A 115,343-nucleotide genomic window follows, 5' to 3' on the forward strand; every position below is an offset into this window, starting at 1 on the left:
TCACTGGATCTTACTAATACTGCTTCAGGTGCCTGAAAGGATTCGCCCGGTTCAAGCAACCACTGAAAATTGAAAGGTTGAATACCGATCCCTACTCTGGAAATTCCGTATTGATCCACTTCTGCTTGGGCGAGGAAACTCCCGCTATACACAAGGCTGAATCCATAAACTTCGCCATGGTCCTCTGTCGCATCTTTTGCAAGCAAGGCCATAAAAGGATTCTGCTGATGGCTACTGGAGCCGCGTTTGCTGTCAATCCGTTGGATGCCAGGAACGAGTGGTCTTTTGTGAATATGGCGTTCTCTAGTCCAAGTACCGGATAATTGCAGCATGTCATAGTCAGAATCATGGAAGTCAACATTCGCGCTTAATACTCTTTTCAAAACCAGATTGTCCTTACCCAGATTCTCAATCCGCACGGAACGTGTTATAACATCCTGATCGTTAAATACGGTATAGCTCAAGGCAGCGATCAATCCTGTTTTATCATCTTGCAGTATAATTTCCAAGGTCTCTGCTTCTTCATCACTTTCAACATAAGTAGCAGGCAGACCTTTGAGTGCAGGTTTTCCTTTATTAATGGTGTAGCTCTTATAACGGAAATCCGTTACGGTCGTGCCATCTACTAGGTGAACCTCCAGTGCCGGTTCGCGGAAATCCCCGTTTCCATAGGAAGGGAATTCGCTTGGCAAGGTGTCGAGGGAGATATTTTTATCCTCCTGCAAATAAGTTGGACTAAAAGAGCAACGTTCCACCAAATTCAACGGGTGTTGAAATTCTCTCCCTGCCAATTTTGGGCCCCAGTAGACATGCGCTGGAATAACACCTTTGATCATTTCAATAATATAGCTGGATTTCTCTGACTGTAAATGAAACACCTTGCGGTTGTCGTCATAATAAATACCCATAATATGTTTGCACTCTCCTTAAGGTAGCTCAATAGAACGTTTATTGTTTGTAGTTAATGCTTCTTCGAAGTCTATTTTAGAGTGAAATGGAAGGGTATACAATCTTAATATCTATACCTATTATAGTAAAATATTGATCTATCTATACACAGGATCTAAACCACTAGAATATATATCATCAAACTGTCATTTGGAGATTGGTAGCCTAGGATATAGTAGGAAAATAACCTTTTGCTTAAATATCAAAGACGGAACGTACAGTAAGCTGGGCACGCAGTTCCTCAGCCGTAGCTGGTTTGTCGAGATCTTTTTTGGCAACTGTAACGATTCTTGAAATGCCAGCTGACAGGTCGAAATAGTTATCACTGAAGATCGCATCTCTTTCCTTGAAATCAAGTCCAACGAAACGGGCATATGCTTTTGACTTCACAGTATTTTGAAAATTATTAATAAAGACCCTTTTGACCTTATGTAACGTGATGGAAATCACATGATTTAATGTAAAATAAATGAATAATTTAGAAATGAAATACAATTATCTTAATCGATGCATGATATGCTCTAGAAAGGGAGATAGGATTGAAGTTGGATTTGGAAGAGTTGAATGTGGATTCCTTGATTCAGATGCTTAAGGCATCATTTTCATTTGAGAATTGGGATGCCATGATTGAAATTGCAGACAAGCTACATGAACAAATTTCCATCATATATGAAAACAATAGTAACCTCATAAGAGGTCCTAAACTGAAGCGGAGTATCCCCTATTATTTTGGATATAGCTCCTGCGCAAAAGGTATAGCACTACAAAAGTCCGGTAAGTATGACGAGGCAAAACTATGTATTCAGAAGTATGCTGACCTGGGCTGGATAGTAGGTTTAGATGAAGAGGCCATTTATGAAGTCGAATATTACCGCAATATAGCAAAAGCCAATTCATACGTTATCGATCTGCTGGAAGGCAAAATGGGAGTGCTACATAAATACGTTGAGTTTATTAGAAAAAGTGATGATGAAGAATTATTGCCGGGACTCATTACAATCTTAGAATCTTCGATAATACATGATTATTCCGTTGATTGGATTCTGAAGGAATTCAAAATCAATGTTGATGACATAGGAGAACATGAGACTATTGTGAATATCAAATACCATGAGGATTACATTTATTTGCTGGCGATGTATTACTATAAACAAGAGAATATGTACGATACAATCAACACTATTCTAGAAATCTTGTTATTAAGCATCAAGCTAGACGATGATACAGGCTTCAAAAAATCAGCAGCGCTCTTTGAACTCCTTAGAGACCACGCCGATCAATCACAACTCAAAGTGCATCACAACATCATGAAAACAATAATCGAAAAAGAGTTTACCAGGTCCTTCAGCTCGCGAATCGAGTTCAGCAAAATACACAGTTAAGCATCACGGAGGTCGTCGTTGATCGGATTATAAAGTTGGTTATAAAAAGGAGTGGTTCTCCGGTTAATGGGGGGAATCACTCCTTTAGGGTGTATTGGTCCCGGTCCATACGGTGCATTCTGCGGGATTTATACCGTAGATTTCTCGTTATATGCTCGATCTGGTGACATTCGCTCGATTAGCTGCGTTCTAAGGCATTTATGCCTCTTTTTTCGCCACATTCGCTCGATCAGCTGCATTCTGCGGGTTTATACCACTCATTTCACCGCATTCGCTCGATCAGCTGCATTCTAAGGCATTTATGCCTCTCTTTTCACCACTTCCGCTCGATCCGCAACATTCTGCGGGATTTATCCCGTTCATTTCGCCACATTCGCTCGATCAGCTGCATTCTGCGGGATTTATACCGTTTATTTCACCGTATATGCTCGATCTGGTGACATTCGCTCGATCCGCCATATTCTAGGGCATTTATGCCTCTCTTTTCCCCACATTCGCTCGATTCGCCACATTCTAGGGCATTTTTGCCTCTCTTTTCCCCACATTCGCTCGATTCGCCACATTCTAGGGCATTTTTGCCTCTCTTTTCCCTGCATTCGCTCGATCCGCCACATTCTAAGGTATTTATGCCTCTCTTTTCACCACATTCGCCCGATCCGCCACATGCTAGGGCATTTATGCCTCTCTTTTCGCCACCTTCACTCGATCCGGTACATTCTGCGGGATTTATACTGTAGATTTCTCCGTATTCGCCCGATCAGCTACATTCTGCGGGATTTATACCGTAGATTTCTCCGTATTCGCCCGATCAGCTGCATTCTGCGGGATTTATACCGTTCCTTTCGCCACATTCGCTCGATCAGCTGCATTCTACGGGATTTATACCGCTCATTTCGCCACATTCGCTCGATCAGCTGCATTCTGCGGGATTTATCCCGTTTATTTCGCCACATCCGCTCGATCCGGTACATTCTGCGGGATTTATACTGTAGATTTCTCCGTATTCGCCCGATCAGCTACATTCTGCGGGATTTATACCGTAGATTTCTCCGTATTCGCCCGATCAGCCGCATTCTGCGGGATTTATACCGTAGAATTCTCCGTATATGCTCGATCCGTTGCATTCTACGGGATTTATCCCGTTCCTTTCGCCACATCCGCTCGATCCGGTACATTCTGCGGGATTTATCCCGTTCATTTCGCCACATTCGCTCGATCAGCTGCATTCTGCGGGATTTATCCCGTTCATTTCGCCACATCCGCTCGATCCGGTACATTCTGCGGGATTTATCCCGTTCATTTCCCCGCATCCGCCCGATCGACTGCATTCTGCGGGATTTATACCGTTCCTTTCGCCACATCCGCTCGATCCGGTACATTCTGCGGGATTTATCCCGTTCATTTCACCACATTTGCCCGATCAGCTGCATTCTGCGGGATTTATACCGTTCTTTTCGCCACATCCGCTCCATCCACCTCATTCTAAGGCATTTTTGCCTCTCTTTTTGCCACATTCGCTCCATCCGCCACAATCTAAGGCATTTATGCCTCTCTTTTCGCCACATCCGCTCCATCCGCCTCATTCTAGGGCATTTATGCCTCTCTTTTCACCACTTCCGCTCGATCCGCCTCATTCTAAGGCATTTTTGCCTCTCTTTCCGCTACATCCCCTCCATCCACCTCATTCTAAGACATTTTTGCCTCTCTTTTCGCCACTTCCACTCCATCCGCCACATTCTACGGTACAACTCCCGCTCCCTTTTCGCCGCTTCTGCTCCAGCCGAGGTCTATCTGCCCGCCCCAGCATAAAGTTTTTTCACTCCCCCTCAGAACCTCGCTTAATAAAATCACTTAATAAACTTGAACCCATTAAGATTCAATAAATATCCGCTAGAGCCGGTAAATTTTAGATATACATTATGCGTGCCGGTGGCGCCGCTGATTGCACATGTTTTAGTCACCCAGGTCTGCCAGCCGCCTGTTCCCGCTACCGGACAAGTTCCAACCAGAGTTCCAGTTGAGCTGTCCAGTCTAATTTCGATAGTTCCTCCAGATGTACCGCTCGCTACTCTTGCTTCGAAACTTGTGGGTCCGACGCTTCCAAAGTTAACATTATTAAACGCGATATAATCGCCATTCTCTATATAGCCGACATTCTGACCGCCTTCGGAACTCGCTTCATTTTTCACACCAGACATGCTGGTATAACGTTCTGCTTCGATCGTCGAATAGGCATCATAATAATTTGTTTTTAACCACTCCGCAGTGTTCCAAGAAACTTTTGAGACCCCGGCATATTGATTTACTGTGGAGACAACGCCAGATAGAGGAACTGTTTTATAAGCATAAGGCAATTGCTCGTTATACCCATAAGTGAATGTAAAAGGTGTAGATGGCGGGTTTGATTTACTCATATTTTCAATTCCGACTATTGATGATGACCAAGCCCACTGGCCAATGATTGCTTTGTTATTCCAATTCATTCCGTTAGTAAAGGCATTAACGCCATTATTATCCCAGCTGCTGCCTATATAGGTTGTTCCGCTACTAGTTGTTACTGTAGAATTTACAATTAAACTATGGTTCATCGCATCCTTAAACAATACGTCAAAAGGAGCATTCATATTAGCGGTATCATCCCCTTGACGCTCCGCACCAATCAGCGGTTCATTAAAAGCATTATAGACATTGGTGTCCCCCGCTATAGAAGCTCCATTTCTGGCGTTCATTCCACGCGATAATTTATCATGGCCGTATTTGGAGATTGCAGTAACGCTGTCGAGTACATTCTGATGTGTAGAGTTATCAAAAGAATTATTAAATAGATGCCCGACTCCTTGACGAATCATTGGCAGACGCGATCCAACATTTGTATAACGATTGTATGCTAAAGTTAAGCGAAGTCTTTGATTTCCATCTTTAATTTCCACACCGTTAGAACCCACATAATTCGTATAATCCTTGTCACCCGATCCTACCAAATGAACTTTGGAGTGATAGGCGGCATAAGCCATAATTTGATTTTTGGTAGCCCCTTCGTTACGCATTTTATAATAAAGGCTGGTGGAGGAGTTCAGTGATCCTGTTGCATATTTTTGCTCCATATATTCAATTGACTTATAAATAGAGCTACTAGTCGCTGGATTTTGAGCTGCCGCTAGACCAAATTCGTTCCAAGAATAAGTTACATTCGTTGAACCATTTTCCATATCAATCATTCCATCCGCGGCTATCGAAAACTTACAGTGGTCTATCCATACATTGTTTGCGCCATTTACCTTGATAAAAGTCCAGCCTACCTCTTTGTGCTCACCTGTATCATCCCATTGCCACATTTCATCAAAATTGAGATTTCTAATGACAATATCATTCACTGAGCTCTGCAATTTTAATTCTGCGTGTTTAATAGTTTTACCTGAAGCTGAAAAAACCGTTAATCCATCAATATTGGCTATGCTTAATTTGGATACACCGGAGGTTATTAAGAGTGGGTTCGTGAATCCGTTTGATGGATCAGGATATTTTGTAACAAAGCTATATTTTGAAATTTCAGTAGAATTTAGTGCTAATTCAGTCCACCCTAAGTTTAGATTATCTGTAACTTCAATAACTTTTACAGCACCACTGCCTGCATCCAAGATTGCTTGTAAAAACTCTCGGCCACTGCTGACCGTTCGATAATATGAGGTACCTGCATAACTGCTTCTATCTTTTACACCTAATGATGCAAAACCAGGAACTGATAAAAAACTGCTGTCATAACCCTGCTCAACCTTAGACGCGTTAGGAATTGTATTTACCGCTGCCGCCTCTGCTTTGCCTGCTAGATTAGAACAAGTTAAAGTCACCAATAAACTTCCCAGCATTAAACTACGTAGCACTTTTTTAATCATTTGATCCGATCCCTCCTACTTATTTTAGTGAAACGACCCTACCTGAATGATCACCCCCTTTAATGAAAGCGCATCCAATTATGATATAAAAAGATCCCCTCCGATTGACTGTGATTAGACTCATCTACCATGAGGTCTGTTTCCACTGCCTACCTGAGGGGAATCCTACAAAACCATTCCTTGTTGCCATACAATTCTATCTATACTAAATTTGGATCGATCATTCGCAGCGTTCCGTCCGCATTATACTTTAATTCAGTAACCTTCACACAGCGCTTATGGCTCACACCGTCCGACAAAGAACTATCATGATAAAATAGATACCATTTGTCCCGAAAGTTCACGATGGAATGATGCGTTGTCCATCCGATCACCGGGGTCAGAAGTGTGCCTTGAAACGTAAAGGGTCCCAGCGGATTGTCTCCAATGGCGTAGACGATTTTATGTGTGTTCCCTGTAGAATAACTGAGGTAGTATTTCCCCTCGTATTTATGCATCCAAGGACCTTCAAAAAATCTTCTTTCTTCATCGCCTGCCAGAATAGGACGTCCTTCAGTATCAATGATGGAGATTTCCATTAATTTGTCCTGAAAGGACAACATATCCTTGCTTAGCTTTGCCACGCGAGGTCCCAATGCAGGTTCGTGTGGAGCCGGCCCTGTGCCATCAGGCATGTAGGTATCCGTACTCCACTTCTCCAGCTGCCCCCCGCGAAGCCCTCCTAAGATCAGATAAACCTCGTCGTCATCGTCGTTGAATACGGCCGGATCAATGCTGAAGCTTCCCTCCATGTAATCCGCCTCCGGCGTAAAAGGTCCCGCCGGTGAATCCGCTGTCGCCACACCAATCCGAAACACCCCGCTGAGATCCCGCGCCGGAAAATAAAGATAATATTTGCCGTTTCGGAAGCCAGCGTCTGGAGCCCACATTTGCTTGGATACCCACGGGACATCCTTCATATGGAGTATTTCACCATCGTCTACGAATTCTGCTGACCTATCATCCATAGTTAGAACATGGTAATCCTCCATAGCATAATGATCTCCATCTAAGTTGTTGGGAACGCTGATTTCAAGATCGTGAGACACATAAATATATAGTTTATCCTCAAAAACATGAGCCGACGGATCAGCAGTGTAAATATGTTTTACCAGAGGCTCATTTCGCTTCGAAACATTCAGCATAAGCTTCTCCTTTGTTTTGGGGTTATTCGGTTACTTGGTTATTCACTTACTTGGTGATTCGGAACCAACCGATATCAAGATATCCTCCATTGCCGGAACCTACGGCAAATAGACCTGTCTTAGCTCCCACCCAATGTCCTTCTATAGCTTGAAATGACTCTACAGGTACGGAAGTGAAGTCTGTACCCTCCAAGCTGTAGCCGAAATGGCAAGTCGCATCCTCTAATACCTCGACCCGCAGGAAGAGATTATCCGTGTCTATCAAAGGATATGACCACATTTCTGTCTCTCCCGTATCATCTCCTTGCATAAGCGATAGGGCTAGCATCCCCTTCAGTTCTTGATCCTCTAATCTTCGTACCACCAAGCAACAATAACGATAACCAAAAATCATCAAACCTCCGGACTCCCCTATTCCCAGGCCCGAAGGGTCAACCTTGCAGGCTGCTGTAAACGAAAGTGCTGGGAATTTCTGCAGCAAGAGCTGCGGACTATGGTATAGCCCTTTGTTGTCTACGGGTTTATGTTCAGCATTTAACCGAAGATAGCTCTCTCTTGCCTCGAGACTATACCAAGACGATTTGGGGTTAGACTGCCACTGCCACTGCAATCCAAGCGTTGAAGACTCGAAATCGTCAGAAGTTGCAGGCACTGACACTGCGTATGCCTTCCCGACCTCAGGCTTTCGGTAACGTATCACTGGCACTCCAGCTCCATCGCTTGCTTGAAGCTCTCCCATCAAAGGCCAGTCATCTACCCAACTGACCGGCTGCAAATGAACGACCCGGCCATAAGGTCCTTTATCCTGGAAATGGATAAACCACGATTCGCCCGAATCCAGCTCCACTAGTCCGCCTTGATGCGGGCCGTTTACTGAGGTCTGCCCTTGTTGCAGAACGATTCGGTCCTCGTAAGGGCCCCAGATGTTTCGGGAACGGAACACTGTCTGCCATCCGGTTGCCACGCCCCCTGCCGGAGCAAGGATATAATAATATCCGTTGCGCTGGTATAACTTTGGTCCTTCCAGAGTCGGATGATTTTCGGTTCCATCATAGATAATCCGGCCTTCGTCCAGCAGCCCTTTACCGTCAGCGGACATTCGGCACAGCCGCAGCTTGTGCTTAATGCCGCTGCGGCTCTTCGCATAGGCATGAATCAAATACGCCTGTCCGTCCTCGTCCCAGAAGGGACAAGCATCAATTAAGCCTTTGCCTGCCTGAACCAGATGCAGTGGCGTCCATTCTCCGGCAGGGTCCACCGCCGAAGTCATCATGATGCCGACATCTGGATCGCCATAGAAGATCCAGAACTTCCCGCCATGGAATCTCAGGCTAGGTGCCCAAATGCCATTGCCATGCTGCGGACGGTCATATCCCTCCAAGTTCATCTCCAGCACAGCATGATTGATGATTGCCCAATTGACTAAGTCCTTCGAATGCAGGATCGGCAATCCGGGAATGTGCCCGAAGCTAGAAGCGGTCATATAAAAGTCATCACCGACGCGAATTACGTCCGGGTCCGAATAGTCCGCATGCAGGATTGGATTGATATAAGTTCCGTCTCCCTGATCTGAAATCCAAGGCTCTGCGTATTCTCCAAGATTCATGTAGTAATCCTCCCCACGTCCTTTTCCTTTTTATCCTTTGACCGAACCGCCTGTCAGACCTTGAATCAGATAACGCTGAATAAACATAAAGAGCACAATAGGCGGTATCAATCCAATAATGCTGCCTGCTGCGAGCGATCCATACTCTACACTGTACTGGCCGATTAAATACTTCAGTCCGATTGGGATCGTAAATTTGGACGCATCTGTCAGGAATGAGAAAGCAACCAAGAACTCATTCCAGCAGCCGATAAAGGCGAACAGAGCAGTCGCTACGATCCCCGGTAGAATCACTGGCGTAATGATCGTGAACAAGACCCGGAATCTTCCTGCTCCGTCGACCATAGCCGCTTCGTCAATTTCCTTCGGAATACCAGATACAAATCCTTGCATCAACAGCGAGTTGAACGCAACCTGTGAAACGATATAGAACAATATGATCGCAAAAGGCGTATTCATAATCCCCATGCTCTTAAAAATCAGGAACAACGGGATGACGAATAAGATAACCGGAAGCATCTGAGTGCCCAGCATCATAAGCATAAAAGCATTTTTTCCAACAAATTTAAATCTGCTCAAAGCATAGCCGTTAAAAATCGACAGCAATGTAATAAAAATCACCGACACCGTACAGATGAAAAGACTGTTTACAAAAAATCTCGAAAAATTGTTGACACTCCACACCTTTATGAAATTATCAAACGTAATTGGATGCGGAAGGTAACGAATCGTGGAGCTGATAATATCATTCTCATGTTTAAGGGAAGTTGAGATGTCCCAAAGAAAAGGCAGTAGGACAAACAACAACGTAACAGTCATAGGAATATAGAACAAACACAAAGTGGTTAAAAAACGTTTAAGCTTACTCATTTTGACCACCTCTGCTTAATTTCATATAGACGACCACGAAAATCATTAGAACAGCGAAGGAAAGGACCCCCATAGCCGAACTATAGCCATAATTCCCGTTCAAAATTGCCGTCTGGAACATATAAATCGGGAGAGTGGTTGTCATATTCATTGGACCGCCGTTTGTCATCGTGAAGATCATATCGATAGAGTTGAACTCCCAGATGGCTCTTAGCATCGTAGTGAAAATAATACTTTCCTTAAGATAAGGCAGGGTAATGGAAAATAACTTTCTTGCCTTTCCGCAACCGTCGACTTCGCAGGACTCGTAGACTTCTTTCGGAATAGACTGCAAGGAAGCAAGTAGTGCGACTGCAAAGAACGGGATCCCTCTCCACAACTCGGCCAGTACAACCGAACCGAATACGGTATGGGTGTTCGACAGCCAAGCGATATTCTCGTGAATAATCCCTAACCTCTTCAAAAGATCGTTAATGACTCCGATATGCTGGTTGTACATGAGCGACCACAGCATTGTCGTAAGAACGCCTGATACCGCCCAAGGAATCAGCACGAGCGAACGTATAACGCCTCTAAACCGGAAGGCCTGATTAAGCAGCAGGGCCACACCTAAGCCGAACACGAGCTGAAGAACGACTTCAATAACCACCCACTTGATGGTTATCCATAGCGAGCTTGGGAACAGATCGTCATGGAATAAAATCTGCTTAAAGTTACTCCACCCGGCAAAACCGTCATCCATCGGCCGAGTCAAGTCATAGTTCTGAAAGCTTAGTTGGAAGACTTGTAAAATAGGGTAGAACATAATGACCGCCATGAGAACGACAGTCGGGATAATCAGAACGTAAGGAAATATCCTGTCGCTGCCGATCATCTTGTTTTTTCTCTTGGACGTTCCCGTCACTTGTCCTGTTGCTAATTGTTGTTTCACCTTCATGAAATAATCACCTCAATAAGAATAATAGGCTATGCATGAAGCTAGCTAAATAATATATCTTGCAAAGTTTGTTTGTTTTTTTGAAAATAAAAAATAGCAGCAAAAAAACAACCTCATCCCAATCATTGACTGGAATAAGGCTGTTTGTGAACGCTTTCCAACTATTACGAGCTATGCTGCTGTCTATACTCCATCGGGGTAAACCCTGTATGCCGCTTGAACAAAACACTAAAATACTGGGTATTCACATACCCAATTTTCTCAGCAACCTCATATACTTTTAAATCGGTATGCACAAGCAGTTCAGTAGCTTTATCTATTCGCACTTGGACAATATACTCACAAAAATTAACATCCGTATACTTTTTAAACAAAGTACTGACGTACGATGGTGTAATGTGGACCGTCTCCGCTACTTCTTTTAAGTCCAGATTCTCATTCTGATAATGATTTGCGATATAATCCATAATTGTGCGAAGAATAGCTTGATGCGAATTGCTTGAATATTTGACCTGATCATAGAAAATAATCGATTGATCCATCCGGACATCCTTCATCTGTGTCGCAATCAATGCTTCCTCGTAGGAGACGCCAATATGTTTAAACCCTTCACCAATACTGCCTATACCGATCTTGGCGTGAACTTTGAGATATTGCTCAATCATCACTGTTAAGCGGCGGGCAATAAGCTCGGTATCCTGCTTCAGCTTCTCCACACCCTCGTTTCGGTAGTTGAACAACAGATTGATCCGGTGGTTATATTGAATCGCATACACCTGAACCCCGTCGCAAATTGCAGATTCTAGCACCTCATTGCAAAGGTTTTTGAGAGTGAACAATAATAGCTCCAGATCGACGGGTTTATTGGGTTTAAGAAACCTTCCGACACCATCCAAGCTCAGAACAGCCATCACGAACACCGAGCCGCAAAACGTTAAATCGAGCAGCTTCGCCTCCCTATCAATCGCTTCCTCATTCCCCGACCCAGAGATCAACTCGCTAAAAAATTGGTTCACGATAAGACCATGGCTTTTTATATCCTTCTCACGTTTTCTCCGCTCTTCCTCCAGTGCCTCAGACGCATTCATGATTGTCCGCAGGATTTTATCGTTATCTTCATACTTTAATATGTAATCAAACGCTTGAAGCTGTAGCGCCTCCTTAGCATAAGAAAAATCATCATACCCCGTTAAGAAGACAATCTTCAAATCCAAACCATTCTCCTTCACTTGGGCGGCAAGCTTCAGTCCATCCATGAAAGGCATGCGAATATCCGAGAGCAGTAGATCCGGCTTCTCCCTTTGGATAAGTTCCCAAGCTTCCTTCCCGTCCACTGCAACTCCTGCCACCTGAATGTTTCCCTGATCCCAATGGATATTCCTGCGAAGCCCTTCCCTAATCCATTCATCATCGTCTGCAATGACCAGCTTATGCACGATTCGTCACCTCATTTATCGTATATGGAATCCTTACAGTCACTATGGTATAAACCCCTTCTTCACTATCCAGCCGAATCCCGAACCCGTAGCCGAATTGCAGCGCCAGCCGTCGGTGAACATTACGCAGCCCGAATGTCACTGGAGCCTCTTGAACATTCTGCGCTTGAATAGAAGTATTCATCTCCTGTACCTTCTCTACATCCATCCCTGCACCATCGTCGAAGACTTCAATTATTGCTGCATCCCCGCTTGGCCTTCCTGTTATTCTGATGATCCCTTTTCCCTTCTTGTTTTTGATGCCATGATAGATGGCATTCTCGACAATAGGCTGCAAGGTCAGTTTCATGATAGGAAGATGCATAATGCTCTCTTCAACTTGAATCTCAAATTCAAAATCTTTCTGGTAACGGATATTTTGAATTTGCAAGTAGCTTTGAACATGCTCAATCTCTTCTCTAAGCGTTATGACCTCCCGCCCTCTGCTAATGCCGATCCGAAAAAAGTGGGCCAGCGCACTAACCATAGTCGATGCCTTTTCCTTCTCACCCAAATCAATCATATGTTTGATAGATCCGAGAGTGTTGTATAGAAAATGTGGTTGAATTTGCGACTGCAATGCTAATAACTCCATTTGCCGCTTCTGTTCCTGTTCATCCTTAACTTGCTCCAGCAATTGGCGAACCGAATCGACCAAATTCTCCAACCCACTGGCTAATACACCAATTTCATTTTGCTCTTTCAGCTGAAAGTTAACATTTAGGTTCCCTTGTCTAAAACTCTTCACTTGTTTGGACAAATAACGGATGGGATTCGTCAGGCTGCTCGCAAAATAGGTTGCCATAATAATAAAAACTACGAGAATAACAGCTACGATTGTAAGCGTTATCGATTTAATCTGGCTTGCCTTGGCTAAGATATCGCTTTCAGGAACAATGGCGGCGAGCTTCCACCCGTTCAGCGATAACGTTGTAAAGTGAATCATCATACGTTGGTCCGACTTGCTGGCCGCCCTTAAATCTCCCTGGTGATTAGCGTTATTACGGATATCGTTCACGATCTCATCGCCGATAGCGTACTCTTTGGATAACGGCTTGGAATACATCACCCCATCTGGACTGATCAGAGCCAGCGAGCCATTGGGACTAATATTGACATTCTGTAAAATGTCGAGCAGATAGGATTCCTTCATATTAATGAGAGCCATGCCACTGACCTCGGAATCAAGATTTCCGATAATTTTAAATACGCTTACAACATTACGTTTCGTGACAGTAGTAAACACTTGATCCTCATGCGTATTCAACCAGTAATAACTGCTTTCTGCATCCTTTTGGTTGTATCGGGCCAGCCATTCATTAAGATTCACACCGACATGCCGGGGAATAAAGTCCTTCTGTATGTTGAAGGTCCGGCCATTATTAAACGTGACAAAAATTGAGTCGATGACTTGCAAATGATTCCGGTAGGCTTCCTCGAACTGTTTATGAAGATCGATGATATCATCGTAGCGATGTTCTCCTTCGTCTTGTCCATTATCTAATAAAATATATTGAAAAGCCGAATTGTTCTCGATTGACACCAGCTGTTCGAAGATCGTATAAAGCTTGTCGTTAAGAAAAAAGCCCGTTTGCTCGGTCGTATCGCTTAGCAAATAATAAGCGTTTTGTTCGAGCTGCTTAACGGCAGTGAAATAGGAAAAAAAACCGGTAAGCGCAACGGATGACACAAGAATAGGCAAAAAATAGATAAGCAGCTTAATTTTGATTGGGCTTCTAGAAAGATACGAGAACATGTATTTCCCCCAAATGAAGTCGTTTCGGATTCTCCTCTTATAATAACTCCTAGCTCGAAGAGATGGGTTTGTTTTTTATCAAACCTTGTTTGTTTTTATTCAATTTCTCAAAAAAAAGACGAGCCCCTGATTGGGACTCGTCTTTGGCTACTTTATGGATGTAGAATAAGCTGGGCTAACGCCGCAAGATCCACAATATCCAAAAGACCATCTTTATTCAGATCATAAATCTGATATCGGATCCAATCCGTATGTGCGGAGCTTATACCGTAATGAGCGGACAGAATAGCCAAATCACCGATACTTGCTGGATTGGCCGAGCTCAAGAAAGTTGCCAGCGCCGCATCCAGATCAATGATTGCCTGCTCCACAGAAACCTTAGTTGCGTTCGGATTATTCACGACCTGCATAGCTTTACCGATTGCATTATTAAGCTCATTCACTACCGTCTTCGTATATTGCCCCCATTTACTGCCAATAGTGGCGTAATCGGATGTTGCTTGTGCTATAGCAATCTTTAATGCCAGAGCCGATTTGTCCGAGGCGCCGTCTAACCCATCCATAGCCAACTGCAAGTTCGAGGCAGCTGCATTCACCTGATTCTGTGTAGCTTGCGATCCAGCAAGAATCACTTTCGCAGAGGTTAGATAGGTTTGCAAGATTAACCAAGTGGATGGATTGTATTGATCTGCCGTAAGGCTCTTCGCTACATCAACCCTGCTGGCCAGGACCGTTTTGTCTATCATGATCTTCATGCCATAGATCGTATTAGATAGCTTTGATACCGTTTCGCTCCCATCGGCAATCAAAACGGGGTGCAAATGAAGATAGGCCGTCGTATCGCCGGCATAGTTCAGGTTTGATGAATGCCAGAGCATCTTGAGCATGTCTCCGCTTGGAAGGATACCAGCTCCAGTGCTTGCGAGCTTGATTGTGATTTTTCCATTCACCTCATCCTTATCGACGGATTCCACTCCCCATTCATCCGCTAAGCATTCTACCGAATCGTAAAGAATTAGGTCCGGGTCATACTCAAACGTCAACTCTTGACCATAAACAGCAGTGCTGACACTTTCTGTAACGTAATCATTATTTAAGCCATAAACCAAACCAAATTGTTGGCCGGCAAACGTTGTTCCTTCTCCCATAACCGTAGCATAGGGAAGACTTAAGGACGGAGCATTTACAACCGCGCTGACCTCGTTAGAGTTATCGCTCTCACCTCCAACATTAACTGCCGTAATCACATAATAATAATTACCAGCAGTAAGATCGGCATTGTCCAAATAAGTGCTGTCCGTGACATTGGAAGCAATGGTTACATACCCCTCTGAGCTATTTACGCTTCGCTTCACTGCATAATAATCAGCTCCGGCAACCTCATCCCAGCGTAGCAAGATTTCGGCCCTGCCCGTAGTTGCACTTACGTTTGCGGGTGCTTTAGGAATCTGAATGGAACCCGGATTAGAGACCGTAATAACTGAAGGACTTATGCCTGAATCCAAGTGAAACGGTATCCCCGCCTGCGAAAAATCCGTATCCTGCAATAGGATATTACTCGCGAATCCCTTCAAATGGATAAAGGTGCTTGTGCCAGGCGGACAAAGAACGTCATTTAATAAAATATCGGCTGCATTGTTCATGGTATAGAGGGTTCCGTTCGCCGGAACGATCTGAACATGATTGAATTGAATATCAGTCGTATTACTGGACACGAATCCAGTTTGAGTCGACATTTTTACATTGGTCAACTCCACATTACGCAGAGGCACATTGGCCAGTGCATCGATGGACACTGCTTCCGAAGCTCCGTCCACCGTAACGTTACGAATGTGGATATTTTTAACCTCTGGAACCCGGTTATCGACTCCCAGCTGCGCATTATCCACTGCTTCGCTGTGCCCAGTATAGAAATCATTAATGGATAATGCCGTATAACCAATATTCTGCATATGGAGACCATCGATATAGATATTCTCGATAGGACCACCACCACCAACAAAGCTTTTAATATTGATCCCATTATCCGTTCCGATATATTGATTGTTGCGAACCGCAAGGTTATGAATGCCTCCGGATGTGTTACTTCCGATAGACAATCCGCCATGGCCACGAAAAACAATGTTGTCGGCAATTACGACTTCGGACAAAGCGTTTGTCGGACTCGGGTCATAGCTGGCCTTCATCCCGATTCCATCATCTCCGGCATTCACCGTGTTGTGATATAAAACAACATTCTGCGAAGAAGTGACATCAAGACCGTCTCCGTTCTGGTACCAAGCGTCGTTATTGACCGTTGAATTACGGATTACCAGATTCCGAATCTTCGTAAAGCTAGTCGCAAATTGTGGTGAATTCATAAAGGTAGGTCCATCGACTAACACATTGCTGCTATTATAGATGTCGACCATGATAGGACGATATACCCCAACAGCTTGTTGAGACGGATACCAAACACTGCCGTTATCGGTCAACACTCCGCCCAAGGACAACAGATAATTCCACTGCGTGGTTGTGACCTTGCCCTTCTTCACATAACGCCAATATTGCCCATTGCCATCGATAACACCTTTTCCTGTGATCGCGATGTTGCTGAGCCCCGATGCCGCCAGCATCGGTTGATATTTTGCATTCACCAAATTGTAGTCATCATAGTCGGGACTAAATTGAATGAGTGCACCAGCCTCTACATGCAGATCAATATTACTTGCCATTTGGATACTTCCTGTCAGCCATACACCAGCAGGTACGACGACACGCCCTCCACCTGCCAGTGTAGCCGCCTCAATTGCCTTTGCGAATGCCGCCGTATTTTTGGTTATACCATCTCCAACAGCGCCATAATCTTCAATATTAAAATCTACGTTTGGAAATGTTGGAAGCGTAATCGCTGGCATATCGAATGGCAGATCTTTTTGATACGTTTGCAAGTCATCCCCGCCCGTTACAAACCCCACGGAATCCGCGGATTTGACGCTAACCTTCGCAGTCGCCTTTACATCGGTGCCCGTTACAGTTCCCTGCACAGTGAAGTTCCCCACAGATGCATACTTAGCTGGATCGATTGAACTCCACACGACAGCCAATGCTTTCTCCGATCCATCCGTAAATTGAACGGGAACGATGCTTGGCAAAAATGGAGCTACCCCCTCAAGGCTATAAAGCTCCAGTGTCGGTATGTTCGATAGGGTCTGTCCCGGCAGCGTGGTGGAATTCACAACTTCTATGGCTAACAGAATTTTAGTACCGGAAGCGAAAGTGAAAGTTAGTGTATTTTTTCCAATCGGCAACTGAGACAAGAAGACATCACGAAGAGTATAAATACTTCCATTGGCAGTGTAATCGGTCCCCTTATTCAGTGCATGGGTTCCGAGCATAATTCCCGTCATTGTGTCTCCCGAGCGTTTAACGGATACAGACAGATTCGCTTGATTCACATGATTACGATCAAATTTCACCGGAGCTGAAGACAAAGATACTTCAGTTGAATAGACGCTCTCTCCATTGGCATTCACAGCAGTTACTACATAATAAAAAGGAGCTCCTGTGTTCACAACCATATCCGAATATTGAACCTTATCTTTCACTCCCTCCGTCAAGCGGAGCCAGTTCAAGTTGTAGCTCCCCGTTACGGAATAAAGGCGTAAAGTTTGATTCCCAGCGGGAAGATTGACATTCACACTGACCGTTGTCCAGCTCTGCCAATCACCGGTTTGCGGAATATCTAGGGTGCTCAGCACGCTGCCATTCCCACTCTTTAATTGAAGCTGTTTACCGCTGTCCGGAGCAGAGACGCGCAGATCCAAGGTGTAGAATCCACCCGCAGAAACCTGTATCGCGTAATCCATCCAATCTCCCGGATCGATATAACTGACATTTAGACCTCCGCCTTCATCACTCGTATTCTGAGTTTTGACACCGTACATCGCTGTCCAATCCTCACCTTGGATCGTTGCCAGCGGGGAAGTGGATGACGGAATCAGATCGGATGCAATCGGCAAGTAAGGACCACCCGCTTCGCTTCCGCGATAGACACGATAAGAACTTGCTCCTTCAACCGTGTTCCACGACAGAGCTACGGGAGAATCGCCTAATGTCGCATCAACACCGCTCGGGAAAGTCACACTCAGTCCGGTTGGAGAAGCAGGTTGCTGTTCATTCTGTTCATGCCCAGGAAGCGTGCCGAACAGCGTAGGATCCCACCCATCCGCTCCTTTCAGCACATTCTGAACGGTGTATTGATTGGCTTCGTCAGATGTCAATTGGCTCGACCAGCGATAGCGGCCCTTCGCATTGGCACCTGGTCCCGAAGAGTTGTATTCACCATACCGCGCCGTCGATTCGTTAGAAGGATTTCCCCAATTATCCCAACCTACTGCTTTGATATGCGCATCCATCCAGGTATTAATGTACTTCACGTTGGCGTTAGCTCTCCAAGGTCTACCCAGATCTAGCGAACCGTTAGTAGCAGCCAGCTTAGTGTCGATATCCCATTCCGGTCTCCAAGGATCATGAGTCACCGATTCCTTCAAAGAAGAAGTACCGCGGGTCAATCGCGAGTTCATGAAAACATAGCCAAACTCAGCTTTCTCATCCGTAGAGGCTGCCGTCATATGACCGCCAAAGCCACCAACGAACTTAATCTCCGAATCGTAGAAATAAGCCGCAGCATTCCCAAAGATCCAGTCGACGTCCCCTTCAATTATGCATCGGTTAAAGTACTGTCGCCCGCCGTTTGCGTACAAGGTATCTTGGAACCCTGCCAGATAAACGTTCGTAAAAATTGCTCTGTCGCCCGTTACATTAAGTGCGACTGTGGGACCTACATTTCCTCTCTCAAACGAAGTATTGCGAATCGTCATATTTTCTGCCGTAAAGTCGCTGGCAGAAACTAACAACGTGTGGCTGTTTCCAGTACCTATTCCGGAATTAGCATAATCGTCATAGGTCAAAATCGTTCCGTCTCTGCTTTCACCAACTAAACTAACTAATGGCTTAGAATTCGGAACGGCTACCTTTTCATGATAGATACCGTCTTGGATATAGATCACCCGCCGGGTCGAATTCCCAGTTGGAATCGAATTCAGAGCATCCGTAACGGTCGTATAATCTCCCGTTCCATCCTTCGCAACTACAATTACTTTAGCTGGAGTGGCGATTTGGATCAGGCTGTCTGCTCCCGAGCCCCTCGCATTAACAGCAGATACAACATAATAATAGGTCAGACCGTTTGTTATGCTGTTGTCCAGATAGTTTGTTTGGGTTACGCTAGCGATCGTTGTAAAGGGTCCCGCCAACGAAGCCGCCCGTTTAACGAGGTATGAATCAGCCTCAGCAACCTCGGTCCACTGCAAGTTAACCTTGCTAACTCCCGCTTGTGCTGTTACTTCATTCGGCGAAGAAGGTACCCCCTGCTGGAAATGAACCGGAGATACGCGTGCTTGATCGGAATTCATACTTTCCGTCTGAGCACTTAAGGCAGATACAACATAATAATAATTCGTTCCGTTGTGTACGGTGCTATCAGTAAATTCCGGAGCGGTCAGGTTGCTAGCCACGACCGAATACGTTCTCCCCGATATTACACTTCGCTTCACTGAGTACGAGGAGGCTCCCGGCACAGGGTTCCATGTTATATCCACGCGGGCATCACCAGGAACAGCAATCAATCCAGCTGGTTTCGCTAAAGGGGCAACTGGAGAAATCTTAGCGGAGACCGAATTTTCGCTTAAGCCACCCGCATTTTGAGCTTGAACGGTGTATTCATATACCGTTCCGTCAGTCAATCCGGCGTCGTTATATTGGGTTGCCGTCAAATCCGACGCGATGACCGAATACTTAGTCCCTCCGTCATCCCTTCTGAGCAAATGGTATTGCTCCGCACCTTCGACAGACTCCCATTTCAGGGTCACTTGGCTGTCCCTTGCTATTCCCGTCAACCCTGTCGGAGCAGCTGGTATGTCGGGTAGCAGAATTGGCGTGATGTCTACTTCCATGGAATTTGGGCTTTCGCCGGAATCGGTTACTGCACTGACGACATAATAATAGGTTTTATCGTTCATCAATTTGCTATCTACATACCGGTTGGAATCCATGTTCTTAATCAGCTCGTAGGGCCCGCCAGTTGTTTCACTACGCTTCACATTATACGAAATCGCTCCGGTAACCGCCGGCCAATTAAGCATCGCTTGTGTATCACCAGCCTTGCCGGTTACTCCTGTCGGGGTCGAGGCTGATAATACATCAGTGAACATCATCCAGTTAATATTGAAGTTGCCGGTATTCGTCGTGATGCGCAGGGTTTGCGGACCCGCACTCAGATTTGCCGACACGCTTACGGTCGTCCATTTTTGCCAACCGGTCGTATTTGGCACATAAACCGCTGCCAGAACAGTTCCTCTGCTATCTTGCAATTGAAGCTCCTTATCTGAATACTTCGTAGCAAGACGAAAATCTACGGTGTAGATTCCTGCGGAAGCCACATTTACCTTGTATTCCAGCCAATCTCCGGCTTCAATATTGCCCACATCTAAACCGGCTCCAGTATCCGTGGTTGCCTCGTTCTGAACCCCTTGCATGCTGTCCCAGTTCTCGGCTTCAAGCTTGCCCGGAATCGGCTTGCCATTCTTCGCCCAATACGCCACCGCAATTGAAGGTTTCAGCCCTTCCTCCGAGGTGTGTGCTTGTATACACTGATATTCCAGATCATTATAGATGACCCAATCGTTGATCGTATAAGTGGTATTCGCCTGCCAGCTGGCAGCAGCGGCCGCAGCGGTTCGCGGAGAATAACCATATAAAAGACTCATTATCATCGCCACGATTATGGCTATAGCCGTTACTTTTCGGCTTATGGTGTCTTCTTGCCCCCAGGGTGCGGTCCTGTTCATATCTTCTTCCTCCTTAGAATAGAAGTGCACGAATACTATCAGAGGTTATATATGTTGTACATTAACACAGCTGCTTCCGCTCGTGTCGTCGTAGACTTAGGCTCGATTTGGCGGCCATTCCCGTGAATCAAACCCGCTTTCACTAGACTTGCGACAGATTCAGACGCATAGGCAGAAATCTTCGCAACATCGCTGAACGGTTGAAGCACGGATGTATCTCCACCTGTAACCTGTTGACCTGACGCCTTCAAGGCTCTGGCGGTTAGGACCATCATGTCCTCACGGGTGATTGGCTCAAGCGGTTTGAACAAGTTGTCTCCTGAGCCTTCCGCAATGCCAAGTGCCCGAGCAATGCCAACGGCCTCGTAATAATAAGCTTGGGATGGGACGTCCGCGAAGGTATCTCCAGCTTTTCCGCTCAGTTCTAGCGTCCTAACGAGCAATACCAAAAAGTCGGCTCTAGTAACAGCTTGAGATGGGCGGAATTCTGTATCGGACACACCACTAATAATTCCCTTGGAAGCCATATCCTCGATCGGATTTTTAGCCCAAGCCACAGACTCAAGATCCTTAAAGGATTTATTCGTATAACCAATTGCATACATGCTGAAATGTGTAGTCTTAAAGCTGACGCGACCGGACTTCGCATCATATCTACCACTAGGAACCGAAGTAAGTTTCCCTTGACTGTCTACATACCACACAACGATATGCTCTGGATTAAGCAGCTCTTGTGCAGTAGGAACGTAGGGGATGCTGACTGTGACCGGAGCTTGGCGATTATCCCAGGTTATGATCTTGCCACCCGACGTTAAAGTTACTTGAATGACGGGATGGTTGCCGATTTGGTTTTGCACGGACGGCTGCAAGGATTTAGGATCAACACTTGTGATATGAAGACTTATTTGTTCATTGGAGGTAACCCCAGCTTGCAGCATATTATCAGGGAGAGTGAGGTTAGCCAGTGGTGTTACAATTTCAATTTCCGCCTTTTTGACATCATTGGATATAGCCGAAGTTGGAATCGTCTGAACGTACTCTTTTGCCCCGGGCTTCGACTCGACTTCAATGATTACTTTTTTTACTCCTTTGTCGTTGGCGGTAGTTTGGTTAAGAGCTTTCTGCAGTGATTCTAGATCCACGGTTGATTGTACCGATTGTGCAGCTGCGTCATAACGAATCACCGGTTTGATCGTAGAACCGTTGACATTACTCGGAGTTGTAGGCTGGATCGAACTGCCGTTTCCTTCCGCTCCGTTGTTACTGTTGTTTCCATTATTACCGTTATTGCCGTTGTTTCCGTTGTTTCCGTTGTTGTCATCGATACTAACAATATGCGCGATCGCCGATGCATCAGGGGTATAGTTAACCGCAGACAGTTGCGAATCTACTAACTTCACACGGGATAGAACGATTTTGACATCGCCACTCTCAAGCGCTTTGAAAGTAACTGTGGCCAGTTTTAGATCTCCGTTCTTGCCAGATTTCTTCTCAAGCTCTGTATGCGCTAGCCGCACGCCGTTATTCGTCAATAGGGCGTCAATGTTGAAACCGCCCTCGCCTGCTGTGTAACTCACGAACTCCAGCTTTGAGCGATCATAGGTCAGATTCAACTCGTACGCGTACAAATCCGTCATTAGGTTCGCTGCAATCTCAACAGTAAAGGTACTGTTGAGGATAGGACTTTCTTTTGATAACACAGTTTGGAAGTTGGGTTCACTATTAGCCTGCGTTACCACAGGTCTCGCTAGAAAAAAGACAAGGAGCATAAGCACCGCGATTCTGAGTTTAGCCATTTCGATTCATCCACCCTTTCAATAGCAAGATAGGAGAGAGCGCCGCTGCCGTTGAGTCAGCGCCCTCCAGATTTAGCAAACTTAATTTGAAGTGATTTTACGGGCCATTCCAGCCAGATCGACGATGTCGATCTGCTGGTCTTTATTCAGATCATACCTACTTACCTCACTCCAACCGTTATCACTTGAAGTGATGCCATATTTGGAGCTCAGAAGAAGAAGATCATCCATGCCGGCCTCGAGATTCATCGCTGTAGCGAGCTTTTGAAGTGCAGTAGACAAATCTTGAGCCGCTAGATTCACTTCCTCTTGTGTAGCATCGCTGTCGTTTAAGACAACGGTTGCGTTCGCAATGGCATCCTTAAAGATAGCAATAGCTGACTGCGAATATTGCCCCCAAAGTGTACCCATCGATGCCGACGCCAAAGTGCTGGCGGCTTCGTGAAGGATAGACTGGAGTGCTGTTCTAATGACATCTCCCGAACCTGTATCAGTCACAGTAATGTTAACCTGATAAGCAGTGCCTTCCACAGAAGATTCATTACCTTCGCCATCGCTCATAATAATGCGGGTCGCTTCTAATGAAGCAACCGTCGCTTCCGTTACATCTTTTGCAGTGAAGTGAAGTTGAAGAATTCTCGGCAAATCGCCGCTCATGCCAACCCCTGGGGTTGTGCTTGCCATGAGAATCCGTGTTTGTCCCTCATTATCAAAGGAATCGATGACACGAATTCCATCCAGCAAGGATTCCGCTGCCACGAACTGAATTTGCTCAGGATCGTAGTTCAGCGTCAAATCCAAGCCATATACATCACTTGTAACACGAGACATGCCATATACGACTTCAAAGGACTGCCCCTTCTCCACAGAGCCCGGTCCGGTTAAAAAACTTCCCGATCGAACAGTAACTTTGGCTTCGGCCTTTAACTCCGTGCCATAGACAGCGCCCGTAACTGTAAATCGCCCTTCTACCGCATATAACTCAGGGTTGATAGCTTCCCAAACGACAGGCACTTGCTTCACTGTTTCATCTGCATAAACAGCGCCTACAACTGTTGGCAAAATAGGAGCCACACCTACTGGTGTCTCAACATGAACTGGCAGAAGCGATTCGATTGGATTGTCGGAAGCGAGCTGGGTAGGATCCCAATCCTCTTTCCCGTTGATCGCACTCGTTGCGCTGAAAATACTGTGCAATGTATACACTTCGGCTTCCGTGTCCGTTAATTGATGGGTCCAGTTCATTCTAGCCTGCGGATTTGCTCCCGGACCAAAGCTTTGATATTCACCGTAATATGCGGTTGCTTCATTTTTTGAATTGCCGAAGTTGTTCCAGCCACTTGGAGCAATGTGATCTCCCATGTAGCTGTTCAGATATACAGTCTTCGCATATGGACGCCATGGTCTTCCCAAATCAACAGCGGATATAGACGAAAGCAACGCTTCGCCGGTCACTTTGCTGTTCAAGAATACATAGCCATACTCCTGTCCCTCAGGAGTGGAAGCTGCCGTCACATGCCCAGCCAATCTGGAATGAATCTCGCTGTTATCAAAAACAGCAATACCCGGACCAAAGATAAAGTCTACCGAACCCGAGATGAAACAATCCTTGAAGTAGGAACGATAGGATTGAATGGTTGCATTATTGGCATAGTTGTTAGGATCCGCGTTATCGGTCAGATTGCGGGTTAACAGTGTATCCTGATAACCGATGATGTTGCAATTTTCGAAAAAAGCTTTATCCGCATATACGTCGACGGCAACGGATTGACCTGCTCCGGAGCCCGAGGAATTAATGACCGTTAGATCCTTGGCATAGAAATCATGGCCTTTAATCATGAGCGTATAATCCGTATAAGTGCCCAAACCTAACGAGGTACCATCCGGGGCCGTTTTTTTCGGATTATCATCGTAGGTGAGAATCGTTCCATCCTTGCTCTCACCCATTAAAGAGATGTAAGGCTTGGTATCTGGAATAAGAACTTTCTCATAATACAAGCCGTTTTTCACAAAAATAATGATGCGATTGCGGTTCTGGTCCGGGACTGCATCGACAGCAGCTTGGATACTTTTATAATCTCCGCTTCCATCTGCAGCAACGACGATAACCTTCGCGTCTGGAGCGATATCAGACAGAACATATACATGCGCAGTAACCGGTAGGTCCGACCCTTGTACCGTACCCATAACCTTGAACCCGTCAATATTTGTATCCGCATACAAGTCTGGAGAGATGGGTTCCCAGGACACTGGCAGAGATTTGGTCATTTGATCATTGAAGATCGCCGTTACGTGATCTGGCAAACTCGGTGCGATGCCCTTCGCAGTTGTCGCGATGACAGGCCGATAACCGGTCATGCCAGCCGAAACCACTTCCACTTGAATTTCAGCTCTTGCAGAATATCCCGTTACTGTACCCTGTAAAGTGAATGCTCCTATCTGCTGATATTCAGACGCCGGAACTAAATCCCAGATTACCGGAGCATAACTTACCGCTCCATCCTCTCTCAAAATCGGCATCTGATTCGGCAGATTAGGCTTCGTGCCTAATGCGGTCGTTACCTGTAAGGACTTATAGCCAACAACTGTTTCTTGTCCTGTTATGGTGATTGGCATCAATCCGATAATCGCTGTTCCGTCATTCATCGTCGCTGCGACGATGACTTTACCATTGCTATTAGCGGTCAGTACTCCATTATCGTCGATTGTAGCCACATCTGTAGGGGTCAGATCACTATTATAGACAGCCCATGTAACCTGCGAAGTTTCTCCCGTAGTTTTGGTGGCACTAAAGGTTAAACGCCCTCCTTTATCGGAGATTGAATTCGTCGAACCTGAGTGTGTTAGCTGGATTCCATAACCGCTGGTAGCTTCCTCAGAAGCACTAATGTACAGATTATCCAAGTAAACTTGAGATGCCACTGTCGTATTATTATTAGGCCCTATGGATTTGAAGGTGCTAATATCCGCCATCGCCAGGGTTGAATCATAGAATGGCTGTTTGCTTAACACCTTCGTTCCGTTGTAATAAACATCCACAAGCTTGTTTGGAAAATCTACCACAGTCTTGACTGTAAACCACTTATCAAGCGGGATCGCAGGAATGATGATAGGAGATGTTTTTCCGTTGATGACATAACTTAATGCTCCCGAATTCTCAGTGTTTAACCAGACGGCTACTTTACCATTCGATCCGAGCAGCTGAAATACCCGATTATTCGAGGTAGGTTTGTTCGCATAAGTACCGTTCGGCACACCGTTCGTTAAGTTGGGAGGGGCCGGGAACTTCATATGCACTTCTGCCGATAAGGTTCCCGTCTGCGAACCAAAACCACGGGATGCACTTACATAACCGCTATCCTGGTCATTAAGGAAAATACTGTTCGGATTCAAATCTCCGTCCGCCGCAATAGTGATCAGACCCGGGGCATAGCTCGAAGCACTCCAATATCCGCCCGGCGTATCCCCGGCTTTATATTCAGTGAAATCCTCGTGAACCGGGAAGGCTTTATCAGTTACGACCACACCATCCTGAACGATATTCGCACTGTTCGTAGCGCTAATTCCTTTGGGCAAGCTGCTATTGGTGAAAAAGATATTCTCCGTGTAGGCTAATTGAGCTTTAGCAAAAGCACAATTAATGAACTGCAAATTCTTCAAAGCGTTATCAGCTGTTGAAGTGGAGGCTGCCCCTGTCAACGAAATAATGTTATCCGTTCCAGAGATATCGTTGTTCCGCAGGTTGGTAAACCGGAAATTACTCATGTCCGGTGGGTAAATATCAGGAACAGGAAGCTTGTCATAGTTGGAATTCAGATCAATCTTGTTGATAAGCGAATCCCTCACTTGAATGTTCCGAATGTAGCCGCCCCGGGATGTGCTTGTTTTGATCTTAAAGCCCGGTGCCACAGTGTTCGACTTGACGTCGAGGGGAATCAGATTGCAGTCTTCCACGTAGATATCGCTTATTCCGCCAGACATCTCGCTTCCAATAACGACCCCGCCGTGTCCACCACTAAAGGTATCTCCGCGATAATAAATAAATCTGGAGGGTCTGCCGATATCCCGGCCTTCTTGATTGATCCCGGATTTAATTGCACTGCCGTCGTCCCCGGTTTGAAAGGTAGAATTCAAAATGTAAACGCTCTCGGAAGAATTCGGATTAAAGCCGTCTCCATTATGTTGCGTGGTGTTAATATCGAGGTTATAGGCGGTGATGTCTTTGCTGTATACAGGTACTACGGTCCACATCATTCCATTGCGGATTTTCAATCCATCGATATAGACATTGTGTGCGTTATTAAAAGATAGCAGATGTCCACCACCGTAGGTTGTTCCAACTTCAACCTTGTCGTTATCGTATTCCTCACGCAGCTTCAAGCCGCTCTCCTCGTCACCAATTGTTCCGGGTCCAAGGAATGTAATATCAGTTACACTATAATCATCGTACTTGTCATGATCCATAACTCCGGCGTTAAATAAACTTTGATAAGCCTCGGGTTCCTCAATACTGTGTCTGGCCGTTACGAACGGCAAGAAGTCAGCCTTGTGTGAACTAGGCATCACTTGAGCCCCTGCATCTACAAATACAGTCATATTGCTGTGCAGGAACAATCCGCCAGTCACATACTTCCCGGGTGGAAAGTATAAAGTGTCTCCTGGAGTAACCGCGTCAATCGCGGTTTGAATTGCCACGGTATCCAATGTGTTGCCATCTCCGGATGCTCCATAATCCTTAACATTAAACCTGATGCCCGTCTTTTTAGTTGTGATTTGGACCGTATTGCTATCTAAAGATTCGTTGCCAGATGTATCCTGGGCTCGTACCGTGTAGGTATATGTCCTCTCTGGAGTTAATCCTAAAAACTTATAGTAAGTTTTGTCCGTCGAACCAACCCGGGTTCCATCACTGTCATAAATATTGTACTTAGTAATGTTGGAATAAAATAGCGGTTTCTCCCATGCTAACACTACGGTTGTATCCGTATTAGAGGCAGGTGCCATTCGTAAATCCGTCGGGGAGTAAATATTAGCCGATAAGGAATCATTAATGTTCGCAGCGGCATAAGCCGTGTTGGTCTCTCCGGCAAAGGCGATTTCAGGTACGATCGGGATGAGCAATAAAGCGCATAATGCAATAAGGACACTCTTAATTCTTTTCATAACTTACCTCCTGTTCATTTGCAGGTGATGAAAACGCTGTCAATTAGTGGCATTAATCATTAGGGAGTTGTCATTCAAAAGACAGGCGGCCCAAGTATCGTCAAGAGCCCGCCTGCTGAGATTATTTATTGTTCGGGGATATTAACTGTTTTATTTCGAAGAGTCAAAACTTGCTTTTTCTTTTTCAAGCTGCTTTGCCCATTCATCCAATAGTTCTTTGGCACTCATCTTTTTGGCCATTACCTTCTGGATCATAGGCTCCATATTCGTCTGAACCTTGTTATAGCCCGGCAGATAAACGGGATTATCGGTAAACTTCGTGTCCGGTGAGCTCATCAGGTCTGCGCCCGTCTTCACGTAAGGCACGTTTACAATCCAATCAGCATCCAAAGCATCAAGATAAGTCGGAATTTCGCCATAGAGCTCTCCGTACTCACTATCATTGTGCGTTACGAAATACGTCATGAATTCCCATGCTGCTTCCTTATTCTCGGAGTTCTTTGTCATCATCATCACCGATGGTGTAACGCCGGGGTGAACGCGATAGCCTTTGGCACCCATAGGGAATGGAACAGCTGTAAACTTGGTTAAATCGTCATTGAATGCTTTACTGTGAGCGCTTGCGGAACCAAGGTTATGGAAAATCATACCTACCTTGCCGGACTGGAACGAAGCAGCCAATTCCGTCCAACCTTTGTTCAAGTCATCTTCAGGTGTATTGACATTATAACCGCTCAAGTATTTCTCCAGAAACTCTACATTCAGTGGATCGTTGATCGTGGCTTTGCCTTCTGGCGTGAAATAGTTCGTAATTCCCGAGTATGAATACATAAGATATTCCAGCGAGGTTGCACTTCCGGCTCCACCCCGTATAGAGTATCCGTAACGATCCTTGGACTTGTCAGTCAACTTCTGTGCGTTGTCAAAGAATTGATCCCATGTGTCCGGATTCGGTAGATTTGATTCCTTCAGCCAATCCGAACGAATCCATTCCATCCAAGGCAGAACGCCATAAGGCAATCCATATAACTTCTTGTCAACCGGATCCGCTGCTCTCATTGAGGTAACCGAACCCGTTGTGATCTTGTCCTTTCCTTCCCAGCTATCGAAATAAGAATCGATTGGCTCAAGCACATCGCGTGCAATAAAGTCGGACGTAAAGTTATTGATCAGGTCCGGCCCTTGTCCAGCAGCAATAGCGACATTCAGCTTTTGTATATAACCGTTCAAATCTCCAGGCACGCCCAAGTATTCGATTTTAATATTCGGATGCTCAGCCATGAACTCCTTCGTAACTTTTTGCCAGAATACATCACGGTCCGGTGTAGTAGCCGCAGCCCAGAACGTAAGCGTTGTCTTCTTGCCGGAATCTTTCGTTTCAGTACCACTGTCGCTAGTCGAGCTGCTTGGCTGGGGACTGGCATTCGACGAGTTGTTGTTATTGTTACTGCTTCCGCAACCACTTAACACGCCTCCAGCCAACATGACCGAAGCCATGACAAGTGCCCAGCTTTTTTTTCTTTTGAACATGGTGTTGAACCCCCTCAAAATTCGTCGCTCAGTTGACGAACACCGGTTATTCGTCATGTGTTTAGTTTAACTTTCGTCCTTCTCATTTTACATAAGATTCTTTTCACACTTTGTTTGGATTTTTTAAAATCATACAAAAAAAAGCCCCGATTGATTGCCTCGGGACTTTTTTAGCTTTATTTTCTCCTATATTAATTCAAATCTACTTAACTGCCTAGCTTTCACTTTAAATAGTTCTCTAATGTTCTCCGTACCGCTCCTGGGCCTGCCATCATTTCCTGGAACATAATCTCAATCTTATCACCTAGACCAATCTCGTACAACGGAACCCCAAAAAGTCGCTCATCTTCAAGAATGGGGCGCACACTTGCAGTTTGGTCTCCAAGCGAAACTCCCTGCAGGTAACCTTGCAGTGTTTCTAGTAACGGATCTGAACTCAATGTGAAGACTTCTCCAGCATCATTCACTCCAAGTAAGTAACGACACCACACAGCGATAGCCAGTGGAATCGCCGTTAGCTGCGCTGGATCGAGATCCTCCCGTCGAATATAGGATTTAATAGTTTCACCAAACCGTATACCTACCTTCTGCGAAGTGTCTGTAGCAATCCGCTGCGGAGTATCGGGGATAAATGGATTGGCAAAACGCTCCGTAAGGACTTCGTCCAGGAACTGCTTTGGACTGAGAATCCCCGGGTCCACTACGACGGGCAGACCTTCTTTGTAACCGATTATCTCCACAAACCTCCGCAAAGTATCGTCCTTCATCTCATCCGCGATCAAGGTGTAGCCAAGCAGGCAACCGGAAACAGCAAGCGCCGTATGCAGCGGATTAAGGCAGGTCGTTACTTTCATCGTCTCCACCTTGTTGACTGTCTCCCGGTCCGTAAAAATAATTCCGGCTTCCTCTAGTGGTGGACGTCCGTTCGTAAAGTTATCCTCCACTACAAGATATTCGCTGATCTCAGCATTTACGAAAGGAGCGGTATATGTGTTTTTGGAGGTAATGATCACATCCATATCACCAATTCCCTGTTCCAGAAGCGCTGCCTGTACACTCTCCGAAGGACGTGGTGTGATTTTATCGATCATGGACAATGGAAAGGTTATTACTCGTTCATCTTCCAGATAACGCACGAAGTCTTCTATAACAAGTCCTCTTTGGGCCCATTCCTTAGCGATGGACACAACTCCGTTCTTCAGCTTGTCGCCATTGTGTGAGCAGTTGTCCATGCTGACAAAGGTCATCGGATATTGGCCTTTCAGATATCTTCGATAAGCAAGCGAAGCAACAATGCTCATGACATGAACAGGATGCTCCGGTCCGCTCACAATATCCTTTTCCACAATGCCAAGATATTTATCGTGCGGATCCGTCAACGAGTATCCCTTCTCCGTGATGGTGAAGCTGGCCATTTGCAGGCTGGGATTCTCGAACACCTCGATCAATCGACGGTACTCCGCTTCGCGGTTTTTTTCCGCTGCGATTCCCTCCACAATACTACTGACTACTCTTTTCTGGAAATCACCACGAGCATTCATCAGCACTAAAAGGGTCAGATTGTCGTAGGGCTTGTAGACTTTATCAATCATTTCGAAATCAAAGGTTTCCACCGCAATAATACCTGTATCCGACTTCCTGCCATCCAGCAGCTTCTGATGAGCATTTGCCACGAATCCTCTGAAAATATTACCTGCACCGAAATGAATCCATTCCGGTTTAAGCTGTGTATTGTTTGCTATCTGCTCATAGTCGAACTGCGGAAGCTCCACTCCAGCAGCTTTCCAAGCTGCTTTTTCCCCTTGGATACTGCTTCTGGTCAGATGCAGCATTTATTTTGCCTCCTTGACATTATCCAAGCTATCCCAAACACCAAGCAAATACATGATGCCCATAGCTCTATCATACAAGCCATAACCCGGTCGGCAGTTCTTCTCTTCCCCCCACAGATGCCGCCCGTGATCCGGACGCACATAACCAATGTATCCGTTCTCATGATAGGCTTTGACCACCTCGGCCACATCAACGCTTCCGTCACGCCCACGGTGCGACACCTCAATGAAATCACCGTTCTCAAATACCTTCACATTGCGGATATGGGCAAAATGAATACGATCATGGAACTCGCGGATCATCGCTGGCAGATCGTTATCCGGATTCGTGCCGAGTGACCCTGTGCAGAAAGTCAAACCGTTGTACGGGCTGTCCACCAAATCCAGAAAACGGCGGATCATATCCCGATTGCGGATAATACGCGGCAGTCCAAAGATCGGCCAAGCCGGATCATCGGGATGGATAGCCATCTTGATGTCCACTTCCTCGCATACTGGAATAATGCGTTCCAGGAAATACTGGAGGTTGTCGAACAGTTTATCTTCCGTCACATCCGCATAAGCCGCAAACAGCTCATCCAGCTTTTCCAGCCGCTCCGGCTCCCAGCCCGGCATCGTGAACTTTCCAGCTCCCTTCAGAATCCGGTCCACCATCTCACGCGGATTATCGGTAATGGCAGCCTTTTCATAAAAGAGAGCATTCGAGCCATCAGGCAACTCTTTATACAGCTCTGTGCGGGTCCAATCGAAAACAGGCATAAAATTATAGCAGATCACCTTAACGCCAACCTTGGCGAGTTTACGAATGGTGTCGATATAAATATCGATATATTTATCACGGGTCGGCAAGCCGATTTTGATATCATCATGAACGTTGACGCTTTCTACTACAGCCGTGCTGAAACCCTTGCTGGTGATTTGATCCGCCACTTCTTGGATCCGTTCCATTTCCCACACTTCTCCGGCTACTTTCTCATGCAAAGACCAGACAATCCCCATAACACCCGGAATCTGCCGAATATGATCCAGCGTGATATTGTCATTGCCCTCGCCATACCATCTCCACGTCATGTTCATTGATAAACCCTCCTGTGAATTCGTTTTCAACTATCTTGTATACAAGATTTACTTGATCATAGAATAAGAACAATTCTTTGTCAATCACAATTTTATCAGGAATTTTATCCTGAAATCAAGGAATATCCACCCTATTTTCATCCCAATGATTTTAATGAACGAACTTATCATGTATACTAGTACTGTATCTGTCATTAACAATTGAAAGCAGGAACAGAAATGTCAATTAAAGCTGAAATTCTAAACACACTGAAGCAAGAAATCCTCACGCTGGCGTTAAAGCCAGGCACCATTCTGAGTGAAACAGCCTTGTCTGAGCGGTTTCAGATTTCACGTACGCCGTTGCGTGATGTTCTCAAACAGCTTGCACTGGAATCTTATACCGATATCTATCCGAAAAAAGGTAATATTGTCTCCTTTATTGATCTTGAATCTGTTGAACAAATCACATACTTGCGTTGCACACTGGAAAAGGAGATCCTCAAGGATCTTTCTGCACAGCTTTTACTACCAGGAGTGCACGAGCTTAAAGAAATTCTTAAGAAACAGAAAGAGGTCATCGGGCAGGAGAATGCTGTAGATTCTTTCCTTAATTTAGATGACGAGTTTCACCGGGCCTTGTACAGGCTTGCTGGACGTGAGTATCTGTGGACTCTGATCCAGCAGTCGAATGTACATTATCTCAGGTACCGCAGACTGCACATGCTTAAGACCGACAAGCTGGAAGAAATCTGGAACGAACACCAATCCATTCTTGAGCTTATGGTGCAAAAAGAAACCGCCAAAATCGGCCCGCTAATCCACCACCATCTCCGGGAAGATATTCATTCACTGGATTTTCAGGAGAATTTCTCGGAATATTTAAAGAAATAGTCAGCTAAAAGGCAGCTTACTGCCTTAAAACAAACAAAGAGACATCGTATGGAATTCTCCGTGATGTCTCTTGTTCAATTTACATAACGTTCTCTAAATCCAATTATCTCTTAATCCGATACAGAATGACTCTCTTTTTGAGCCAGCCAATCAATATGGCATCCATGAAACCCATACCGCCACGATTGATTTCCCCATATTTAGAGTTTCCGTGTTTCCTCGCTTGATGGGTTACCGTAACTTCAATAACTGAAAAGCCGTTCATCTTAGCCACCGTGGGCAAAAAGCGGTGCATTCCATTATATAAATAGAAACTGTCAGCTACCTCCCTTTTGAAGAGCTTCATAGGACAGCCTATATCATAAATTGAACCTCCAATAATCCAATTACGGATTTTTTTCGCGAAACCTGAAGAAACTTTCTTAAACCACGTATCTTTATGATCTGCCCATTTTCCATTTACAAAATCTCTTTTCTTGATGAAAGGCATTAATCTAAAGATGTTCCGTGGATCTGTCTGTAGCGCTGCATCCATAAGGGCGATCAGTTCGCCCTGGGAATTTTTCATCCCCGCCCAAATGGCTGCCGTTTGCCCGTAGTTTTTTTCAAAATGAATGACCTTTACCGCTTGATCCATCTGTGCGATTTCATTTAACAGCACGGCACTACGATCCCTACTTCCATCATTCACCAGTACGATTTCGTAATGCTCAATTCTCCCTCTTAATGCTTCAGTAATACTTAAGTAAAGATCGTATATATTTTCCTCTTCATTAAAAATAGGTACGACCACGGAAAGGTGAGTCATCGAGCAACACCTCACTATCCACTTATTTTAGGAGTTCAGTAGAGAGGTTGGTTTTAGGATCCCTCACTAGTCTTAATTGTTTTTTCTCAACCGCCTTCATCACTTCCTCACCTTCTACATCCAGGTTAGGAAGCAAGCGATCGAGCCACTTCGGCAAATACCACGCTGATTTTCCCAGCAAAGTCATTACACCGGGAACGATGAGCATCCGGACAACAAAAGCATCGAACAAAACCCCAAAGAGAAGTGCAAAGCTCATCACCCTGATGTTCGGATCTTCTGCCAGCATGAATCCCGTGAAAACAGAGATCATGATCAGTCCTGCAGCTGTAACTACCCCGCCGCTGTGATGAATACCGGCCAGAACGGACTTTTTGGCATCCCCACTTTTCTTAAATTCTTCCCGCATTCTACTGACGAGGAAAACTTCGTAGTCCATGGCAAGTCCGAACAAAATGCCGACGACCATGATTGGGAGAAAATTGAGTATGGGAGCTTGCCCATTAAAATGGAACACATTTTGCAAATGTCCATCCTGTATGACGAAGGTAATGAAACCTAATGTAGCCCCCAAAGAAAGAATAAATCCCAGGACCGCTTTGATGGGAACCAGGATGGACCGGAATACCATCACTAGAAGAACAAAAGCCAAGCCAACGATGATGATACAGAATTCAGGCAGCGCCTCGTTCAGCTTCTGAGAGATATCGATATTTACGGCTGTGCTCCCGGTTACTTTCAGTTTCACATGATTTTGACTCTCGATTTCTGCTGCTTGACTGCGAATTTGTTTAACCAGATCTACCGTTTTATTATCTGCAGGACCGGTAGCCGGAATCACATGAATCAAAGAAATCTTTCCGGAAGGACCAGGAACAGCAGGAGCAATCGTACCAATGTTAGGATAGGTTCTAAGTTGTTCCAGCGCCCCAGACAGATTGGCTGCAGCATCTTGTCCACCATCAGTTTCGGCTAGGATAACGAGCGGACTATGATACCCAACACCGTATGCCTCTGTCATCAGATCGTATGCCCGCCGCTCAGTTAATTCCGGCGATTTTTGCGCATCATCCATGGTGCCTGTCTCCATGTTGAAGAAAGGTATTGCAATAGTGCCCAGCAATGCTACCCCAAGGATCACAGCCAACCATGGGCGCCCGGTAACAAAACTCCCCCATAAATTACCTCGAGTCTCGTTCTTTTTGTTGCGGGTTGAACCTTTGGATCTTTTTTTCGATTTGGCTTTGATCAAGCCTCCCATCGCTTCGAGGATAGCAGGAACCATAAAAATAGCGATGAGAACAGCCACGAAAATGCAAAGCGCAGCGGCTAAACCCATTGCGGTAAGAAAAGGAATACCAATCACCGACATTCCCGCAAGACCGATAATAACCGTTATGCCTGCAAAGACAACCGCACTCCCTGCCGTGCCGTTCGCAATCGCAATTGCTTCTTTTCTCTCATAACCTTCGGCAAGCTGTTGCCGATATCTTGAGATAATAAACAACGCGTAATCGATCCCCACTGCCAGACCAATCATGCTGGCCAGGGATAGAGCAAAAGAAGGGGTGTCGAAGAAATTCGAGCCGATGATGATCAACATCACGCCGGTACCAAGACCAATGACTGCCGTAAGAATCGGTAAGATCCCCGTCAGAACGGATCCAAAAGCAACGGTGAGAACAAGAAGCGCAATGAGCACCCCTATCCCTTCTGTAACGCCGCCGATCTCCATTTTCACATAACCAGAGCCAGTTAATTCAGCTTGTAAGCCGGCATCACGCAAAATACCTGCCACATCAAGCACACGTTCCTTTGATGTTTCTGTAACATCACTACCTGGAGTATTGTATGAGATGGTGGCATAGCCAATTTTGCCATCTGCACTTACCGAATGATTGTCATAAGGACTTACTACTGCTGTGACCGCCGGATCCTTAGCCACTTCCTCTAACTGTGCACCAATTAATTGCTTAGTTGTTTCTGAGGATAAGGTTTCATCCGTTAGTGATTTCATCACCAACTGAATTTTGCCGCTGTTATCCACCATGGAGGGAAATTCCTGATACATCTGTTCCATCGTTTTTATGGACTCCAGTCCAGGGATAGTAGTTCCCTCATGAAGCTTAGGCCCCATCGAAAGAGCTACGATTGCCGAGATCAGCAGGATGGCAATGCTTCCTAGAATGACTTTAATGCGGTTGCTCGCCGACCAGAACCCAAGCCGGTACAATAATTTGGCCATTTCAGTATCGTCTCCTCTATACTAATGTTTTTCTCTATGCCTTTATCTTATAGAAGAGAAGTCTTGCTAACATCGTCCAAAGGGGCGGACACGCTCTGCCCTTTCGGGCAGCCCATTAGTCCGCAAAAAAAACATGCGAAAGATTTCTTTCGCATGTTCAAAATTACATATGTAAAATCCCCCGTTCCAAAGCGGCCGCCACTGCCTGCGATCGCGAATCTACCCCTAGCTTGTTGTAAACATTCGTCAGATGAGCTTTTACAGTACGTTCTGAGATTCCCAAATCAAAGGCGATTTCTTTACTTTTGAAGCCCTGCGCTACACTTTGCAGAATTTGAGTTTCTTTATCGGATAACAAGGATACTTCTTTATGAATCGGAGCCGAAGCCTTCTGCTGCTCGCGAGCAGAAATCACTCTCTCCATGATTTCTGCTGAGAGCAAGGTTTCTCCTCTTATCGCCGATTCAATATTCCTGAACAAATTTTCCCGGTTCGTATCCTTTAATAAGTAACCTCTCGCACCCAAGGCCAGTCCATTAATCATTAATTCATCTTCGTTGTAAGTCGTCAAAATAATAACTGGAACGGAGTTGTTCTTCTCCCTCAATACCTTCATGGCTTCCAGTCCGCTCATGACCGGCATATTCAAATCCATCAGGATCACGTCCGGTCGCACTTCATCTATAAGGGTTATAGCTTCCTGCCCATTTACCGCTTCTCCAACAATTTGAAACTGTTCATCCGTCTCCAGGATCAGCTTCAAGCCTTCCCGAACAACAAAATGATCATCTACGATCAGAATTTTCACTTGCGTCATGTAGGGTCTCCCTCACTTAATGATGTCTCAACCTGAATGCTTGTTCCAGCCGAACTGCTGCGCACCTTCAATTCTCCTCCAATCAGCCTTACCCGCTCCTGAATCCCGAGTAAACCGTAGTGTCCGGCATCCTTGCCGATGGCGTCTGTGTTAAATCCCAAACCATTGTCTCTGATTTCTATAAAAAGCCGCTCATTTTGATCGGACAGGGTAATCCACACCTTGTCAGCCCGGGCATGACGGGCGATATTGGTCAGACCTTCTTTTATAATGTGCAAACTATGTTCCATCATTACTCTAGACAAACGTCTGGTAAGCTTAAAATCCATGGTTACAACGATACCTGTAGCTTCACCAAAATGCTGTGTTTCATAATCGACCGCTTCCCTAAAATCAATCTCTGAAGCTGATTTTGCCCGCAAATTGTCAATTGCTCTACGAGCTTCAGCTAAGGTTGTGCGAGCCTGCTTCATAGACTGTCTGACAATTTCTTGAGAGCGCTCTGTGTTGCCCTTGGTCATATGAGCATCCGCGGCTTCGAGCTGCATAATTAATCCGGCCACTCCCTGCGCCAATGTATCATGCAGATCCCGAGCCATTCGCTGGCGTTCATTTGCCAATGTCAGCTCCTCTACCTTTTTATGGGCCTCTTTTAGATCATGCAAAAAATTCTGAATTCTGAGACGCTCGCGAACCTGTTGAAAAAACAATAATGTATACGCTAAAACGATCACAAGCATCAGAACAAATAATGGCATAAATACGATCAATTCATCGGTATCGCCCACGGTGAGCGACGAATCAAAAAACAAAATTATACTAATAAGGGCAACAAAAACGATTCTTTTTATCCGAAATGAAAAACCAAGGCTTTGGGCAATCAGGACCGGAAGCAATCCCATCAACACTGCTTGATACCCCTGTGGCATCAAAATCGCACAAAGGTAAATTAAAATTGCTTGTGCCGAAAAATAAAACCAAAATTGCTTATTAGTGATTCGATAGGAGTTCCAGTGCAGCAGAATATGGACCGTGAATAAGCCTGTAAATATCGAACTGGATAATATTTGAGGGTCCTTAAGAAACTGCAGCAATATAGTGCCAATATATACAATGGATACCCAGATCAAAAGCGGCAATCTGGACGCAAACAATTCATCGATGAACAATAGTCCGGCTTTTTTTTCTTTCACTTGGCTGACCCTCCTTCTCCTCTATTATAAAGATTTAACCTACATGTTGGTAATGTACGAAAGTACATGTACGTTTGGGCAATCGAGATCGCCTTGTCTGTAATGCCTTCCCGGATAAAACTTCGTTATAAGAAGAAGCACACACGATCTCTATTCCCTATTAAAAAAACAAAAAAACCTTGATTTCTCAAGGTTTTCGTAAAAAATGAACAAGAACTATAACCCCGCACTAATAGCTTAAATCTGCACCGTTAGAGGTTATGACCTTTTTGTACCAGTAAAAGCTGTCCTTACGCAGACGCAGCAGCGTTCCATTGCCTGCATCATCCTGATCAACATAAATGAAGCCGTACCGCTTGCGCATCTCTGAGGTGGAAGCCGAGATCAGATCAATACAGCCCCAGCTGGTGTAGCCCATCATCTCCACGCCATCGGCAATGGCTTCCGCCATCTGCTCAATATGCTGGGCCAGATACTCTATCCGGTATGGATCACGGATCGTGCCATCCAGTTCGAGCACATCTGCAGCACCCAGACCATTCTCTACTACGAACAGAGGAAGCTGGTAGCGGTCATGCATCTCCTTGAGCACAAACCGCAGCCCCTTTGGATCGATCTGCCAGCCCCAGTCGGAGGTTTTCAGGAAGGGATTCTTCAGCCCTGAGGACAGATTACCTTCCGTCGTAGCCGTGATACTCTCATCCACACTGACTACTGAGGACATGTAGTAACTAAAGGAAAGAAAATCTACAAGATTGTCCCGCAGCAAAGCTTCGTCCCCCGGCAACATGGTTATTGTCACTCCATGCTGCTCCAAATGCCGGCGGATATAAGAAGGATAATAGCCTCTAACCTGAACATCGGAGCAGAACATTGCCATTTGGTTCTCAGCTTGTGCTTTCAGTACATCACCGGGATGACAGGAATATGGGTAGAGCAGCTTGCGGGCCAGCATGCAGCCGATCTGGAACTGCGGATTGATCTCCCGGCCCCGCTTAATCGCAAGCGCACTGGCTACGAACTGGTGATGCAAAGCCTGAAAAGCAACCTGCTTCTCATTTGACTTGCCATCCAGAATAATCCCTGCGCCCAGAAACGGCGCTTTGAGTGTACAGTTGATTTCGTTGAAAGTCAGCCAATACTTCACCTTATCCCGGTAACGGGTGAACACAGTCTCCGCATAACGGACGAACAGTTCAACCAGTTCTCTGGATTCCCAGCCGTTGTATTTGGTGACTAGGTGCACCGGCATTTCATAATGGGAAATGGTGACCAGCGGCTCGATATTATATTTACGCAACTCATCAAAAACATCGTCGTAGAATCGCAGTCCTGCCTCGTTAGGTACCTGCTCATCGCCATTCGGATAAATACGAGGCCAGGAGATGGACATACGGAATACCTTAAAACCCATCTCAGCGAACAAGGCGATATCTTCTTTGTAGCGGTGGTAGAAATCAATCCCTCTGCGTTTGGGGTAATTCCCCAGATTATCATCCTGTATGGCCTCTTCTAGCTGTGGACCGGACATGGACAATAGCTGTTCCAGGCTCTGCCGTTCCTTAGGAGGACAATATTTGACTACATCAGCAGTGGACAAACCCTTGCCGCCCTCATTATACGCGCCTTCGACCTGATTGGCGGCTACCGCACCGCCCCACAGGAAGTTTTCCGGAAATGGATAAGTCATCGGTTGAGCCTCCTTTTATTAATGGGTGGCAGCGGTTGCTGCCGCTTTAGCTTCAGCCTGCTGTTCTTGCTCCAGCGCTTCGGCATCGGCTTTTTTAAAGAATGGATAGTAGATCATGAAGCTTGCACCAATCATAACCAGCTGGAACGCACTTACGCGCCAGCCCCCGTTCATCCAGCCATTAACCAGCACCGGAATGCCCAGCGGCACCTGAATCCCGTGCAGCACAGGAAGGATACCCAGAGTCGTCAGAAGAATCGCCAGACCACTACTCACCAGCGGAGTCAGGATAAACGGAATCATAAACCGAACATTCAGCACCAATGGCATCCCGAAAATCACCGGCTCATTGACACCGATCAGACTTGGAATAATTGCCAGTTTACCAAGTGTCTTATAACGTGTAGATTTGGCGAACAACATCGCAATAATGAGACCTAACGTTGCCCCCGCACCACCGATCAGTACATAAACCGGGAAGAACGGTGAACCAATGATATGCGTACCTTCCACACCTCTTTGGTAAGCGTCCAGATTCTCAAGTCCCAAAGCCACCCAAATCGGGCCGACAACGGAATAGACTACCAAGGTGCCGTGAACTCCAAAGAACCACAGCAGGTGAATTACGAAGATGCAGATCAGCATCGCCCACCAGGTACCCCCCAGACTAGTCAGTGGCAGCTGGATAATCGAGAAGACAAACTCGTGCATATTGCCATATTTCGTTGCGGCGAAAATCGCCGTCAGCACCAGCATCAGAACCGCTACGATAAAACCAGGCGTAAGCGCGGCAAAAGATTTCTCAACCGTGGGCGGAACACCCTTCGGCATTTTGATATAGAATTTCTTTTCCAATACAAAGGTATAGATCTTACCTACCAGCAGTGCCAGGATGATTGCCACGAACAATCCTTTGGCGCCCAACCAGGAGTAACCAAATGCTTTGGTCACACCGTCATCCAGCAGTCCTTTTGGTGTAACTAGCAAGAAACTCATCAGTGCCAAAATCCCTGCCGAAAAACCTTGCTGCTTATGTTGGGTAGCGAAATTGTAAGCGATGGAGAACACCGCGTAGAGTGCGATCAAATCAGTGGTTACGGTTGCCGGAATCGAAGTATAAGTTTTGAGTCCAGTGCTTTCCAGGAAATTCTGATAAGGATCAAGCTTGAGTGCATTAATCAGGGAAAAAATAGCGCCCAGAATCAAAATTGGCATCAAGGCCATCAGACCGTTGGAAATAGCGCTGATATAGGTATTTTTTTGGATTTTCGTGCTGACTTTCTGGATCTTGGCTCTCCATTCTGCGCCGCCTGCCATGACTTAAGCCCCCTTCTCCATCAGTTCAAGTGCTGTAGCCAGCACCTTGTCCCCATCCATCATGCCATAGTCCATCATATCGATCGTAGTTACTGGAATGTTCGGATATTCTGCGGCCAGATCGCCTTCGGCATGTCCCATTTGTGGTCCAAGCATAATGATGTCAAAAGGCTTTTGATCGGCGATGTCACTCTCCGCCACCGCATCAATAACCACTTCAACCCCTTGTGTCCGTGCCGATTCTTTCATCCGTTCCACCAGCATACTTGTCGAGAATCCGCCTGCACAGGCGAGCAATATTTTTTTCATCTTAGTTCACCGATCCTTTCAATTCTAGTTCGAGCGCTTTGCGTTCTTTGATTTCTTCGATCAGTTCCACAGCCAGTTCTCTAACCGTCAGGGCATTCATCAAATGATCCTGCGCGTGAATCATCAGCAGCGTAATTTCTGTCTTTTCGCCCCGGCCTTCAGCCTGGATCAGCCCCGTTTGTACTTTATGTGCTTTGGTCAAGCTGGTCTTGGCGTTCTTAATCATCTCGCCCGCTTCTTCCAGGTTTCCGGCGCGCGCGGTTCTTACCGCTTTTAAGCTAAGGCTTCTTGCCTCTCCGCTGCTGGCAATAATCTGCATAATCGTTTGTTCATAATCCATGGGTTCTCCACTCCGTATCGTCATTTTATTTATAGTAGGTTCTCTATCTCATTCATAAATTGCTCATAACTATTCGTGTTTAGCAGCCGATTGCGGCTGTCTTCCTTCTCCATTAGAACCAGTAGCAGCTTGCTGATCTCTTTGTGCAGGAATAACTGCCCCGGACCCAGATTGATCAGAAAAATCAATTGGACCGGCTTCCCCTCATAGATCAGCGGTTTCTTCAACACGGTTACACTGATACAGTCGCGGATCGCGCTCATCCGCATCGGATGCGGGCCGGCCACCCCATTTTTGTAAATGGTGGTGAATTTCTGCTCTCTGAGCAACACTTGTTCGGGAAAATCGTCAGCTGCATAATGATTGCCCACGATCTCCCGGCAGCGCTGCTTTAACAGCTCCATGTAATCTTCGTCCGAACCAGACAGATGAAACAGCTCCCTGCGGAACAAATCCTTGAAATCCATCAGCTTGTAGGATGGTTCTGTGCGATTAATCTGCAAAGACAATATTTCTTTGATCCGCTGAATCTCTTGATCATCCAGCAGCTGTTTGATATGGATCACCGGTTTTTCCTTAATCTCTGTTGCCAGCGGCACAGTAGAGAGGATCAGATCCACAGGCTTGCTGCTGATCTTCTCCACCTCCGTGATGGAGGCTGTGATCACCGACGCTTTAGGGAATACCGCTTCCAGCTTCAGCCGGATTAACTGGGCACTGCCCCCTCCCGTCGAGCAGATCACGGCAATCCGCTTGAACTTCTCCAGATTGCGCTGCTGCATCCGTTCCAGATGGGTGGCAAAATGCAACGCGACATACCCTGCCTCATCGCGCGACATCCGAAACCCGTACTGCTCCTCTACAATCTCAGCGAAGCGGAAGGAAATGACGAACACATTGGCATACTGGCTGTAAACATCCTCCACCAATGGGTTGCCGAGCTGAAGATTGTAATACAACCGGTTCAGCAGCGGGAACATATGCAATAGCAGTGCTTCGCGCAGCTCTTGATCTTGCGTGAATCCAGTAAGGAACTCGCGGTCCAAGCGCTCCAGAATAGCCGTGATTCCCTCCCGCAGATGTGATTTGGTCTCTTCCGACATCCGTTCCATAATGGTCTTGCCAGAAATGTGCAGCGCCAAATAATCAATCTCATCCGCCGGAAGCTTAATCTGGTATTGAGAGGAGATGAAATCTGCAATACTCCCGGCAATATCCTGATACAGCGGCTCAGGTGTTCCCTGCAAGGCTTGTCCAGCCACAATGAAATTGTGCTTGGAAACCCGGTAAAGAAGAATGAACAGATGGGTCAAGATATTATCCAGAAACACATCCGAGATCTTCAGTTCTTTTTCCTTGAGGATTTGCAGTAGAAATCCCTTAAGCTGCTCAGCATCAAAGTCCTGACTAAAAGCATGAAAATCCTCCGTATGCTGCAGCGTATGACCCGATTGCAAGATAAAGTAAGAAAAGGCTTTACGGAAGTCTTGCTCTTCCCCCTCGATTTTCATGCCATAATGAGCCCGACGTTTCAAGCTAAGCCGGAAAGCGGCAAGTCGCTGCTCTACTTCCTTCAGATCGGAAATAATAGTAGAACGGCTAACGCCGATTTCTTCCGCCATGTTATCCATAGACTGATAGTTATCGTTCTGCAAGAGATAGAATAGTAAATACTGCTGGCGTGATTGCTTATTATCGAGATCCACCTGATCCAGCTGCAGCATTCCTTTTTCCTGGTAGCTACTGAATTTGGCTTCATCGCCAATCTCCAGTAGATAACCCTGGCCGCGGATCATACGGATACCGAAACCATTCGCCTCTCCTGTTTTGTCGAGTGCACGGATCACGTCACGGAGAGTCCGTTCGGACAACCCCACTTCGGCAATCAGCTCACTCATGCGCACAGGACTCTTGCGGGTATATAAAATATTAACAATCGTATATTCTCTCACCTTAAATTCCCTCATTTGTGATACTAGTATCGGATGAAGCACTCAGCTGGTTATGAATACATCATACGTGGAAGCGTTATCTTCTGAACAGTTTGTATTCTGCTGTTTGGAACGGCAGAAACTGACGGATAGGTAAATAACGGATTAAATTCTTAGCATACATTATTTGTGGCCACAAATCAGGAGGAAATATACAACAACGAGGAGAGTGTGATGTGAGGGGAATAGGATCAATATGTAGGTTGGAACCAGAAGTATCTTTTACTAATCAAAAATCCCAAGGTCAGTATGACCTTGGGATTTTGATTATCTTCTGCAGGAAATCACGCATGGCTTTGCAATATTTTATCCACTACATGCCCACAGCTGAGGAAACTGCAGCAAAGATTGCCGCCACCAGCCAAAGAATCGGAAACAGCTTGAGTATTACCTTTAACCATTGTCCAAAATTGATCCGGGCGATGGCCAAACCTGCCAGCAGCACACCACCTGTTGGCGAAATGAGATTCGTTAATCCATTTCCAAATTGGTATGCGGTTACTACCGCTTCGCGGTTAACACCCACAAGATCGCCTAATGGTGCAAGCACAGGCATCGTCAAGGCCGCCTCTCCGGATGAAGAAGGAACCAAGAACGTAATAATATTATGCACGACCAGCATAATGGTGGTGAACAAGTAATTCGGCAAACCCTTAAGCATAGTAGCCAGGCCATTCAAAATGGTATCGATAATCATCCCGTTCTCTGCAACGACGAGGATCCCCCGGGCCAAACCGATGATCACAGCAGCGTAGTGTGAGTTATATTTCATCTTGGCATTAAAAAGGCCTCAATTCGGCGATTCTGCCACAACAATAGCTAGATCCATCTTATTGCAATTAAATCAAACCGTTTCCATTCTATTTGAACTGGAACCAGGTTAAATTTGCAACTGTGGTTGAATCTGACTTAACAAAAGTTACATATACGGTATGGGTCCCTACAGCGGTCCCGGCATTAAGCGGGATATTCTTGACTGACCATGTCTGCCATCCGCCTGTGCTTTCTGCTGTCCAATAACCCAGCATAGTGCCCGTAGGACTGTCCAAGTGGAATTCTATTCTTCCGCCGGAATTAGCGGATGCAACCTTCAAATCAATACTTGTTTTAGCTGTACTACCAAAATCTACATTTTTAAATGCTATATAGTCGCCATTACTCCCTCCACCAACATCCAGCCCACCATCAGTGCTTGCCTCATAGGAAATAACACCTGAACTAAGGTTATAGCCTTCCGCTTCAAATTTCAATGTGTTGAATTTTGGAGCTGCAGCATAGCTGTTAGTATCTGTTATTTTCAATTCTGCCAATGTAGTTGCCGCAACTCCACCGACGCGAACATTGTTTAATGTAACTCCGGAGACAGTAGATGTGTCACTCCAACCCTTCATTATTGAAACTTCACCTAAAGCGCGTAAATTTATATTATTATAGACCACATTTTTTATCGGACCGGTTTTCGCAGAAAGATCAAACCATCTGGAGTGAACACCGGATCTTGGCCAGAAGCCTTCTACATCTATATTGTCAAATATGATGTTTTGTGCTGCTGGAGTTCCATAAAGATGACCTACTGCTAAAGCACGCCAGCACCGGTATACATAAGAGTTTTTAACAACTATGCCATCCTGAAGCTGTTTCACTCCATCTCCAACCTTAAATGCTCCACATCTGCTCCAAGCCAAAGCATCATCCACAACTACATTTGACTGGCTTTCAGGACTTCCAGGCCAGTTTGCAGCTATATCCGTAGTTTCTACATCCCATGTCTTAAATGAGTATGTGTCATCCTCCGATACTGCTACAGTGTGCTTTATGAGTACATTCTGGCTCTCTTGAATGTCGATTGCATCATTTTCATAATCAAGTTCATTGTTGTTGAAGTGCTTTGTATTCTGGAATGTTACGTTATTAGATCTTGTAACTATTGTAGCCCAGCCACCGCTGTCTCTTATTGTTATGCCGTCAACCGTGAAGTTGCTGCACTGCAAGGGTACAAGAATATTGTTCAAATAATTGTTTGTATTTCTCATATAATGGCCATTGCCGTCAATAGTCCCCCTGCCGTATATCTTAATATTGTTTGCATTTGTTTCAGTATAAATAAACCATGTTCCATCCTTACCCAGAGAATTCTTATGAAAATGGGTAGTGTAATCGCTTGGATTTCCTGAACCCCTTATAACAGAACCACCCTCCAGATAAACCGAAACATTGCTTTTTAAAACAAGGTTTCCGCACTTATAAACACCGGCTGGAACGTATACTATACCGCCACCTGCTGCGTTAGCCGCATTTATGGCGTTTTGTATTGCAGTTGTAGCCATAGCGGCACCGGTACTGTCGGCACCGTACCCGGTTTTAACATTGTATATACCTGTACCGGATGAAGCCGGAACATTGGTTTCAAGAGCATCTGCAGCAATAACCAGATCTTTCAGGTTATTGATTTTAACTATAAGATATGTTGGTGATGAAAGTGTAAATGTAAGTGTATTTCCGCTCTTTGTTGCAGTGATTCCCAAAGCTTTGGGAGAAATATTATAGGTATTGATTGTCTCGCTTGCTGTTATTGTGATTGTAGTAGTACCTGAAAAAGAGAAATTACAATAATTATAGTTTACAAATACCGCCGAAGTGTCGATTACCGGTATATTTGTAGAGTCTGCTGTTACCGTGTATTGACTGGTCGTGGTATAGATCGACGGTAATGGATAGCTTACAATTGTGCCCGCCGCTCTTGCTGTCAAAGGAACGACAGCTAAAAGACTGGCGAGCATACAAACAATTAAACTTAATAGTTTTAACCTTTTTAGCATAAATAAACACCTCTTTCATATCTTCAGAAAATACTCTGTCATCAGTGAATAATGATTTCACCAGTGATGCTCTATTACTCTTTTCATAAAGTCGACATATTCCTGTTCAGCTTCGGAAGTGGCAGAGTAATACTAACCTTTTCTGCATCAGCAAAGTTTCCTTTTAAAATACGGCCCCGGTTTTGTTCACCTTGTGCAGGATTTCTGCGTTGGTCGCTACTACTGAGCTGTATTGTTGCATTTTATGCACAATCTCCGCGCAAGCCGCTCCAATCATGGCACATGGCCCTACTGTTACTCCGCATTTCCGCCCTCAGCCTGCTTCCAATCTTATCTATGCTCCGGCTCCAGACAGAGCCGGAGCAGATCGTCCACATGGGCCGTTGCCAGACATTCCACCGTATCCGCAGAGCCGTAATAGATCTTGACCTCGCCGTCTTCCTCCAGAATCATCCCTCCCGGAAAAATCACATGATTGCGGAATCCCCCGCCAATCTCATAGTCTGTCTCCGGTACCAGCAGGGGCTGCCTGCTCATGCCGATCACCTTGCGGGGGTCCTCCAGATCCAGCAGCATAATTCCGGCGGTATAGCGCTTCTTCCAGGTGTCCTCCCAACCTTGCTTGCCTCTGGCCGGGTCCACATCCACCGCATGGAAGGTGGTCAGCCAGCCCTTATCCGTCCGGACCGGAGGTGCGGCCGGGCCAACCTTGTCATTGGCAAACGGCACCTGCTCGACGGCGAGCAGTAGGCTGGAGTTGCCCCAATGCTTCAGGTCCGGCGACTCGGAGATCCAGGCATCGAAGCGGTCCCGGCCGCCGCGGCTGTATACCGTGAAGGGACGCTCCAGCCGGACATACTTGCCGCCGATCAACTCGGGAAACAGTACCATATTGCGCAGGTCCGGTGTAGACAGGCTGAGCACCTCGAAGTGTTCCAGATCATCGGTAACGGCAATTCCGCCGCGGATGCCATGGTGCGTATCCACGGCAAAACACATATAACAACGGCCGCCGATCACGGTCAGGCGCGGGTCGTAGGCGCGGATAATTTCCTCGTCATGAATTTTGAACACTGGCTTCGGGCCGGCGGTCCAGCTCAGCCCGTCGTCACTGTAAGCAATGCCGAGATCCGTGGTGTGGTGCGGCTCAAGCGTCTGATCTACCAGTGAGCCGTAATCATTACGGAAGATCATCACATACTTGCCGTTAAATTTCGTTACACCGGCATTGAATACCAGTGCGGTGGGGTAAGGAACCTTCGTTGCATCCAGCACAGGATTGCCCGGATACCGCCGGATGAACGGGGCAGATTGCAGAATTGCCGGAGCGTGTTGAGTCATGGGATGTACCTCCTTGAATGTTAAATATGGAATATGGGTTGCGCAGGGCCGGACCGCTACCCTTTGAGGGAACCGGCTGTCATCTGCATGAAGGATTTGTTGGCGAACAGATAGGCTACGAGAATCGGCAGAATGGACAAGCAGGCGCCTGCCATCATATAGTGGGTCTGGGAAGCGGCCGAAATCCCGTATTTCAGGTTCGCCAGCCCGACAGTCAGCGTCTGCAGCTCCGGCTTCGTCATCGTGAACACGAGTGGCAGCAGATATTCATTCCACGCGCCGCGGAAGGTGAACAGCGCACCTACGCCGAGTCCAGGTCCGAGCAGCGGCAGAATAATCCGCCAGAAGGTGCGGCCGGGGGAGCTGCCGTCCATCAGCGCCGCCTCATCCAGCTCACGGGGAATCCCCTTCATGAAGCTGGACAGAATGAAGAAGATCGAAGCATGGGCGGAGATCAGAATCAATATGACCCCCCACAGGCTGCTGTGCAGATGAAGCTTGACCATCAGATCAAACTGCGGACGCAGCACGACCGCCCCTACTGCCACGAACATAGTGAAGGATTGCAGGCCGATATACAGTTTCTTGCCTGCAAAATCCATCCGGTCCACCACATAAGCCGCCATGGATGATACCAGCAGCGTGCCAACCACCGCCGCCAGAGAGACAATCAGGCTGTTCAGCGTATATCTGGAGAAATTCGCCTGCGCCCAGGCTTCGGCATAGTTCGAGAAGTGCCAGCTATCCGGCAGGAAGGTGGCTCCCGCAGTCAGTTCGGCATTTGTCTTGAAGGAGCCGAGAATGGTGATAACAACCGGAATCAGGGTGATAAAAGCAAATGCCAGCAAAAAAATCCACAGGATGATATTGCCCAGTATGGTTCTTATTCTCATAATAGCCTCTCTCCTCAATCGGTCTGATTCATACGTCTGGATGCGTAGAAATAAATGAGCGATATGATCCCGACGATGACCGCAGACACGAAGGCGACCGCACTGCCGTATCCGAACTCTTGGACCTGGACCGCCGCGCTGCCTCCGCCGACAGGGAAAAATAATTTGTACAAATACAGGAACATCACCTCTGTCTTGCCTACAGGACCGCCTTCGGTCAGCACCATAATGCTCTCGTATCCCTTCAAAGCTGTAATGATCGCCAGCATAATGACCATCTGCATGACAGGCCCGAGCATCGGCAGGGTGACATAGCGGAACTGCTGGAGTCTGCCTGCTCCGTCCAGGGAAGAGGCTTCATAAACATCCTCCGGGATATTCTGCAGACCGGCGAGGAAGAGCAGCATGTAATTGCCGACCGCCCCCCAAGCCGCAACCAAAATGACGGTGAGCATGGCATATTTCGGCCCCAGCCAGTCCACACCGGAATCGGAAAGGCCCGAACGGATCAGGAACTGGTTGAGAATCCCGTTATACGAGTTAAAGATCGTGAAGAAGACTACGGCCATTACGGCGGTACTGATGACGGTCGGCATGAAGAAAATCCCCCGCAGCAGCTGTCTGCCCCGCAGCCCCCGATTCAATATGGAGGCCAGCAGCAGAGCCAGCGGAATAGTGATCAGCAGCTTGCCGCCTGCATAGACAAACGTGTTCACCACCGAATCCCAGAACTGGGTATCCTTCAGGATGCGGCTGAAATTGGCCAGCCCGGTAAACCGGGCCGTTCCGAACCCTTTGTAATCATAGAACATATAGCGGAACGCCCAGGCAATCGGATAAATCCCGAGGACCAACGTGAGCAAGGCACTTGGAAAGATAAAGCTGTATGAAAATAAGGCTTGTTTTGTTTTGTTCATCTGGTTTCTTCCGGCTCCTCTCCCTTGCGGCCAGAGCAGAGGGATGGGAAAGCTGCTTCCTCATCCCTCTGCTTTGGCCTATATCTCTATCCCTGACCTTCCATCTACTTGGCGAACTTGCCGCCCAATGCGGCGGGGTCAAAGCCGGCATCCGGCTCGGCCTTCACGCCATCATTCGCAATCACGCTGTCCAGTGCAGTGTTATAGCGTTTGTTCAGATCGGCGATAATTGCCTTCAGATCGCCGCCGTTCAGCATATACTTGAAGAAGGCGTCATCCGATTTCATCCCTTCCGGTGCTACAGACGGATAGACCGGCCACACTCCATCGTGCTTGTTCGGCAGGAAGCCTTCAATGCCGTTCACATCCGGTGTCTTGGCTACTGCGCTGACGGATGGAACCATGGAGATACCAAAGCCTTTTTCCTGATAATCCGTCAGCACCTGATCGCCGTACATGAACTCCATGAACTTCCAGGCTGCTCCTTTGTGCTCCGACTTCGAGCTCAGCGCCAGCCACTGGCCCCCGAGGAAGCCCGAAGCCCCCTTCACGGTGCCGTCGATGGTCGGAACCGGAGCGGCTGCCCAGTCAATCTTGGCCGGGAACTGATTCTTGTAGACGCCCGGCTCCGAGGAGTAGGACATATACATTCCGATTTTGCCCTCTGCAAACTGCGCCCGCAGCGGATCAATATCCAGCGATTCCACACCCGGCAGCATGCTGCCGTTGTCCCGGATCTGCTTAAAGGCATTGATGATCGATTCGAAGCCGCTGAAATCGTAGCGGGCCGTCTTGAAATCATACCCGAAACCGCCGTAGCCGCTCATCTCCGCAATCACCCGCGCCGAACGCGCAAACGCGCTTCCGGGGCTTTTGAAGTTCTGGGCGAAGCCGTAAGCGCCGTCCGCTTTACCGGCTTCCGTCAATTTTTTGGCGGTATCCACCAGCTCCTGCAGGGTAGCTGGCGGATGCTCAACGCCTGCTTTGGCGAACAGATCCTTGTTGTATACTAGACGCATGGTTGTTCCATAATTCGGCAGACTGTAACGCTTGCCGTCAAATTCATTCAGATCCGGCATGACCGGGAATTTCGTCTTCAGCTCATCGGTGAGGAACTCGTCAATGGGAGCGAGAAAGCCTTTTTTGTAGAAGGTCTGGATGGTATTCTCCTTCACCCGGATTACATCCGGCGCATCGGAGGTCTGGAAGGACAGATCGAGTGCGGTATCGAAGTCGTCGCCCTTGACGACCAGCTCCACCTCAATCCCGTCAGTATTGGTTGCGTTGAACTCGGCTACCTTGTCCTTCACGAAATCCGCATCATGACGGTCGCCGGTCCAGTAGCTGATTTTGGTCTTGTCCCCCGAGCCGCCTGTCTTCCCGTCTCCCTTACCTTCTGCAGCATTGCCACCGTTACCGTTGCCGCAGGCTGTCAGGCCAAGTGCCAGGACCAGGCTCAGAGATGTTATTAGCATACGCTTCATCATTGGTAGTTCCCCCTTATATATCCCTGTTGTATTCGCTTACAACCTGATTATAGACGGATTGGCGCATCCGGATAAGGCGGGTAAGCCCACTTTAAGGGCAGATTTCTGCAGGAGCTTTATACAGTGAAGGGAGGCCACCTCCGCCCTGCGGACATGCCTCCCCTGCGCATTTTTATTCTTTTCCAAGATAATGCAGTTTGAACTCGGACGGGGTCATTCCGGTATATTTCTTGAACACCTCGCTGAAATAGCGCCTGTGCTCATACCCGAGATCCTGGGCGATCTCCTGAACCTGCCGGCCGCTGATCAGCATCGCCTTAGCCTTCTCCATCTTCTCGTGCATCACATACTGCTGAAACGAAATCCCCTGCACCTTCTTGAACAGGTTGGAGAAATACCCCTGGCTGAGGTTAATCTGCTTCGCCACCTGCTCCAGCGACAGCCCCGTATCCAGATGGCTATCGATATAAGCGGCGGCCTGGCGGATAATCCGTGTGGACTCCAGGGAACGGACCTCCGTAACCAGCGCACAGGCCTCCCGGCACAGCCCGGACAGCAGGTCCCGGATATCCTGCAGGGAAGGATGCACCCGGTTCTTCATGACGGCAATCCTGCGCTCCAGCGGCTCCACCTGCCCGTAGGGGAACTGCTCCAGCAGGACCCGGCAGATCCTGTAGCCCAGCTCATAGCCGACGCTTTCCACATAACGCGGCTCAGGCAAAAGCCCGCTGTCCAGCAGCTCCGCGAATAGCTGATCGAGCATCTGCAGGCTTTTGGCAGAATTGCCGGAACGCAGGGCGAACAGCAGCTCCTGCTCGACGGCGGCGGAGTAGCTGTGAAGTGCGAGCGGTTTATTCTCGACATTGCTGTAAATGTAGACCCCGTTTCCTCCGGTGTAGAAATGATAACCCAGCGCGCTAATCGCCTGCCTGTACGCTGTGCCCAGCTCCTGAATCGCCGCTGCGCCCAGCCCCACGCCAATGGAAAGTGTATGCCGGGAGAATCGGCTTACATTCGTGCAACAGGCCTCCGTAACCAGCGCGGCCGTATCCGGGTCCGAGCCGTTCATGATGCAGACGTACCGGTCTGTCGCCTCCCGGATGATAACGCCGCGGGTCCAGGCGGAAATCGTCTCTTCGAGAATATTATGCAGGCTGAACCGCAGCAGCTCGACCTCCTGCACAGGCTGGCCGCTCAGCTTCTCCGTGAAATGATCGATTTCGGCGACAAACACGAAGAAATCATGCTGGTCCAGAGGGATATCGAGATAGGCCCAGCGGGAACGTGCATCCGATTCTGTCGTCTGGTGGTGCAGCAGGAAGATGAGATATTCTTGGCGGAGAATAGGCAGACTTTCTCTAATTTTGGCCTCCATCACAGCAAGTCTGGTGGTCTCCTGACGCTCCTCCCGGCACAACTCCCTGGCCTTCAGCACAGCCTGCACAATCTCGTTCAGGGAAAAGGGCTTCTTGACGAAATCAAGCGCCCCTAGTCGGATGGCTTCCTGGGCATAAGAGAACTCCGAGTAGGCGCTGAGGATAATAATCTTGCAGTCCGGCAGTTCCTCCAGAATCGCCCGGGTCATCTGCAGGCCGTCCATTCTTGGCATCCGGATATCAGTCAGCACAATGTCCGGCCGGGTCTCGCGGATAATCTGCAGCCCCGCTTCACCGTCCAGCGCTGTACCGACTACCTCAATACCGTGCTCCTGCCATGGCGGCTTGCTCGAGACCATCTCCACCACACTTTTAATATCGTCGATTACACATAATTTGAACCTTTCCAGCTCCAGCTTCCGGTCCATCCTTCATCTCTCCTCTTCTGAGGGAATCCACAGATCCGTCCGTGATCCCTTACTTGGTTCGCCGCCCACATCCATACGGGCTTCGTCCCCGTAATACAGCGCCAGCCGGTGCCTGATGTTGAACAGGGCATAACCTTTCCTCGACTGCGGAGCACTGAGCATCCCCTGCTTGACCCGTACAGCATCAAGTCCCCGTCCATTGTCGGTAATGCAAATATGCAGCAGCCCCTGCTCCCGGCTGACCGTGATGTCTATCCTGCCTCCTAAAGTCCGGTCGCTGAATCCATGCTGGATGCTGTTCTCCACCACCGGCTGCAGGATAATCTTGGGCATCAGACAGGTAAGCAGTGCCTCATCCTCTACCGTCACCGTGTATTCGAACAGACCTTCATAGCATTTCTGCTGAATAGCGAAATACTGCCGCACGTGGGACAGCTCATCCGCAAGGGTAATCAGATCCTTGCCGCCGCTGAGCCCGATCTGGAACATCTGCGACAACGACAGGATCATCTCATTTACATCGTCATTCTCCCCCATGACCGATTTGCAATAGATGGTATTGAGTGTATTGTACAGAAAGTGCGGCTCCATCTGGGCCGTAAGCGCGCGGATCTCTGCATGCCGCTTGTCCTCCTCCTTGGTCTTCACATCCGCGATCAGCGTCTTAATCTCTGACATCATCCGGTTGAACTGAAAGCCGACCTGGGCAACCTCGTCCTCATAACGGCTCTCATACACCACGCTGAGCTGGTTCTCTTCGACTCTGCGCATCAGCCGCCGCAGCTTGAACAGGGGCTTCAGCAGCACAGATGTCAGCTGGTTGGAGATCAGCCAGGTGGCCAGCAGGAAAACAACGATGACATAGAGGGTAATGCGCTGCACCCGCTGCAGCTTGCCCAGCAGCTGGTCCCGCGACTGCATGCCGGAGATGATCCAGTCGGGTGATACCGCTGAGCTTGTATAATTAACCAGATACTTCTTGCCGCCATAGCTGTAGTAGTGGTCCTGCGGATCGGCCGCTTTCCCGGCTTCGGCAAGCACCGGCTTCCAGGGGAACCTGCCCCGGAACGGCCAGCGGGACTCCACCACCGCCTCTCCTTCCCCGCTCACCAGATAATAATTTCTCCCTGCTTGTTCTCCGCCTGTATTCAGCAGCTCATCTATCCGGCTCTCCCTGATATTGACCACAATAAATACATTGCTGATCGGCGTGTAAGGGTATTCATAAATCCCCCGGACTACGAAGGAGACCACCCGCTGGCTGCCCGTGAACAACCGGTCATAATGTCCTTTGGCCCAGTAGCCGCCCGGCCGCTCCTTGCTCAGATCATATAATTCCGAGCCGTAGAACGAGTTGTCCTGCGCCCGGATCTGCGTAGTGGAATAGAAATCGCCAATCGGGGTAACGATCAGCACGTTTTCGATGATCGGCTGATTGAACGTTACCTGGGAGAGCACATATTGCAGATCCGACAGATGGACATAGTAATTCGACACATCATGGCTGAACACATCGAGCATCATCTTGCGGTACGCATCGCTCAGCATCAGGGACTGCACAGACAGCGCCACATCATTCAGGCGGGAATCCAGCAGCTGTGCCGTCTTGCTTACGGTCTCCCGGCTGCCGGCGTAGGCATTATCCTCGATCTCCTGCGCGGCAATCCAATACGAGAAGCTGCCCATTGCACCGATGGACAGCGTAATCAGCACGATGAACGAGAACAGAATCCTCTGTTTGATGGATATCCGGTAATACCTGCCGGCGATCTGCTGCCGGATCTTACGGCCATAGGCTGTGAATGTATTCATAGTTCCCCCTTCTTGAGCATGTATCTCCCTATGTTTGTATGTTCTTGTCACTTGTACCATATGGCTGCTCCAGTCCGGTGTCAAGACAGGGCATGATTATTTAGCGGATTCCGTCCCTTATTATCAATAGGCAGGGGGCCCTCCGCATAACATGGTGCGGATTCACTAATCATGGCTCAAGTTGACGGGAAGCTGCGCGATTGAGTAATTATGCTTGTGACGGTCAGTCCATTCCGTTTGATGCCTTTCTGCGGCAAATGTTGAACGATCCAACAGTAGCAGAGCTCACTGATTTTGTTGCCTCATACGTAAAAAATAATACAATTAGCCAAACTGACGGTTTCAAGGGCGATTCTATGAAGCATGAAACAGAGATGGGGGGAACGTTGAGCGAAGTCCTGCCCCAACTGAATACTGGCGGCAACGCAGTGTTCACTTATTATGGCGGCGGGCAATCTGGTCTGCTTCATGTGGTATTCCATGTATAGGTCTGGTAACAATATACTGCTTCCATTTGCTGCTTCGACATCTGGATGTGAAGATGTAAAAACTACGTCAAAATTTCAATTTTACGTTTTTATTTCCGCTTGATCATCTTTACAGTAAATCACGCTTAATTTTTGCGATCTGTCACAGTTCTAGCTGTTCTCTAGGGTTAAGCCCCTTAACAGTCTGCAATAACTCCACTACTGTACCACTTAATTCACCAATAGTTGAATGCTCCTTCCCGGTTAAAAGCCATTCATAAGAACAACCGAACTCAGAGCAAATTGAGAAAACCGTCTCTATTGCCGGCTTCCTTTTCCAGATTCCAAATCACTAAGGCTGCCTTGAGAAACACCGATTTTATTAGCAAAATCCGTTTGATTAAGATTATGTATTTTTCGTAGTTGTTTAATATTTGCCCCAATAGTGTTCATTTAACCGCCTCCACACTACGATTTGTGCCAACAATTGATCCACGAGCTTTTGAACCTAAAATCAGTTTTAGCCATTTAGAGTATCTTTAATAATACTCAAGGAAAACCATTAAAAAAGCCCTGATAAATCAAGGGTTTCTTGACCATCAGGACTAAGATACTTGTGCCAAAAATCGTTACAAACGCTGACAAGATGAATTACAACTCACACGTAGATAAATTCTCCGCAACCTTTAACAAAATTCTCGGCAATTTCCTTTTGACTCATCCGGGTGACAATCCCTGAAAAAATACCAAGTGCAAAGAAAAGCGCTCCGATCTCAGTCATATACCAGCCTTTGCTCAGTATTCCCCAGACAATAAGCCCCAAGGTAAAGATGAAGCCGCCAATAATTAATTTATCCCGATTCGAGAAACTTACTTCTATCCCATCGTTCTCCTTGATGAAGTGATGGCGGTTTAGAATATCATTTTGGAATACCGCTGAAAATCACCATGGCTATCGGAATCACTTTTGAGTCTTCCGGCTAAAGCCATCAGTGCCCGGTCAATCGCCCCCGTCTGCAGAATAATTCTAAAAGCTCCCCCTACAATTAGGACGAAGGCGACGACATCAGCAGCATTGATGATTCCCTCCAACGGCGCACTGGCAATTTGGGCAAATCCTTGTCTCAAATCCCCTTGCTCACTGATTTTAGGAACGGTATGATAAGTTCCTTGTCAACTATTAATTTATTCAGAATTCAACTCCAAATTATCTTCGGCAGCGACGATCTGTAATGCTCTGATTTTTAAAATAAAAAAATCGCATGACCTCAATATTTCATGAGAGTCATGCGATCTTCTGGTCAAGGATGATAAGACGGGGATAGAACCCCTACGGTACAGGAACAGTCCGAGATGATGTTGCAGATATAATCACAGGAGAAACAACTATTACTGAATAGCCTTTAATCTTCTATTTCAACGATTACATTAATGATAGAAGCATCATGGTCTTTAATACGAAGTGGTGCTGCGAAGGCAGAAATGAGTTTTTTGCCAACTAATGGAGCTGGGTTAATATCTTCATAAATGAGCATTGTCGGCTCTTTATATTTCTCATGATCTAAAAAGGCATGATGGACAAAATAGCCGTTTCTTTTTGCTTCTGCCAAATTTTCAATGCTCAAGGTATCAATAGCTACTGCTTTGCAGTTTGGGAGCTTCGTCCGGATGTATTCGGCAGCTTCCGAAGAGACAGCAGGAAAATTATTGGCGTATTTTTCGAAATCCGTATCTCTGTGTTTCCAATAGCTCGTGTTGAAGATTAGAATATCCGCTTCATTAAGTTCTTCATATTCCTCAAGCATGTTGATTGTGATAAAGCCGTTTGGGCCAAGCGGGCAGTCAATTAATAGTGGGCTTCTGTAGATGAAGTCTTCTATAGGAACAGCATCTATCCCCTTACCGTTATTCAAATGATGCCATGGTGCATCGACATGGGTACCAGCATGAAGATAAATGCTTAACACACTTCCGTTCCATTCATCTCCTTTAATCAAGCGCTCTCTAGGATCTAATTTCACTTCTGGTAATCCTGGAAAAATAGGCATTCCTTCATAAATTGGGTAACCAATTTCGACGAATTTTGAAATAGTAACACGCTCCTATAGATCACATAATTCCCCTCTACGTATACTCATTTTTTGTACAGGATTTATGCTGGTCCGATAATGTAACGATAATATTACAGCTTAAAGTTGTTGATAAATAGTACATTATTGCAGTAATTATTATATAGCTTCCTAAAATGCCACTCTTAGTGTGTATTTTTCAAACTATTTGTTCTGATGACCTAAAGAATAAATTATATTGGCAATGGTTTGCGGACTTTCTCCCCCGTTTGACTCGAGCCACTGATTAATGACACCAATAGATCCATAAACCTTGTAAGTGAAAGAATAGTCCCTTAGAAAGGGTTCGTTCCAATTTTGTTCAAGTAAAACTCGTGTTAAAAATTCACTTTTTCCACTCTCTGAAATTAGAAGCTGATACATGGTTTTCTTATCTTGAATAATGTTTAACAGTTTGACCATGGATTCTTCAGATGTGCAAGGACTGCCTCCTTCTTGTAATGCTTCCACCAATTCTTTATTAAATTCATTCTGCATCACTTCAAATAATTCAAAAGGATCTTTGTAGTGCAAATAAAAGGTGCCACGGTTGATATCAGCGTAGTTACATATTTCAGTGACCGTTATTTGAGGTAACTTTTTAGTTTCTAATAAAACCAGGAAGCTCTCTTTAATGAGATTAATCGTATATTTAGTTCTTCTGTTATTCTTGGTTCCAACCATATGCTCCTCCTGTTCTATCCTTTCAACATAATAGATGTAATCTGTTTACTTCATAACATTTACAAAGGTATTGATTATTGTGATTGTTCAGACGTATAGATTATACTGACAACACGACATTAAATCAACACATGTCCACTTAATGAGGAATTAATAAGCCAAAATCTATTTTTATATAATACAAGGAGATGAACTAACAATGACAATCACTTCAGATAAAACAAACATTCTTATAGTAGGTGCAGGAGCAGTAGGTTTCTCTGTAGGTTACCATCTACACTTATCAGGCACCGATGTTACCTTTCTTGTACGAAAAGGACGAAAAGCAGACTTCGCTCCTCCTCAGAAACTATATTGCTATGACGATGCTACATTGAAAGATTTTAGCAACTTTAATGTCATAGAAGATATAGAAGAAATAGAACCTCAGCAGTATCAATTTATTATTATTACATTGGACGGAAATGTGAGCCGTTCACCAGAAGGCGTAGCTACGTTATCCAAATTGGGAGATGTCGTTCGTAATTCTAAAACTACGGTGATTATGAGTGCGTTTGGAAGCGGGATTCGTGAACATTACATTCAGTACATGAGAATTCCGGAAGACCAGCTGTTAAGAGGAATACTGGGTACGTTAAGTCATCAATCCAAGGCTGATTTGCCTGTGCATGCACCAACAGACCCCAAACTCATTAACCAAGCCATTGTCTGTTACAAACATCCGGCGAACAAGGTCGGTTTCCAGGTCGAGAACAATAATAAATCAGCTGCCAAACAATTTAGCGCACTGTACAATAACTCTGGGGTCTCACGCTGTGGTCAAGTAAGTCCGGCGATGTTCAATATTTACTCTAGTATAGGTTTTCCTGTATACGCTGCTTGTGATATCGTAGGTTGGCCTAAATTCTCAGCCGTTATTGCAAATAAAGATCTTTGGCAGCTCGCTTGCCGTGCTCAGGGTGAAATAGCATCCCTGCCCAAGCATGGTCTAATCGGTAAGATTATGAGTTTTGTGATGGGGCCACGCATGACAGCAAAAATACATCTCAAAATGGAACAAGATATGCTGCCGCTAGATTATCAAGCATTCAATCGTTTCCATCATGGGGGTAAAGTGAAGGCTCAGGATGTAGAATCTATACGGAATTCGATTGTAGAGGGAGAACTTCAAGGCCGGCAGATGAAGGCTTTAAAGGAATTATTGCAACGTGTTGAACATAATTAACATCCGCACAAAAAACAGTATTTCATCAAAGATGAAATACTGTTTCCGCTCCGAACATTCATAATAGCGAATAACATTTTCCTTGTTCAGCTTGGAAGGTTACACTTTCGTCCTTTGCTGCCCGCTGACTTCGTGCCACCCGTGCTGATATGCAGCATTCGGTCAGCCCACATATGGCAGGTCTGCGTAGCCATTGTTTCAAACATCAGCGACCATCGTCTGGTTTCTTCCCCTGCTCTTGGCCAAGTATAACGCCTGATCCGCCTTCTCCAGCAGCCCCTCCCGCTCCAATGTATGAAAAGGATAATGGGCGATTCCTAGAGAGATTGTAACCTGTGTCTCGATTGGCCCCTTGCTTTGTTCCATTGCCCGCCGGACTCTTTCAGCTATGATGAAAGCTTCCTCAGGTCTTGTGTGGGCTAGCAAGATGATGAACTCTTCACCGCCGTAGCGGTAGCAAACATCGTCTGGACGAACCGAGGTAACTATAACTTTGGCTACATGTTTCAGCACTTCGTCGCCGATGAGATGACCGTAAGTGTCGTTCACGAGTTTGAATTTGTCTACATCCAGTACAATGAGCGAAAACGGTTGTCCTGAGTCCATCCACTGACTCATCGTATACTCTAACGATCTCCGGTTCATTAAACCGGTCAGAGCATCCGTCGTAGCCTCTTGGGTCAGTTGATCCGTCTGCTTCTGAATATCCGTCACGGCAAGCAACACAGCCTTGGTCAGCAGATCTGCCTCTCGGCTCCATTGCGGCTTCGCTTCTGGCAATTCAATCTTTTCCTTGCCCATCCTGCTCACCAGATTTGCCAGGTACACAAAAGGCCGGGCCAGCTTGCGTGCTACGAGAATGACGCCCATCAGGAGGATAATGAACGGAAACAACGAATACCAGAGAATGGTCCGAAGGTGCCCCATCAGTTGATGATGGATGACACTAATCGGCGAAACGACCACAATTCCCCATCCGTTGGCTGGAACGCTGGAGTATCCGGCAAGCATTTCAACGTCACGGGTGTTACGCACTTGCTGTTCCCCACTCTCCCCATTCATGAGTTTCTGCACAACCTTGTTATTGCTGACATCCTCCCCAATGAGCTGCTTATCCGGGTGGTACAACAGATGCCCGCTTGAATCCACAATATAATAATAGGAGCCAGAATCGTCCACGTTATTGTCGCCAAAAATCATAGACAAAATATTGTTCTCCTGCAGATAAAATGTGCCGCTCAAAATACCGCGATATGTACCATTCTTGCTAAAAATCGGCTGACTCATAAAAACGATTAGTCTCTTTGTGGTTTGGGTCATGTAGGGGGAGGATATGTAAGGTTTTTTTAACGCCAGAGCTTCCAAACCGACCTTAGAAGTAATATGGTTTCCTGCTGACCCCAAACTAGTCGGTACTACATTGCGGATCAGCCCGTCGGCATCGAGCACGGCGATAGAATTGAAGTAATTGCTACTATTGCGCATCAGTTCCAAATTATCATCCACTTGCTTCGGCGTTGAGGTTTCGTCATCGGAGAGTGTGTCAGCACTGTATTCCAAACTGCTGCGCATGGACTGAAATAAGGAATCCATTGTTTTGGTCATTCGGTCAGCGTTGTAGTAATTCAGATGGAGTGTAGTCTCCATCAAGGACTGTTTTTTGGACTCGTAAGAGCCAATCAGAAGAATGCTTGAGGTTAGTAGAACCACCAGCGTGACCAAGCCCGTAAGCAGCGATGTGAGACTGAGCTTTTTACTTTGACACGGCTCAGCTCTTCTCAGTGTAAGCAAACCTTAACCCTCCTTGGTTCTTGAAAACTAGCTTAATCAATAATACAACAAATTAAGATGTTATTCGACAGTAATCAAAAGGCTCGGATCTCTCATACCACTGTGTTTACCGTTTGATATACGGCGGTTCATGAAATCTTCCATATTAAAAAAACTCCTCTCCAGAGCTTGTGATTAGACAAGCACTGAAAAGGAGTGTTATTACCCTGAGTCCTGTGTGTTTGAATGTGATTACCAGATATACAGAACCTTAGCTTTTGATGGAAGCTTTACTCAAGAAAAACAAAAAAACCTTGATTTCTCAAGGTTTTCACTGTGATGCCGAGGACGGGGGTCGAACCCGTACGGTACTCACGTACCGCAGGATTTTAAGTCTTGAAACGGTCTTAGTAGACCCTTTTCTATGCTACGGAAAGATCGAGCATAAAGCCTTTAACCATGCGGGTTAGAGTGCTTTTTTGTGTTCCATACTCTCTGCGTTCAGAGAATCGGATATGCAGCCATGTTAGCAAAAATGTTAGCAATTTTCCAAGCAAAAGCAATGTACTTCTACTCCCCTTGGTATAATATTGCTCTTCATTCCTGATAGTGTGACAAAAATGGTTTGTACGCTTACAAAAATACAAAAGTAGGAATTTAAGAACAAGGAATCACAAAATTTATGTTTCTACAGCCGACTACCTCAATACATGTGACAAAATGCCTCACTTTCAAGAATGGAATAAGAACCCAGCCAACGGGCATAGGTTCCGAGATTCTATGAATTTATTAGGTTTAAGACGTGAAGCCTCGTGTGGCAAGAGGTTAAAAACTTCGTTATAGCTTGCCTTTTATTTTCAGTTGTTACCAACAAAGTTAAGTTAATCCTCAATTTTTTTAAGATACTCTTCTAGTTTTCTACTCCATCTTTCATCATCCATCTTTTCGATACTAAATTTATTTTGAATTAAATTTCTAAAACTCACTAGTTTAGTTCTATTGTCCATGTTTAAACCCAATTTTCTTGTATCGATAAAAGCGCCATTAAATTTATCATTTCCAAAAGAGAAACTCGGAACACCAATACTTATGTAGTCATTTGTTTTTACCCAAGCTGCGCCCATTTCATTTAAACAAGCTGGGCTATCAAAATAATTGTCAGATAATAAATAAATCATAAAACAGTTATTATCAAGTTGATTTTTTAAATAGTCAGGAATATTTGCTGCCAAAGGAACACCATGTTCATCATCACTTGTAAAAATAATATCTTTACTTTTAACGCCTATGTCCTCGAGAAGGCCCACAAGAGCAGCACCATACTTCTCATCTTTAGATGAATGGCTGATAAATATTTTAGAGTTAACTTGCTCGCTAATATTACTATTCATAATATATTTTTTCCCGTTAAACTTCAAGCAATCCTTTGATTTAAAAATTCTAATTCCAAATATCACTTTTCCTTCCACATTAAACTCGCTCATGCAATAATTTAATTCTTTAGGGATTCGATTAATAATTTCTTGCAATCTTTCTTCAAGCCATACCCCTGTAATTCCGACTAATTCAAATTCGGTCTTAAAGTTTATCCCCCAAAATATGTAACCACCATCCGTATTAGCAAATGCGACCATCTCTTCTGCCATTTTATCAGCGGGTTGCACTGTAAAATAGTATTTAACATTTTTAGTTTCCTTTTTCTGGATTTTCTCTTTAAAAATATCATCCATGTAAAACATATCGATTCTCCTTTATACAAATAAATTTTTCAAGGGTATAACTTTTATTTGTGTAACTAACAATATATCTCCTAAAGTTAATTGTCTCGGAATATCCGTCGGATTATCAGTGTCAACAACCCATAATTCACTATTAGTTCTTAAAAAATTAGGTTCGCTGTCATAATAAAAAATCACTTTTTTCTTATTGCTTGGGCGGATAATCAAGATAATATTATCGCCATCTTTATTTTTAATGGTGTCGTAGGCAGTTGGTGCAATTTTCCTCTTACTCTCTAATTTATATCCGTTTGATATTAAATAACTCGAAACTCTTTGTTCGGATATGCTCAACATCTCTTGAATTTTTTGATAATACTCGGAGAGCCCAGTACTAATATATTTTAGAAATGCCCTTTTTCTTTCAGGGGTTTGTTTTGTATAATCTAGATATCGTTGCATATCGGTTTCATTATAAATTGACAGCTTAGCCAGATTTTCAAATATTTCGGTAACATCCATACCTTCAAATTCATTTATTAATTTTAAATCAATATTTTTTTCAATTTCTACTGTCTTTTCCAATCCATTTATTTTTTCTTGCATTTCATTTAATTCTTTTTTCAAATCTATAATTTTGGACTTTGCAGCGTCTAATGAATCACTGTTCGTTTCCTCTAAGAACTTATCTTTTTCAAGTCTTGCAAAGTAGTTATCTATATGCTCGCTATTTGAACACAGGTCCATTCTCATTCCAAATAGTACAGGGAATATATTTTTAGAATCTTCTTCATGTTCTAACATCCAAAAAAATAATTTGTCATATGTATCTTGAAGTGTTTTTTCTCTTTCAAGACTGCCTCTTGATTTTTCCTCAGATAGTTTTTTCGTTATGATATCTGTAATTTGTACTGCAATATCCTTATTACCGAATTTACCAATTAAATCTTTAAAAATAGATTTTGATAAATCTAAATTTTTATGAATTAATTTATTTTCCAAATCGCCAGCCTTAATTTCAGTTTCATTTAATAAACCCGTATATACACCTCTTAGCGTTACATCAATTTCGTCAATAAAACGATTGCTTAGGGTGCAAAGGAGATTTTTTTGATTAACAAATATTTTTTCATCCTTCCAAATAGAAATTTCTAACTTTTGTAATAAATCAATAAATTGATTCAGCCATTCGAAGGCATTCACTTTTAAATTATTGAGTAGTCCGTTATTAATTGGCAAAATAAGTTCTATGACCTTTTGTATAGAAAGATGTGATTCCTTATAAATCTTATAAAGTGATTCACAGAGTTCATACTTTGGTAAATCAATATTGCTGCAATACATCATCAAATCATAGAAATCTTTCTGACAGTCTTTTATGAAATTTTTCCTAATGCCAGTATCCATTTCTTGTTTTATTTCATCATTGAAATTAACGTTAAAAATGAATGGAAACTTAATTTCCTGCATCGATTTCATTCCGCCATTGGCAGTTTCGATAATAGGTTTCTTACAATATATATTTTTCGATTCGAGACAATACTTTTGACTAAGCTTATCTGTGTTATTTTTTTCTTCCATATAACAGAGATTATGTATATCCCTAAAAGAATCGGAAATCAAAAAATCGATAATTCGACCGTATAAAAGAATAGCTTCATCCAAAATAATGTTGTTTGTATTATGTATTTGTAAAGAATCACGGTGATCTGTGACTTGAAACGATTCAGCATTTATTACAAACGGTAACCCAAAGTATTCACTTCCTATCAAAGGGTATCGGCAGTAAATGCGCGAACTATTTTCAGGATATCTCATTATTGTTTTATTCTTATAAATAACTGCTATCTCAAAATTCATTTTCAAATGCTTAATCAAAAGAATTTCTTCTGGATTCTCATTGATCCGAACTTTACTAAAGCTAACAAATTCATTTTTAGAGTAATCATCATCACGATTACGGATATATTTAACGCCATTTATTTCAATAGACTTTATTTTACGGCTAAAAGATAATAATAGCGGGATATTTTTTTCTAAATCCATAATTCCTTGTACAACAGGAGATTTATTTTCGTCATGATGTTCTGCTAAAGATTCCAAAGCATATCTGAAAGTTGTAATATTAGCAAGATTACCGTCCGAAGCCGGAGTTTCATCTATCTTATCCAACTCTTCTAGTGCTTCAGAAATATGAGCTTTGAGTATTGGTATGGCTTCTTTATATACAAGACTATTTTCCCAATTACTTCTATCTAAATTGAAATCCAAAGGTATGCGTTCTTTATTTTTATTAATGAAAGTCCCTGTAATATTAATTTTTTTTGACAATAAATGCGTGGTAATAAAGCCCGTACCAAACTGACCACCTTTTTCAATATCTTCGGTTTTAGATGATTTTTGTAGAATTAAGCCTCTAAGCGATTCATTATCAAAAGGATCACCCGTATGAGAAAATGAGACCATCTTTTTTTCGATATCATGTTGGACATAGATATCAACCGGAGTGCTGGAAGTGTCACAAGCATTTTGAATCAGCTCCCAAATCCATCTGCGAACAGTATTATCATCAGAGCCATTAAATACATCATATAGCTCTTTGTTTATTTTGTTGGCAGAAATATCAATAAGGTCTTTTCTATCCATATTATCACTACCCATGTAATAATCCCCCTCATCTTCCTGATTATTAGTAGTTATCTATATATTTGAATTAATCAGAGTAGGCTAATAGCTATTTATAAGATTATCATTTATCCCTTTTTCAGAAAATAAGAACTTATAAAAACCATATATTTCATATGAGCTATCTGATACCTGGTTCATAAAAAGTTCAATAGTTTCTTTAAAAGTCATAATATCACTCTTTCTTCAAGGAATTTCACATCAGCTTCGATTTATTTTAAGCCAATCGCTTGATTTAAAACTGAGGTAGTAGAATTTTGAAATCCCTGAATGATAATTGCAAAAAGACCACTCCCGAATAATATACTCACTACGATCAAATAGACGTTTAAGAAAATCAGTGACTGCGAAAATGATGTTCGTTTATTGATCCAACCAAGAAATTTAAAAACAAAACTCTTCGAGCGTTTACTTTTGTTCAAAATTAGATGTGTTGTATGAAAGACTTCAAAAGTAAGCAGAAGCAAAGATAAAAAGGAAAGAAACAATAAGGATAGTGCTTGTCCTAAAAGGAATACTAAATCCATTGTATTTTGAAAGGACAACTCCATGATACGTGACACAATGCCATTCATTCCATTTTGGATTATTTGCTCTTTAACTAATCCAATTCCTTCAGAATTATAAATGGGAAAATTCGTAACACTTATAGCCCCTATAGCCCCTACCCAACAAAATACAGGAGTCCAAAGTGCTCTTTTATATTTGAAATCTAATTTCTTAAATATATTTTTCTTTTTAAGGTTGTATATTCGATGCGCAGCAAGTAAAGCCATTGCAACAAAAAAGATAGTTCCTGTCCAGAAGATAAGAGATTGATATCTTAAATAGATCACCATTGTAATGACGCTTAGAATCATTCCTATGAAAATAAAAATTTGAGGCTCTGAAGTTGACTCACTCTTCTGTACTGGAGTAATTAAAACCACTTTCTCATTCTTTTTTGTATCCGGTGCTATATTCAAAAACTTTTCTCGTAAATCATAGTTAAACACTTGGTCCAACGCTTTTGCAATTTTACTATTATGAAAAATTTCAAATCGGCAGCCATTCTGCTGGCATACCGCTTTACATCGAAGTATTTCATTAGACTGAGGTTCAGTATTTACAAATGCTATACACAGTGCTCCTTCAGCTCTTTGCAGCTCCAAAAGCTGCTCAATACTTTTAGCGATATCCTCATAAACTTTTCCGAATTTAGAATCAGTCGTCACTTGAACATAAATAAGATCACCTTCGTCAGACTCCTTCCACATATCAGGTGTACCCTTTCTAGTTTTGTAAGTACCCTCAACTGCTCCACTATGAATAAGCCCATCCCATTCATGATTCATTCTAGGTAACAACTCAAATGCAAGCCGCTGTAATTCTCCTCCACTCAATCGCTTTAACATATACTCTGTATCTATCAAATTCTCTACCACCTCTAGTAAAGTTAAATGAAATTAAGTGATCTAAGACCAGATCAAAAAGTAAGCACTTCTGTATGTGTTAGCTTTCCCCTTAAGTAATACTCAGTGTACACTTCCTTCTTTGCCGCATTAATTTCATAATATACGCCTAACCCGTATCTACAAACATGATCAGGATGACTTGTACCATCAAATGACCAGACATCATCGAATCTATCTTTAGTTAGGGCAATTAATCTGTTCTTATCCTTAATTTTTGCAGATTTCCTATTTGATGATTTTTTCATCTCTAATGCGATTAAATTATCTTGATATATATTCTCGCCTCTACTATGGATTATGATGTCACAATTAATAGGTATAGCTTCAATGTTCTCATTTATTATAGTCTTTACTTTTCCATTGTTTCTGTTGTATTCAACATCTACATAGTATTCTGAATAAGTAGTTGCTTTTAGCGCCTCTTGAAGATAAATCATTAACGATCCACATAAAGTTCGTTCGGATACACCACTGAGGATTAATTTATCTTGTTCTAAGAGAAACCTTGTATTGGCTTTCTCAAACAAAGGAATTAGCTCCCTAATTATCCCATCCATTTTTGCATCCCCTCACTTTATCCAATTTCTTTCCAATATTTCAAAATGCACGTTAGCCCAAGGTTTTTTCCATTCCTGCAGATAATTTATGTCATTTGATGAAGGAGTCATCTCACACTTATCTATAATAACCAGTGAAGGCATTACAATCGAATCACCAATTAATATCGCCTCCCCTTCTTTTAGGGTTGAAAGCGAATCTGTAAGCGGCCCTAAGTTATCCGGCAACAAACGTTTAACATAGTTTTGATCGTCAGGATTGGTTAGCCGCATAGCAATAAAATTATTACATTGAGAAAAAATTGTTTCTGATATCTCAGACGGTCTCTGACTAACTATCATTGCAGAAACTCCATACTTCCTACCTTCTTTTGCTATACGTTCAATTGAAACCCGGCAAGAATTGTACTTTGCAGATTGAATTTTCGGAACATATTTATGTGCTTCTTCATAAACAAGTAGTAATGGTGTTTTGTCAAAATCTTCACTGAAACTTTTTTTGAAATGATAACCATATTCAAATAACAATCGAGAGATTAATGATACAGTAATACTCAAGACTTCAAAAGGAACTCCACTTAAATCAATGATTGTTATATTATGATTTTGTATACCCGAATCATTTTTAACATTATATCCCAAAAATTGAGTGATTGCCTCTCTAAATCCAATTGTCTCAGCCTTGTCTTTTAATAGAAAAGCTAACCTTTCATCATTAAGCTTGTTCTCCATCCTTGAGATAAAGTTCAAAAAATCACCATGATTAGGCCCATTAGAACTGGCACTAGAAGCTGGTTCTAATAAGCCTTCAAACATTAGGCTGATATTGTCTTGATTTATCTCAAGTTCTTTTTCGTCATGGCCTTTCCAAACGATTTTGTTGGATTTGTTTTTCCGATTATTGTTTTTGTTTTGAATATAGGTTAAAACTTCATTGATGCTGAATTTATAAGGAGCATCGTATGTAATATGCTTTGGATTTACGGCAGGATTATGTTTTCTTTTGTTAAGTACCACAGCCTCTTTAAATACATTCCGCTGATTATGATCGTTAGCCTCCGTGTCAATAAATAATTCTTGAAGTTCTTCACTATTCATTAGCCAATATGGAAGAACTAAATTTTCAATATCGATGTAATTAGCTTTTGGAAATGCTGATAAATACTCTGAATGAATATCAAACAGGACAATATGCGAGTTATTCAACCCCTGGAATTCACATCCATCTTTTTCAAGAATAGCATTCTGCAATATTTTTGCTACAGTGTGTGATTTTCCTGATCCAGTTGAACCAACAACCGCAATATGCTTATTAAAGAACTTATTACCGTTCACAGGCACTTTAATACTCACATCTTGAGACAATGAAGAAAAACAGAATCTCTTCTCAGTTTCAATATTCTCATAAATCCCTTGAATTTCCGTCATCTTAGCAGGCTCAACATCAGTCGGAGGTATTGCTATATTATTTCCTCCTCTTGTAAAAACACCATCCGAATCCAGGAACCCGATCGGCATTGCTTCCAAAATATATTCATTCTTTTCATTCTCATTTTTTTGAATTGAAAAATTCTCAATAATACAAATTAATGCACAGTCTTCGCTATCAGATACTCTTAGATAAGTACCAACTGAAAACTTATCACTTTCTAGCTTAAACCTTTCAATATCACTAACTTCAATTTTAATTTTGTTAGGAAGTACCGAAATGACCCTTGCTAATTTTTTTTCTGTTTCAAAATTCCCCATAATGTAGCCCTCCTAAGTAATCATTCTAGCTATCTGCTCAACTTCATCAATTTGTATTTGATAATGTCTGGATTTCAATAACTTTTCTACATTTAATAATGCGGCTGTATCTAAGTAAAAATGATAGACCTCTTGAAAAGAAATAGTTGACATGATTTCTTCCAGAGATTTATATTCCACTATCTTGACCATCGTGTTCTTTTCGATTGCAGTTAATTTTTCAATTCTGAATTTATCACCATTAAAATACGTTCCATCATTGAACATTATTTTTCTATCAATCAATGTCTGCTTTATTAAGTTCAATTTATCATTACAGATATCTTTAAAAACAACATAAGGTGGGGGGGATTTATCAGGACGATGAAATTTTTGAAATATTCTTCCTACTATTGTCAGCAAGACAAATTCATCGCATCGATCATCGACAGGTATAATAAACAGTCTTTCGTAATTATCAATATTTAATTTTTTCATAGTAAAAAAACTCTTTTTCACAGTCAATTCATACTTTTCTTTGCTAAGGAAATCGGCATATGCTGCATGGAATATAACATACTTAACATCTTTTAAATAAGAATGAAGCGATCCGATATTTAATTTTCTTTCACTTCTATTTTGTATTGCCATCTCTAAAAGTTTTGAACGAAAAATTGAATGATAGTATACGGCTGTTTCCATGTTTTTACAACCAAATGTTTTATTTATTAAGCCTATGGTTTCTTGAAACTGTGTGCTATAGTCATTAGTAAATTTGATGATAAAGTTTCTTAAAAAGTTAATTTTAAAGGTACGATTGTAGATTGACTTCTCTGCTCCTAAAATTCTGTCTAATTCACTAAGTTTCAGTACCTTATCTTGTAAGGGCATATCCTTAAAATAACAATATAAAGAATATTTTTTTTGGTTATTCTTTTGAAATAAGTTCATTAACTGAATTATCGGTTTTCTAACTTTGCTCTCAGAGTAGGTTTGAGTTTCCTTATGTTTAACTTGTATCACATAATCTTCGTAAGCAATATCCTGAACTTGTTCAAAGTTAATATCGCTTTTCGGATTAATCAATATGGTCATTAAAGTCGAATCAAATTGGTAAAGGAATCCTTTTATAGCGTAATACCCTCCATCGGACTCATCCTCTAATAAATCCGTAGCACCTCTTTGCACTGTATCCACTCCTTCCAAGCACAATATCATGAGAACAACAAATGCTACTAGTACCTTGACCTCATAAAATTTAAGGTTTGTTTCAAGTTCTATGTATTGCTGTTACATAAGTAATTGAGAGTCTTCATAACTTAAATCTAATCCGGTCAAGGTACTAGATGCTATTAGAATTAAAATTCGACAATTTCCTCCATTTCCCTTTTTTGATGATGATTATTTTATACTTTGAAATTATTAACAAATCAAGCGTACATCGAACAAATTCAATTCTATATTATATCCCTGATACCTATGCTTGATAGGTAGCCCTCGCGAGAGGCTAAACTAATACAAGAGTCGGACACAATTAAATGTGTCCGACTCTTTATTTCCCCAAAATATTATCAGGAGGCGTTATTATGAATCACCATAACAATGAAGAACTAAAGAAACTGATATCCGAGTCCTTAAGAGAACGGCCTGACAGCTATGCTATACAGCGACTATTTCAAGAATTCCCCACGACAACAGAATTAATGGATGTATCTGAACAACAATTAATGAGAATAAAAGGGATCGGTATGGGAAAAGCTCGACAGCTTACCGCAATGTTAAAGTTGGCCAGACTGCTCACAATTCCAGCATCGCAAGAACAAGTTAAAATACGTAGTCCTAAAGATGCATTTGAACTGCTTGAGCCTGATTTCAGATATTCTACAAAAGAATACTTCACCTGTCTGTTCCTCAATACAAAAAACCGTGTGATTTCTAAGGAGATTATATCAATAGGCTCTTTAAACGCCGCTATTGTGCATCCTAGAGAAGTATTCAGGACCGCAATTAAACGCTGTAGCGCCTCACTCATTTGCGCTCACAACCACCCGAGCGGAGATCCGGAGCCGTCCATCGAGGACGTTAATCTGACAAAACGACTCATAGCCGCTGGGGAAATCATTGGAATAGAAGTCCTTGATCATATAATTATTGGTGGCAACCGTTTCTATAGTTTGAAGGAGCATGATCATTTATAAAAATACATTAACTCCTTTGTATATTCCTCAAATAATCAGATGTAAAGACCTCTCTTAAGTGCTTTTATCCACGGTTTAACCACACTGCGTATCAATTCTCTACTATAGGCATTGAAATCCGCACTATATCCTGTTGAGCCTCCTTCCAAAAAATTCTATCGTTTGATTAGGGGTGAAGGGAAATGAATAGCATCGAATCTATTGGGGAAAACATTAGGATTTTACGGTTGAAAAATGGTTTCAGTCAGGAGCAGCTTGCACTAAGTGCAGGGGTAAACACATCTTACATTGGGCAGATCGAACGTGGAGAAAAGAATCCTACGATCAAAATATTAGAACAAATCTCAGTTGCTCTGGAGATCACCTTAGTTGATTTATTAACTTTGTATGATCCGAAGGGAGGTGTGAGAAGCGGTTGCCATCCGTCAGCTTTAACTATAACCCCTGAAACCATTAAGCAGTGTCTACTGGAAGTATTGATGGACAACACAAACATGATTATTGAAAACAAGAAAGAAACTTAAAGGGAAGTTGGTCTTTTAGTTATTGAAAAATAGCATATCAATCATATTGGAGGAAATATAATGATGAACAGTGCTTCAGGCAAGCTTACATTTGCCCAAGAACCTATAGTCTTAGAGAATCCTATTAAGGGCTATAGAAAATGGTACTACGGCTTAATTCCTGTATCATGCATTGCTTTTATGATAATCGGAGGTCTGGGATTTGGTTTGTTTATTGGTTTCATTATTGGATGGGCTTTGGCCTATATGATTGTAAACGGAATGGCCGGAGTGAGGTTATTGAAGTTAAACTTCGCAAATCATCCTATGTCGGCACTGATTACAAATGAACAGTTATACGAGCGGTTGGGTACTTTCGCCCATCCTGATTTCTCAGTTGAAAAAGGGAGGGGGCGTGTTCGCTTTGTATTTAAAAATAAGACTGTGCATACAATCTGGATTGACGAGAAAAAACAGACGTATTCTGTCATTTCAAAATTCAAGAAAAAGAGTATGATTACTAATCGGCATAATCCAGGTATCAAAGAATACATACATGCCTATAATGCCAACCCTATTGTTCAGAATGCTGTTAATTCAGCAACTCTATCCTTCAAAAAACAAGAAGGTACTATTCTTCAAAAGACATAATTCAGATTGTATTGGAGGATCTAAAGCCATGATTGAAATATACGTTCTTCTTTCTATACCGTTTGGTTGGAAATTCATAAGCAAGCTACAACGTAACATCACTGTATTTACAACAATCTCTAATTATATCGTTTACAAAGTCATCTTGTCTGTATTTGTTGGCTGGGCAGTAACGCCGTTTTACTTGATCGGGTATCTATTAAAGTTAGTTCGAGTGTTCAAACCACCTTTAAGCAATAAGCAGCAAACAAAATAGAATCATCAGTAGAGGGGGGGAGCATTAGCTCTTCCCGTTTATTTTGTGTTAATCCCTGAGAGGAGGTGAGATTCATGGATAAAGCAATTGAAACTGCCGGGAAGTCAGCACTGACCGCAGCAGGTGCATTAATTGGAGGAGGAGTAGGAGCTGCGCTTGGCACAGCAATTTTCCCCGGTGCAGGAACAGCCGTTGGTTATTTCTTTGGTGTTGGATATGGAACACTCAGCAGCCTTAAAGCTTGGAAACTTTAATCAAAATAAATTATTGGAGGAATGAGACGATGAGTGATTTTTGGGAACGTGTAGCAGAGTCTGCTGTAGATGCAGTGAACCAAACGATTGAAAACAAATTCGATGTGGTCGAAACTGCACAAGATTTGTACGATAAGTATAGAGAAGAAGAATAACGAAAACTAGTCACTTGAAGCCCGTAAATTAATTTATGGCGGGCTTCATTTTATTCAAAAAAAGATTTACCCAGAGAGTTAAGGCAGAAGTTGTAAATAGACAGTACATTGGGAAGGAGGCTATAAGCTTCCTTCTTTTTTTCTATCACAGTACTGATCTTCAAAGTATTCGTGTATCTTGCTATCCAAATTCGGGAGCATACTAATACCCCATTCAGGAGGAAGACATACCGGATTGATACCCAGCTTCCGCAATTTACAAAGTCTGCTACTGAACCTGTCCATGATTTGCTTCTGACTCTGTGTGCCGCTCGAAAACTCCAATTGGTTTGGAAACTGAGATTTAGCGTCACATACGCTACCGCATTGATTGATCAACTCAAGAAATCGGATTAGAGACATTCTCTTTTTAGCATTCTTAACTTTCTCCTGGATGATCTCTTTTGCTTTATCAAGTGTATAATAATCCCCTGACCCAATAATTGAATAGTAAAAGAAGTACAACCGCTGTTGACAGCGATCCACGGACAACACATCTTGGACTTTTTCATTACCGTCCTTGCATTGAACTTCAAACCGCATAATCCCCTTCGTTCCGCTGTAATCCTTGTATGGCTTCTTTGACTTCTTCTCTTTCTCCTGTAGGGTCTTGAACCTATCATACCAATGTACCGTTACCGTAGTAGCATTCAGGTACATATTTGTTTCCGAGTCGAAGTATTTATGTGTGACTTTATTGTTTAGCATATAATGCGGTATATTTCCTTTTTTATACAGGAATAATAATTTAGGAATAAGCGCCTCTCCAACACATAAGTCAACGGTATATTCAACTCTCTTTGCAGTCCATTCAAAGAAGGGTGGCACACTAAGGCCAATAATATCTTTCATGATGTAGTCAAACTTCGTTCCAACCTCTCCAAAGGCACTGATGCGAGTCAGCCCATAGTAATTTGAATCGTCAATTATTTCAAGTAGCTCCGGGCGCAAACGTATTTCAATAGAGCGATACTTCCATACCCGGCGTAATCGTATTTCTTGAAAACCATATTTGTTTAATCCATTAGTCACATACACAGATTTATCCCATTTATCTCGCCGCAGTTCATGCCGAGAACCTTTAAAATAGGCTTTCAGTTTTGTGGAAGTGTCACGATATTCTGATTCCGTCATCTCATATACAAGGTATAACTTATCTATAGTCATAAAAACATCACCTTATCCACCACCCACCAATGCCGAAGCCAGTTCTAAGAGGAGTAACTGCCGGAGAGGGTATATTATTTAAGTGTCAAAGTGATGTTTGTATTCTAATAAAAAAGTACATGAGCAGCCGATGGCTCATGTACTTAATTGATATTCTGTAGTATCTTTGTTTTCGTCTAAATACTCCTTAAACCGTTTTTTATCCAACACGAATGCCCGTTCGTTACCTTTGCCGAATTTCGTGTCAGGTCGAAATCTCTCCTCCACATGCCCCTCAATAGTAAGTATTCCTTGATTATTCAGGAAAGCATACAGCTTTTTGTCGATTTTAAAATTCCTGCTACTTCTCTTCACTGCTTCTTTTACATAGGACTTAAGCTCGTCAAATTTAATTGCCCAACTTACAGTACTCTCCCATCCAATAATGCCATCTTTAAGCTTTGATGAATCATTCATTGGTTGGAATTTGGAGTCATCTATAAGTTTTTGAACTACTTTCAAAAAGGTAATAGCATTAACCTTCATGGGGTCAATTTCTATTTCCTTAATCTCTGACTCCTTCCACTTTAAAGGCTGCTTTTCTTTCATATAACAAACATAACCGTCCTCATCTACGCCCCAAAAATAATTGACCCATCCTATTTCGTCATTAAAGATCACCTTCTCATCATCGTCTTCCAACAATCGTGTTGCAAGCCTGATCGCTCTTAATAAGTAGGCGTATAAATTCTCTCTGTAAAGATATAAGTCATAGTCAAGAAAATTAGGGTCAATCCATTTGGAATTAGCTAACGTTTCGTTAAGTAAGTCAAGTTCGATACACTTATATTCTTTTTTGTTGATTCGGGTGTAGACTTTAACATTAAGCCCTACTTCTGTAGTCTTCTGCTTCTGCAAATCGTAAACGCGAAGACGGTTTATTGGAACAACAAAGAAGTTGCAAATGAATGCACCTCGTGCTGTTTCCTTTCCTTCTCGCTTTTCAGCCCATTTTGTTTCCTCGCTCTCTATTTCACCCTTTGCTTGATTAATTCTTTTTCGCGCCACTTTCATCATCTTGTGGTCTTCAATAAGAAAATCCTCGGACATTTCTGAGAAAACAGCATTCATCTCAGCTATAGTTTCTTCTATCCGTTCAAATCCTCTGGGATTCTTTTTCCGATTGATATAATGCACGTATTTCTCAGAGCAATGAATACCTACGTCATTAACCATAATGTCACCCTTTTATCGTCGTGAGTAATAAATAATTTATCCATTTACATTGAGATAATCAAATAAGATTTATGTTTGTAAGCATATTATCGTATACATTTTACAGCAATAACTAGGGCTCAAATACTTTTGGGAATTCCGGGATACTTGGGATTTTTGGGAATCCGTATTTTTACTATAACTTGATATGTTTTTGAAGTCCATGACATACAGACAATAACCGAGAAAGGTGAAAAATAACAACGTGAGGCATGAACAGATAACATAAGGTACGGGATAACGATTTCAGAACCGTACTGTCGTAGCAGTCAAATATATATTATTACCACGAACAGGAGGTGATTAGCATTGATGCTGCAAGATTATCCAGAAGTTATTACCGTCGAAGAGCTTTTAGACATATTGTTAATTGGCAGAAACTCTGCCTATAGACTACTGAAATCCGGCGAAATTAAGTCCATAAAAATTGGACATACGTACAGAATTCCCATACTAAGTGTAAAAGAATATATTCTAAGCAAAGCACGAATGGACTTATCTAAATACATGTAATCAAATGGCAGTTTCGCAGACAGGGGCAATTACGCTCCTGTCTTTTTCATATCCAAATAAATCATTGGAGGTCGAAGCACATGAAAGGTAGCTTACGTAAACGCAATCAATACTGGTACATCATTGTTGAAACAAAGGACGAGTCCGGGAACCGGAAGCAAAAGTGGATTAATACTAAATGCGAAAAGAAATCAGATGCCGAGAAATTCCTGAGAGAAACGCTTACGAAGATGGACAACAACAGTTTTGTCCTTCCACAGCGAAAACTCAAATTCATCGACTTCATGCTGGATTGGCTTAATAACGTTATTAAAAGCGAGGTTGAGGAAACGACTTGGGAAGGTTATGAGATGATTGTAACAAAGCATATCATCCCCTACTTTAAGAGTAAGAATGATATTCTGCTCCAAGAATTACAACCCATGCATCTGCAAAAATATTACGAGACAAAGCATCAAGACGATCCAACAACAGGCGTAAAAGGCTTATCCGCTAAAACGCTACGAAGACACCATGCCAATATCAGGAGTGCATTGAAATTCGGAGTGCGAATGAACTTGATTCCGTTTAATCCCGCTGATCGAATCGTACTTCCAAAACAGGAGAAATTTAATGCCAGCTATTATACTGTCGAACAGCTCGAAAGGTTATTTGAAGTCTGTTTTGGTACACCGATAGAATCGGCAGTCTATCTCGCGGCTCATTATGGACTTCGACGTTCCGAGGTACTTGGGCTAAAGTGGGATTGCATCAATTTTGAAGAAAAGACTATATCAATTAGAGAAGTTCGTGTAAAGATCGGCAAAAAAGTTGTCATAAAGAAACCAAAAAGCGAGAGCAGCCAGCGCATTCTTCCTTTGATGGAGAAACTCGAGGATTACTTATTACATCTAAAGAAACTGCGGAAGAAAAACAAACAGCAATACGGCAAAGATTACGTCGATAGTGGTCTTGTATGCTGCTGGCCTGATGGCAGTCCCATGAAGACAGAATATCTGAACCACAAATTCAAGGACATACTGGCAAAGAACGAATTGCCGCACATCAGATTTCATGATCTCAGGCACTCGACAGCCAGCTACTTGATTAAGCATGGCGTAAGCCTGAAAGAAATCCAGGTATGGCTGGGGCATTCAACTATCAGCATTACAGCCAATACCTATACTCACATTGATATGGAGACTAAAAAAGATACAGCACAAAAGATCAACGATCTATTTTCTAAGAAAACAAAGGAAGCAGCTCAATGAAGTACAAAACTTGGAGAGCTTTAGATAATGAGGCGGTCAATTCTGCGCTGCTGGACATTGCCATACTCCACGTAAAGCTTGCTTTGGAGTACAGCGACAAAAATACTTTATCTTGCCGTAAAGAAGTCATTAGAGCAGAAATCCAGCGACTGAGAATGGAGCGTGACAGAATTCTCGAACGCAAAGCATGAGCTAGAACCCTTCGTCGTGAAGTCGGTACAAGCATCATTCCGAGCGTACCGGAAACCTCGAATCCACACCAAAAAAGAGGCACCGTTAGCAAAATGTTAGCAAACCATCTTAAAAACAAACAAGGGTTCCAGCTCTAATGAGCTGAAACCCTTGTTGTTCTAGTGCCGAGGACGGGGGTCGAACCCGTACGGTACTCACGTACCGCAGGATTTTAAGTCCTGTGCGTCTGCCTGTTCCGCCACCCCGGCATATTATGTGTTGAAGCTTCATACGTTGTTCACATATAACGCGACAAGAAATATAATATCATGAATATCGATAACGCGCAATCCTTTTTCGAAAAAATTTTATTCACAATAAAAATAACCCGTTCAGCCAGAACCGATACGGGTTATTATAAACGCGGATTATCTACGCTCGTCACTTCTGCTTCTCATTCCGGCAAGACCCAAAAGTCCAAGCAGACCGAGCCAGCCCCAATTAGATCCTTTGTTAGTTGCAGCATTCGTTGTTGTACTAGTTGCACGGTATTTGCCGGTCTGTGTGGTGTTGGTTGCCGGGTTGACAATGCTGTTGGTTCTGTAGTTGTTCCGGGTGTCATTGTAGTTATTGGTGTTGTAGTTGTTAGGTCTGTAATTATCATCGATGCGGATCTTATCTTTCATAATGCTCTCATGCTGATTCATTGTTCCCGTGGTGCCGTTCATTAAATTGCCTTCCGTATTCATCATCCGAGTGTGTTCCGCAGTCCCATCCATCCCGGTATTCGCGGCGGGGATACCGCCCAATGCTGCTGATCCCACGGCATTTGATGCATAGCTAGCTCCCATTAGACTCATTGATAATACAGTACCGCATGCAAGGCTTGTTATCAGCTTGTTCACAGTGTTATGCCTCCCTTTAAGGTTAGTTATCACTGATAATTTCCCCTTGGACGGCACTGTCTATGCATGGTGGTTTTACTCTTTTACTACATTAACTGCCTTAGTCACAGCATCATAAGTAACCTTTGCTCCAAGCGCCTCAGCCAGCGCACGTATGGGTACATAGGTTGTTCCGGTATCGAGAACGCCATCGGTAAGCTTGCGGCCGTTTAGGTTAATGGTCACTGTAACGTCTTTGTTCACCTGATCATCCCCTCCGGTAATCTTTTTTAAAGCCTCTTTGGCTTGGTCCGTCGTTGGACGTTTACCTGCCCGAAGTTGATCTATAGTTAAACCGAAAGTCATTTGCAGATGTGAATAATCTTTAAAAGAGGTCCAGTCCCCGCCCCATTCTAAACCAAGCCGCTTAGCCTCCTGTACAACCTCTTGCCAATCTGCTGTCTTATCCTTATCACCATCACGATTGATATCCCAAGAAAGGCTAGTGCCATTCGGCAGCAAAAGCGCAAAATCAAACGCAAGACCATAATTATGATAGCTGGTACCGCCTTTAGCGTTGGTAACTATCGGTCCTGGTTTGCTTCTACCCTGCGCATACAAAGCATTTTGCTCAGCAATGGTCCGTAGACCCTGAGTAATAACGATAGGGACTCCTCTCGCATGGCTTTGCTGAATCAAAACATTCGCACCTGCCGCCAAGACAGGATGAAGCCCGACCAGACGCGCCGCGGATTTTTCCCTCAATTGCTCCAAAGTCAGCATAGAATCACCCCTTTGGTATATTCAATGATGACGCTGCCCTATTTGCCTGTACCCCTGTCCCCTTTAGGATGATTTCCACAAAAAAGGACAAAATATTTAACGAAAGGTGGGAGACATATGGATATTCATAGCGATAGCTATAAAGTTGCAGCCCTTAGTGAACAGGAAGAAGCACTGGAAATTATTCGGAATGCTGAAGCTTCCATTGCACATCTGACCGGTAATCCTACCGTTACCTTAATCGCTTATGAGAAAAGCGAAGGCAACGGCTCTCAGCATTAAACGATGTAGACCTCGACAATATCATCCACATCGATCCACTTCCATTCCTCCGCCCACTGCAGCTTAAACTCACGCGAGTGGGTGTGAATGGAAGTCACAAAACCACTTAACATAGTATTTTCAAAAGGGTCAAAAAGAACAACTGTCACTCGTACATGACTCCGCAACGACAAAGCCAGTGTACATTCAATCTCCTCCAGCTTCTGCTCATCCAGAATAGGCTTGATGCGGCGCAGCGTTTCCCGTTCATCTCTTATAATTCGTATCTTATGCTCCGGCAGCATCATGCGGCTGCTTTCCCACAGCCCGTTTTTCTCCAGCTTTTTGCCCATGGTAACCCCTCCTTAATTATATATCTATTCCTCTGAACACGAACGTATGTTTGTATTATATCCGCATCTTCGCATATTAATCAATAATCAGGAAAAAGATACCTTTTTAAGGGTCACTCTTTATTCAAAAGATGTATATTAATGTATATCTATCCAAGCTAAAATTCGCAGCAAAAAGACGCTGACAGATAAACTGCGCAGCGCCTGATTTGATTTATTCTTGAACAACGTCCCCAGACTCTGAGGTAGCCTGACCTTCGGAGTCTATAAGCCCTGTTGCTTCTCTTGCCTCGTTAAGCTTGGAAATACCGAATAACATCGCTACATCAGCGTTCTGATTCAATTCATTAAATTGCTCAGCCGTAACGTTTGCGGAATCAGCACCTTGAGAGGCCTCTTCTTTTAAAGAATAAGCACTTTCAAAGGCAACTTTAGACTCTTCGAGCAACTTACGAATGTCTTCAGGCAAGCTGGAGGAAATTTTTACTTTCTCGGCTTGATTCGATAAATCAGTTGCGGTACTCTGGAATTGCTTAATTTTCTTCTCCAACTGCTTGTCCGTGAGTTCTCCTGCTGAATAACCAGCAATGGCTTCGTTGAACTCCGCTAAAGAAGTTTTTCCTGACTCTTCAAGTTTAGACATTTCATTGTAGAAGTTTTGCACGGTCTCCTGCACTTCTTCCTCCGTGGCAGGTGCCGATGAAGTTGAATTATTGCTGCAGGCGCTAAGGATGACAGTCATCATCAGCATTCCTATTAGTAAAGCTTTTTTCATTATTTATCCCTCCACTTAACAGGATAATGTCGGTTTGTGTAAAGCGCAAATGAAATATATGTAAAATGACTGTTATGTTATAATTATTTTAATTGTGATCAGGAAAGGAGAGTATTTATGCCTTATTGCACCACCTGTGGAGCGGAATACAAGCAGGGCGCTAAATTTTGTGGAGAATGTGGAACCAGCCTTGACGGTACTGCTCCAGTAACCGCTCATCGACCCGCAGTAGATAATCATGTCATTCAAGAAGTTGTCCTCTGGAAAGGCAAACCTGCCGGCATCTCGGATCGACTCAAAGGAATCGTAGGACTTAACACAACTTCATATACCATTACAAGTCAGCGTATTATGGTAAAGACCGGACTTATCGGTAAAAATGTTGAAGAAATCGAATTGCTGCGCGTACGCGATTTATCCGTAAAACAGTCTATCATGGACCGGATGCTTGGCATTGGATCATTAACTGTATTTTCTGATGATGCCTCAGCGCCTCAGCTTCTTTTTCGAAAAATCCATGATGCCCAAACCGTCAAAGATGTTCTGCGCAAAGCCGTTCGTGACGAGAAGATCGCCAACAACATTAGCTACCGCGAGCAAATTTAAGACGTTCATACGTAAAAAGGCCCCGGAAAACCGGGGCTTTTTGCTTGCGCTTGCACACTTGAAGTACTCTTTTTATGGAAGATAAAATGCCCCCGCTGGGATAACCCCCTTGATCTGGCTCGGACTCTCCCACTGCAAAACAACCCGGGCGTCGCCCGCATTCTCATAATACTCCACCTTTATTTCATACGGCTTACCTGCAATCAGGTTTATGCTCCCTTTTCGTTCCTGGCCGCTCTGATTCACCCAACTATCAATGACTAGCCCGCCATCAATCCATACCCGTATCCCATCATCAGAGTAGGAATAAATGGTATACACCTCGCTAAAAGCAGCCGTCAGCTTCCCACTCCACCGCACAGAGAACGCATCTACACGAATGGCAGGATCAGGCGAACCTTGTCTCCATGAAAAGTTAATATTGGCATCCGTACGCAACAGTGCAGGCGTGCCGCTAAGCGTCATGTTATTGTAATATTGGCCACAGAGTCCACTCTCCAGCACACTATCCCCGATAGCAGCGAAAGCGGCGGCCTCAGCAGCATACTCCTCTCGTGTGAATACCATTTTATCGTTCATAAAAGCTTTTATCACAGCATCGGTATTCTTCTCATAGAGGAGTTTCCCCCAGGTCAGCTGATAAGACCATTTGGGCTGTGTTTTGGACAACAGTTCAGCAGACGGAAGCTCTCCATTCTCACCAATCGCAATCAGCTTGCCACGACCCAGATCCCATAAATTATCATAATGACTAATCTTGAAATCCGCGTCATAAATGTCGAGCGCCAGCACATCTACCTTATCACTGCCCGGATAGTATTCTGCCGGCTCATCACACCACTGATTTTTTGCATTTGGACTCCAAACCCACAATAAATTATGCAGCTTATGATAATTGGTAAAACGATCGAACATAAGGTTCCACAATGCAGCGTAATTGCTCTTTTGCCCCCACCAAAACCATCCACCATTCATTTCATGATACGGCCGCCAAAGTACAGGAACCCCTGCGTCATTAAGCTTTTTCAGCGACAGGGCTATCTTATCCAGATCAGCTAACAGAGCATTATACTGGGTGGTACTTGGGGTTATATATTTATCAAAATCAGCATTGTTTAGGCTCGTATTTACATTCCCCCAAGTTGGCGCTGTCCCCGGTAATGCAGCGTGATAACACATCGTTACGATCCCGCCGGCCCTAGACCAGCGTATCGCACTGCTGACGACCCAATTCCGTTGATTGTCAATTAGAGCCTGTGACTGATTATTGATTGCGCCCAGCTCGTAGCCATGAAGCGCAGCATATTGCCCGCTGCTATTTTTAAGCTTCTCCATGAGCTCGTCTGCACTTTCCAAATAATCATGTTGGCCGCTTATCACACCCTTTCCCTGCAAGTAATAGAGGGTATTCAGCAATAGCTGAGCCGAGGACGACAGCCCCGAATCCGCGGGAGCCATTTGTAATCTGCGAAAAGCCATCTGCCACTGCACATCGCCCACGAACCTTGATGCTGAATCAACCATCTGACGAATAATCCGCTGTTCCATCTATTCTCACCATCCTTTTAAATCTTTTTAAGTTATAGTATGGGGACAATAATGACATGAACTCAGCGAATGGACATGAAGTTGTAAAATAAGTTGGGACGATATAAGGAACTGCTGAATAAATTCACGGCTCAACAAAAAAAGGAGCTCCGCGGCTCCTCATTACTTTTTTTCTTATCTCGTGTACCTTAAAGGCAATAGCTCAGTGATTTCATATTTAGCTAATCGGTCATCCTCCGATACAATTATCTTGCAGTCTATTCCGTAATCCGCAATTAACTCTCGGCACATGCCGCAGGGAGAGACTACTTTAATCTCTTTTTCCTCGCTGTCTGGATCAGAATGCCTTACCGCAACAATCGTATCAAATTCCTTATAACCTTCTGATATCGCTTTGCCAATCACCATCGCCTCTGCACAGACTGTAATCCTCCCCATGCTGGCTTCCACATGTACCGCTGTAAAAATCTCTCCTGTTTTAGTACGAAGCGCTGCACCCACATGGTGCCGTCCCCATTCATAACGCCTGGTAATTATATCTTCGGCAGCCGTAATAAGCGTCTGATCCTCAATGGTAATTATGTACTCCATATCCAGTTCCGTCCTCCTTTATTTTACCTAATTATATTAAATCGCACTGAATTATGATATAAGATATACTATTTTAAGTGCCAAAAAAGGAGGAGCAGAATTGAAAGTAAAAAAATGGATCTCCAGTCTCATCATTGTTGCATTACTTGCTTTGGCTAGTTACTGGTTTGAACAAAACGGAGAGCCTACAGACCCCTCGTCTCCATCCGATTCGAGTGTTGTTCAGCTAACCTTCCCATCAGACCGCTATCCTGAGACCGCCAAACATATTCAGGATGCCATTGCGAAAGGTGAATCCGCCACATGTACGATTAACCGAGAGCAGGCTGAAGAGAACCGTAAAGAGTCCTTAAAAGGGATCCCCACTAAAAAGGGGTATGACCGGGATGAATGGCCAATGGCTATGTGTAAGGAAGGCGGCATTGGTGCCGACATTGAATACATAACGCCAAGCGATAACCGCGGGGCAGGAAGCTGGGTTGGCAATCAGCTGGAGGATTATGCAGACGGAACGCGGGTAGAATTTATGTTTAAATAACGGTCTGTCTGACCAGCCCCAGGCAACAGAATAGCCCCACCTGGCATTCGCCAGATGGGGCTACACTGCACATCAGCTAACTTAGAATAAGCAAGCTTTAGTGATGATAACCAGCAAGATGAAAAGTACCAGAATTGCTCCTGTTGAAGTCCAAGGACTACACACCGGACCTACTGATGCTGGACTTACTACCGGACCTACGTTACAACCACAACCATGTTCCATTCCCATTTTCAATTCCTCCTAATGATTAATGACTACAGCACAAGATATGTAAAAAGGAGATAAGCCGTTTGGGCGAATTGGCAAACAAATGCCAATCACCTAATGAATTGAAGGTGGACAGTCGATAAACAGGATATACACAAAGGAGGTGCAATATGGATATAGCTGCATTATCAATGGCAATGAGCCAAGCATCCTTAGCTCAAAATGTTGGGATACAGGTCATGAATATTGCCAAGAATCAGGCTGAAACCCAGAGCCAAACCATGGTGGAAATGCTGGGCAAAAGCGTTGCTCCTAATTTGGGAAAAACACTTGATATTAGTGTGTAATTGCTTTATGCTAAGGATACATGAGAACGAATGTTCCTGTGTATCCTTAGCATTTTTTTACTCTACATAGCCCTTCGGGCTTTTCTTTTGCGCATTTATGCGAACATACGATCCCATTAGTGATTTATTAGTGATTTTAAACGAGGTGAATAAGTTGGAGAACATGAAATCATATTATCAAATGACTGTGCTTGAGAAATGGACGGAGGATTTATACAAGCGATTAAATCTTCATCAGCCCTCACAAATTTCAATATCGTATATTGCAGAGCGGCTTAATATCTGGGTTCATTATTTGGATGTGAGAAGCAAGAGCATTGAAGCGTCTGCAGGGATGTACAGCCTGTTTATCGACAACCGCCTTCCAGCCAATCTTCAACGGCTAGAGTTTCTTCATGAACTGTGTCACCTCCTTCGCCATGGCAGTGATAATCAGACCTTGATGCCAGAGCATTTCACGCGGGCACAGGAGGATGAATCCGAGCGTTTTATCTTGTATGCGGCGATGCCTTACTCCATGATCTCCCGCATGACATTGCCTGAGCAACGGGAGGATGCCATCTCCTATCTCGCAGCAGAATTTCAAGTTCCTGCCGAGCTGGCCTTACAGCGGATTGATCAGATCCAAAGACGTGTGTTCCAAGGGCAATTATTGGCCGTGATGGGAAGAAACGAAGAACGACTGACACATATTCGCAACGGATCACGGAGATAATAAGCTTAGTTGCAATAGTGCTCTGCATATTCATTTATGGTGGAATTTCTCGTGAGGGGGAACGACATGGAAGCCATTAAAGTAATTGAATTATTACTGACTCATCCGGATTATAATGTAGATGCAGTACACCCCGAAATCCCGGATTTCGTGGGCATTGAGACGATTGAGGTGGATCACGAAACGGGGACCTTCTCCATTTTATTACAAGAACCCAAAGAGGACTAAAAGAGAATCATTATTCTTCATAAGTTAAAAGGCAGCAAATATAGTATGTCCCGGCAATTCTTCTTTCGCTTACGCCTGGATTACTATCAGTATTTGCTGCCTTTTTGTATAATCTGTTATGCAAATACAAACTGTATCACACCAATAAGAATTAGAATAACGAATACACCTACAAAACCCCATATTAAAAACTAAAAGATTTTCACCCCCGGCAGCCTCGGACTTGCCTGGTCCTCCAGCATCTTAATTTGCTGCTCCAGCTCCAGTATTTTCTCTTCCTCCTGCGTCATATATCTATGAATGACATACCAGTCTCAGTATATTATCTTATACTATATACAAATTATTTATATGGAGGGAATTAATGAAGAAAAAAACAAAACTAATCTTCATCGTTCTAATCCTTTTAATCTATGGAATAACATCCTTAGCCTTCCACTACTTCCAAAATCATATGAACAGAGAAGTCATTCATTATCTAGTAGAGACGAGAAATTATAAGAAAGAAGATTTTGATAAAGTATACACCCAGATTGCCAAAGCTCCCCTCGTAAGTACCACGGTGATTTTTGCAGACGAACCCTACGCAAGATACTTTTATCGAAAAGAAAATGGAAGGATCTTTCAATACAGCAGGGCTCCTGTTAAAGGTAATAATCCGAGCTATACATATAAACATATCGAGGAGAATCTCCCGTGAAGGAGTTGCCCTATAAAAAAGACGCGTTTGCCCAGCAGTCAGCACTTGGCTGCTTGGGCAAACGTGTTTTTTTGATCTTCCCTGCTCTAAATAGGTAAACATCGTTTGCGTAGACAGGTGATGGTAGAGGGTTCAGGACATGTGCCGATGCACTTGATTAAAGAGAGTATGGATAAGCAACTTGAAACTTGTAACGAAGCCCCTTTTTATACATTAGGTCCACTGACTACAGATAACATTGGCGTGGTTCTTAGCAGCTATCGGACACAGTTGATCTTATGCGCGGTATAACCCTCCATTTCAAAGTGTAGCGGACCCCATAGCCTTTATTGGCATGAAAAACACCATATAAGACCTCCTTTTTAAGGAATAGCGTCACTGGAGTCCGCGAACCTGCTCAAAAGCCTATAAATATGCAAATAACGACTTCTGAGTCCGTAAGCCTCTGGAGATAATTTATGAATAGGTATTCTTTACGCTCAAACACAAAGAATTTTCTCAGGAACAAAATGTGACCTAATGCCATCCTAAATGGTGTTATAGGTAAAGGGGGGCACAGTATCATGCAGCGATCCATGACCCGGCCGGGAAATCATGTGATGAAGAGTTACGAAATCTACGCAGATATGCTGTTCCGGATCGCTTTGGTCCATCTAGGCAGCCGGCAAGATGCCGAAGAAGCCACTCAGGATACCTTCATCAAGCTAATAGAAAAAGCGCCGGAGTTCAAAGATGCCGAACATCAGAAGGCATGGCTGATCCGGGTAATCACCAACCATTGTAAAACACTACTGGGCAGAGGCTGGCGCAAGCGCGAGGTTAAGCTGGAGAGCGCTGAGCCAATTGCGGCAGACAGCCCCGAGGATTGGGCTCTGCTGCAGTTAGTTATGGCGATGCCCATGAAGTATAAAACCGTAATCCATCTTTATTATTACGAGGACTATCCCATCCAGGAGATCAGCAAGATTCTGCAGATTAGTCAGTCTGCCGTGAAGATGAGACTTCAGCGGGGACGGCAACTGTTAAAACTGGAGCTGGAAGGAGCGGAACCACAGTGAAGGAAGATCAGTTTCGAACAACATATAAGAAAGCGGTGGATTCGATGAAACCAGGTGAAGAGATGAAAAAAGAATTGTTCAATAAAATAGAGCAGCGGCAGGAGCGGAAGCGTCCGCGCAAAACCGTTTATATCGCAGCAAGTGTCGTGCTCGCCGCAGGAATCGGTCTGGCTGGGCCTAGTATATGGCAGCAGTTGAACAGTCAGACCTCCCCGGGGCAGGTTGCCCAGGTAACTCCGGGTGCAAGCAATGCTGGCAATTCAGGCACAGCTACATCCGGCAGCATTGTCATTCCCAAGCTGAAACTGCCAGATAAGGAGTCTGGCGTGAAGGCAGATATGATCGCCTTGGTCGTGTATAAAAATAATATTTATACACAGTCAGCGACTCGCATTGACGCTGCCGATGCTGCTGCTCTGCGCGGTGATAAGTTGGGACGCACTACAGGCGGCATCAACGAATGGAGCGGTAACGACGAATATATTGAGTTAGCCTCGAACATCGGCGAAACGGATCTCTATTCCGTGAAGGGCTATGACTCCAGCTTTCTGATTATGTCCTATTCGGAAATCAACGGCGAGGTATTCGCCGAACTGTATGAGCACACCAACGGCATCACCATAAACAGCGGCGCCGACCTGTTCGGCAAGCTGAATCTTGAAGGCCGAGTTACTTCTGCTCAATGGGAAAGCTTCAACAGCTGGAACAACGGCCTCCAGCAGCAGGCGCCAATCGCCAATAGCGAGGCGCTTGATGGCTTCCTGACAGCCCTCCAAGCTGCCAAACCGCTGGCAGCAGAGCCGCTGATCGAGCAAGGCATCTACGACAGCGAAGACCGCAAGATCATCTATTTGCAGCTGGAAGACAACGCCCGAGTAGAGCTGACGCTGTTCGGTCAAGGACTTGTACGCTACGGTCAAGCACCGGTATTCTTCGAGGTCGAATCCGGGGCATTCCAGCAGCTGTGGAACAGCATGAAACTTTAGGAATGCTGGTGGAAACCCAGGGATAGCGGTTGGGACTGCGATCGGGACTGCGATCGGGACTGCAATCAGAACTGCGATCGGGACTGCGATCGGGACTGCGATCGAGACTGTGATCGGGACTGCGATCAGGACTGCGATCGGGACTCGATCGGGACTGCGATCGGGACTGTGATCGAGACTGCGGTTGGACTGCGATCGGGACTGCAATCGGAAGAAATTAGGGACAACGTTTCGGTCACCCTGCTCTCCATTGGACAATTTAGCTGGCTGTTAACAAAAACGGCGCTGCTTCAAAACCATTTCATGGTTTGGAGCAGTGCCGTTTTGTGCTTTACTGAATGGTTTATGAACTCGCATACTAGATATGCTGGTTGTAGAGGTGAGACTACTGATTGTTCCTTTAAAAGCTGCTTCTCATTATAATTTCTGCAACTAAATCTGTGAGGAGCACGGCACTAACGAGCTAACGAATAAACGAACTAACCTCCTCCACCTCGAGCTATCGGACCCAGATGTCGCTATTTGCTGATTTTCAGCCTTAAGAGCATGGTTTCGGACTCCATGGACGCTAATGCCTAGAAAGAGGCTCACATGCGGTACTTTTTATGCCAATAGCGACTATGGAGTCCGTTAGAATTGCAAATGTGGAAAAAAACCGCTTTAAGGGTCAGCTGTGTCCGACAGGAGAAGCATCGTTCACGTAATTGTTATGGAATCAAATTTCAAAGGAACACAGGGTCTCTCTCGATACTTCCGATTGCTGCAAAAAAGGAACGCCCACCATGGACGCTCCTTGAATTTCTTATTAGTCTACTACACTCTAGCTAGTTACGCATTTACACTTTCTGTTTTACGATCCTGTCTTGCGTGTAATGTTTTCATTGCAAATCTTGCGATCGGCTGCGCAACCAACAGTTCAATCCAAAATGCTATTCCAAAGTTTCTCGGCCAGATGTGAAGGAAGTTTTTAAGTGGATCCAGGCTTATTTGTTTCGTCCCAACCCATGTGCCGATAATTGATAGTAAAATAGATAACACTGTGACATTCAATAAAGTATTCAACAGAATCCTTGCATTAAATCCATCGGTTTGTCCCGTGAATTTCGGCATCACTTTTCCAACAATCGGTCCTGCAACTAATCTTACGGATAAAACTACGATCATCCACATAAACGGAATAACCTTTAGTGTATCTATATACACTTCCTTACTGAAGCCGCGTTCCAACCCCACAATAATAGGGGCAATAGTGTTAACTGAAATGATTGAAATAATGAGTAAAAATAGTATACCTTCTTTTCCGTTTCTGGGCAGTCTTGTGTCTCCATGCATGTTTGTCATCTCCGTGAATAATATTTCAGATGGCAGACGTATCATGAGACATATATTTTTGGCCCAATAAAAAAGACCAATATCTCTACACACTGATTTAATAATTATAACATTTATTTAAAATGAATGTCAGACCTTCTATTCAAAATTCTTAAAATTCTCCTGCGGATAGCGAATAGTTACTCCACGTTCAGCGGCTTTTTCATTCCAAACGTAAGACACCAAATCCCGAAATCCCATCCAAGAGTTACGCCCCGGTAAATCGCCATTGCTTCGGCCGTGCGACTCTAACCTGTTTTCTACACCCTCATAGTAGCACGTAAAAATCGTCTATTGCTGTTCAACTTATAATCAAGTTACCTTCAGATCATGCTGAAATTTTATATGTATTTCCCCACCTAATAAGACCCCTCAGTATCATTTCCGCGATTTTTCTGATTCCCTTGTCCAAACACAATGAATCTCAATTCATATATATATAGCAAACTAATAAAGAGGTGAAGCTCATGGCAACAACAACAGGCATTATTACGAACACAGGGACTACCCCAGCATCCAACGTGGTCATTAATATCGATAATGACAACCTTAGTTTTTCATCTAACGTAGTCTATCACGTTTACGTATGGAATACCTTGGTTAGTAAAGGTTTAGTCTACTCCAACTCATTAAATGTTAATGCTAACACCAGCCAGTTTCTCAGTTTTAATATCGCAGGCAATTCAGCTTATGAAGTCCAATTTCTCGTAACTGGAAACGCACCGGCAGACACGATTATCACGGTGTTCGGAACGGATTCGTCAGGAAACGTCATCCCCCATCAAAGAGTGCTGCAATCCGAACTTACTTTCATAGCTCAGCTGAACCCGTAAGTACCAAAAACTCTATGACGAAAGGAGCTTTGCATGGTTAATATTCAACTTTCACCGAGCGCAAGCGTTCAGTTTGAGCCCACCATCGCGGTAAATTGGCTTAATCCTTCAGTTATGGTTGCCGTAGCTGTAGATCTTCGATTAGGCCCTCCTAATATAGGTTTATACAAATCTATTGACGCAGGTGCCACTTGGACAACAACGTTATTGCCGTTACCGACAGGATTTGCAGGCATCGAAGCACCACATATTGATTATATTTTCCCGACCACTTTCGTAGTATTAGCCCACGCCTTCGATTCAGACGGTCTCAGCGGGTCGATCGTCTCCTATACATCTGCCGACAATGCCTCTTCATTCGGACCGCCAGTCATCGTGAATCAAGGGTTTGGGCAGTTTGTAAATGATGATCAGGTGGTCGTTGTCACCGACAAAGCTGGATCAAGTCCTTTTTTTGGAAATGTATATACTGGTTATACGCATGATTACAACACACAATTCATACCGGGAAATACGATATTCTTCAATCGTTCCCTAGATAACGGTAGTACCTATTCCAGTCCCTCCCTGCTGTCTTCGGTCGAAGAATTCGAAGAATTCCCCGGTATAGCAATTACATTAAATGGGATTGTTATCGTGGGATGGATCAATCAGCCTCCCGGTAATACTGATCTTAAAATTCGCACATCCTCAGACGGTGGGGTCACTTTTACTCCTGAAACCATGGTCGCCAGCGTTGTAGTCCCACCAGATCCATTGCCGGGATATACATTTAGATGTCTGACATACCCTTCCCTCGCAGCAGATATTTCTAATGCACCGACGACGCGAGGGAATGTCTATGCTGTATGGCAAGATTTTCGAGAAGGTTATTCTGATATTTTTCTTGCTATCTCCACTAATTTTGGTGTGGATTGGGGGGCACCAATATCCATTACAGGTAGTCCGGTGGGCTCCCAAAACTTTTTCCCAGCCATCACCGTATCCCCTGCGGATGGTGCAATATTCGTTACCTATTACACTAATCGAGTCAACCCCCTCAACCTTGATGTTTATCTAGCAACATCTAGAGATGGCGGTATGACTTATACAAACACCCGGATAACAACAACTTCCTTTGACGTCACCGGCATCCCCCTAATTGGGGACTACATCGGTAATGCCATCGTCCCTCAAACAGGCCGTCTAGTGAGCGTATGGACAGACACGCGGACCGGTACAGAGAACATCTGGTTTGGGGATAATCAATAAGCTATTAATCAACTTCTGATGATAAATTAAAAGGCTGTTAAGTTAGTATATCTACTTGCAATAAAGGATGCCGAGCGAATATGCGGCATCCTCTATTGCTTCTTATCAAAATTCAGCATTAACCTTTTCAAAGAAATCATCAATTTCAGCGTATTGGACATGCTTTTAATTCAATCAAAATCTACGGCGTATGGTGCTTGCTACTTAATAGTCTATATGTCATGACTGTCCCCTTTCCTCTACAAGAGTAGGGCAGTTCCACAGAATACATACTTTTTACCGTTTTCCAGATGATCTATGATAAAACCAGTGGATCTAACAACGCCGTGACCAAAATGTGATCATTTTCTATTTTGTCGCTTTTCCAACTCTTCCACTTCTACTTACAAGGAGCCTATAGACAGCAAAAAACCCTTACAAGGTAAGGGTTTTTGATAAGTGGGCCCTGAGGGACTCGAACCCCCGACCAATCGGTTATGAGCCGACCGCTCTAACCAACTGAGCTAAGGGCCCGGATCTAAAAATATCCGAATGTACAATTGCTGTTGTAATAAAATTGGTTGCGGGGGCAGGATTTGAACCTGCGACCTTCGGGTTATGAGCCCGACGAGCTACCGGGCTGCTCCACCCCGCGTCAGAAATAATATTCAAACAGCGACAATAAATAATATACAGTACAAAATGGGTCTACGTCAAGGATGAATTTGTAAAAGTTCTCAAGGCAAAAATCTAACCCCATATCTTCCTTTGCGGGATCGATAAATCTCCACAAAACTTGGGTCATGATAGCCATAAATCCAGCCATCTTGCTCCAGTCTTTTTGCCAAACAGCCTGCTTGAAATCTCGTTCTGAACAGTTTCGCGAAGTATATCCAATTCATGATGCCCTCTTCTCCTTTTCGCAAATTAATCTTACGCTGCTCTGAACTTATCATGCCCAAGTTCCACAAAATAAGCCACCGGAAATCCGGTGGCTTCTACATATTCCAAAACTCAATCCCCTATGGAGTCAAAATAATATGTGGGATCTTTTTCGAGCGTACCCAGCATCGTATTCCCTTGCTTCTCCCAAGCTTTAAGTGCACTCTCGACCGTTCTCTTGCCCTGATAAACTTCTGTGAACAGTTGACGCCCAACATCGTTAATACGGCTAATTCCAGGCTTCTGTGTTTGTAGGACGTTCATCAAAGGATCATTGGCTGGTAATGGTTTAAGCGTATAGAAGGACTCCAGATTTACTGAAGGTACTTTCGTGGTAATGTAATCCTTACGGGAAGTTAGTTCCCCGCGGGTATGGGCTTTAATTTTTGCTACTTCATTACTGTTGACGAATTTGATCAAATCCCACGCATCTTCCTTATTAGCAGCCATAGTGTTGATAGCCATCATATTACCTACCCAAGTACCTACAGCCACTCCTGGTTTCTCCTTAAAAGTAGGTACGGTAACGAAACCCCAATCGACAGGATTATAATTTTTAATTTTTGCTGCATTGCGGCTCACACCTGCAAGCTCATTAAGATAATCGTATTCTCCAATTACCATTGCAGCTTTTCCGGTAAGGAAGAGATCCCCTTGGACAGGACTATAGGTACTCCGTTCTGTTTCTATAAAATCCATACCGTTTAACCCAGGTGTAATTTGCTTTTTCACCAATTGGCTGTAGGTCGTCCAAGCTTGACTCCACTGTGTTTGGTTTACCTCCATCTTATGTCCCTTGTTGTCATACATAGCAAGCTCCAGCGGTGAGACATAGGTCTGCATATCCCAGAAAGGATCGCTCATATAACGGTTCATCGAAAAGCCATATATACGCTTATCTTTATTTGTCGATTTCTTGGTCACCTTTTCGGCCAGCGCGAACACTTCATCCCAAGTCATCCCATCTGTCGGATAACCTACACCAGCAGCATCAAAAATACCTTTGTTAAAATATAACGCACTCGACATAAAAGTCGGCGCTAACGCGTAAAGACTTCCTCCACCCAGCTCACGAACTCCACTTAGCATCGTAGGCGCCATATTGCTTAAATCATATTGATCTCGTGCGATAAGCGGCTCCAGCGGTTGCACCAGATTATGTTCCACCAAACTCTTCACCAATGTACTATCACCGACGATTACATCAACTGGCTCTGCACCGCCCATAATATCTCGGATATTCTCCAGATTATCTGGGTTAACCTCTGGATAGGTGCTGTCAAAACGAAGCTCATTCATATTGATGGCTGGAATAATCTCAAGTTTGATTTCAGGATGCTGCAATTCATACATATCTGTAAACTGCTGACGAAAAGAAGAATCGTCCTCTCCAGACCAGAGGCTGCCAATACGTAACACGCGCTGTTCTGTAGATGGCTTAGAAGCCTCCGCCCAAGCTGTATGCCTGCTTTCAGAAATTAAAGGCAATAGGAGTGCTGCACATATTCCAAAGCTTAACCAGCGCCGCCATAGCCTTCTATTATTATTTATATGATTCATTCTTGAACCCTCCCATAAAATACTCAATCCATCCACCTTATGAATAATTACCCATAATTCTAGTAACAGTATATAGCTTTATTCAGGAGGGGAAGTTACAGGCTGTTTAAAGTTATGCTACGATTTCTTCATATTATTTCTATAAAAAACGTTCCGCGAGTTTCCTAAGGATACTGAAATGCCCTTCTGCGACAGGATAATTGCACTTTGTGCAACTATTACAGCTGAGTGTGTTGTGCTTCTCCTTTTAATTGCACTATGTGCAGTTAAAAAACGTTATTAGGTGCTTTCAGCGGATTTCAGGCTGATTTAATTGCACAAAGTGCAACTATATCGCCAGATCCTCTAAGGAAGGTTAGTTTAAGTGCAGAAACTACAACTATTCTGCGTTTGAGACGACAGCGCAATGGAATCACCGGGTGTCAGAGCGTTCAGAGCGTAGAGCGATAGCGCATAGCAGCAGAGTTTCAGAGTATCAGAGTGTTCAGAGCCAGATCATAGAGCGATAGCGCATAGCAGCAGAGTTTCAGAATCCCGAGTGTCAGAGACGCAATATACCAGAGCAACAGAACGCAATATACCAGAACGACAGAGCGCAGGTCAGCCAAGTGTCAGAAATTGATTGTAAATGTAATGTGAATGTAAATACAAACACCAAAACCCTACTCTCCACTCTACTTTTCCTTTTACCAATACAGCATTCGCCTTCCCTACTAACTAACCTGCAGCTTTCCTGTGACCGGCACAAATCGCCCTTCTACGACAGGATAATTGTACTTTGTGCAACTATTAAAGCGGAGTGTGTTGTGCTTCTCCTTTTAATTGCACTATGTGCAGTTAAAAAACGTTATTAGGTGCTTTCGGCGGATTTCTGGCGGATGTAATTGTACAAAGTACAACTATATCGCCAGATCCTCTAAGGAAGGTTAGTTTAAGTGCACAAACTGCAACTATTCGGCGTTTAAGACGACAACGCGATGGAATCACCGGGCAGAGTATAGTATTCCAGAGTGTCAGAGCGTTCATAGCGCAGAGCGATAGCGCATAGCAGCAGAGTATCAGAGTGTTCAGAGCCAGAGCATAGAGCGACAGCGCATAGCAGCAGAGCGTCAGAGCGTCAGAGTGTTCAGAGTGTTCAGAGTGTTCAGAGTGTTCAGAGTGTTCAGAGCCAGATCATAGAGCGATAGCGCATAGCAGCAGAGTTTCAGAATGCCGAGTGTCAGAGTTTACACCTGCCGCGGCTGGATCATTGCATCTTTCTGCAATAAATAACAACGTACTTCATGCACCTATACAGCAGAGTGTGCTTTAAGCTTTCCTTTTTATTACACTCAGTGTAGTTAAAAAGAAAAGCCTCCCACCAAAATGTGAGAGGCCCGTCCAAACTATAATCAGATATTTAGTTTAAACGCCAAATGCGGAAGGATCTTTTCTCCAAGATTTCAGCAGTTCCACATCTGTAGCTGCGATCTTGCCTTGTGTAAGAGCCACATCAATCAATGTGCTATAGTTGGATAAGCTTTGTAATGGCATTTCAGTTGCGGCAAAAGCCTCCAACGCACGGTCCAGCTCGTAGCTGAAGATTGCCAATACAGCCAACGCTTCTGCGCCTGCTTCTTGCACAGCTTGAGCTGCTTTGATGGAGCTTCCGCCAGTGGAGATCAGGTCTTCGATAACGACTACCTTTTGCCCCGGCTTAATCAGTCCTTCGATCTGGTTCTGCTTGCCGTGACCTTTAGCTTTATCGCGGATATAAGCCATTGGCAGATTAAGTTTATCAGCTACCCAAGCTGCGTGAGGAATGCCTGCGGTTGCTGTACCTGCGATCACCTCTGCGTCTGGATACTGGCTTTTAATAAGCTCAGCGAAGGCATCAGCAATATAGTTACGTACCTCTGGGTAAGCCATAGTCAGACGGTTATCGCAATAGATCGGGGATTTAATACCAGAGGTCCAGGTAAAAGGCTCCTGCGGACGCAGTGCCACTGCTCCTATCGTAAGCAGATAACTTGCTACTTGTTCACTTCTATTTAATGTACTCATGCTAGGGTCATCTCCTCAATAATATTTAGTGCTGCTTGACGTGGATCAGCCGCAGTTGTAACAGGACGGCCCACCACCAGAAAGTGGCTGCCTTGCTGAATGGCTTTGCCCGGCGTCATCACCCGGGACTGGTCACCTAGGGATGCACCTGCTGGCCGGATACCAGGTGTAACTGTACAAAATGCGGGCCCACAAGCCTCTGCGATCGCTGAAGACTCTTGCGGTGAAGCCACTACCCCATCCAGACCTGCAGCGGCTGCCAGCTTAGCGTATCTGACCACAGTATCTTCTACTTCTCCTGCGATTCCAATTTCGTTATTCATCACTTCTTGGCTCGTGCTGGTCAGCTGTGTAACTGCGATAATCAAAGGCATTTTAAGTGCAGCATTCGCATTAACTACTGAAGCAGCGCCTTCCCGGGCTGCAGCCATCATCGCTGAGCCTCCTGCGGCATGTACGTTAAACATATCCACACCGAGGTTCGTAAGGCTTTCTGCCCCGCCTTTTACCGTGTTAGGAATATCATGCATTTTGACATCTGCAAATACAGAATACCCCCGAGATTTCAGTTCATTAATGAATTCCGGTCCGGCTGCATAAAAAAGCTGCATTCCCACTTTCATATAACAAGGAATCCCTTCCAGCTTGTCAATCAAGGTTCTTGCCCCAGCAACATCAGGGTAATCTAAGGCGATCATCAAGCGATTCGCCATTTCATTCCACTTCGCATCTCCCTGTCCCATAACCGTTCTCCCATCCAGTGCAGACTTAAATCCACACTCTTCATTTATTAGCCCCTAGGCATAGCGGAACGGTCTGCGTAAACGCAAACCGCCCTATACATCTTTATGAGATTAGTTTAATTGACCGACAAAAGCAGGCATGGACTGTGACGAGAAGTTGATCGTCTGCAGCATTCTGAGCAGTGCCGTTACTGTATCGAGTGATGTCATACATACGACGCCATTCTCAACCGCTTCACGACGGATACGGAATCCATCACGCTCTGGTGTTTTCCCTTTAGTCAGTGTATTAAAGACGAAGTTGGCTTGCCCACCACGAATCAAGTCGAGTATGTTCGGCGCACCTTCATCCAGCTTGTTCACGTTCATTACGTTGAGACCTGCTTCTTCAAGCGCTTGAGCGGTGCCTCCGGTAGCAATGATCTTGTAACCCAGCGAGTGGAAGCCTTTCATAAGCTCTACAGCTTCTGCTTTATCTTTATCTGCCACTGTAACGATGATAGCGCCGGTTGCTGGAATTTTCATTCCTGCTCCGATTAGACCTTTATACAAAGCTTTTGCATACAATTTATCGCGGCCCATAACCTCACCCGTCGATTTCATTTCAGGTCCGAGCGTTGGTTCTACTCTACGCAGCTTGGCAAAAGAGAACACCGGCACTTTAACCGATACATAATCACTTTCCGGCCATAGACCTTCTGTATAACCGTCATCTTTCAGCTTGCCGCCGAGAATGATTTTGGTTGCCAGATGCGCCATTGGAATTCCAGTTACTTTACTCAAGAATGGAACCGTACGCGATGAACGTGGATTTACTTCAATTACGTACACTTCATTCTGATAGATAACGAACTGGATGTTGACCAGACCAATCGTTTTCAATTCCTTAGCAATCTTGATTGTGATCTCAGCAATTTTTGCTTTCAGACCTTCATCCAGATATTGCGGAGGATATACAGCGATGGAGTCACCGGAGTGAACGCCTGCACGCTCAACATGCTCCATGATCCCTGGAATAACTACCGTCTCACCGTCACAAATTGCGTCTACCTCAACCTCTTTACCTAACATGTAACGGTCAATCAATACCGGATGCTCCGGATTTACCTTAACCGCTTCTACCATATAGCTAAGCAATTCCGCATCATTATATACAATTTCCATTGCGCGTCCACCAAGTACATAGGAAGGACGTACCAGCACCGGATATCCAAGCGATTGTGCAGTTTCTACTGCTTGATCTACGTTGATAACCGTCTTCCCTTTTGGTTGGGCAATATCCAGACGAGCCAACAAAGCTTCGAATTTCTTCCGGTCTTCAGCTTCGTCAATACTGTCTAGGCTAGTTCCGAGAATCTTAACGCCAGCCGCACTTAGTGGTGCAGCAAGGTTAATGGCTGTTTGGCCTCCGAACTGTACGATAACCCCAATCGGATTCTCTTGCGCAATTACGTTCATTACATCTTCAAAGAATAACGGTTCGAAATACAACCGGTCCGAAGTATTAAAATCCGTAGATACAGTCTCAGGGTTATTATTGATAATAACTGCTTCATAACCTGCCTTCTGAATCGCCCACACTGCATGCACAGTGGAGTAATCGAACTCAATCCCTTGGCCGATCCGGATTGGACCCGATCCAAGCACGATAACCTTTTGTTTATCGGAATGAATGACCTCATTTTCAGTCTCATAAGTAGAGTAGTAGTAAGGTGTAGAAGCTTCGAACTCAGCTGCACAGGTATCTACCATTTTGAATACAGGCGTTAATCCTCGCTCTAAACGAAGCGCGCGTACATCAGCTTCTTTGGTGTATTTACCGTTCGCTTGTCCTTCTGCACGTATCTCAGCAATCGCACGGTCTGTAAAACCTCTGCGTTTAGCTTGATACAAGGTTTCTTCTGATAAGCTTTCATCCCCACGGATGACCTCTTCAAAGTTGATCAGTCCCTCGATTTTGGACAGGAACCACCAGTCTACGTTAGTAATGTCTTGAATCTCTTGCAAGCCAAATCCGCGGCGGAAAGCTTCAGCGATCAAGAACAATCGCTCATCATCAGGTTTTGCCAGACGTTCACGCAGGACGCTTTCTTCCAGATCCTCAGCGCCCGGCAGACGGAAACGGTGTACACCGATTTCCAGGGAACGAATTGCTTTATGAATGGACTCTTCAAAGGTACGACCGATGGCCATAACTTCTCCAGTTGCTTTCATTTGTGTGCCCAGCTTACGGTTCGCATGAATGAATTTGTCGAACGGCCAGCGTGGGATTTTGCTTACGATATAGTCAAGTGTAGGCTCGAAGCAAGCATAGGTCTGTCCAGTAACTGGATTGACGATTTCATCGAGTGTGTAACCAAGCGCGATTTTGGCAGCCATTTTGGCAATCGGATAACCGGTTGCTTTCGAAGCCAAAGCCGAAGAGCGGCTGACACGTGGATTTACTTCGATTACATAATATTGATAGCTTTGCGGATCCAGTGCGAACTGCACGTTGCAGCCACCCTCGATATTCAGCGCACGAATGATTTTGAGTGAAGCGCTGCGCAGCATTTGATATTCACGATCGGATAACGTTTGGCTAGGTGCCACAACGATACTATCACCCGTATGCACACCTACCGGGTCAAAGTTCTCCATGTTGCAGACAACGATACAGTTGTCATTCGCATCACGCATAACCTCGTATTCAACTTCCTTCATGCCGGCAATACTTTTCTCCACCAAACATTGTCCAATTGGACTATAACGAATACCTGCTTTGACAGTCTCAAGCAGCTCTTCTTCGTTGTCGCAGATCCCGCCGCCGGTGCCGCCAAGCGTATAGGCTGGGCGTACAATCAGTGGGAAACCAATTTCCTCAGCGAATTTCATCGCTTCATCTACTGTGGTAATAATAGTGCTCTCTGGTACAGGCTGTTCCAATTCGCGCATCAAATCGCGGAACAAATCGCGATCCTCTGCTTTTTCGATGGATTCAAGCTGGGTACCTAGAAGCTTAACATTCTCTTGTTCTAGTACTCCTGCACGAGCCAATTCTACAGCCATATTAAGACCTGTCTGTCCTCCCAAAGTTGGCAACAAGCCATCCGGGCGCTCCTGGCGGATGATGCCAGTTACGAATTCAAGGGTAATCGGCTCGATATAAACTTTATCAGCCATATTGGTGTCAGTCATGATAGTCGCTGGGTTACTGTTGATCAGCACAACTTCCACGCCTTCTTCTTTCAGGGCCTGACAGGCCTGAGTTCCGGCGTAGTCAAATTCTGCGGCTTGCCCGATAACAATCGGTCCAGAACCAATTACTAATATTTTTTTAAGCTTTTCATTCTTAGGCATGTTATAGAGCTCCTTTCACGGCTTCAAGCTGTTTTACTGTAGGTTTTGGCGCCGTGATTCTGGCGTTTGCCGCAAGCTGCGCCTGGCGCGAGCTTACAGGTGTGTTAGCTTTATGGTCAGCGATCATCTGTAAGAAACGATCGAATAAATAGCTGCTGTCATGAGGTCCCGGTGCTGCTTCTGGATGGTACTGTACTGAAAATGCAGGGTAACGGGTATGTTTAAGTCCTTCAACGGTCTTATCATTATTATTAATGTGAGTAACTTCTAGATCCGTGCTCTTCACAGAATCTTCATTCACTGTGTAGCCATGGTTCTGAGAAGTAATGAAGCAACGTCCGCTCTCCAATTCTTTAACCGGATGGTTACCGCCACGGTGCCCGAATTTCAGCTTCTCTGTATCCGCGCCACAAGCCAGTGCAAACAGCTGGTGACCTAAGCAGATGCCGAAGATTGGGTATTCACCAAGCAATTCCGAGATCGTCTTCACTGCGTGTGGGACGTCTTTCGGGTCCCCAGGGCCGTTGGACAGCTGGATACCATCTGGATTGAGGCGACGAATCTCATCAGCGGTTACGTCATGAGGTACAACTACAACGTCACAACCGCGATTGTTCAACTCGCGCAAGATACCAGCCTTCGCACCGTAATCTACAAGCACGATGCGTTCTTTAGTTCCTGGGCTATTGTACATGCTTGGAGTAGATGTGCGAGCTACCTGATTGCGCAATTCTTCAATTGAGGTGTCGCCCATCATTTCCATCAATTCCTCTACACGTTTGTTAGAGGTAGTCAGGATCGCCTTCATTGTTCCGTAGTGGCGAATAATCCGCGTCAACATCCGGGTATCAATCTCGCTGATTCCAGGAATATCATATTCTTTCAGCAGGTCGTCCACACTGTATTCTGCGCGCCAGTTACTTGGAACTTCTTCATGACGACGCACTACAAAACCGTGTACGAAAGGTCGAACAGATTCGAAATCATCCCGCGTAATCCCGTAGTTCCCGATCAATGGGTACGTCATGGTAACGATTTGTCCGCAATATGAAGGGTCAGACAGCACCTCTTGATATCCTGTAATTCCTGTGTTAAAAACAACCTCGCCTGTCTTTTCACCTTCAGCGCCAAATGCGGTACCTGTAAATAAAGTTCCGTCTTGAAGCAGCAATCTCGCCTGCATTCCCTTCCACTCCTTCATGTTCTGTAGTCTGATACGTATGCCTTGCATGCCTTCCGGAGTGTACGCGCTCAAATTGCTGATCTGTAAAGATCAGCAATTTCGCCTCACCAGTCCGCTAGTTATTCTCAGTCCATACGGCTTTGCCGTCCACCCAAGTTTTTACTGGCCAACCCTTAAGCTTCCAGCCGCCAAAAGGAGTGTTACGTCCTTTGCTTGCGAAGGAACTTGGGTCTACTTCTTTTTCCTGCTCCAGATCGATCAGTGTCAAATCTGCAGGAGCTCCGATCTCCATAACCCCGGTGTTCAATCTGAATACCCGTGCAGGATCGGCAGTCATTCTTTGTACAAGTAAGGATAAATCCCATTTTCCGGTTTCTACAAACGCCGTGTATAAGAGTGGGAAAGCTGTCTCGAATCCAACGATACCAAAAGGTGCCAACTGCATTCCTTTAGCTTTCTCTTCCTCACTATGTGGCGCATGATCTGTAACAATCATATCTAGTGTGCCATCAAGCAACCCTTCGATACACGCTTCAACATCGCGGCGGGAGCGCAGCGGCGGGTTCATTTTCCAATTGGCATCCAGGCCTGGAATATCGTCTTCAGCAAGAAGCAAGTGATGCGGACATACCTCAGCAGTTACTTTAATGCCGATCTCTTTTGCTTGGCGAATCAGCCGCACCGACTGTTCAGTACTGACATGGCATACATGGTAATGAACGCCTGTCGCTTCTGCCAGCAAAATATCGCGTCCAACATGGATCGCTTCTGACTCATTCGGAATTCCTTTGAGGCCATGCTTCTTAGCGAACTCACCTTCAGCTACACAGCAGCCTTCAACCAGCGAATTATCTTCGCAGTGGGCAATGACTGGCATATCGAGCGATGCTGCGATGTTCATTGCATCTTTCATCATTTGAGCACTTTGTACGCCCACACCGTCGTCTGTATAACCAATAGCTCCAGCTTCTTTGAGCGCCGCAAAATCCGTCAACTCACGTCCGAGCTCATTTTTCGTAATGGCTGCATAAGGAAGCACTTTAACTAGTCCTGCTTCACGCGCCTTGTCTTTCACAAATTGCACGATCTCCGGGCTATCTGTCACCGGACGAGTATTTGGCATACATGCAATGGTTGTAAATCCGCCTTTAGCAGCTGAGCGACTTCCGGTTTCCACTGTTTCCTTGTGTTCAAATCCCGGTTCACGCAAGTGCACATGCATATCAATGAGTCCCGGAATGAGCAGCTTACCTTCAGCATCAATGATCTCCGTGGCTTCTCCGATAGCTTCATTTCCGTCGATTATAGCCGAGATCACACCCTCCTGAAGTTCGATGTGTTTGCGCTCAAGCAAGCCTTCCTTATTCAATACGCTGGCGTTTCTAATAATCACTGTCATGATTCTACCTTTACCCTCAGATCACAGCTGCGGGCCCTCTCGTTATTATATAATAAAAATTCATATTTGTGTATATTTATTAGTCTCTATACGTTAGCATTCTGTAAGCTTATAGTAAAGCTCTTTCGAGAACCGCCATCCGGACCGGTACGCCATTAGACATTTGCGGGAAAATCCGCGATTGACTGCACTCAACTACTGCATCATCAATCTCTAGATTCCGGTTAACCGGAGCTGGATGCATAATGATTGTGTCTTTGGCCAGCTTAGCTGCCCGCTCTTCTGTTAGACCATAGTGGCTACGGTAATCTTCAGCAGACAGCTTAATGCCGGAAGTATGGCGCTCAAGCTGTACTCGAAGCATCATTACTACATCCGCTTTAAGAGCTTCTTCCATAGTTACGTAAGGCGCATACTCCATAAGCTCAGGAGCCTTCATATTATCCGGTGCGCAGAACTGCACCTTGGCTCCCATTTTCGTAAGCCCCCAGAGATTAGAGCGCGCTACGCGGCTATGCATAATGTCCCCAATGATGGAGACTGTCAGGCCCTTTAGTTCCCCAAAGGTTTTGGTCATGGTGTATAAATCAAGCAGCGCCTGCGTAGGATGTTCATTGTTGCCGTCGCCCGCATTGATAAGCGGTATGGACACCTTCTCAGCTAACTGCTGCAGCACACCTGCAGGCTTCAAACGCACAACTCCGGCATCGATCCCCATCGATTCCAGTGTGCGCACTGTATCGTAGATCGACTCCCCTTTTTCTACACTAGAAGCTGCAGCCGTAAAATTAAGTACTTGCGCACCTAGTCGTTTCTCTGCCATCTCGAAAGAGAAGCGTGTGCGTGTGCTGTTCTCAAAAAACATGTTAGAAATAAAATGGGAGTTCAAGATGGGCGTTAGCTTTTCACTTTGATTGTCCCAAAATGCTGTTCTGTCAAGCAGTTGGATAATTTCCGACCGGTCAAGCTCTTTGATTCCCAGCAGACTACGTTCCTTTACCTTGGTAAGTGTCATGATGTTATCGTTCCTCCCGGTTTGAAATAATGTAGACCTCATCTTTGCCGTCGTATTCCTTCAGCGCCACTTCAATCTGCTCGTGCTTTGAGGTAGGTACATTCTTACCGATGTAGTCCGGCCGGATCGGCAGCTCGCGGTGTCCGCGGTCAGCCAGTACTGCCAGTTGAATCATTCGTGGGCGTCCGCAATCCATCAAAGCGTCCATCGCCGCGCGGATGGTGCGTCCGGTGTAAAGTACATCATCGAACAAAATGACTTTCTGATCATGGATGCCAGCACTTCCTGAAGTAATAACGACGTTGCTCTTCACTACTGCTTCACTGCCTTCCACTTCACGGTCATCCCGGTAATGTGTGATATCCAGCTCACCGTATGGAATCTCGACACCTTCAATCTCCTTGATGCGCTCAGCGATACGCTGTGCCAGATACACACCTCGTGTCCGAATGCCGACCAGCAGACAATTCTCGATACCTTTGTTCTTCTCCAAAATCTCATGAGCAATACGGGATAAGGCCCGGCGGATCGCCGTTTCATCCATAATGACATTTTTCTCAGTAACCATAATCTTGTCACCCTCCAGCTTGTTCGCCTATTCAAGTTCCCGGAAATCAAAAAACTCCTTGCCTATAACAGGCAAGGAGTGAAATCCGCAGATGAGGAAGATGACGGCCGCGCGCATAAAAAGACAGTTCCGTATTTACACACGGATACCTTTCTAAGAGTCGCGAACCTCGATTCACGTTACCTTGCCAGCCTCACAGGACTGAATTAAAGGCGCTATTCATTTAACAAGAATTATGACAGAACAACCCCCTCATGTCAACTTTCTCTGCCTAAACTTTTGCACTTCTCTTCCTTACTTCTATTAACAACAAGGGGGAGGCGGTACTCAGTATATCTGCATAAAAAACGAGGCTGGTCCCAAATAGCCTTTCATCGCTTTTTGGACAGCCTCGTTTATGTTCTTAACACTACTTAATGTCCAAATGATTAAAAGGCGCACCTAGTAATGCTGAAAATGATGCAATCGGTGAGGTACTTATATAGTAATTAAGGAATTTCTCCCTGAAATTCAGTGATTTCTGTTCATCAGACTTGTTATTAGGGATAACTTCCCTAATTGTTGGCCGATTCAGTGATTAATATAGAAAACCACCTAATTATTAGGGAGTTTTTCCCTGATTTCGTACATTTAGAGCGAAGATCGGCTAATTTCAGGGAGTTTTTCCCTAATTAGTTTAAAACCCACTCTTTACTTCGCACAAACACAGAACGCATATCGCTCACCACACAAGCCCACCGCAGAAAGTCCACTGCACAAATTCCACCGTCACAGCTACCACAAATCATCTACTGCAAGCTGTACGAAAATCAAATATTGCAGTCAACCACCACCCACCCGAATAACAGAACACTACACTAAAATGCACTACAATACACAACACGTGGCATATAGTCATACGGCACAGTAACATCAACAACATTTCCTATTCCATAAAAAAGAAGCTGCCCCCAAGTAGAATTCACTACTTTTGGGACAGCCTCATTAATTTCAATAACAATGCTTAAAACTCAAATTCCACATCACTAAGACGTCTTTGAATTTCAGAGATGACACGTCTCTCTTCCTCTTCACCTTTAGCAATAAAGGTAACGGAGAAACGAACAAACGGACCTGCATCATCCCAAGGCACAGTGGAGATCAGCTTCTCACGAATGAGGAATTGGGAGAAATCTTCACCGGATTCAAAGCGACGGCCGTCTTTGATTCCCTTAGGTGCAGCGACATACAGGAAGAAGGAACCTTTTGGCTTCTCAGCTTTAAAGCCGAGACTGTTCAGTGCATCAACCAGCAGGTTGTGACGACGGGAGTATTTATCCGCTATCGCTTCAGTAATCTCCGGATGAGCAAGACCATAAGCCGCTGCTTTTTGAATCGCGATAAATTGGCCGGAATCGTTGTTATCCTTCACATCGCTGAAGGCTTTAACCACTAGCGGATTACCAGCCACAAAACCAATTCTCCAGCCCGTCATATTGTAAGACTTAGAAAGAGAATGCAGCTCTACACCCACATCCTTTGCACCTGGAACGGAGAGGAAGCTAAGTGGCTTCAAACCGTCATAGGTCAAGGCAGCATAAGGTGCGTCATGAATAACCACTACATCGTATTTTTTCGCCCATGCAACGACCTCAGCAAAAAACTCAGGAGTGGCACTAGCGCCCGTTGGATTGTTTGGATAGTTTAGATAAAGAAGCTTAGCTTTACGAGCAATGTCTTCCGGAATTTCATTCAGATCTGGAAGGAATTTGTTCTCCTTCTTCAGCTCCACTGTAAATACTTGTCCACCCAAATATTTAGTATGTGTACCCAAGACTGGATAACCCGGCACGGTCATAATCGTGATATCACCTGGATTGATGAAACAAGATGGCAACATAGCCAGCGCAGGCTTCGATCCGATGGAGTGAACTACCTCCGTGTCTGGATCAATTCCTTCCACCCGGAAAACTTCCCGCAAATATTCAGCAGCAGCAGTCTTGAATTCGGCAATTCCATTGTCCGCATATCCTCGGTTTTCTTCCTTCGCTGCTTCTTCAGCAAGCTTAGCTACGATACCCGCATCAGCCATCTCATCCGGCTCGCCTACGCCCATATCAATTAGTTCAATGTTAGGAAAATCCTGTTTTGCGGATGCTTTAGCACGTTTGATTTTCTCGAATTTATAAATCGAAGTGTCTTTGCCATAATTGGCACCGCCGATGCGGTCTGCAAAATTAGTCTGAATGAAGCTATCTTGGTATTGTTCAATACTCATACTGTCATCTCATCTCCTGAATATCTATTCTACTTTTAAAAGAAACGGCTTCGCCGTCCCTTGGATGGCGTATGTTTCCGGATATCCGTTTCATTATAAAAATAAGGATAAAGAATAAGGCATTACCCTTTCTTTATCCTTATGTTTTTAAATATGCCGTAAAGTAGTGTTCAATACCATAGACTAATTATCACTTCATTTGTACTTATCTGCTGCGTAGTGTGAACAGCACTTCTTCCATATCCTCTGGAATAGGTCTGCTGAATTCTTTATATTCACCTGTGGTAGGATGAACAAATCCAAGCACCGCCGCATGCAACGCTTGTCCATTCATCGTAGTGCCCTTGCTGCGTCCATATATCGGATCACCTACAAGTGGATGGCCAATGAACTTCATATGTACCCTGATTTGATGCGTGCGGCCAGTCTCCAGCTGCAGCTCCAGCAGTGTACAATCTCCGAAACGTTCCATTACTGTAAAATGGGTTACGGATTTCTTGCTGTTCTTTTCGGTTACTGTGTATAGCTTGCGATCATGTGGATCTCTGCCAATCGGTGCGTCAACAGTTCCCTTATCATGCGACAAGTTGCCGTGTACGACTGCAATATATCGGCGCGTAACACTATGCTCTTTAAGCTGTGCGGCAAGCGAGGCATGACTGGCATCATTCTTAGCCACCATGATAAGACCAGAGGTATCCTTATCGATCCGATGGACAATACCTGGACGAATCTCACCGTTAATGCCGGACAGATCCTTACAGTGATACATCAGCGCATTTACTAAGGTGCCTGACGGATGTCCCGCAGCTGGGTGCACAACCATGCCCCGGGGTTTATTAATCACAATGACATCGCTGTCTTCATATACAACTTCAAGAGGAATGTTCTCCGCGATCAAATCCGTTACTTCTGCTTCAGGGACAACAATGCTAACCACGTCGCCTTCCGATAACTTATAGTTGGCTTTCACTGGCTTGCCATTAACCGTAACGTTACCGCCGCTGATCCACAGCTGCACCTGAGAACGGGAAATTTCTTCTTCCCATGATTCCGTAATATATTTATCGATTCGCTCCCGCGCGTTCTCTGCCGAAACGGTCCATTCCGTGACGTCCCTCTCTTCTTCGCTCGTAGATGCCGCTTGGTGATTGACGTCTTTATTCAAATCATTCATTCCCTTCTCTTACTTCCTTTGCTTCTTTCACTTCTTTTATTTCCGTAATTTCTTCGCCATTCTTAAGGTCACGAAAAGAATCCAGAAGAATCAATCCAACCCCAATGACAATACAAGAATCCGCCACGTTAAAAATCGGGAAGCTATAGCTCCCAAAATTGAACAGAAGGAAATCAACAACCTCACCATTGATTATCCGGTCCAGGAAGTTACCGATAGCTCCACCCAGTACAAGCCCTAGGGCAACAGATAACAGCTTCCGCGAGTGTCTAGTCTTGTTCAAATACCAAACGATACCACTAACCACTACAACCGTAACTAGAAAGAAGAACCATTGCTGACCTTCGAGAATCCCAAAAGCAGCCCCGCGATTGCGATGAGAGGTAATCAGGAAAAAATCTCCGATAACAGAAATCTGTTCTCCGATCTCCAGACGTGTAGCAATGAGATACTTTGTCCCTTGATCCACCAAAAATACAATAAGAGCAATCAAATAGTACACCACAGAAGTTGTCACTCCGTTCTTATTTTTCCCGCTAAATGCGGTACGAATACTGTTTAAAGACTTGTATATTGTAGCACAGCCCTTAAAGAATCGTCTATTGCGGGACATCCGCTAAGTTCAATCTTGGGGACTATTTTCCAGCGCTAAAATCCCTGCTCTCCGGTCAACCTAACAGAAGAACCATCCGGTGTTATCCGGCAAGTCGGAATGATTCTTATAAAAGGTACAGAAAGGAGCTTTCTCATTATGACGCACCTGACAGTACAGCAGCTCTCAGAGCTACGCGCACGATTGGAAAAAGATCGGGATACGATTCAGCACAGGCTTCAGAATAATGAACATTACGGCTTAGATGAATCCATGCGGGATGGCTCCGGAGAACTTTCCGAGAATGACAACCATCCAGGAGATGCAGCCACCGATTTGTATAATCGCTCCATGGACATTTCACTGTTAGAGCGGGACGAGCATGAGCTGGACGATATTGAAGCTGCTTTATCTGCTATGGATAATGGCACCTATGGGATATGCAAGGCTAGTGGTGAGCCGATCCCTTTTGAACGTTTATCTGCCATCCCTTCCACACTTTATTGTAAAGAGCACAACCCGCGGCAAAACGCACCTTTCACTCGACCAGTAGAAGAGGAGCTGTTATCTCCACCTTTTGGACGCACCAGTCTGGATGAGCGCGACGATCAAAACGGTTTTGACGGCGAGGATGCCTGGCAGATTGTGGAAAGCTGGGGTACCTCGAATTCTCCCGCCATGGCGGAGGGCAACAATATTGATTCTTATAATGATATGGAGATTGAAGCCGATGAGCTGGAAGGCTGCGTAGAGCCTTGGGAGAACTTTATCGCCACTGATATCACGGGCAACAATCTAATTGTAGTACCTGGACGGAGCTACCAGCGTTATTTGGACAGTGACGAGGCAACCCATAGCCTAGATCCTCTCGACGAAGACTAAACACAGATGTCCTCAACACAAAAACATTTAAACAGCGTACTGTTCCAGTTTTGAGGAATGGTTCGCTGTTTTTAATCTTAACGTTTCGATGGCTATTTGAACTCTAGCTGACGTTGTACGATCCGCACAATATCCGCAATATAATCACCAATGATCGGTAGATTGAGCGCGCCTAGTCCCTGAAGGATATAAATAATCGTTGCCGCAAAAAAAGTAAAACCCAGTGCAATCCCAACTCCCCGAGCTGCTCCAAATAAAATATTTCTCCAAATCAACCGCCAAGGTGAATATAGCAGATCCGTATATTGATAAATTCGGGATTTTTCCAAAATATGAGCCCACTCAAAGGTCAAACGGTACATCGTATTCATTTTTTCTTCCAGCGGAATATCCTCGGGATTACGCGGATCTGCTGTTAGATACTCAGGATTAACTTCAGGAAAAGCCTTATTCTCCTTTTCCTTGTCTGGGTTATTCTTATTGCCGGATGTCTTAATGGAGATTCTCCTCTTATTTCCCTCCACAGCTACGGCTCCTCTCATATGTCTTTCCTTCGCTACAAAGTAAACGAGCCCGGCCAAAGAGAATTCATCTCCTTAAGCTCGGGACTCGTTAGTTTTGCGCCGAAATATAAAGACTATATTTCCCGCATAAACGGAAGATCTCCGTTTACACTTATGCCGCTAGTATATGCTGTTTTGGGACAGGTAATGCAGAATTATGCTTCGATATGGATACCGATGGATTTGTCACCGACTTCTACCGTCTCAAAAGCATGTTCTCCATCAAAATCAACCGTAGTCACAAGAACATTGTCTCGCAATACATTGTCAAATGCTGTAACAGCTGCTTTTAGCTCATCGTCTAACTTCAAAGTGAGTGCGATCCGTTTCTCGATCGGCAGATCCAGACGTTTACGGTAATCTTGAACCGCACGAATGATCTCACGAACCCAGCCTTCTTGTTCAAGCTCAGGCGTGATTTCGGTATTGAGCGCAACCGTAACTCCATATCCGGAAGCTGCGGCGAAACCTGCTTTGGCTTGTTTTTCAACAAGCAGCTCTTCAGAAGTGATTACAAGCTCTTCACCTTCAGGTGTCGCAATTGCAATTTTACCGTCCTGTACCGCTTTGCGGGTAGAATCACTGTCGAGGCTTTTCAGGAAGCCTTGCAGGAAGCCTACATTTTTACCGTATTTTTTACCGGCTACCTTAAGATTCAGCTTGAGTGTGAAATCAACAAATCCGCTGTCACTGTTCTCCAGCACGATGTTCTTGATGTTGATCTCATCTTTGATGATCTCTTCATACTCAGCCAAATGGAAGTCACGGTTCATCGAAACGATCAGCTCGGACAGCGGTTGACGATTCTTAATGCCTGTTTCGTTACGTACGTTACGCGCCAACTCAACGATCTGTCTTGCACTTTCCATATCCTCTTCCAGCTCTTTATCGATCAAGTTCTCGTCAGCAACCGGGTAGTCTGCCAAATGCACACTTTCTCCGCCGCCAAGGTTCGTGAAGATATCTTCGGACAACATCGGTGTAAATGGAGCCATCAAAGTTGCTGTCGCCAAAAGCACATGAGTCAACGTACGGTAAGCATCCAGTTTATCTTCACCTAGGCCACTCCCCCAGAAACGGTCACGGGAACGACGGATATACCAGTTACTCAGCTCATCCACAAAGTTCTCAATAGCTCTAGACGTATTCACGAAGTCATTTACCGCAAGCCCTTTATCCACCAAAAGAATCAAGCTGTTCAGACGGGACAGAATCCAGCGGTCCAGCTTATGTTTTGATACTTTAAAAGGATGATCGGCTGGATCGTAACCATCAATGCCCGCATACAGCGTCAAGAAGGCATGTGTATTTACCAGCGTATCCACTACTTTAGATTTCGTCTCACCTACAAGACCACGCGAGAAACGTTTATTATTCCACGGTGCACTGTCGGACAAAATAGCCCAACGGAATGCATCCGTGCCGTAATCGTTCATGATTTCCCAAGGATCAATAACATTACCTTTGGATTTAGACATTTTTTGACCATTCTCATCGAGGATATGACCGTGAGCAATAACTGCTTTATATGGAGCTTTACCCTTGAACAAGGTGGATACTGCAAGCAAGCTGTAGAACCATCCACGGGTCTGGTCGATCCCTTCACAGATCATATCTGCCGGGTACTGATCATCCAGCTTATCCTCGTTCTCAAACGGATAATGGCTTTGTGCAAAAGGCATCGAGCCACTATCGAACCATACGTCGATCACTTCCGATGTACGAACCATCTCTGCACCTTCGCTAAACGGACTGCGCAGCTTGATCTTATCCACGAAAGGTTTATGCAGTTCGATATCTTCCGGAACATCACCAATCGCCATCGCTCTTAGCTCTTCAATGCTGTGTGGAGCAAACTCTTTGCCCGTTTCTTGACATACCCAGACATTGAGGGGTGTACCCCAATAACGGTTACGGCTGATATTCCAGTCAACCAGTTCATCCAAGAACTTCCCGAAACGGCCTTCTCGTACATGCTCAGGGTACCAAGTTACACTGTTGTTGTTAGCAATCAGCTGATCTTTGATCGCTGTAGTGTTGATGAACCAGCTGTCTGTTGCGTAATACAAAAGTGGGGTATCACAACGCCAGCAGAACGGATAGCTGTGCTCGTATTTCTCTTTACCGTAAAGCAATCCTTTTTCAGACAAAACCTTAATGATATCCAGATCGCAATCCTTAACAAAACGTCCCGCAAAATCAGAGACTACATCCGTATACTTACCGGAATTATCAACCACATTTACGAAGCTGATGCCATTCTCACGGCAAGTCTTGTAGTCATCTTCACCATGTGCTGGTGCCATGTGTACGATCCCTGTACCACTGGAATCTGTAACGAAAGAAGCGCCTACGATAACATTGCTTTTCTCTGCCTTAATATATCCGAATGGAGGTGCGTAAGTTTTACCGATAAACTCGGAACCTTTATGTGTAGAAAGGACTGTGTGCTCACCTTTCATTACTTCTTCGACCAAGTTTTTAGCAACGATGTACACACCATCTTCTTGTTGCACACGTACATAATCCATGTCCGGGTTCATAGCTAGCGCCATATGGGCTGGCAAGGTCCAAGGTGTTGTCGTCCAAGCCAATACGTAGTCTCCGCTGTCATCCAGCTTGAACTTCGCGGTCGCACTGAGATCCTTAACGGTTTTGTAGCCTTGAGCAACTTCATGTGAGCTTAGTGTAGTCTGGCAGCTCGGGCAATACGGGCTAACACGGTGTCCGCGGTAAAGCAACCCGTTCTCATGCACTGTAGCCAAGATGTTCCATACACTTTCGATATAGGTGTTATCCAAGGTTACGTAAGGATTATCTAAATCCGTCCAGTATCCAATTGCTTCTGTAAATTCACGCCATTGCTTCTCATAACCGAAGACGCTGTCTTTACATTCCTGGATGAATTTTTCTACGCCATATTCCTCGATCTCTTGTTTGCCGGAGATGCCAAGCTTCTTTTGTACGCCTAGTTCTACTGGCAGACCGTGTGTATCCCAGCCCGCTTTACGTACCACGCGGTAACCTTTCATCGTCTGGTAACGACCGATGAAATCCTTGATTACCCGTCCCAGCACGTGTCCGATATGCGGCGCACCGTTTGCTGTAGGCGGACCTTCATAGAATACATAATTTGGACGTCCCTCACGGTTCTCCATGGACTTGCGGAACGTATTTTCGTCGCTCCATTTCTTTAATATGCGGACATCTCTTGCCCGCGCCTTTTCTCTGACATCTACTTTTTGCATGTGATGGTCAATCCTTTCATGGATTAGTCTATAAAGCTCTTTTCGATCTTTGGGCGACCTTGCGCAGCTGGTCGCTCACCGCTCTTGCCCTGGCTCCCGAGCCGCGTTCCCGTAGGGCAGCAATCGCTCAGGGCGCCATACGCGACCTTGCGCAGCTGGTCGCTCACCGCTCTTGCCCTGGCTCCCGAGCCGCGATCCCGCAGGGCAGCAATTGCTCGGGGCGCCATACGCGACCTTGCGCAGCTGGTCGCTCACCGCTCTTGCCCTGGCTCCCGAGCCGCGATCCCGCAGGGCAGCAATCGCTCGGGGCGCCAATGGGCGACCTTGCGCAGCTGGGCGCACCGCTCTTGCCCTGGCACCCGAGCCGCGATCCCGTAGGGCAGCAATCGCTCGGGGCGCCATACGCGACCTTGCGCAGCTGGGCGCTCACCGCTCTTGCCCGGGCTCCCGAGCCGCGATCCCGTTAGGGCAGCAATCGCTCGGGGCGCCATACGCGACCTTGCGCAGCTGGTCGCTCACCGCTCTTGCCCTGGCTCCCGAGCCGCGATCCCGAAGGGCAGCAATCGCTCGGGGCGCCATACGCGACCTTGCGCAGCTGGTCGCGCACCGCTCTTGCCCGGGCACCCGAGCCGCGATCCCGCAGGGCAGCAATTGCTCGGGGCGCCAATGGGCGACCTTGCGCAGCTTGTCGCTCACCGCTCTTGCCGTAAAGGCCCCGCAGGCGAACCCGCCAGGGGAGCCTAAGAAGGGCCGCTCCTTCAGCCACATGAATCCGTTCGTTTCCACCACCGTACCTAGTTTGCACGAGGCTTTACTTTGCGGGTGTCCAGAGGGCAGCAGCCCTTGGGGTCCCCCTTAGAAAGGGGGATTTAGGGGGATGGCCGCCCCGGAACAACAAAATAAGCGTCATCCCACCCCCAAAGGGGCGAGACGACGCTCGCGATACCACCCTAATTCTGCGCATGAGCACATCCTTAAGGGGAGTGTATTCAGCACAATCTCAGTCCTGCGCGTAAATCTTGTGCACAGGTCCGGTGTAACGTCCGGCAGACGGTTAGGCTTACGCACGATCAACGCTTCAGCTTAACTTCTAGGGGAAGATCTTCCGGCAGGGTTCGAACAATCGGCTCGCAGCAATCGCCGACTCTCTGGAGAACGTTACCTTGTCGTACTTGTCCCGTCATCGAATACATATAAACATTATACAGATATGTTCTATTTATAGACTTTTTGAATCTAAATGTCAACAACCATTCGCCCAATCTAGCTATTATGAGCGTACTTGCACATGGAGTTCACTTTATTATGGTCTATTTTATCGGAAAATAAAAATAGAGGGAATAGCTCCCTCTATTTAGCCAATTATCGTCTGAAACCTTTAGATGCGATGAAGAACATCATCCTTGAAAGCTACGTTCTCGCTCGCCTCACGACTCTCTAAGGCATTCCAGTCATCCTGTGATAACAGCTCCAGCTGAGCTTCCACTAATGTCCGGAAACGAGTGCGATAGATCGAAGCTTGCTTGCGCAATTCTTCAGTCTCAATAGCAACCTTACGGGATTTGGATAACGCTTCGTTAATAATACGATCGGCGTTTTTCTCCGCTTCCTTGATAATGAGCTGGGATTCCTTCTTGGAGTTGTTCTTCACATCATCCGCCGCTTCCTGAGCGACTAAGATCGTCTTCGATAAACTTTCTTCAATATTCACAAAATGATCCAGACGCTCTTGAATAGACAAAAGCTGATTCTGCAGTTCCTTGTTCTCACGGATGACGCTTTCGTAATCCTTGATCACTTGATCCAGAAATTCGTTGACCTCGTCCTCATCATAACCGCGAAGTCTCCGAGAAAACTCCTTGTTATGTATATCGAGCGGTGTTAATGGCATGCTGTGCACCTCCTAGAAATTTCGGACCTTCTTTATCTCTAAATCGCAACTAAGCGGCAGACAAAGAAGAAAGACTGTACTTCAAGTAAAGGCAGAAGGTGTTCCTGTGTTCCGCCTGCCAT

93 protein-coding genes, 3 tRNA genes, 1 pseudogene and 1 other annotated feature (1 of these 98 cut by a window edge) are annotated in these 115,343 nt (G+C 44.7%); of the genes and pseudogenes, 24 read left to right on the forward strand and 73 right to left on the reverse strand.

Annotated elements, in window-relative coordinates; all coding sequences use genetic code 11:
• Both MHI32_RS22685 and MHI32_RS22690 read right to left on the reverse strand, forming a co-directional pair.
• Positions 1-908, reverse strand: the 5' end (the start) of a protein-coding gene (locus tag MHI32_RS22685) for an alpha-galactosidase (protein WP_076304597.1). It extends 1,282 nt beyond the left edge of the window; 908 of the gene's 2,190 nt are visible here — the first part of the coding sequence; its start codon is at positions 906-908; its stop codon lies off the left edge, out of view.
• 235 nt (positions 909-1,143) lie between these two features.
• A complete protein-coding gene (locus MHI32_RS22690; RefSeq protein ID WP_256716530.1) occupies positions 1,144-1,398 on the reverse strand; it encodes a glycoside hydrolase family 2 protein in 255 nt (84 codons plus the stop codon).
• A gap of 89 nt (positions 1,399-1,487) precedes the next feature.
• Between MHI32_RS22690 and MHI32_RS22695 the strand changes: the two genes are divergently transcribed.
• Complete coding sequence (locus MHI32_RS22695) at positions 1,488-2,330, forward strand: hypothetical protein (protein ID WP_076128919.1); 843 nt, start codon at positions 1,488-1,490, stop codon at positions 2,328-2,330.
• Positions 2,331-3,346: 1,016 nt separating this feature from the next.
• Here the strand turns inward: MHI32_RS22695 and MHI32_RS22700 are convergent.
• The 14 genes from MHI32_RS22700 to uxuA all read right to left on the reverse strand — a co-directional run bounded on the left by MHI32_RS22700 (position 3,347) and on the right by uxuA (position 32,339).
• Positions 3,347-3,709: a hypothetical protein gene (locus MHI32_RS22700; protein WP_340010938.1), complete on the reverse strand. Its 363-nt coding sequence runs from the start codon at positions 3,707-3,709 to the stop codon at positions 3,347-3,349.
• Positions 3,710-4,177: 468 nt separating this feature from the next.
• A complete protein-coding gene (locus MHI32_RS22705) occupies positions 4,178-6,223 on the reverse strand; it encodes a carbohydrate-binding protein (RefSeq protein WP_340010940.1) in 2,046 nt (681 codons plus the stop codon).
• Positions 6,224-6,423: 200 nt separating this feature from the next.
• Complete coding sequence (locus MHI32_RS22710) at positions 6,424-7,407, reverse strand: glycoside hydrolase family 43 protein (protein WP_076276793.1); 984 nt, start codon at positions 7,405-7,407, stop codon at positions 6,424-6,426.
• A gap of 46 nt (positions 7,408-7,453) precedes the next feature.
• The gene (locus MHI32_RS22715; protein ID WP_340010941.1) at positions 7,454-9,013 is read right to left on the reverse strand and encodes a glycoside hydrolase 43 family protein; all 1,560 of its coding nucleotides are present in this window, start codon (positions 9,011-9,013) and stop codon (positions 7,454-7,456) included.
• A 30-nt stretch (positions 9,014-9,043) separates the two neighbouring features.
• On the reverse strand, positions 9,044-9,883 hold the full coding sequence (locus MHI32_RS22720) for a carbohydrate ABC transporter permease (RefSeq protein WP_076128910.1): 840 nt from the start codon (positions 9,881-9,883) through the stop codon (positions 9,044-9,046).
• Positions 9,876-10,820: a sugar ABC transporter permease gene (locus tag MHI32_RS22725; protein WP_076128908.1), complete on the reverse strand. Its 945-nt coding sequence runs from the start codon at positions 10,818-10,820 to the stop codon at positions 9,876-9,878. The genes MHI32_RS22720 and MHI32_RS22725 overlap by 8 nt, the downstream gene beginning before the upstream one ends.
• A gap of 164 nt (positions 10,821-10,984) precedes the next feature.
• A complete protein-coding gene (locus tag MHI32_RS22730; RefSeq protein WP_076128906.1) occupies positions 10,985-12,256 on the reverse strand; it encodes a response regulator in 1,272 nt (423 codons plus the stop codon).
• A complete protein-coding gene (locus MHI32_RS22735) occupies positions 12,249-14,051 on the reverse strand; it encodes a histidine kinase (RefSeq protein WP_076279246.1) in 1,803 nt (600 codons plus the stop codon). Before MHI32_RS22735 ends, MHI32_RS22730 begins: the two co-directional genes overlap by 8 nt.
• A 152-nt stretch (positions 14,052-14,203) precedes the next feature.
• Positions 14,204-20,941 (reverse strand): pectinesterase family protein, encoded by a 6,738-nt coding sequence (locus MHI32_RS22740; protein ID WP_340010942.1) that lies wholly within the window; start codon positions 20,939-20,941, stop codon positions 14,204-14,206.
• A gap of 38 nt (positions 20,942-20,979) precedes the next feature.
• Positions 20,980-22,737: an S-layer homology domain-containing protein gene (locus tag MHI32_RS22745; RefSeq protein ID WP_340010943.1), complete on the reverse strand. Its 1,758-nt coding sequence runs from the start codon at positions 22,735-22,737 to the stop codon at positions 20,980-20,982.
• A gap of 81 nt (positions 22,738-22,818) precedes the next feature.
• Complete coding sequence (locus MHI32_RS22750) at positions 22,819-27,900, reverse strand: pectinesterase family protein (RefSeq protein WP_340010944.1); 5,082 nt, start codon at positions 27,898-27,900, stop codon at positions 22,819-22,821.
• A 150-nt stretch (positions 27,901-28,050) separates the two neighbouring features.
• A complete protein-coding gene (locus tag MHI32_RS22755) occupies positions 28,051-29,430 on the reverse strand; it encodes a sugar ABC transporter substrate-binding protein (protein WP_076128897.1) in 1,380 nt (459 codons plus the stop codon).
• A gap of 221 nt (positions 29,431-29,651) precedes the next feature.
• Positions 29,652-31,262 (reverse strand): mannitol dehydrogenase family protein, encoded by a 1,611-nt coding sequence (locus MHI32_RS22760; protein WP_340010946.1) that lies wholly within the window; start codon positions 31,260-31,262, stop codon positions 29,652-29,654.
• Positions 31,263-32,339: a mannonate dehydratase gene (uxuA, locus tag MHI32_RS22765; RefSeq protein WP_076191830.1), complete on the reverse strand. Its 1,077-nt coding sequence runs from the start codon at positions 32,337-32,339 to the stop codon at positions 31,263-31,265.
• A 219-nt stretch (positions 32,340-32,558) separates the two neighbouring features.
• On the opposite strand from uxuA, the gene MHI32_RS22770 reads away from it, so the two are divergent.
• Complete coding sequence (locus tag MHI32_RS22770) at positions 32,559-33,212, forward strand: GntR family transcriptional regulator (RefSeq protein WP_076128891.1); 654 nt, start codon at positions 32,559-32,561, stop codon at positions 33,210-33,212.
• Between the two features lie 103 nt (positions 33,213-33,315).
• Here the strand turns inward: MHI32_RS22770 and MHI32_RS22775 are convergent, their stop codons facing one another.
• The 17 genes from MHI32_RS22775 to MHI32_RS22855 form a co-directional block, all read right to left on the reverse strand.
• A complete protein-coding gene (locus MHI32_RS22775) occupies positions 33,316-34,020 on the reverse strand; it encodes a glycosyltransferase family 2 protein (RefSeq protein ID WP_076276787.1) in 705 nt (234 codons plus the stop codon).
• A 22-nt stretch (positions 34,021-34,042) separates the two neighbouring features.
• On the reverse strand, positions 34,043-36,265 hold the full coding sequence (locus MHI32_RS22780) for an MMPL family transporter (RefSeq protein WP_076279253.1): 2,223 nt from the start codon (positions 36,263-36,265) through the stop codon (positions 34,043-34,045).
• A 163-nt stretch (positions 36,266-36,428) separates the two neighbouring features.
• On the reverse strand, positions 36,429-37,082 hold the full coding sequence (locus tag MHI32_RS22785; protein ID WP_076218827.1) for a response regulator transcription factor: 654 nt from the start codon (positions 37,080-37,082) through the stop codon (positions 36,429-36,431).
• Complete coding sequence (locus MHI32_RS22790; protein WP_340010948.1) at positions 37,079-38,275, reverse strand: sensor histidine kinase; 1,197 nt, start codon at positions 38,273-38,275, stop codon at positions 37,079-37,081. The genes MHI32_RS22785 and MHI32_RS22790 overlap by 4 nt, the downstream gene beginning before the upstream one ends.
• A 229-nt stretch (positions 38,276-38,504) precedes the next feature.
• Complete coding sequence (gene ascB / locus MHI32_RS22795; protein ID WP_340010950.1) at positions 38,505-39,965, reverse strand: 6-phospho-beta-glucosidase; 1,461 nt, start codon at positions 39,963-39,965, stop codon at positions 38,505-38,507.
• A gap of 18 nt (positions 39,966-39,983) precedes the next feature.
• Positions 39,984-41,282, reverse strand: coding sequence for a PTS transporter subunit EIIC (locus MHI32_RS22800; protein ID WP_076128887.1), 1,299 nt, complete (start codon positions 41,280-41,282; stop codon positions 39,984-39,986).
• Between the two features lie 3 nt (positions 41,283-41,285).
• Positions 41,286-41,591: a PTS sugar transporter subunit IIB gene (locus tag MHI32_RS22805; protein WP_036683292.1), complete on the reverse strand. Its 306-nt coding sequence runs from the start codon at positions 41,589-41,591 to the stop codon at positions 41,286-41,288.
• A gap of 1 nt (position 41,592) precedes the next feature.
• Complete coding sequence (locus tag MHI32_RS22810; RefSeq protein WP_038572728.1) at positions 41,593-41,931, reverse strand: PTS lactose/cellobiose transporter subunit IIA; 339 nt, start codon at positions 41,929-41,931, stop codon at positions 41,593-41,595.
• 29 nt (positions 41,932-41,960) lie between these two features.
• Complete coding sequence (locus tag MHI32_RS22815) at positions 41,961-43,883, reverse strand: BglG family transcription antiterminator (protein WP_340010953.1); 1,923 nt, start codon at positions 43,881-43,883, stop codon at positions 41,961-41,963.
• 352 nt (positions 43,884-44,235) lie between these two features.
• The gene (locus MHI32_RS22820; protein WP_248549335.1) at positions 44,236-44,694 is read right to left on the reverse strand and encodes a TIGR00366 family protein; all 459 of its coding nucleotides are present in this window, start codon (positions 44,692-44,694) and stop codon (positions 44,236-44,238) included.
• A gap of 88 nt (positions 44,695-44,782) precedes the next feature.
• Positions 44,783-46,741, reverse strand: coding sequence for a carbohydrate-binding protein (locus MHI32_RS22825; RefSeq protein ID WP_076279257.1), 1,959 nt, complete (start codon positions 46,739-46,741; stop codon positions 44,783-44,785).
• 330 nt (positions 46,742-47,071) lie between these two features.
• Positions 47,072-48,082 (reverse strand): glycoside hydrolase family 130 protein, encoded by a 1,011-nt coding sequence (locus tag MHI32_RS22830; protein WP_036683303.1) that lies wholly within the window; start codon positions 48,080-48,082, stop codon positions 47,072-47,074.
• Between the two features lie 56 nt (positions 48,083-48,138).
• Entirely contained in the window at positions 48,139-48,975 is an 837-nt protein-coding gene (locus tag MHI32_RS22835) for a carbohydrate ABC transporter permease (RefSeq protein ID WP_036683306.1), read from the reverse strand.
• A 14-nt stretch (positions 48,976-48,989) separates the two neighbouring features.
• Positions 48,990-49,892, reverse strand: coding sequence for a sugar ABC transporter permease (locus tag MHI32_RS22840; RefSeq protein ID WP_036683309.1), 903 nt, complete (start codon positions 49,890-49,892; stop codon positions 48,990-48,992).
• A 104-nt stretch (positions 49,893-49,996) separates the two neighbouring features.
• Positions 49,997-51,379, reverse strand: coding sequence for an extracellular solute-binding protein (locus MHI32_RS22845; protein WP_036683312.1), 1,383 nt, complete (start codon positions 51,377-51,379; stop codon positions 49,997-49,999).
• Positions 51,380-51,551: 172 nt separating this feature from the next.
• Positions 51,552-53,183 (reverse strand): response regulator, encoded by a 1,632-nt coding sequence (locus MHI32_RS22850; RefSeq protein WP_036683314.1) that lies wholly within the window; start codon positions 53,181-53,183, stop codon positions 51,552-51,554.
• 3 nt (positions 53,184-53,186) lie between these two features.
• The gene (locus MHI32_RS22855) at positions 53,187-54,995 is read right to left on the reverse strand and encodes a sensor histidine kinase (protein WP_036683317.1); all 1,809 of its coding nucleotides are present in this window, start codon (positions 54,993-54,995) and stop codon (positions 53,187-53,189) included.
• A gap of 200 nt (positions 54,996-55,195) precedes the next feature.
• Between MHI32_RS22855 and MHI32_RS22860 the strand changes: the two genes are divergently transcribed.
• On the forward strand, positions 55,196-55,483 hold the full coding sequence (locus MHI32_RS22860) for a hypothetical protein (protein ID WP_036683320.1): 288 nt from the start codon (positions 55,196-55,198) through the stop codon (positions 55,481-55,483).
• Positions 55,484-55,780: 297 nt separating this feature from the next.
• Here MHI32_RS22860 and MHI32_RS22865 read toward each other — a convergent pair whose 3' ends face one another.
• The 5 genes from MHI32_RS22865 to MHI32_RS22885 all read right to left on the reverse strand — a co-directional run bounded on the left by MHI32_RS22865 (position 55,781) and on the right by MHI32_RS22885 (position 58,254).
• Positions 55,781-55,915, reverse strand: coding sequence for a helix-turn-helix transcriptional regulator (locus tag MHI32_RS22865; protein WP_339188112.1), 135 nt, complete (start codon positions 55,913-55,915; stop codon positions 55,781-55,783).
• A 205-nt stretch (positions 55,916-56,120) separates the two neighbouring features.
• Complete coding sequence (locus MHI32_RS22870) at positions 56,121-56,381, reverse strand: hypothetical protein (protein ID WP_340012758.1); 261 nt, start codon at positions 56,379-56,381, stop codon at positions 56,121-56,123.
• Complete coding sequence (locus MHI32_RS22875; protein ID WP_076128872.1) at positions 56,375-56,590, reverse strand: hypothetical protein; 216 nt, start codon at positions 56,588-56,590, stop codon at positions 56,375-56,377. Before MHI32_RS22875 ends, MHI32_RS22870 begins: the two co-directional genes overlap by 7 nt.
• A 275-nt stretch (positions 56,591-56,865) precedes the next feature.
• Entirely contained in the window at positions 56,866-57,552 is a 687-nt protein-coding gene (locus tag MHI32_RS22880; protein ID WP_076218835.1) for a cyclase family protein, read from the reverse strand.
• A gap of 183 nt (positions 57,553-57,735) precedes the next feature.
• Positions 57,736-58,254, reverse strand: a complete 519-nt coding sequence (locus MHI32_RS22885; RefSeq protein WP_076128868.1) for a TetR/AcrR family transcriptional regulator — start codon at positions 58,252-58,254, stop codon at positions 57,736-57,738.
• 199 nt (positions 58,255-58,453) lie between these two features.
• Here MHI32_RS22885 and MHI32_RS22890 point away from each other — a divergent pair, with 199 nt between their 5' ends.
• Positions 58,454-59,479 (forward strand): 2-dehydropantoate 2-reductase N-terminal domain-containing protein, encoded by a 1,026-nt coding sequence (locus tag MHI32_RS22890; protein ID WP_076218836.1) that lies wholly within the window; start codon positions 58,454-58,456, stop codon positions 59,477-59,479.
• 198 nt (positions 59,480-59,677) lie between these two features.
• Here MHI32_RS22890 and MHI32_RS22895 read toward each other — a convergent pair whose 3' ends face one another.
• The 7 genes from MHI32_RS22895 to MHI32_RS22925 all read right to left on the reverse strand — a co-directional run bounded on the left by MHI32_RS22895 (position 59,678) and on the right by MHI32_RS22925 (position 70,579).
• A complete protein-coding gene (locus tag MHI32_RS22895; protein ID WP_340010958.1) occupies positions 59,678-61,270 on the reverse strand; it encodes a sensor domain-containing diguanylate cyclase in 1,593 nt (530 codons plus the stop codon).
• Positions 61,271-62,130: 860 nt separating this feature from the next.
• Entirely contained in the window at positions 62,131-62,988 is an 858-nt protein-coding gene (locus MHI32_RS22900; protein WP_239715259.1) for an RNA-binding domain-containing protein, read from the reverse strand.
• Between the two features lie 12 nt (positions 62,989-63,000).
• Entirely contained in the window at positions 63,001-65,628 is a 2,628-nt protein-coding gene (locus tag MHI32_RS22905) for a hypothetical protein (RefSeq protein WP_340010961.1), read from the reverse strand.
• Positions 65,629-65,864: 236 nt separating this feature from the next.
• Positions 65,865-67,064, reverse strand: a complete 1,200-nt coding sequence (locus MHI32_RS22910; RefSeq protein WP_340010962.1) for a hypothetical protein — start codon at positions 67,062-67,064, stop codon at positions 65,865-65,867.
• Between the two features lie 53 nt (positions 67,065-67,117).
• A complete protein-coding gene (locus MHI32_RS22915) occupies positions 67,118-67,663 on the reverse strand; it encodes a hypothetical protein (protein WP_340010964.1) in 546 nt (181 codons plus the stop codon).
• Between the two features lie 12 nt (positions 67,664-67,675).
• Positions 67,676-69,412, reverse strand: coding sequence for an ATP-binding protein (locus MHI32_RS22920; protein ID WP_340010966.1), 1,737 nt, complete (start codon positions 69,410-69,412; stop codon positions 67,676-67,678).
• 12 nt (positions 69,413-69,424) lie between these two features.
• Positions 69,425-70,579: a hypothetical protein gene (locus tag MHI32_RS22925; protein WP_340010968.1), complete on the reverse strand. Its 1,155-nt coding sequence runs from the start codon at positions 70,577-70,579 to the stop codon at positions 69,425-69,427.
• Positions 70,580-70,977: 398 nt separating this feature from the next.
• Between MHI32_RS22925 and radC the strand changes: the two genes are divergently transcribed.
• The 5 genes from radC to MHI32_RS22950 all read left to right on the forward strand — a co-directional run bounded on the left by radC (position 70,978) and on the right by MHI32_RS22950 (position 73,408).
• Positions 70,978-71,589: a DNA repair protein RadC gene (gene radC, locus MHI32_RS22930; RefSeq protein ID WP_340010970.1), complete on the forward strand. Its 612-nt coding sequence runs from the start codon at positions 70,978-70,980 to the stop codon at positions 71,587-71,589.
• A gap of 182 nt (positions 71,590-71,771) precedes the next feature.
• Positions 71,772-72,113 (forward strand): helix-turn-helix transcriptional regulator, encoded by a 342-nt coding sequence (locus tag MHI32_RS22935; RefSeq protein WP_340010972.1) that lies wholly within the window; start codon positions 71,772-71,774, stop codon positions 72,111-72,113.
• A 60-nt stretch (positions 72,114-72,173) separates the two neighbouring features.
• The gene (locus tag MHI32_RS22940; protein WP_340010975.1) at positions 72,174-72,743 is read left to right on the forward strand and encodes a hypothetical protein; all 570 of its coding nucleotides are present in this window, start codon (positions 72,174-72,176) and stop codon (positions 72,741-72,743) included.
• A gap of 330 nt (positions 72,744-73,073) precedes the next feature.
• The gene (locus MHI32_RS22945; RefSeq protein ID WP_340010977.1) at positions 73,074-73,253 is read left to right on the forward strand and encodes a hypothetical protein; all 180 of its coding nucleotides are present in this window, start codon (positions 73,074-73,076) and stop codon (positions 73,251-73,253) included.
• Between the two features lie 29 nt (positions 73,254-73,282).
• On the forward strand, positions 73,283-73,408 hold the full coding sequence (locus tag MHI32_RS22950) for a hypothetical protein (protein ID WP_340010979.1): 126 nt from the start codon (positions 73,283-73,285) through the stop codon (positions 73,406-73,408).
• A gap of 120 nt (positions 73,409-73,528) precedes the next feature.
• Here MHI32_RS22950 and MHI32_RS22955 read toward each other — a convergent pair whose 3' ends face one another.
• A complete protein-coding gene (locus tag MHI32_RS22955; protein WP_340010981.1) occupies positions 73,529-74,614 on the reverse strand; it encodes a hypothetical protein in 1,086 nt (361 codons plus the stop codon).
• Positions 74,615-74,749: 135 nt separating this feature from the next.
• Positions 74,750-75,829 (reverse strand): hypothetical protein, encoded by a 1,080-nt coding sequence (locus MHI32_RS22960; protein WP_340010983.1) that lies wholly within the window; start codon positions 75,827-75,829, stop codon positions 74,750-74,752.
• 632 nt (positions 75,830-76,461) lie between these two features.
• On the opposite strand from MHI32_RS22960, the gene MHI32_RS22965 reads away from it, so the two are divergent.
• Together MHI32_RS22965 and MHI32_RS22970 are read left to right on the forward strand one after the other, a co-directional pair.
• Complete coding sequence (locus tag MHI32_RS22965) at positions 76,462-77,631, forward strand: tyrosine-type recombinase/integrase (RefSeq protein WP_340010985.1); 1,170 nt, start codon at positions 76,462-76,464, stop codon at positions 77,629-77,631.
• Positions 77,628-77,822, forward strand: coding sequence for a hypothetical protein (locus tag MHI32_RS22970; protein WP_340010987.1), 195 nt, complete (start codon positions 77,628-77,630; stop codon positions 77,820-77,822). Before MHI32_RS22965 ends, MHI32_RS22970 begins: the two co-directional genes overlap by 4 nt.
• A 163-nt stretch (positions 77,823-77,985) precedes the next feature.
• Here the strand turns inward: MHI32_RS22970 and MHI32_RS22975 are convergent.
• The 3 genes from MHI32_RS22975 to MHI32_RS22985 all read right to left on the reverse strand — a co-directional run bounded on the left by MHI32_RS22975 (position 77,986) and on the right by MHI32_RS22985 (position 79,469).
• Positions 77,986-78,071, reverse strand: a tRNA-Leu gene (locus MHI32_RS22975).
• 159 nt (positions 78,072-78,230) lie between these two features.
• On the reverse strand, positions 78,231-78,707 hold the full coding sequence (locus MHI32_RS22980; protein WP_340010989.1) for a WGxxGxxG-CTERM domain-containing protein: 477 nt from the start codon (positions 78,705-78,707) through the stop codon (positions 78,231-78,233).
• 75 nt (positions 78,708-78,782) lie between these two features.
• The gene (locus MHI32_RS22985; protein ID WP_340010990.1) at positions 78,783-79,469 is read right to left on the reverse strand and encodes a M15 family metallopeptidase; all 687 of its coding nucleotides are present in this window, start codon (positions 79,467-79,469) and stop codon (positions 78,783-78,785) included.
• A 117-nt stretch (positions 79,470-79,586) separates the two neighbouring features.
• Between MHI32_RS22985 and MHI32_RS22990 the strand changes: the two genes are divergently transcribed.
• Positions 79,587-79,751, forward strand: coding sequence for a hypothetical protein (locus MHI32_RS22990; RefSeq protein ID WP_169744799.1), 165 nt, complete (start codon positions 79,587-79,589; stop codon positions 79,749-79,751).
• Here MHI32_RS22990 and MHI32_RS22995 read toward each other — a convergent pair.
• Positions 79,748-80,083 (reverse strand): YolD-like family protein, encoded by a 336-nt coding sequence (locus MHI32_RS22995; protein ID WP_076128863.1) that lies wholly within the window; start codon positions 80,081-80,083, stop codon positions 79,748-79,750. The genes MHI32_RS22990 and MHI32_RS22995 overlap by 4 nt on opposite strands.
• Before the next feature lie 214 nt (positions 80,084-80,297).
• Positions 80,298-80,858: a hypothetical protein gene (locus tag MHI32_RS23000; RefSeq protein WP_076128860.1), complete on the reverse strand. Its 561-nt coding sequence runs from the start codon at positions 80,856-80,858 to the stop codon at positions 80,298-80,300.
• 117 nt (positions 80,859-80,975) lie between these two features.
• On the opposite strand from MHI32_RS23000, the gene MHI32_RS23005 reads away from it, so the two are divergent.
• Entirely contained in the window at positions 80,976-81,464 is a 489-nt protein-coding gene (locus tag MHI32_RS23005) for a PH domain-containing protein (RefSeq protein WP_076128858.1), read from the forward strand.
• 72 nt (positions 81,465-81,536) lie between these two features.
• On the opposite strand, the gene MHI32_RS23010 is transcribed toward MHI32_RS23005, so the two are convergent.
• Together MHI32_RS23010 and MHI32_RS23015 are read right to left on the reverse strand one after the other, a co-directional pair.
• Complete coding sequence (locus MHI32_RS23010; RefSeq protein WP_340010992.1) at positions 81,537-83,012, reverse strand: glycosyl hydrolase; 1,476 nt, start codon at positions 83,010-83,012, stop codon at positions 81,537-81,539.
• A gap of 174 nt (positions 83,013-83,186) precedes the next feature.
• Complete coding sequence (locus MHI32_RS23015) at positions 83,187-83,603, reverse strand: cytidine deaminase (protein ID WP_038572821.1); 417 nt, start codon at positions 83,601-83,603, stop codon at positions 83,187-83,189.
• Between the two features lie 100 nt (positions 83,604-83,703).
• Between MHI32_RS23015 and MHI32_RS23020 the strand changes: the two genes are divergently transcribed.
• Positions 83,704-84,141 carry a NucA/NucB deoxyribonuclease domain-containing protein gene (locus MHI32_RS23020; RefSeq protein WP_076302541.1) on the forward strand — a complete coding sequence of 146 codons (438 nt, stop codon included), beginning with the start codon at positions 83,704-83,706 and terminating at the stop codon, positions 84,139-84,141.
• A gap of 81 nt (positions 84,142-84,222) precedes the next feature.
• On the opposite strand, the gene MHI32_RS23025 is transcribed toward MHI32_RS23020, so the two are convergent.
• Entirely contained in the window at positions 84,223-84,372 is a 150-nt protein-coding gene (locus MHI32_RS23025) for a hypothetical protein (RefSeq protein ID WP_155288175.1), read from the reverse strand.
• A 149-nt stretch (positions 84,373-84,521) separates the two neighbouring features.
• Here MHI32_RS23025 and MHI32_RS23030 point away from each other — a divergent pair, with 149 nt between their 5' ends.
• The 7 genes and pseudogenes from MHI32_RS23030 to MHI32_RS23060 all read left to right on the forward strand — a co-directional run bounded on the left by MHI32_RS23030 (position 84,522) and on the right by MHI32_RS23060 (position 88,385).
• Positions 84,522-84,698 (forward strand): YjfB family protein, encoded by a 177-nt coding sequence (locus MHI32_RS23030; RefSeq protein WP_076098563.1) that lies wholly within the window; start codon positions 84,522-84,524, stop codon positions 84,696-84,698.
• 163 nt (positions 84,699-84,861) lie between these two features.
• Positions 84,862-85,413, forward strand: a complete 552-nt coding sequence (locus MHI32_RS23035; protein ID WP_036683410.1) for an ImmA/IrrE family metallo-endopeptidase — start codon at positions 84,862-84,864, stop codon at positions 85,411-85,413.
• A 66-nt stretch (positions 85,414-85,479) separates the two neighbouring features.
• Positions 85,480-85,641: a hypothetical protein gene (locus MHI32_RS23040; RefSeq protein WP_155288176.1), complete on the forward strand. Its 162-nt coding sequence runs from the start codon at positions 85,480-85,482 to the stop codon at positions 85,639-85,641.
• 364 nt (positions 85,642-86,005) lie between these two features.
• The gene (locus MHI32_RS23045; RefSeq protein ID WP_076302540.1) at positions 86,006-86,341 is read left to right on the forward strand and encodes a DUF3139 domain-containing protein; all 336 of its coding nucleotides are present in this window, start codon (positions 86,006-86,008) and stop codon (positions 86,339-86,341) included.
• A 96-nt stretch (positions 86,342-86,437) separates the two neighbouring features.
• Positions 86,438-86,575: pseudogene (locus tag MHI32_RS23050) on the forward strand (phosphomethylpyrimidine synthase ThiC); the annotation flags it as partial.
• A 329-nt stretch (positions 86,576-86,904) separates the two neighbouring features.
• Positions 86,905-87,399: a sigma-70 family RNA polymerase sigma factor gene (locus MHI32_RS23055; RefSeq protein ID WP_076220021.1), complete on the forward strand. Its 495-nt coding sequence runs from the start codon at positions 86,905-86,907 to the stop codon at positions 87,397-87,399.
• On the forward strand, positions 87,396-88,385 hold the full coding sequence (locus MHI32_RS23060; protein WP_340010995.1) for a hypothetical protein: 990 nt from the start codon (positions 87,396-87,398) through the stop codon (positions 88,383-88,385). Before MHI32_RS23055 ends, MHI32_RS23060 begins: the two co-directional genes overlap by 4 nt.
• Before the next feature lie 828 nt (positions 88,386-89,213).
• Here MHI32_RS23060 and MHI32_RS23065 read toward each other — a convergent pair.
• The gene (locus MHI32_RS23065; RefSeq protein WP_076185238.1) at positions 89,214-89,717 is read right to left on the reverse strand and encodes a hypothetical protein; all 504 of its coding nucleotides are present in this window, start codon (positions 89,715-89,717) and stop codon (positions 89,214-89,216) included.
• 506 nt (positions 89,718-90,223) lie between these two features.
• Between MHI32_RS23065 and MHI32_RS23070 the strand changes: the two genes are divergently transcribed.
• Complete coding sequence (locus tag MHI32_RS23070; protein ID WP_042191062.1) at positions 90,224-90,589, forward strand: hypothetical protein; 366 nt, start codon at positions 90,224-90,226, stop codon at positions 90,587-90,589.
• Between the two features lie 33 nt (positions 90,590-90,622).
• Positions 90,623-91,840, forward strand: coding sequence for a sialidase family protein (locus tag MHI32_RS23075; RefSeq protein WP_076192033.1), 1,218 nt, complete (start codon positions 90,623-90,625; stop codon positions 91,838-91,840).
• A gap of 439 nt (positions 91,841-92,279) precedes the next feature.
• On the opposite strand, the gene MHI32_RS23080 is transcribed toward MHI32_RS23075, so the two are convergent.
• The 14 genes from MHI32_RS23080 to lspA form a co-directional block, all read right to left on the reverse strand.
• Positions 92,280-92,353 (reverse strand) — tRNA-Ile (locus MHI32_RS23080).
• A gap of 44 nt (positions 92,354-92,397) precedes the next feature.
• Positions 92,398-92,474 (reverse strand) — tRNA-Met (locus MHI32_RS23085).
• 82 nt (positions 92,475-92,556) lie between these two features.
• The gene (locus MHI32_RS23090; protein ID WP_167347621.1) at positions 92,557-92,721 is read right to left on the reverse strand and encodes a hypothetical protein; all 165 of its coding nucleotides are present in this window, start codon (positions 92,719-92,721) and stop codon (positions 92,557-92,559) included.
• A gap of 112 nt (positions 92,722-92,833) precedes the next feature.
• On the reverse strand, positions 92,834-94,321 hold the full coding sequence (locus tag MHI32_RS23095) for an extracellular solute-binding protein (protein WP_076128836.1): 1,488 nt from the start codon (positions 94,319-94,321) through the stop codon (positions 92,834-92,836).
• A 1,404-nt stretch (positions 94,322-95,725) separates the two neighbouring features.
• On the reverse strand, positions 95,726-96,364 hold the full coding sequence (pyrE, locus tag MHI32_RS23100; protein WP_076192038.1) for an orotate phosphoribosyltransferase: 639 nt from the start codon (positions 96,362-96,364) through the stop codon (positions 95,726-95,728).
• The gene (gene pyrF / locus MHI32_RS23105; RefSeq protein ID WP_076185241.1) at positions 96,361-97,107 is read right to left on the reverse strand and encodes an orotidine-5'-phosphate decarboxylase; all 747 of its coding nucleotides are present in this window, start codon (positions 97,105-97,107) and stop codon (positions 96,361-96,363) included. Before pyrF ends, pyrE begins: the two co-directional genes overlap by 4 nt.
• Before the next feature lie 111 nt (positions 97,108-97,218).
• Positions 97,219-100,446: a carbamoyl-phosphate synthase large subunit gene (gene carB / locus MHI32_RS23110; protein WP_076185242.1), complete on the reverse strand. Its 3,228-nt coding sequence runs from the start codon at positions 100,444-100,446 to the stop codon at positions 97,219-97,221.
• Between the two features lies 1 nt (position 100,447).
• Positions 100,448-101,629, reverse strand: coding sequence for a glutamine-hydrolyzing carbamoyl-phosphate synthase small subunit (gene carA / locus MHI32_RS23115; RefSeq protein ID WP_051491286.1), 1,182 nt, complete (start codon positions 101,627-101,629; stop codon positions 100,448-100,450).
• A 115-nt stretch (positions 101,630-101,744) separates the two neighbouring features.
• Positions 101,745-103,028 carry a dihydroorotase gene (locus tag MHI32_RS23120; RefSeq protein WP_076281232.1) on the reverse strand — a complete coding sequence of 428 codons (1,284 nt, stop codon included), beginning with the start codon at positions 103,026-103,028 and terminating at the stop codon, positions 101,745-101,747.
• Between the two features lie 109 nt (positions 103,029-103,137).
• The gene (locus tag MHI32_RS23125) at positions 103,138-104,043 is read right to left on the reverse strand and encodes an aspartate carbamoyltransferase catalytic subunit (RefSeq protein WP_036683376.1); all 906 of its coding nucleotides are present in this window, start codon (positions 104,041-104,043) and stop codon (positions 103,138-103,140) included.
• Between the two features lie 4 nt (positions 104,044-104,047).
• A complete protein-coding gene (pyrR, locus tag MHI32_RS23130) occupies positions 104,048-104,611 on the reverse strand; it encodes a bifunctional pyr operon transcriptional regulator/uracil phosphoribosyltransferase PyrR (protein WP_036683379.1) in 564 nt (187 codons plus the stop codon).
• Between the two features lie 1,003 nt (positions 104,612-105,614).
• On the reverse strand, positions 105,615-106,868 hold the full coding sequence (locus tag MHI32_RS23135; protein WP_076098555.1) for an LL-diaminopimelate aminotransferase: 1,254 nt from the start codon (positions 106,866-106,868) through the stop codon (positions 105,615-105,617).
• Between the two features lie 205 nt (positions 106,869-107,073).
• On the reverse strand, positions 107,074-108,045 hold the full coding sequence (locus MHI32_RS23140) for an RluA family pseudouridine synthase (RefSeq protein ID WP_076128826.1): 972 nt from the start codon (positions 108,043-108,045) through the stop codon (positions 107,074-107,076).
• Positions 108,038-108,550 carry a signal peptidase II gene (lspA, locus tag MHI32_RS23145; protein WP_036683603.1) on the reverse strand — a complete coding sequence of 171 codons (513 nt, stop codon included), beginning with the start codon at positions 108,548-108,550 and terminating at the stop codon, positions 108,038-108,040. Before lspA ends, MHI32_RS23140 begins: the two co-directional genes overlap by 8 nt.
• Before the next feature lie 246 nt (positions 108,551-108,796).
• On the opposite strand from lspA, the gene MHI32_RS23150 reads away from it, so the two are divergent.
• The gene (locus MHI32_RS23150) at positions 108,797-109,519 is read left to right on the forward strand and encodes a TraR/DksA C4-type zinc finger protein (protein ID WP_076098553.1); all 723 of its coding nucleotides are present in this window, start codon (positions 108,797-108,799) and stop codon (positions 109,517-109,519) included.
• A gap of 92 nt (positions 109,520-109,611) precedes the next feature.
• Here MHI32_RS23150 and MHI32_RS23155 read toward each other — a convergent pair whose 3' ends face one another.
• From MHI32_RS23155 to MHI32_RS23165, 3 genes are all read right to left on the reverse strand, one after another.
• On the reverse strand, positions 109,612-109,908 hold the full coding sequence (locus MHI32_RS23155) for a DUF5665 domain-containing protein (protein ID WP_051491300.1): 297 nt from the start codon (positions 109,906-109,908) through the stop codon (positions 109,612-109,614).
• A 329-nt stretch (positions 109,909-110,237) separates the two neighbouring features.
• Positions 110,238-113,330: an isoleucine--tRNA ligase gene (gene ileS / locus MHI32_RS23160; protein ID WP_076281230.1), complete on the reverse strand. Its 3,093-nt coding sequence runs from the start codon at positions 113,328-113,330 to the stop codon at positions 110,238-110,240.
• 918 nt (positions 113,331-114,248) lie between these two features.
• Positions 114,249-114,523: a binding site (T-box leader), on the reverse strand.
• Positions 114,524-114,708: 185 nt separating this feature from the next.
• Positions 114,709-115,221 (reverse strand): DivIVA domain-containing protein, encoded by a 513-nt coding sequence (locus tag MHI32_RS23165; RefSeq protein WP_051491297.1) that lies wholly within the window; start codon positions 115,219-115,221, stop codon positions 114,709-114,711.
• Positions 115,222-115,343 lie beyond the last annotated feature (122 nt).

Origin of the sequence: Paenibacillus sp. FSL H7-0690 (assembly GCF_037980415.1) — a bacterium.
Lineage (GTDB): Bacteria > Bacillota > Bacilli > Paenibacillales > Paenibacillaceae > Paenibacillus_AQ > Paenibacillus_AQ odorifer.

Excerpts from the sequence above, each read along its gene's own strand:
- MHI32_RS22700 (WP_340010938.1), bottom strand. The coding sequence starts at position 3,709 with ATGTACCGGATCGAGCGGATGTGGCGAAAGGAACGGTATAAATCCCGC.
- MHI32_RS22705 (WP_340010940.1), bottom strand. The coding sequence starts at position 6,223 with ATGATTAAAAAAGTGCTACGTAGTTTAATGCTGGGAAGTTTATTGGTG.
- MHI32_RS22710 (WP_076276793.1), bottom strand. The coding sequence starts at position 7,407 with ATGCTGAATGTTTCGAAGCGAAATGAGCCTCTGGTAAAACATATTTAC.
- MHI32_RS22715 (WP_340010941.1), bottom strand. The coding sequence starts at position 9,013 with ATGAATCTTGGAGAATACGCAGAGCCTTGGATTTCAGATCAGGGAGAC.
- MHI32_RS22720 (WP_076128910.1), bottom strand. The coding sequence starts at position 9,883 with ATGAGTAAGCTTAAACGTTTTTTAACCACTTTGTGTTTGTTCTATATT.
- MHI32_RS22725 (WP_076128908.1), bottom strand. The coding sequence starts at position 10,820 with ATGAAGGTGAAACAACAATTAGCAACAGGACAAGTGACGGGAACGTCC.
- MHI32_RS22735 (WP_076279246.1), bottom strand. The coding sequence starts at position 14,051 with ATGTTCTCGTATCTTTCTAGAAGCCCAATCAAAATTAAGCTGCTTATC.
- MHI32_RS22740 (WP_340010942.1), bottom strand. The coding sequence starts at position 20,941 with ATGAACAGGACCGCACCCTGGGGGCAAGAAGACACCATAAGCCGAAAA.
- MHI32_RS22745 (WP_340010943.1), bottom strand. The coding sequence starts at position 22,737 with ATGGCTAAACTCAGAATCGCGGTGCTTATGCTCCTTGTCTTTTTTCTA.
- MHI32_RS22750 (WP_340010944.1), bottom strand. The coding sequence starts at position 27,900 with ATGAAAAGAATTAAGAGTGTCCTTATTGCATTATGCGCTTTATTGCTC.
- MHI32_RS22755 (WP_076128897.1), bottom strand. The coding sequence starts at position 29,430 with ATGTTCAAAAGAAAAAAAAGCTGGGCACTTGTCATGGCTTCGGTCATG.
- MHI32_RS22760 (WP_340010946.1), bottom strand. The coding sequence starts at position 31,262 with ATGCTGCATCTGACCAGAAGCAGTATCCAAGGGGAAAAAGCAGCTTGG.
- uxuA (WP_076191830.1), bottom strand. The coding sequence starts at position 32,339 with ATGAACATGACGTGGAGATGGTATGGCGAGGGCAATGACAATATCACG.
- MHI32_RS22770 (WP_076128891.1), top strand. The coding sequence starts at position 32,559 with ATGTCAATTAAAGCTGAAATTCTAAACACACTGAAGCAAGAAATCCTC.
- MHI32_RS22775 (WP_076276787.1), bottom strand. The coding sequence starts at position 34,020 with ATGACTCACCTTTCCGTGGTCGTACCTATTTTTAATGAAGAGGAAAAT.
- MHI32_RS22780 (WP_076279253.1), bottom strand. The coding sequence starts at position 36,265 with ATGGCCAAATTATTGTACCGGCTTGGGTTCTGGTCGGCGAGCAACCGC.
- MHI32_RS22785 (WP_076218827.1), bottom strand. The coding sequence starts at position 37,082 with ATGACGCAAGTGAAAATTCTGATCGTAGATGATCATTTTGTTGTTCGG.
- ascB (WP_340010950.1), bottom strand. The coding sequence starts at position 39,965 with ATGACTTATCCATTTCCGGAAAACTTCCTGTGGGGCGGTGCGGTAGCC.
- MHI32_RS22800 (WP_076128887.1), bottom strand. The coding sequence starts at position 41,282 with ATGGCAGGCGGCGCAGAATGGAGAGCCAAGATCCAGAAAGTCAGCACG.
- MHI32_RS22805 (WP_036683292.1), bottom strand. The coding sequence starts at position 41,591 with ATGAAAAAAATATTGCTCGCCTGTGCAGGCGGATTCTCGACAAGTATG.
- MHI32_RS22810 (WP_038572728.1), bottom strand. The coding sequence starts at position 41,931 with ATGGATTATGAACAAACGATTATGCAGATTATTGCCAGCAGCGGAGAG.
- MHI32_RS22820 (WP_248549335.1), bottom strand. The coding sequence starts at position 44,694 with ATGAAATATAACTCACACTACGCTGCTGTGATCATCGGTTTGGCCCGG.
- MHI32_RS22825 (WP_076279257.1), bottom strand. The coding sequence starts at position 46,741 with ATGCTAAAAAGGTTAAAACTATTAAGTTTAATTGTTTGTATGCTCGCC.
- MHI32_RS22830 (WP_036683303.1), bottom strand. The coding sequence starts at position 48,082 with ATGACTCAACACGCTCCGGCAATTCTGCAATCTGCCCCGTTCATCCGG.
- MHI32_RS22835 (WP_036683306.1), bottom strand. The coding sequence starts at position 48,975 with ATGAGAATAAGAACCATACTGGGCAATATCATCCTGTGGATTTTTTTG.
- MHI32_RS22840 (WP_036683309.1), bottom strand. The coding sequence starts at position 49,892 with ATGAACAAAACAAAACAAGCCTTATTTTCATACAGCTTTATCTTTCCA.
- MHI32_RS22845 (WP_036683312.1), bottom strand. The coding sequence starts at position 51,379 with ATGATGAAGCGTATGCTAATAACATCTCTGAGCCTGGTCCTGGCACTT.
- MHI32_RS22850 (WP_036683314.1), bottom strand. The coding sequence starts at position 53,183 with ATGGACCGGAAGCTGGAGCTGGAAAGGTTCAAATTATGTGTAATCGAC.
- MHI32_RS22855 (WP_036683317.1), bottom strand. The coding sequence starts at position 54,995 with ATGAATACATTCACAGCCTATGGCCGTAAGATCCGGCAGCAGATCGCC.
- MHI32_RS22865 (WP_339188112.1), bottom strand. The coding sequence starts at position 55,915 with ATGAACACTATTGGGGCAAATATTAAACAACTACGAAAAATACATAAT.
- MHI32_RS22885 (WP_076128868.1), bottom strand. The coding sequence starts at position 58,254 with ATGGTTGGAACCAAGAATAACAGAAGAACTAAATATACGATTAATCTC.
- MHI32_RS22890 (WP_076218836.1), top strand. The coding sequence starts at position 58,454 with ATGACAATCACTTCAGATAAAACAAACATTCTTATAGTAGGTGCAGGA.
- MHI32_RS22900 (WP_239715259.1), bottom strand. The coding sequence starts at position 62,988 with ATGTTTTACATGGATGATATTTTTAAAGAGAAAATCCAGAAAAAGGAA.
- MHI32_RS22905 (WP_340010961.1), bottom strand. The coding sequence starts at position 65,628 with ATGGGTAGTGATAATATGGATAGAAAAGACCTTATTGATATTTCTGCC.
- MHI32_RS22915 (WP_340010964.1), bottom strand. The coding sequence starts at position 67,663 with ATGGATGGGATAATTAGGGAGCTAATTCCTTTGTTTGAGAAAGCCAAT.
- MHI32_RS22920 (WP_340010966.1), bottom strand. The coding sequence starts at position 69,412 with ATGGGGAATTTTGAAACAGAAAAAAAATTAGCAAGGGTCATTTCGGTA.
- radC (WP_340010970.1), top strand. The coding sequence starts at position 70,978 with ATGAATCACCATAACAATGAAGAACTAAAGAAACTGATATCCGAGTCC.
- MHI32_RS22935 (WP_340010972.1), top strand. The coding sequence starts at position 71,772 with ATGAATAGCATCGAATCTATTGGGGAAAACATTAGGATTTTACGGTTG.
- MHI32_RS22940 (WP_340010975.1), top strand. The coding sequence starts at position 72,174 with ATGATGAACAGTGCTTCAGGCAAGCTTACATTTGCCCAAGAACCTATA.
- MHI32_RS22945 (WP_340010977.1), top strand. The coding sequence starts at position 73,074 with ATGGATAAAGCAATTGAAACTGCCGGGAAGTCAGCACTGACCGCAGCA.
- MHI32_RS22950 (WP_340010979.1), top strand. The coding sequence starts at position 73,283 with ATGAGTGATTTTTGGGAACGTGTAGCAGAGTCTGCTGTAGATGCAGTG.
- MHI32_RS22955 (WP_340010981.1), bottom strand. The coding sequence starts at position 74,614 with ATGACTATAGATAAGTTATACCTTGTATATGAGATGACGGAATCAGAA.
- MHI32_RS22960 (WP_340010983.1), bottom strand. The coding sequence starts at position 75,829 with ATGGTTAATGACGTAGGTATTCATTGCTCTGAGAAATACGTGCATTAT.
- MHI32_RS22965 (WP_340010985.1), top strand. The coding sequence starts at position 76,462 with ATGAAAGGTAGCTTACGTAAACGCAATCAATACTGGTACATCATTGTT.
- MHI32_RS22970 (WP_340010987.1), top strand. The coding sequence starts at position 77,628 with ATGAAGTACAAAACTTGGAGAGCTTTAGATAATGAGGCGGTCAATTCT.
- MHI32_RS22985 (WP_340010990.1), bottom strand. The coding sequence starts at position 79,469 with ATGCTGACTTTGGAGCAATTGAGGGAAAAATCCGCGGCGCGTCTGGTC.
- MHI32_RS22990 (WP_169744799.1), top strand. The coding sequence starts at position 79,587 with ATGGATATTCATAGCGATAGCTATAAAGTTGCAGCCCTTAGTGAACAG.
- MHI32_RS22995 (WP_076128863.1), bottom strand. The coding sequence starts at position 80,083 with ATGGGCAAAAAGCTGGAGAAAAACGGGCTGTGGGAAAGCAGCCGCATG.
- MHI32_RS23000 (WP_076128860.1), bottom strand. The coding sequence starts at position 80,858 with ATGAAAAAAGCTTTACTAATAGGAATGCTGATGATGACTGTCATCCTT.
- MHI32_RS23005 (WP_076128858.1), top strand. The coding sequence starts at position 80,976 with ATGCCTTATTGCACCACCTGTGGAGCGGAATACAAGCAGGGCGCTAAA.
- MHI32_RS23010 (WP_340010992.1), bottom strand. The coding sequence starts at position 83,012 with ATGGAACAGCGGATTATTCGTCAGATGGTTGATTCAGCATCAAGGTTC.
- MHI32_RS23015 (WP_038572821.1), bottom strand. The coding sequence starts at position 83,603 with ATGGAGTACATAATTACCATTGAGGATCAGACGCTTATTACGGCTGCC.
- MHI32_RS23025 (WP_155288175.1), bottom strand. The coding sequence starts at position 84,372 with ATGGGAATGGAACATGGTTGTGGTTGTAACGTAGGTCCGGTAGTAAGT.
- MHI32_RS23030 (WP_076098563.1), top strand. The coding sequence starts at position 84,522 with ATGGATATAGCTGCATTATCAATGGCAATGAGCCAAGCATCCTTAGCT.
- MHI32_RS23035 (WP_036683410.1), top strand. The coding sequence starts at position 84,862 with ATGAAATCATATTATCAAATGACTGTGCTTGAGAAATGGACGGAGGAT.
- MHI32_RS23040 (WP_155288176.1), top strand. The coding sequence starts at position 85,480 with ATGGAAGCCATTAAAGTAATTGAATTATTACTGACTCATCCGGATTAT.
- MHI32_RS23045 (WP_076302540.1), top strand. The coding sequence starts at position 86,006 with ATGAAGAAAAAAACAAAACTAATCTTCATCGTTCTAATCCTTTTAATC.
- MHI32_RS23055 (WP_076220021.1), top strand. The coding sequence starts at position 86,905 with ATGCAGCGATCCATGACCCGGCCGGGAAATCATGTGATGAAGAGTTAC.
- MHI32_RS23065 (WP_076185238.1), bottom strand. The coding sequence starts at position 89,717 with ATGCATGGAGACACAAGACTGCCCAGAAACGGAAAAGAAGGTATACTA.
- MHI32_RS23070 (WP_042191062.1), top strand. The coding sequence starts at position 90,224 with ATGGCAACAACAACAGGCATTATTACGAACACAGGGACTACCCCAGCA.
- MHI32_RS23075 (WP_076192033.1), top strand. The coding sequence starts at position 90,623 with ATGGTTAATATTCAACTTTCACCGAGCGCAAGCGTTCAGTTTGAGCCC.
- MHI32_RS23090 (WP_167347621.1), bottom strand. The coding sequence starts at position 92,721 with ATGAATTGGATATACTTCGCGAAACTGTTCAGAACGAGATTTCAAGCA.
- MHI32_RS23095 (WP_076128836.1), bottom strand. The coding sequence starts at position 94,321 with ATGAATCATATAAATAATAATAGAAGGCTATGGCGGCGCTGGTTAAGC.
- pyrE (WP_076192038.1), bottom strand. The coding sequence starts at position 96,364 with ATGAGTACATTAAATAGAAGTGAACAAGTAGCAAGTTATCTGCTTACG.
- pyrF (WP_076185241.1), bottom strand. The coding sequence starts at position 97,107 with ATGGGACAGGGAGATGCGAAGTGGAATGAAATGGCGAATCGCTTGATG.
- carB (WP_076185242.1), bottom strand. The coding sequence starts at position 100,446 with ATGCCTAAGAATGAAAAGCTTAAAAAAATATTAGTAATTGGTTCTGGA.
- carA (WP_051491286.1), bottom strand. The coding sequence starts at position 101,629 with ATGCAGGCGAGATTGCTGCTTCAAGACGGAACTTTATTTACAGGTACC.
- MHI32_RS23120 (WP_076281232.1), bottom strand. The coding sequence starts at position 103,028 with ATGACAGTGATTATTAGAAACGCCAGCGTATTGAATAAGGAAGGCTTG.
- MHI32_RS23125 (WP_036683376.1), bottom strand. The coding sequence starts at position 104,043 with ATGACACTTACCAAGGTAAAGGAACGTAGTCTGCTGGGAATCAAAGAG.
- pyrR (WP_036683379.1), bottom strand. The coding sequence starts at position 104,611 with ATGGTTACTGAGAAAAATGTCATTATGGATGAAACGGCGATCCGCCGG.
- MHI32_RS23135 (WP_076098555.1), bottom strand. The coding sequence starts at position 106,868 with ATGAGTATTGAACAATACCAAGATAGCTTCATTCAGACTAATTTTGCA.
- MHI32_RS23140 (WP_076128826.1), bottom strand. The coding sequence starts at position 108,045 with ATGAATGATTTGAATAAAGACGTCAATCACCAAGCGGCATCTACGAGC.
- MHI32_RS23150 (WP_076098553.1), top strand. The coding sequence starts at position 108,797 with ATGACGCACCTGACAGTACAGCAGCTCTCAGAGCTACGCGCACGATTG.
- ileS (WP_076281230.1), bottom strand. The coding sequence starts at position 113,330 with ATGCAAAAAGTAGATGTCAGAGAAAAGGCGCGGGCAAGAGATGTCCGC.
- MHI32_RS23165 (WP_051491297.1), bottom strand. The coding sequence starts at position 115,221 with ATGCCATTAACACCGCTCGATATACATAACAAGGAGTTTTCTCGGAGA.